The following is a 115343-nucleotide window of genomic DNA, read 5'->3' as shown; positions in this document are numbered from 1 at the left end:
GCCGTAAAAGAAAAGCTGTAGGTATTCTTACTACTTACCATAGGTCTGCTCCAGTTGAGCCAGCGGTACTTCGAGGAGCGCACTGAGTTTTTCAAGATGTTCGGTTTTAGGAGCGGTTTTTTCCTGTATCCAGTTGGAGACCGTCACTTCACTGACGCCTACCTTCGTGGCCAGCCATTTTTGTTTAATACCCTTGGTTCTTAGTATTTGTTTCAGCACTACTTTAATTTTTCTTAAAGAGGATCTGCAATATAAGCAGAGGAAATAGAAATTGGTATTTCCTGGACCTTCCTTTTTAGCCAGCAAACAACTTAAAAGCCTCTGCCCCAAAAGCGACAAGGGTTAACAAGGCCAACACCCCAATAATAAGATAAAAATTTCTCCGCGTTTGCCCTTCTAAATGAGTGATTTGTTGGCGAAGTTGCTTATTGTCTATCTGGATCCGTTGGAGGTCTTGTTCTTGTTTTACTTTGAGTTGAATAAGCTGCTGCCGGTTTTCAAAGGGGATCCCTTCGGTGATGAACTTGTACTCGATGCCTTTGATAATGGCGTTCAAGCGAGCTTCCAGCTTTTCCATCCAGTGGACACGTTCTTCCATGATATCTTCTTTAGCTTTGACCAGCTCTTGGAGAAAAAATTGTTCCAGCTTCTCGTTCAGTGCCTCCGTATCGATCAGCTGTTCCTGCGATGAGGAAGACTTTAGATAAGCTTCTTCCGCTGTTTTAAGCCGGCTTTCAAGACCTTTAAAATATTCTTGCGAAGACAGAGCCTTTTGGTAAGCTTCCTCCGCTGTTTTAAAGCGGCTGGCGAGGCCTTTCAATTGTTCCAGTTCGGTAAGTATGTTGTCTTCGATGGTTTTGTTTGACATTAGTTTAGGGATTTAGGATAGCGTTGATCTCTTGCAGGGATTTTAAAATTTGTTCGCGTTGATATTGCCGGTTGGAATGAACAGAAGGCTTCTTGGCACTTTCCTTCAATTCGTTCATCAAAACGTCTCTGGTTTCCAGATCTTCTTCTTCGATTTTTTTAGATTGCCGCCTTATTCGAACCGAAGGGGCCAAAGACCAATTTTCCAGGCTATCCAATTCTTCCTGTTCAGGCAGGCTGGGCGTTGGTACATAAAAATACGCTTCAAGTTTTTCTCGCCATTTGTCAAAGGCTTCATGATTGCCACGGGCTTTCAATATTTTGCCGACAAAGCCAAGATGGTGTCTTAAAATTTGCACGTGCCCGTCGTCTTTTCTACTCACTATGGCGGACCTTAAATGGGCTTGTGTCGTTATGTATTCCACCAGTTTATCCATTTGATCCAGATAATTTTCTGGTGTAGTTTTAAAAAGAAAAGTTGCTCTATCTTCAGAAAGATCCGTATTCTCCCAAACGATAAGATAGTCCTCTCCGGCATCCAGGGTGAATAGTTGGGTCGTTTCTAAAACGATATCTTCAGAAGGCGTATCTTCATTTAATCTTCGGTAAGGAGCTTTCGCCTCTTCCAAAATAATCGGAGATTCTCCTTTCAACTGCTGCGCTTGTAGATAAGCGATGCTTTGCTTTCGTGCGTGCCAGTCTTCGGGATAGGCAACGGCACTGGGAGTAGTTTTTTCTCCCTCCATATTTATGGCTTCATCTTTCAGCGCTTTGGCTATCTCATCACTATGTACTTTTTCAAAAAGCTTATTTAAGGCATCCTCATTGAGTACTTTATCCCCCTCAACTTGGATACGAAACTCCATCTCACCTAACGTACTGTTTACAGGTATACTATTAAAAGTAACGTCCGATTTGTCGTTTTCTACCGACGTAGTATATGTTCCATCCTCTATCCGCAATGCCCACTTATAAGAAGTGAAATGGATATTATTAACACGAACTTGGTAGGTCTTTATGTTCCTTTGCACATCCTTCATAAAATTGGCACAAGGAGTAACCGCCTCTCGTTCCGTCGTAATAACTTCCTCTTTTTTCCATCCTGTTACCCCGCCTTGATAAGACTTTTGCTCTTCTCTAGTGAGATGTTTAAATAGCTGGCGGAATTCTTGGTATTTCAGAAAACCTTTTGGAACATACGCATAGATCCACATCCGCACATGTTCAACCCGGTAGGCGGGTAAATGCTCGAAAAGAAAAACACCAATACTTTCGAGCTTGATATCTTCCCTGGCATTTTGCTGGAGGTATGCTTTAGTTTGTGCTAAAAAAGAGAAATCATCTCCTTTCGCTACAGGTTTAACAATCCTATTCCATTTAAACTTTTTAGCGCTTTCCAGGAGTTGATCTTCGGCAATAAGGTTTTCCATATTTTGCACTAGCTCTGGTGGTATAACGCGCTTTTCCGCTACGGCCACTAATAAATAGTTCATCACCCAGAATGGATCTATTTGCTGCCCATTTTCTGATAGATAGCTTTCAGGAACAAAATTGCTCTCAGGAAAGAAAAGCCAGAGAATTAATTTCTCACCAGCTTGCAGCTGGGTATTCACTGCATGTAACCACTTTTTAAAAAGTGGTTCATCAACACTTTTTAAAAATCTTAACGCGATGACAATTTGATCATACGCTTCCTCAAAATTGAGATGAAAGCGTAAGTTCGCAAAGTAATCTTCTACGATTTTTTGTAGGTGGGAAGTTAGTTTACCGTCCGGATCTTGCCAGCGGTTTAAGTCGTTTATACTCAGATTTTCCTGTAGAAAGGTTAGCGGGGGCGTATTTATGTACCCCTTCAGCCACAACTCAATAATATCAGTAGGAGCTAAATGTTGATACAAGCTTACCTCTGCCCGCTCAAGGAGCGCTAATTGTTCAGTTTCGGGATTCCGACAAATGAGATCAAGAAAGGTCTTCAAGTCATTATTTGTCCTCTCGAAACTACCTTTTCGCATTAGACGATCAAAAAAATATTCCAGAACAGCTTCCTGATCTTCTGTCGTGAATCTGGATATTATGGCGCGTTTTGTTGGTGCAGAAGCGCGATAAAAATAAGACTTGAGCTGCTCAAGGTTGTAAGTATCAATAACTTCGTCTTCCCACAGCTGAATTAAAATTTCTTCGGGTAAGAAAAGCTTTAAGCGTTCATATTCAGGTGTGAAATTTCTTTTGTAAGAGTCGATCAACGCTTTAATAGGTGTATAAGGATAATCTTCTCTAAGGTTTAACAGCAGCTCCAACTCTATCTCAAACCGTTGGGGAAAAGAAAGGAATTCCTCCTGCCTATTCTTGAGTATAATTACCTCTCCAACAGCAGATAAGCTACTATCTTTCCATAACGCTAACAAGAATTGATTGTCTAGTTCTGTATGAAATGGGTAAGCAAAAAAAGCAAATTGATCATCCGGATTCTTAGAAGACTTCACCGGAGAGAAGACCAAATAATCCCCATCATTCAATGCATGATTGCCTCTTGCTAGGCGGGTATGATAAAACAAAGTAGCTTTATCAAGCTGCTCCGAATAGATATACCCGAATCGTCCATTCCATCCTTTTAATTGCCCAACTACCCGGCGGTATTTGGCGTAGTCACCACGCTCAATAAACTTAATACGGTAAGCAACTGGTTCACCAAGGTGTCTGGGGTTCGTTGATTTACCTACTTTAAAAGAAACGTGATCTAGCAGCTGAACATCAGCATACTCGTCATTCACCTGGCTGGCATGAAAAAAGATACTTTTTTCCGTAAAATCGACTTCTATAAATCCATATTCTCCGTTCCAGAAAATTATTTCCCCCTGTTTTCTCGTAGTCATTGGGAGTGTGTAGTTGTTGTGTTTTCTCAATCTCTTATCCTATACGGTAGAAAAGAGAAATAAGTTACCTAAGATTTAAATTTAGTTGTAACTTTAGATAGCTATGGTCGTAGAAATAGGATGACTTCTATTCCATAATTTACAAATGCGCTCATGTCTACAAACCTATTCTCCTTCGCCAGTATCCATTCCCGATACTATAAGACAAAAGACTGAAGCGATAACTGAGTAGTTGAAAATGCTTGAATGTAAATTAAGTGTTTTTAAAGCCTGATTCTAGTGGACGGATGGTATTTTTAATCAAAAAATTATCAAGATGCAGTCGATTATTACTGTTACGCTAAAATAATTTCCTCTTTGAAAAAATAATAAAATAAAAAATGAAAACACCCCTATTCACAGTACTCTTTCTATTTGCTAATTTTTTACTTGGCCAGGCCGATCTAGCACTCTCAGCAGCAGCGTTTCAATCAGATCAAGTAGATCGAGGTGAGCTATTCTTGGTTCAGGCACAGGTAACCAATTTTGGCAATCAGACGGCACCCGCAAATTATCTATTCATTTATTTTAGTCAGGATTTAACAGTAACAGATGAAGAGATCATCGGCAGAGTTTCTATAAGAGAGTTAGCTCCGGGGGAGAGTCAGGATATTGACTTTCTGTGTCCCATTCCGAGTACTTTAGTTCCCGGTGATTATTATATCGCATATGAGATAGATCCTTTTGATGATGTAGTTGAATCTGATGAAAATAACCTCTTTTGTGCTTCGGATGACACAAGCTGTTTGACCTTCAATATTGGCAGCACTATTATCAGCACACAAAAAACCACCTATCCTATCATTTTTGTGCATGGATTGACTGGTCAAAGTACAACCTGGTTTGATTTTACGACCGAGGCAAAACAGTATTACGGATGGAGTTACGGTGGTAGACTGGATTATTGCCTGAACCCAGATGATAACCAGTTTACCTCTGATGGTTTTATCACCTCTTTTGTCAACGTTTCCAACCTGGGGGTAGGCGATTACTACTATGTCAATTTTGATGTCTCTACCGAGGGAGATCTGTACGTTGGTAATGATGGCATCCCATTCAATGATGACTATAGTAACCAATCAGCCATCGTAAAACAAGGCTGGGCGATTAGCGATGCGGTCGAAAAGGTCCTTGACGCGACAGGTGCGGAAAAGGTTATTCTAGTGGGCCATAGTATGGGAGGTCTGGCATCTAGAGAGTATCTGCAAAACCCGAATAATTGGCAGCCAGATGGAGATCATCACGTAGCCAAAGTGCTGACCATAGGAACACCCAATGGAGGGAGTAACGTCACCGGAGCATCTCTAGGGCTGTTTTTTGGTATTGATGAGTCTTCCGAGGCAGTGAGAGATTTGCGGTATCCTTCTTTTCCTTTTGTGGGACAATACCTTGAGGGAGGTTTTGAAAGTGCCTTTTCGGTCTATTACAACGATGACATCAACTGCAATGGGGCTATTGGTGATAACATTAACGGGTTGAATCAGAAGATAGCACCGGCTGATGTGAACTATGCTTGCATTGTCGGCGTAGGAAATCCTTTGGGAGGAGATGGTGTCGTGGCTGAAGTTAGGGCGGATTTAAACAATTACCTGCTGGCTCAGCCACCATTGGCCAATTTAAACGCAGATCGGTTTGACGTAACAACGGGCCACCTAAGTATCCATACGGAGAATCATTCGGTGCTCATCCAGGGTTTAGACGAACCGAGATTCTACGAACTGGCTTACCCAATTCCTTTAAATTCACTTTACTACGGCCATTCTACGATACAGCCGCTGAATAATCCGATCCCTGCTCCAGATAACGTAATTGACTGGGACAACTATGTATTAGAAATCCCAGAAAGCGGACTCCTGGAAGTGGATGTTTTTAATATACCGGTGCATGGTTTTGCGCTATTTTTACTTGACGACGGTTACAATATACTGGAAGAGGTGCAAGCCTTAGGGGAAAGCAATATTAGTTTTAACCGGCAGGTCGGCCCTGGTACCTTTTACCTGGAGTGTGGAAGTATACCTACTGATAATAGTTGGCGGTTTCCCTATGGTTATTCTGTTGTGTTCAATGCGGCCTTAGCAGCAAATTTCAGTTCAGATGTCCAAGGGGGATGCGGGCCACTAACGGTGAGCTTTGCTGATCAGTCCGCAGGTAGTCCAACATCGTACGCTTGGAACTTCCCTGGAGGCTCTCCGGGAATGTCTAGCGCAGCGAATCCGACCATCACCTATGAGGAGGCCGGTGTTTATCCAGTGTCACTTACTGTAAGTAATACAGCGGGGACTAATTCCATTACACAAGAGGGGTACATTACGGTACAATCTGCCCCTATGGCTGATTTTTCTTCAGTACTGCAAGGCGACATGGTAGCATTCACCAATCAGACGCAATATGAAACTGAAGAGCCTGAATACATGTGGACTTTTGGAGACGGACAGACCAGTACAGAAATTTCACCCACACACATCTATCAAACGAGTGGAACTTACACGGTAGAATTGACGGCAACAAGTACTTGTGGCACTACCAGCATTACTAAGTTAATTGAAGTGGTAATTGTTTCCACTAATGACATTGTTAAGGAATCCGTGATCTCTGTTTTTCCAAATCCGGCGACTAACCTTGTCCAATTAAGAATTGAGGGGGAGCATACGGGTGAGTATGAGTTGACCTTAACCAATAGCTTGGGACAATTAGTTAGATCAGCTAAAGGAACTAAGCTTNGGAACGTTGCTGAGTTCACTTTTGATGTATCCAATCTAGTGTCAGGTAATTACCTCCTGCAAGTTGCTTCGCAAGAAGAGAGTCAAATGGTCCAGGTATTGATTGAGTAAAGCCTTTGGGCAATTGATGAGAAGTCGTAGCGTCCTGCATATTCCGATCTATCTGACCGCCACTGTATGGAATGAGGTGGATAAGATCCTCCCCAACTACGACAAGCAGATGACGTGGTTGAAGTTGAATAGGATGGGGATGGATTTGTAGGGGGTAAGGCTCTTTCTCTTATAAAAGATAGTGGTTACCGCTCAATTTTATCCCAATTGTTTTTCTTTGGCCCTCCATCAATATAAATTTTAAACCACGCAATGATCTCCATTAGCTGAAAAAGTGTGCTTTGGAACAAATAAGGCGTTTTAACTTCATCAAAATGTTGATCAACTGGAGAACGGTGTGAGCCAGCTTGGGTGATGTCAAGTACACTCCATAAGCAGCGTGTAATTATTTGAGGTAGACGGGTGCTTTCATGGTGATTAAACCTGTACTTTCTACCACTATGTGGCAACGTATAACCTTTATCTGTTAAAAACTTCCCACTCGGATTTATTGTTATTTTAGGAATGACAAATTCGTCTGGGAGCAAACCGTGTCGATTAAACGCTCGGAATAAATCCTCTATGATTTTGCGAATAGCAGTAACATAATGTTTTGTGTCAGACGCATCTGCAGCTTTGATCAAAGCTAATAAGTCGCTAGCTGATTGTTGGCCAATATACTGCTCAGTACATACTTCAAATACTCTGTGATGAAGTTGTCTGAGCTGTGTGTCTGTGCTTTCTGCTGCTGCTTTTGTTATGTCCTGTATGAGCTCTTCTATATCATTGTCCTTTCCTTTTTCATAAACTTTCGGAAAGCTTTTATGAAAAGTATCATCCGCATAGGCTTCTGCTTGGCCAGTAAGTACGAATATTTCAAACTTCTTTGGTAGCTGAAGAAGTCGTTCTTTGGCACGAAAAACAACATCAGTGTCTTCAGTGCCCGGGGTATCATCGTCATATCTGAAGAACTTAGCATCAAGCAATACTCCGTCATAGTCGGAGTAATTTCGCTCCAATTCACTCATGCCGCTATTCAGTGACTTATAAGGGACAAGTTGAATGTTGTTACGCTTGAAACGGCCAATTGTGCCGCCAAGTTTCTCGTGTTCATCATCAATCCAAAGGATTTTAAAAAAAGTAGCTGCCATATTATTTTATTGGTTTAATAGGGAATTGAAAAATAAATTGAACGGGAAAAATAGGGTCTTCTAAGATAAGTTTCCAATCGGGGTTTTGAAAATAGACTGCAATTCGGTGAATATCATAACCGCCAAGCCCACTACCTATGGTGCTGTGTACCGTTGAGTACTTTTGGATGAAATTTTCTCTATTAAAATTAGAAGGAAATGGTTGTCCATTGTTTTTAATTTCTAAAGTGAGAACTTCATCCAATTCAGTCAATTCAATTAGAACTTCGTTTGAATCACTTTTTTCTTTGAATCCATGCTTGTTGGCATTAGTTAGGATATTATCTATGAGTGCTCTGAATAGTACCTCATTCATTTCGATACCACGTTCTTTAAGCTTTTCGCCTTCTATCAGACTCTTAAATATTTTGAACTTCCAGCCACTGGTGGATTGAGCCCTTACAATTGTGTTTAATTCATTAAGAGATACAAGGCCTAATGGATGTTCGTTCAAAACGAGGCCGTTCTCTCCTTTCTCGAGTACCTCACTGATGAAGTTTATGTCGCTTTTGATTTCTTTTAATGCTGCTGTGATACTGGTCTGATAGAAGTCTAGAAACGCTTGATTAAGTTCTTCTGTTTTTTGACCATTTTCTGTAAAAAAATGTATTAGGTTATCAGACCAGTCTAGTATATTCTGCCGTGGTCGACCAAGTGTATGTTTAAGAGAGGCAAATTCATTAAACTGACTAATTGCTTTACCATGGGCGAGTGCGTTTCGTTCCGCTTGTAGCGTCTTGATGCGATCCGATAATTCTCTGAGACCTTGAACTTTTGCAAGCTGCTCTCCAAATGAAGGGAGCTTGACCTTAATCCGAAAGAGGTCCCTTCTGTTTAGTCTTACAACAGCTGAGGTGCCACTTTGATATGCTGCTACTTGTTCTAGTACCTCGTCAGTGTGTAGTTCATTAACAAGGAAGGCCGGATTAACCGCAGATTCGTTAATTTTAAAAACTTCAATATCATTGGAGAAATAGATTGGAGTGCCATTAAAGCGAAAATAAGTGGGTTTGAGTTTATTCCAACGCATGGCGAGTAGTAAACACGACTCTGTGATTGCTGCTGTATGTGGTTTTAGCTCACTGACCTCAATATTATCAACATTAAGCTGAAAAGATAATGGATCATCACTCAAGTCTCGGATGCGAACATACTTTCCTTTTTTCGGGAGGTTCTTGCGCTCTCCTTTGATTGAAGTAAGGATTTTTTCGAGTTCTACACCAGAATGTTCTTTAACAAAATACCTCGAAACATTCAGGTTATAGTCCTGATCTTGAATTTCGCCCTTCGATATTATCCGGATATTATCAGATTCTCGATCATTTTCGATAATAGTAAGGAGTGCTATATTATCAAGAACTTTGTCTTGAGGACCTGTTGAAACAACGTATTCATCTGCCTGCACAAAGCGAAATAAACCAGGAGCCTTCTTTGCTTTGTTTAATACCAGCACTGCTGTGCGAATCCCCGTATTATGTAATAGCCCTGCGGGTAACGAAATAATCATTTCAAGAAGGTCATCGTCTATGAGTTGGGCACGCAAATTTTTCCCGCGAGATCCTCCGGAATACAGAAACCCTTGTGGTAGTAATGCCAGTAGCTTCCCATGGCTATTTAAGGACGGCAGCGTTTTAGCGATTAAGAATTCTTCAATACGACGTATGTCACCAATTTGTTCTCCGTATTGATGCTTTAGCCTTACTCTAAATGGAGGGGCACTAAAAACGAAATCATATTTTTCTTGCGAGTCAGGCCATTCAAGTATGGAGTCTTCGCATTTGTATGAAGTCTTTTCAATTCGATTGTGCGCCATTAATCTCAATAGCCCCAATGCCCAAGTTTCGATATTTTTTTCTTGACCAAAATATTCCTGTTCCGCCTCCAAATAGACAGCGTAGGAGGCCTGACCGGCAAAGGGGTTGTATATTTTGGCTTTTTTTACCGGCTTAGCTAAAGCAACTAGCAAACGACTTAACTCCGAAGGATATAGCGACTCACCACCTATTCTACCTTGTGCTTTACTATACTGATGAAGGAGTTCTTCAAAGATGTATGGGAAGTGCTGACGGAGGCTCTCCTGATCAATAGATTTTACGGTAGCAAGTGCAGTTGATAGTTCCCCGTTACTCTTCTGTTTTACTTTTGCTACGAGGACCTCATAAATTTGCTGATAGTGTTGGGCATCAACGCTTGGTATACGCTCAATACAGTAACTTAGATATTCTCCCAAAGACATATTGGATAAAGAAGGAGAATAAGATAGGTGATCATCCTTGTGGAGCGAAACTAAAAGTAACACAAGCGGAAAACTATTCCGTGAGTATCCTCCATTTTCTAGGGATGCTAGGAGAGACCATACTTTGCTCAGGGTCTCGTCTGCAATTTCAGAACCTTCCAACTTGCTATTGTTCATAAATCCGTAATGATCTTGTTATGGGTACAAAGATAAATTTGTACTACGCAGCAGAATTGCGTACTTAAAAAATATCGAGTATGATTCCGCTGAAAGTTAATAAATGTCAGCTAATAATAGGTTCTAAATATCTAGGTACTAAATAAAACAATCATAATTACGAGGGAAAAGATGACTTGCCTCTTTTACTGAAGTAGATGAACTCGCTAAAGCTGAATGCGTTGGGGGTGGATTTGTAAGGGCTGCTGGATCTATTCGAAAGTGGTTTGTTCCGACTTCCCGGGCCTTGCCACTTTAAAAGCCAATTGTTTTCTCTTGATAAGACTAATATTGTCCTCTATACTCAAGAATTCCTTGATCATTTTCTCTATGAGAGTCCGATTGTTTTCAATAATTTCCTCCTTGGAGTAGAAAAGTAAGATTGGGAGTATGCTGTTCGGGAAAACGGTCGTTTTTGTGGACAATATTATCAAGGGAAATTATCTTTAGTTACATTTATCTAAATTGATTTTCAAATACCAGAACAATGGCGAGCAATACAAAGAATACAAAGAATACAAATGGTAGAATTACTATTCTAGTCGCTATTATTGGATTAATTGGTACTTGGGGAAGTATTGTTCTCAATCATTATCTGAATAGCTCTATTTCCAATGATGCAGCTGATTCTTCTCGATTTTCTGAATATGTGCAGGGGGAAGAATATAAAATAAGTACTAAGATTGAAGCACTAGCTCTCAGGAAAAGAATTTTGACAGATGCAGAAGTTTTCGAGAGAAACAAATGCGGTCGAACTAATCAATTGAGCAGCGAATGCCAACGAATTGATAATGAGACATTTGTTCTCACACTTCGTCCAAGTCGTAGAGTAGTCTTCTTGGAAAAAGAAGGTGATAAATGGGTAAGGATAAGAGATGTGGAAACAGGACAAACAGGCTTTATATCTCGGAATTATGGTGACATTGAAATACTGAATTAGTTTTTCTATTTTCTAAATTATCTATATAATGAATCCCCCCTATACAGGACGGAAGACATACCCACTTTCGATAAGGTAACCCTCAGCGTCAAGGTCGCGGGCAAATGCAGCGTAGTCAATATAAATGCGTAAGCTTTCCGGAATCAAGTGTGCGTAAATTTCATCAAATGTTTGGGTAGCATAATCTAGGAAAGAATCATACTCGCCTTGGCAGGCATCTTCAAAGTTAGTTTTAGCATATTCTAAATCATCAACAAGTTAAATGTTGCTCAATATTATTACTCAAAAGGCGTTTGCTCTGTTTTTCCAGGTCTAGCCACTTTAAAAGCTAATTGCTTCCTCTTGATAAGACTAATATTATCCTCTATACTCAAGAATTCCTTGATCCTTTCCTCGATGAGCATCCGATTTTTTTCAATGATTTCCTCCTTGGAGTACACAGAAGTGAGATGCTTTAATTCTTGTGAATACAGGCCGTCTAAGCCTAAATCCTTCAAGCTAATCCTGACAATCCAATAATTTTCAGGTTGTTCATTCTTCATATGATTCAATTGGGAGCGCTTGATATAGAAGGCTGCTGATTCATTGAGGTCTTGAATCGGCTTTATCGTGGTTTTGACATCAACTTGGAAGAGTTTCCCGTTAAAATCCAGCGTAATATCGTAGTAAGGAGTAGGATCTTGCCCAATGGCCGTCCATTGAATATTACGACCTCGCTGGATTTTATGTAGGTAATGGTAGATCAAGCATTCTCCAATATACCCGATGATTTGATTGGGAGTAGCCTGGTCATTTTCTTGATCAGCAATATCCTTCAACAAACTAGGATCTTTAGCCAAAGCCTCCAAGTCTTCTTTGGTGAGCTGGCTAAGGATTTTATTGACAGAGGTAAGGTTGTCTTGTATTTTTTCTACTTCCTGATCAGTTGCACCAGAAATGGTTGGGCCAGTTAGGGCCTCTCCCGTAGGGCCTTCAGGTAAAGCGTTGGAACTACCACCTGCTGGCAGCTGTGCCTGCCGGAGCGCAAACGCCTGTAATTGGGTTAAGTAATCTGCCTCTCCTGGTTGAAAAAGCTCTTCCCTGTTTTCGAATAAACGCTCCAGTACACTTTCCTCCCCATCTATGTGTACGTAAAGCTGAACGCTTGTTTCACTATCATTCGTTATTTCTCTGCGATAGCATTGTCTTTGATCAGAAGTTCCAATTGATTGCCAGACTCCATTGCCGACCTGATAACTATAAGCGAGCGATATTTTTTGTTCACTGGTGAAGATTTGAAAGTTTGTATCTACTTTTTCTTTCCAATTTTGGTAAAACAGAGCGATCCATTCTTCAGGATCATAGTCACTAGTTTCGTCATATTCACTGTTCAGTTTTATGATGGGGATATTATCCTTTCCAGAAATAGCTTGACGCTCCCACAGTAACTTTCTGGCAAGTAGTGTTCCAACTTCCATCCACACCAATTGCTCATCCAAACGAATACGACCTTCGTAAGCAGCAAAGACCTCCTCCGTGTTCAATCTTATCAGCTTCAATTTACTGAAATCAGATTGGTAAACCAGACAATAAGCGGCTTTAGAAATTCCTCCCAATGTTTCAATGATATACCTCAGCGTTCTTGCACGATCCGAATCAGGCGCTAGCAATACTTCTTTTTGAGCATACCATTGTAGAGTATTTCGTAAGAGTTCAGGAAAATAATGGTTTGCCTCTTCAATAGTATCTTTCGTGCAATACTCTTGTTTTTCCAGGCGCCATCTAGTTTCAGCGATGGCACTGTTTCTCCCAGGTAAGCCATTGCTTTCTAAAAATGCAAGACGTTTCTCTTTATCTTCTGGCTTTTCGTTCAAAAAGGCTAATATCCAATCAGGACATACTTCTTTTTCTAGCCTTAGGTATGACGGAAAGCCTATTGGTACAAGGGCTTTCAATACCACCTCTCCCAATACCTTGTACTTATCTAAGTTCTTTAAATCATATTGGTAAAATGCGTTTAGTCGTTCTTGCTCATTTATTGATGCTATAAGTTCAGGAGAAAAATGAGGACCGGATGCCCAATCTTTAGCATAAGCCTGAGCAACTGCGAAAGCAATTTGTTCGGGTGAATCAAGCGCAGTTAAGTATTGAACAAATTGATAAGCCTTTTCAGGTTTATATTGTTCAGTTTGAAATAAATTACCCAATACCCCTCTTAGCTTGGACTTAATTCGGTCCATAGCTTCTGTTTTATCCGCTAGGCTTGGGATGATTTTAGCAAGCGGAAATTCCCTAACAAATTCTCTTTCTTTATCCGAAACTGTGATGGTCGGACTGTAAGTATAATCTTTGATCCTGATTCCGTCCAGTTGGATTTTGCTTAATGCCACATCTCGTACCAGTCCGATGGTTGTCTCCTGAATTGCCCGATTAAGCAATTTTATCAATTCCCCTTCTACTTCTTGACTGAGACTTTCTCGCTCGTCTTTAGAGTTGAGTTCTATAGTAGGAATACCGTGCAGATATTTTTTGATTAACGTTGGATCATTGGACTGAGCTACTAAACGTACAAACTTGTGGTCTTTGCCATGTTTTTCTACCAGCCTATTCGGCAAGCCGTTTGTTTTTAGGACTAAGCTTGTATCTCCAGACAGAATAGGTAACAAGCTTGAAGGTAGTAAAAAGAAGGTATCTGAGTCTTGTAACGCTGTCTGTACCCACTCATCTTCTGTGTAATATTGGTACTCTTTTTTTTCTTTGAGTCTGATATGAATTCCGCGTGAATCTTGACTCAAAATAAAAAAATCAAAAAGTGCATCACTAAGCCCTTTTAATAGCCTAATTTCCTCTTCATTTATTTGATGGTTTTCACCGGACCAACTCTCACGAAGTAGAGGCCAGTTACCTATAGTCAAGGAAGAAAAAGGAGTATCATGTAATGCTGAGAGAATACTGTAGCCAGGTAACTGAAGATCACTAACTCGCTCAATTATATCGACTAAAGAAGAGTATTGTTCAGCGGAGAATCCCTTAGGCAAAGCAGGGAGGAAGCACTCCGCTGTGTTTATTAATTCCCCATGGCTGTTGACGATCCAATTAACGTCATCTTCCAGTTGTACCTTTTCTTTACTGTTGTTATAACAACTCCTGAGATCCCCTATAAATTGAGCGTAAGTATTAGGAGCAGCACTTATGGTCTGCTCTATTGCTGGCCAAGAATCAAGAACTAGCTGCCAATGTTCCTCCTTTTGATTTAGAAAAGGTTTTAACGACGCTTGATATTCCTGAGGAGAAAGTTTTCTGTGTTTAAGTAAGCCACTAGGGAAAGTATCTTCTGGTTCCTTGACAAGTTCCGCTAGTGCCCTTTGGGTTCCACCCTGATCAGAGAATAGTAGTAGTTGATTTCTTAAAAACTCATTGGATAAGCTTAGTTGATCCTTTAGAATACTCCAGATTGACCACTTGTCATAGCGAGAAAGGTCTTTACTGCCAAGAACAGGTTCAATCCGATCGTATAAAAATGCTGGTGTATTCCACTCCTTGAATTCACCGAGCATTCCTGGTGGAAAACACCTGTGCTCAGAACTGTAGGAGATAGTTTTATAGTGGTCCAGAACATTTGATAATTCAGTAACCCTATCGTCTAACCAGATTAAGTTAGGAGATGCTTCGATTTCTGACCAACTGTATACTTTATTGTTCGGGAAACGAAATAGGGGCATCTCTTTTAGCATTGCTTCTTCTAATGCCAATCCATCAACTTCCTTTAGAAATAGCGAGTAGCTTTTTGAGGTAAGATTTGATACCCACTGGTTTGTTTTTTCTCGATCTGCTGCCTTTAGTAAATCGTTAATTTTCCAGGTTTCGATTTCTAAGAAGGCCGTAATTAGTTCTCTGTAGTCAGAAAGTTCTTGATCCAGCCAGTGAATTCCATCTATCCCTAAGTCTTTGGGGCGCACCTCTAACTCCGAGTGTAGAAATTTCACCTTCTCTCGTGAGGCAAACATCCCGTTAGCAGTAGGAATTCGCTGCTGAAGCGCAATTCTAAAATGCTCGTAGTAATGCTCTTTGTAGAACGATTGTCGGTGTACTTCCCCATCCTTATTTGTGTGAATCAGAGCAACAAGGAAGTTCCTGAGTTCGGTAAGTTCAGCCTCCCTAATCCACTGGCAAATAACCTCACTAATAGTTTCTAACGTGCCTTTGTTTTTGGCAACATCAATATCCAACCGCTGCCGTCCACCATCAACTTCAAACTCCCGGCTATTGATTAGAAATTTAAGACCCAAGTTAGTCTGTGAGATAGGAAAGTTAATGTAGAAGTTAACGTAATTACTTGTCTTTTTATGAGGGAGAAGGAGTCTGAAATTTGCATATATGAAAAGAATAGAATGAACCTCCTTGTATTCCTTTCTAGTGCTTCTATTGTAAATATTTCCATTTATTTGTACTTGTTGTAAGGACTTAAGGAAGGGAAATGAATTTGGTATTTCTTTACCTACTGATTCCTCGACCTTAGAAGCCAATATATTTTCCTTTCCCTTACCAAGTGGCAGAAAAAGTAAGGCTCCTCTTTGAAAAGTCAGTAGTGATGTATCCGTAGGAAAGGCTTGCTTTAGAAATGCCCTTAGTCGATCTAGTTCTTCATCAGAAAATAGACATCTATTTTCACCAGCAACTGTATATTTCTCCTCATTTAAAAAAGCCGGATAGTAACTAAATAGAATTTTGGTTAATAAAGGAATAGAAGTATCCTGAAAGTTACCTGTAAATTCAGGGGGGGAAGTACCAGTCCTTAGTTTTTCTAATTGTGATAAATCGGACCAGCTGAATAGAAAAAGGCCTTCTTGCTTTTCAATCAGCTTTTCGTAAATACGTTCCTTGGTAGACCTATTGTCTTTAAATTCGCTATTGTACTCATCTAAGAACAGGTCGTATAAAAGCTTAGACCCTCTACTTTTCTCTCCTGTTTTACTGCTATCATCCGATTTACCACCCTGTCCTTTTGTAAGAAAAGAGCGTAGTTGCCGGTCTTTACCAAAGTTGGTTTCAAATGGGGCTCCATTATTGATAACAAGAAACCCTTGATTAGTGAAATAAATGTAGACATGAGTGGCATCTTCATCATCAGCATTTTGCAGCATTTCAAAAAATACCTGATACGTTGGTATGGTTGCAAAATCATACAAGTCTCTTAGATAATCCGAAAAAGTGCTCTTCGTAAAATCAGTTAGTAAAGGATCGCCTGCTTTATCTCCGAGGCAAGTAATTTCTTTCCCAGGGATTAGTGCGTCCCGATATTCCTTAATATTTCGTACTATCATTTTTCTAGATAATCTATGAGAACCCTGAATTCTACCCTACGAGATTTCTCAGGCGAATACCCCTCCTTTTGCATGTTGGTAATTGTTTCACCCTGCAAATTCAGTGGCCGGGTGTAGGCATAGCCAACTGGGATTGAATTTCTTAATGCAAACGCTTTAAAGTTGCTGTCTAACGAATCCTTAAAGAACGGATGACGAACAATGTATTTCTGGATTTCAAGTGCACGGGCACTAGAAATCACTAAGTTGTTAATGTATTCACCAACACTGTCAGTATGTCCCTCTATTCGAATTTCCTGAATAACAAATGAATCCCTCCCGTTTTCGTAGATGTCTTGAAGCTGTCGATAATAAGCCGGAATAAACTTGTCCAAAACTTCTCTAAAAGCCTCTGTAGGCTTGTGTTCGTTCTCATCAAAGGCTTTATCACCTATTGTAAATCTGATGCTGGCACTATCCGCAATGCTAATGGTGGGGTTATCTTCAAAGAGCACACTGAAGTCATCAACTAACTCCTCGTATTTACTGGCAATAACATCCTCGTCGGTTTTTAGCAAAGAAAGTGAGAGTGCCGTAATGATGAAGATAATAAGCAGGCCAGTCATCAAATCGGTATAGCTCATCCAGCTACTATCTTGTCCGTTGTCTTCCCATCCTCCAAACATGTTATAAGCCGTTTTGATTTACCTTCCTTAACTCTTGCTTCAGTCGATCCAATTGATCCACAACATTGCCAATATCGGTCAGCTGTTGTTGCATAGCTATAATTCCTTCCGACCGCTTGTTGATGGTTTCCAGTAGGCTTTCTACATTATTCACAAGCTCATCAAATCGCTGCTTTTTTTGATCTACTTCTCCAATTACCGATGTAGCTGTTTCTTGCAACGCTTGGTACTGCTCTACAGCGCCCCGAAAGCTTGATGATGATTCTTCTAACATTGTAGCAGCTCTCCCCTGCATCGACTCTAAGCTGGCGAAACTTTGCTCTAGTAACTTAGTCTTATTTTGGAGGTGAATTATTAACTCTTTGGAAGTGTCGTCTACCTTTTGACTGTAGCCAGCTAGCATTTCTTGGGTAGTGTTTTTCATTTCCTCAGAATACATGTCTTTCGCCTGATTGTTGAGTGCAATTAGCGTTTGTCCAATGTTTTTTTCTACCTTTTCGAATACCGTAGCGAGATCGCTTACTAAGTTACTGGTTAAGCTGTCTACTGATTTAGCAAGTGTAAGAATATGCTCTTGATTGCTAGATGTTTTCTCTATAAGATCTTTTAATAAAGCAGCAGGATGCTGGTCCCAGTTGTTCTGTTTTTCCAGCCAGTCTAGTTTTCCTTTTACCAAAAATGAGAATATAACACTACCAATAATTCCAATAATAGAAGTAGAGAATGCCGCAGCCAGATTCTGTACTAGAGCATTTACATCCTTTATCTTTTCTAGGTTTAAGTCTTCTGATGATAAATAGAAATACAAGACTAAGAAAGTGCCTAGTACCCCGATACTTGTACTAAACCCCGGTAAAGAATTGAGGATACGTCGGCTTTTACTGAATATCAAAACTAATATGCCTACCAAGAGAATTACCCCTAAGCATATTGGGTTGATATTAGCTAAAAAGAAGTTTTCTTGATCAGCCATTTGGGTCTTTCTAAGAAGTGTTTTTGAGAGATACTGTATATGACTAACAGAAACGAAAAAATGCGTACAGCATTGAATGCTTTCTGTTAGATGAAAAGCTGCTTTGCAAAATAAAGCTACTATATCATTATACGAGAGAAATACAAAAATGTTTGAGATGTGTTTTTTACACTCCTCAAAATGAAATCAACCCACATAAAATTTAATTGCTGACCAGTAGGTATAGTCACTAGCCTGCAATTTGATAAGCTTACTCTAGTATTGATTCTAAACCATCCCCTCCCCAACCGTCCACATCTCCTCGTCTGCGATAATCAGGAAGCCGATAGCTTCGTTCTTCACCTATTATATGGCGCAATTCAAGCCCTCTCTAAATATTTTGCAGCCCCCCCATCACCCACAGAAAAGTCCTTGTCTTTTGAGCCATTGGCTACCAATTCAACAGTAGTCAAGTCACTTCCTAAGCCTGCTAAAGCAATAAATTAAACTTTTTTGTGTTAAAAAATCAAAAATTCATCATATTAAAAAACTTATTGTTTTATATTGTCCTCCCGAATTTTATACTAAGAGAAAACCAGTTGTCCCTCATGAAGAACCTCTCCGACGCACAGGTGCGTAGGCTGCGTCAGCGTGCGTCTGATCAAAGTGAAAAGAATACATCCCGGTTGGTGGTGTTGCTACGTCTATTCAATAAGTACAAAAAGACGAGCGAAGGCAAAAAACAACGGAATGTTGGAGAGGAAGAGGAATAATTTTTTAAAACTTCTAAAATCCCCCTAAAGAAAAAATTAAAATCCTTATAATCGACTGATTATCAATACTATTAAAAACACAATTCACATCCTGCTGGGATCACTATCAAAGAAACGTTGACCTTGAAAATCAACAACTTACGCCCAATTATTTTGGAGAGTTGTCGTTTGCGTTGACGTTTTAAGCTTGGTAAAGTTAGGAAAATAGGTCAGACTCGGCAATGAGTCTGGCCTTTTTCTGTTATTGGAAGCCTAATATCTCTTCAAGAAAAATTTACTTAGACATCATATTTCTCTTCTAGTAAGGTTCTTAACTCTTTAGATTCTTGAGGCGAAAGCTCCGAGAGTGTTTTTGCAAGTGTTTGAAGTTTTTCCTTCTGAGTATTTATTTGCTTTCTAATATCTGCTACAAGGGCTAGGTTATTCTTTATTATCACATCCTCCCAGACTGAAGGAGGAATTATTTGTATGTTCTGCTCACCGGGCGATATATTGAACAATATCTGTCTATCAGCAGGTATTTGAGCTAGGTCATCATAAATAACAAAAGCAAACTTATCAGCAACAAATGAATACATAGGTGATGTACCAATGGCAATGATTAGATTCTTAGTATCATCTGAAAACTGATTCGTCGTGAACACCCCATACGGAAAAAAACTGGTGAGAAAATTATCTTGCAATTTTTCATTAAGCTCTTGCCTACTAGTTGCTCTAAATTTTTCTAACTCCACACGAAGTGCTTCTTCCAACTCTCCTGAAAAATTATAATTTTGAAAAACCGGCAGTCCTGAGATAGAGGCTCTCCAAAAAATTGAGTAGAAGAAAAGATGAGTTAAAACTGGAGGAATATTAATCAATGTTACTGCACCAACTTCGGGGACAGGAGCATTCTGATCATTAGGATGAATACTTTTAATAGAATCTGCTACTAATCCTTCTAATACACTGAAGTATTCTTCACACTCTGGACATAGAATATAATCTTCTTTAGGTGAATCCTGTATTGTTATCTTACCTTCTTTTGTAGAACTTATTATGAACCCCTTTTTGTTAGATTTACCTCCAAGAAAACTTGAAGACATAAACTTAGGGATGATATGAGAATTTGTCTTAGTAGCCTTGTTAGCTTTGCAGAGTAAGCATAAATCTTCTTGATTGCGAGACATAACTGTATTTTCAATAACATACATCTTGATCGAAGAAATAGTTCCTATGTATTATCTTTGGAATCATAACTCAGAATGTGCCAGAATTAAGTAACAACATCAACATCATCTGCCTAGAATCCGAGGCCCTCAAGTCGCTAGTCAAGCAATTGGCCATAGAGCTTAAGGACGATCCTGCCGATGACTGGATCAACGAAAAGGAAGCGATGGGTATTCTGGATATTGCGTCAAAGACCACTTTTCAGAAATACCGCGATACGGGTGAGATAATATTCAGTGTGGTAACTGGTAAGAAGTACTTGTACAAAAAATCCTCCATCGTTGCTTTTATTGAAAAGCGTTCAAATCAGTAAACATGGCTAATACTGACCCAATAGCAGAAGGCTTCAATGCCGGATACATTATCGAGAAACACCAACCCGAGTTGGCGCAGCAGTTGAATACCGCCGTGGAGAGTATCGAGGATGAATTCTTTCAAGGCTTTGTAGCGGGTAGTCAGCAATATGCTAAAGAGCGCACGCAAAGTAAGACGATCTCTAAACTGAGGGATGCTTCTCGCTCTATCCCCCGCCCTACTCGTGATCGAAGTAAGGATGATAAGGATAAAGGGTTTGAGATTGACCGCTAGTTATTGCGGTGAGTGAGCGACCTTCTTCTTCACAAAAGAAATAAAAGCCCCATTCACATTATTGGGCTTAAAGCCATCCAGGAGAGCTTTTGAGAATTGCGAGTGTAGATCATTAAAGTCCCAGCCCGTACTCGCCTGTTGGGTGATACTACGCGCTTTTCCGATGGTTTCAGGGCTGATCGTCGGTAGATCAAAAATATCAACTGTTTCTTTTCTGGCCTTGAAGTGCACCATATCATTCTCTATCAGGCGAATGAAGTAATCGGGTAAGTGGTTGTTTTTCTCTATCTGCCGGATGAAGAAACGGAATTTCTTGAGCGTTGAGGTTGATCCCGTTTTCTCTTTGAGTTTTTCCAAACTGATTTTCCAATCACTACTTCTGCCACAATGTTTACGGGCTATTTCGTAGAGCCTGCGTTCCAAGGCTTTGCCCAGCCGAAAATAGTCTCGATTGATGGTGAGCACTTCTTTACCCAAAATGGAATTATAGAACCAATCCGACAGCGTGACCTCCAATCTTACCATACGGTTTTTGACCTTACTGCTTTCTATAATCTCGTAGCTATCGATCAGTCCAAAGGCTTTGGTAATCTCTCGCTTATTGGTCTTGATGTTGGTTTTGATGCTAACGCCTTTCAAGCGATCTAAGGCATTCTTTAGTAGTTCGTAACCATTCCCGTTGGTTGGTCGATTAGTGGCTACCAGTAAATCGTGGCTGGAAATACGCAAGGTTTTAGGTGGTAGAACCCCTTTATTAATTTGCTCCATCAGTAAAGAGCCACAATACAGCAGAACGTCTTTATCAAATATCGTTGGCAGACCATCGGTATTGGGTTTGATGATTACACTGGCTGTGCCATTTTCGTACACCAGATTACGTAAGTCCTTCTTCTTTGAAAGACTAAAGATCGGATGACTCATAGAAGCCATATCGTCTTTGAAAGGCAGATTATCGAAGATGTCAGCGATGAAGAAATCCTTGGTCGGATGTCGATCCGGTAATAAGGGTAAGTTTTCTTTTGGGTCAAATAATACGCTTTGCATTCCCTCCTCTTCGCAATTTCAGGAACCAGAATAGCAGCATTTTCAGTGCTGACAAGCCTTTTTTTCGCAGTTTCAGGAACCGCTAAGCAAGAAGTGTTTTTCAGCCCTCCCCTTCCCTTTAGAATTCCACCAAAGACGTTCGCAGTTTCAGGAACTTTCGTACGCAATTTCAGGAACCTTCGTTCGGAACTTTAGGAACTTTCGTACGCAGTTTTAGGAACCGCTACTTTCGTCAAAGCTAAGGTTTACTAGGCTTGCAGCCCGTTTCTAAGCCCCGTAACACTACACTAACACTATTATAACGAAGTGATTAACACTAGAGGGCTTGGTGATTTTTTGTATTTCAAATAACCTATAAGTAATTCGCTAACGCGAATCGGTTTTTATGTTTGAGCTATTGAAAGATAAAAAAGAAAAAATTCCAGGGTCAGCTCATCGTTAACAGAACATTCCTAATTGTAGAACCTGGTTCCTTATAGCAAGAAAGCGTGCTTATTGGTTTTCTTGCTTTCTCTATTTCGTGCTAGAAATATTTACGTCTAGTTGATAAGCCAGAAACCTTCCTAGCCAGAAAGCACGAAAATATCCTATCGTGATTTTATTGCATCGTGCTAACACAAAAGCTTCTTTTTCACCCATCTTTCTATCGTTTTTTCTTTCCTCTTACTAGGGAGCCATGTAAGCTAATTGTACTTGAACCAATAGAAGGAGTGAGATGAAAATAGGCGTTTTATCGCAGAAGGGAGGAGTCGGAAAATCTACCCTCACCAGAGCATTAGCCGTTGAATATTCCCGTAATGATTGGGAAGTTAAAATTGCGGATATGGATTTGAAACAATCTACCTCAACGATTTGGAACCGTAAACGAATGGATAATGGTTTTACTCCCAAAATTGCCGTAGAACCATTTTCATCGGTAAAAGATGCTTTGAAAAATGACAGTCAGTATGACCTGATCATTTTTGATGGTGCAGGGCAGGCGGATGTACAAACCTTGGAAATCGCAAAGGTGTGCGACTTCATCATCTTACCTACTGGTGTCACCGCTGATGATTTGGAACCTCAGGTTAAATTGGCACATGAACTCAAGAAAAAAGGAATAGCCAGACAGAGAATAGGCATGTGCTTAAGTCGGGTAGGTGGTAGTAAAAATGAACTGGAAGCCGCAGAGGAATATATCAAAGCAACGGGTTATACCTTTTTGGGCTTGATTGCAGAAAAGACCTCCATTGGGCAATGTTCCGACAGTGGTTTGGCAGCAAATGAAACCAAATATGATTCGATCAATCGCATTGCTGATCAACTTATTCAAAATATTTACAATCACATTGAGCAACTAGCAAAAGAGGAGGTTCGTTATGGCTAATCTTAAAAAACCTAATAAGTCACTTGCCCGTAAGGGAACACCACCAGCGGAAGAAGAAGCCAGTAACAACCTCACTATTGTAGAGAAAAGCGAGGAAAACTCAAATATCCAAGCTCCTAAAGCACCCAAGGAAGAAATCAGACCGCTTAATTTTAAGGTACCGAATTCTTTCCGAAAACGGTTTAAAAATTATGCCGTGAATAACGACGTAACCATGTCAGAATTACTGGTTAACTGCTTTGAAGCGTATCTAGTAAAACAAGAAAACAAGTAATCTTCCTAACACGATAGCACGAAATCGTGCTATCTATTTAAGAGGTCTTCATGTCTCCAATTATCAGCTACAATGCCCAATGGGCGAAGGAAAATATTTCTTTACCCGATCTTTTAAGTGCCTTTGGTCACGATCCGGTAAGTGTCACAAAACATGGTTATGAATATTGGTATAATTCCCCTTTTCGCTACGAAAAAGAGCCAAGCTTTCATACGTCCTATTTAGGAGGAAAGTGGATATGGAATGACTTTGGTCGTGGAGACGTACAGGGTAACGGTAATGTCATTGGCTTTTTACAACTCCACGAGAATGTAACCGTCAGTGAAGCATTACAGATTCTACGCAATCTCTTTCCCCATAAAGGGCAGGGGGTGCTTTGGAGTAAAGTAAACAAGCTTCCATTATTCCAGGACATTTCCTTATCCCAAAAAGAATTAGGGGCAGCACCCGCAGAGAATAATCTTGAAGTCACTAAGGTGAGGGAGCAAGTTTGGGATAAATCCTTGATTGGTTATTTAGCAGGGGAGCGGAGTATTGATTATCAGTTGGCCCTAAAATACCTCAAGCATATTTCTTACACCAATAAGAAAACGGGTAAGACTTATCAAACGCTTGGTTTTGAGAATGAATCTGGAGATTACGAGTGTAGAGATAAATTTTTCAAAGGCATTCTTAAATCGCCTAATGCCGAGGACAGGAATACTGCAAAAGACATTTCCTACATTCCGGGATCAGAGAAGAATAGCGTTGCTGTATTTGAAGGCTTTATGGATTTCCTGACTGTGCTAACACTTAAAAAAGTGCCCGTACTTCCCGTGGATGTGATTGTTCTTAATATGGTGAATATGAGACGGAGAGCCATTGATTTTATCAAGCAATCTAATTACGAGCATATTTATACCTTCTTTGACAATGACCAGTCTGGTGAGAAAACGACCACGTTCTTCAAAGAGGAATTAGGGCAGGGGGTGAAACCACAAAATCACCTTTATCAAGAATTCAAAGACTATAATCAGTATCTACAAGCTAGAAAGGGCTAATTTTTTCTTTTCAATAGCATATCTAAATTGGGGCTTCCGCCGCTTAGAATAGCGTCGGGCAGGCTATCCACGACGGTGATCCGAGGGATGCCGTTTTCAACGGCTCGTTCCTATCCCTAAGCCGGAGTATCTTCCGTTTTATACCAGTTCTCTTCTGCGAAAATGGCCTCTACGTCAGCTTTGAAGGCTTTGTAGTCGAAGGGTGCTACAAATTTGCGCTCGTGCGCAGCAATCGTATCAATTCCTTCCAGGAGGGCTTTTTCCATTAGCCTGATAACCGTTGCTTCATCAGCAGCTACGATCTCCTCATAAGGCACTCGTATTCCAATGTCTACACTGGCTCTTTTGGGAAAATAGTCACTTCCTACCCAGCCGGAAAAATTACGGGTTAGTTTTTCTATAACTACGAAAGTGAAGTAGAATTTGACGATGCCATCACCGTATTTTTTCAGGTCAATTTTTTGTCCTAATACTTTCAAAAAAAGACCGGGATCTACTTTGGGGTATAGCTCATGCCAAATGCGGCCAGAGATAAATATCTGCTGGTCTTTAGCTTGTGCTTCCAATGTTAGTAAATGTTCTTCTTTAGCTATCATATTTATTCCCTGGTGGTCGTAATATTATTATGTCCCGCTCCTTTGCTTCTGGCAAAAACGGATAATTATAAATCATTATTTTCTCCTGCTTGAGGCATTCTCCGTACGTTCCCCAGAACAGTGGTAAGAATAACAAGTTCTCTGCTCCATAGTTTCCATTGGGATAACGCTCAGATTCTTCTTTTCTGGTAACACCATACTTCCAAACGTTTCCTTTGTATAAAAATATGACTTTCTGGGCAGAAGGACAAGCGTAGCAGGGGTAAACACCATCCTTTGTAGCTACTAGCGCATATTGGACAGCATTATCGATTTCTTCTAACTCTTTAGCAAGCTTTGCTTCTCGCTTAGAGGATAAAGCCATATCTCCTTCTGGATTCACCACTAATCCCGGGGGAAGGTCTTTTTGTGACATATAATACTTTCGCCCCACATGCAGGCTTCCCAAAGCTATAAGAATCAATAACAGGATCGGCAACCAGCCTGAAGGACGTGGTGAATTATCTTCAGAAATAATTCTCAAAGTAGAAGAGGAAGAATGATTGGAAGGCTCTAATTTCCTAGCAGAGCTTTTAAGGCTAAACATGAGCTATTTGGCTGGTAAACAGCATCCAAAGCTACGACAAAGTCTAGATAATCAGCAGTATAAGTAGTTAAAAATTAAGATTTCTTACTAAGGGTTTCACCCTCGCGCCTAGCAATAAAAATAGGCTACGACCGTGTGGTGAGCCGATGGCTCTCTGCCCGCACCACTCTCACCGATTTTTCTTTGCTGTTGCTACCCTACTGTTCGGCCACGAGGCAGAAGGGTATAGCGCAAATGCTATAACCCTTTAACAACAAGTAGGAGAAGTCCAAATGAGTAAAATATATACAAACGAATTGAAAGCAGCATTGGAGCAGTTTTCAGGAACAGAGAAATATTATTTCAACCCATTATTTCCCGAACATCGATATACGGATGGTATCAAATATCTGGCAACGGAGGCGGGAGCATATTGGTTAATAGATTTCATCTTTTCTTACTGTGAAGTTCCTGCGCTGGATGGAGAGGAATTTCAAGTCTGGAAACTTTTGGTCAATGCTGATGAGTCTGCATCAATCAAAGTCGAAGATGGAAATAGTAATCAGCTCAAGGAGTTCAGAATTCCATTCACGGATTTTCCACTGCCACAAATAGAACTTTGGCTAGTTGACCAAGTACTGATTTTACCAAGTGAATATTAATGGAGGAGAGAACATGGAACGAATCACCCTAATAGATACAATACAAAGGCAAATGGAAAACGATGATGAGAACCGTCACAGACAGGAGAAATACCTATTCCAAGCCTATAAGGATGGTAAAATTGATGACTTCTTAATCGCATTGTGCGGATGGAGTTTTAAAACAATAATAGAATTGAACGAGGAAGAAAATGCAGATTAAGGAATTTGAAAAATATCTAAAAAAGGAAGGTGGCTATTACTACCGCCCCAACATCACCGTACATTATTACGAAGATGAGGAAACAGGCAAGTGCGGTTTCTGGGGTAATTACAAAGGCGATGAGACAGAAGATTTCGACAGTCTGCAAGCGCTCATGGATGCTCACAGCTGGGTAGAGCTACCCGTTTAAAGTTTTTCTTGCTTGATGCCAAAAGCAAGATATTTTATCAATCCTAAACAAAGGAGAATAATCATGGCAAATAACAATACAGTAAAACTAATCGGCTTCTTAGGAGCGGAAACAAAAGTGATCGAGAGTGAAAGCAAAACCTTCGCAATTTTGCGTTTGGCAACAGCTGATTCCTACAAAGACAAGGAGACCGAAGAATGGAAAGACAAAGCTACGATCTGGCACGATGTCATCCTATTCAGTCCTGCGCTGATCGAAGAAGCTAAAGCGTATGAGAAGGGAGCTAGACTGGAAATAAACGGTTCCTTGAATTATCGGGACTTCAAAGTACTTGAGGATGGGAAAGAGTTTACCAAGAGAGAAGCTTCTATCATTGCTTATAAAGTAAAACAGGCACCGCCGAAAAAAGAACAGGCGAATGCTTAGTGCGCTTTTAAAGGGCGATTTTTCGCCCTTTTTACTGCATCATCTCAAAGTCAATGGAACTGACATAAACATCCTTTCCTTCGGAAGTACTAAATGAACTTTGGGGTTCTTTGATCCATAGCACTTGATGCTGAATAATGTGGTCAAAGAGTTTTTCCAGATGACCTCCTCGGATCGTTACCACCATGCGGGTGGTCATCAAAGTAATGGAATTCGTACCATTAAAATCCATCGGGGAAATAATGTCATGGTAATGAATCGCTTTTTGTTCCCCAATAGAAGTCACGAATTTCAGCGCGATGGCATTGCCTTCTCTAGCATCGGCAATACCATAGAATTCATTATTTCCCCGATATTTTAGGGCAGCACTGCTCTCTCGTTTAATCAGAGAGGGGATACTATTACTTTGCTCTGATCGGTGCATTCTTTACGGGTTTTATCGGTTTTGAAACAACGCTAATAATGGCAGCTTTTTTATCCTGCCACTTTTCGTTGATGTTTGCAACTTTTGATTTACCAGCTTGGTAAATTGAGCCGATAACTTTGAGCTTATCTTTCATTGATTTCTCTGTCTTAACCAGCTCCTGCCCTACTTCCGAGGCGGTCATCCGCTGTGCAGATCGTTGAATTGAGCTGAGTAAACCCTGCTTATCATCGGTATGGATGGATATGGCAAATTTGCCACGGGAGGCAGATACATAAAATTGCTCTTTGCTCGCCGCTTTCCCTGTCATGGAAGATTGCATGATAATAACCCGATTAACGGATTTTCCCTGTGAGGCGGGGGAAGTCGTATAATAGCCATGGGTCAGGTTACCAAAATTTCGTGCTAGCACGATTTCGTTCTTTCCCGTTGATGCTCGAATATTGCCCTGTTTATCAAATCCCGTCACCGTGAGGATGTTGCCATTATTGAGTCGGGTCCGCTCATTGGAAAATCCGTTCTGGGTAATCCTGATTTTATCCCCTTGTGATAAAGCTATTGTTTCGGAACGATACACTGAAAACTTAGACGCTTCAGCCATGGGTAAAACTACCCCTTTCTCTTTTTTCTTTTCACCAGCATCCTGGTTTCCTATTCTCACTAAACCGTTTTCATCTTTTCCCAAAACCTGGTACTTAGTGCCACGTTTTATGCCTCCCTTGATATTCTGGTGAAACTGGATGATTTGCCCTGCTTCATATTGGGTATGATCCTGCTTCTGAGCATCGGTCAGTGACAGGTTTTTCTGAACCTGAAAAACCTTCTCCTTACCGCTTAAAACGCCTTCCGTTTTAAGCTTGTCACGGATCGTTTCCGTAACCCCTTGTCCCTGAGCATGGGTAGTGGCTACGATGAGCACATTCTCCTTGTTCTTCAAGGAAGTAGCGTATTCATTAGCGATATTCTCCTTGGCTTCCTCAAAACTATCAGCCTCTTTGATCGCTCCCATCTGCTCAAGGGTTTCGTAGCCTTTTTCCAGATTTCCATTCGAGATGGATTTTACGGCACTGCGATAATCCGCATTTTTTTGCCGTTGTATTTTGGTGATGGTAGCGGGTTTTATACCACCAAACTGCTCGATAATGCGTAGCGCATCACCTCGCTCAACCGATCCGTGTTGTTTAATATCACCCGTTAAGAGGATGCGAGCATTTTGCTGTTGTGCCACTTCTATCACTCGGTTCATGGTTTTGTTGCCTACCATGCCTGCTTCATCGACCCAGATAAAACCATCTTTTACCGACTCCTGAAGCTTCTCGCTTTTGAGTAATTCGGCAATGGTCGTAGCATTTTCAAAACCATCTGCTCTTTGCACTTCACGGGAGGCCGCAGAGGAGGGTGCAAAGGCTCCAAAATTCACGCCTTTTTCTCTCATTCCTTCGGCGACTTCTTTGATCGACCAGGTTTTTCCCGTTCCTGCATCACCCGTAACAACGGTGATAAAATCTTTAGAGGTGAGGACGTGCTGAACGGCTCCGACTTGCTCCTCGGTCAATAACTTATTCTTGACTTGATAGTCATTATGTACTGGTTCGAAAATGGCTCTGCCCTGTTGTGATACTTGCTTGAGTTGTTGTTCTTCAGCGATCGCTTCTTTGGTGGTATAGATGGTTTCATTTCGTTGCTCGTCTCTCCTACTGAGTATATCTTCTCTACCATTCAATTCCTTACGCAAGGATTCGGGAGAAACTGTCCCTATGCCACGTTTTAAAGCAATGGTGAGTAGTTCTTTTTCGCTGGCTACGGATTTCCGCTCAAGCGTATGATCAAGGGCATAATTGATCGCCTCTTTAGCACTAAATCCGCCATTTTTATTTTCAATAGCATAACCCAAGCCAACGACTCGCTCCGTAATCTTAGACAGGGAAGCCATGCCGCCGCCACTCGGTGGCGGCTCACTTTTTGCGCTTCGGATCAATTCCCGCTCACTTTCTGAAAGACGTGACCTCCATTGCATCCGAATATCTTCCTTGTCATACCCAGTGCGTTTGCTCGCACGGGTTTTCGCGCCCAGCTCCGCTTTGTCTTCCGCATAGGACAGACCAAGGGCTTCCGATTTTTCATTAATCTGGCGAGTGCGATTAGAGAATTTCTCAATGGTGCTACGCCCAAAACCTTTGATCTCAAAATCGCGCTCATTGCGTTCAATTTGATAGCCGACTTGTTGCAGCTTATCGGCTAATCGGGCGTTAAAAGCCGCTTCAAAATAAGGGGCATTGGCTTTTATCTCGCCAAATTGTGCAGCTTTGAAACGCTTTTCTTTTTTATCATAAGTAGCATTGAAGACAAAAACATGCTGGTGTAAATGTGGATCTGGTATACCGCCAACTGGTCTGGCATCTTCGTGCGTAAATGCTCCCCAAACAAGATTTTCAGTAATGCGATTTTCATTTCTTCCTCTGCCTCTTACTCTGGTTGCTGCTTCTTTTTCGATCTCTAACATGGTTTCTTTAACCGCATCATCGAAGGTTGAAATAATCTCTTTATCTTGAGTTTGAGAATAGATAATGGAGACGGATTTTGGGACTGAAAAAGTAAAGTCATATCCTACCCGTCTTGCGTTAGAATTGCGGGCCGTAAGTTGGTCGCCGGTGAGCGGATTTTGGTTTTTTGCCAGCATGGCAAAATCGTCTTTTTTGATCTCACCCGTCAGTCCAATTTGCTCCGCAGTACGTCCTTGCCACCGTCCGACGACCTCTCCTTTTTCGGCGTAATAATCGGACTTCGACAAACCTTCGTCAAAGTATTTGGTGGCACCTTCAGCGGACTTACTTACCGTAATTCGAAGCATATTTGACGTGTATTTTAGTATTAAAAGTTAGTTACAGGCGTCTCCCCTTAGCACAGCTAGAGGTCTTGGAAGCAAGTTACCATGAGTTGTAAATCAGTGCAATAGGGAGGTTTGGGAAAAGACGGGAAAACTGAAAATATGAATGTTTTATAGTACTCTACTTAACTTTTTCAGAGGTAATTTTGCCAAATAACAGAGTGGAATCATAGATTTATTCATCACTCAAATTATATGTAAAATGCAAGAAGGTATAAATAACAGGATGAGTAACCAAGCAGCCTTAAGAAGCTTCTTGGGAATGAGCCCAAAGCACAATATGNTTATCAACGCGATGTTTCATGTGTACTTCTTCGCAGTATCATCATGCAGCATACCTGTTCGATTGCTCTTAAGAAAAAATATGGGGGAGAGAGCCTTTAGTTTATTCAGCTTTCTAACATGTATATTCTTCTTCTTGTTAAGTAATGTATTAATTCTTTCGATGAGATTCAATGATGGAGGTTACTTAGATAGTAGCTACTCTCTACTCTTGAAACTACCGACAGATGGAAGTTTTTTTCAAGGGCAAATTCAAAGTTTCACCTTAATTATCTTTCTTCTTCTCATTAACCCTACGTTTATTCTCACCGTAATCATTATAAAGTTCGGGGTCAGTCATTTCAGGGATTGCATAAAAGGCATTGAGGACAATCGGCTACACTACTCTCAATATCGAGGCGATAGTATTTACTATGACAAAAACAAGGGAGATACTTTTCTAGGATATCCAATTACCCCTTTACTTACAAGAATGGTTGTGGAACCACTTTCAGTAATTAAATTAATTGCACCTACTCTCTTCATATTTCTTATGCTCCTATTGACTGTCAATTATGAGACCCCATCTATTCCGGGCTTCTTTACAAAATATGCTCTAGAAGGGATGCTCTTGGCGTTGTTTATGATACTGTTTAGTAGCCTTTGTCTGTTTCTAGATGAGCTTGGAATTTGGATGAAGGTAAGGAGTTCTGTTTTAGACCTTATTGATGGTGAAGTAGACATGGAGACGATGATGAGACTTAAAACAGAGATTGTACAGAACAAAGAAGTCGGTAAACTGAGAAATAATAATCAGTTCGATGTCTCAGAAAGAAATAACATAAGACATGAAGTTCAATCCAAAAATATTGCCATAATCGAGTAACAAAAATAATTCAATGAAACTCATAAAAATATACGTTGTACTAACAGTACTTAGTGGAATTGCCTATTTAGTCTTTAGTGACTACTTTTTCTCTTTTTCAAAGAATGAGGAAGTACTTAATCAGTTAGAAGCTGCTCCTAAGGAAGAGAACAGTGTGATAAATGCAGACCTTTGGGAGCAGGCTTTAATTGGAAAATGGCATTTTAAACAAAATGATTTAGCAGAGAACATTGTAGGGGTTCTGGAAGGAGAAGTAGAATATTTCCCTACTGGTGAATTTATCAGAAAGTTTACCTATTCAAGATTTGAATGTTTTGATGTTCTGGGTCGTGTAAATCATAGCTCACTAATAAAAGATACTTTGAATATATCACCACAACCTGAATGCTTGCAGTATATAATTGGTATTGGCTATCAAGGTACCTACAAAATTATAAATGATGAAGGTTGGATTGAACAAGCTAATCAATGTGAAGAAGCAACTGCCTATTCTCAAAAAGGAATATCTCCTCCAATCCTTTGTAAACACATGACAGCAGGGGAGCAACACTATGGAAATAAAAACAATATGCTCTCTACTGGAAATATTATTCATTTCGATCAGAACAAAATAATAATAGAGACTTTCAACTATTCAAGTGGGGCAAAAGTCATTTATAAAGCTTATAAGGAAGGATAACTCCTAAATTCTCAACAAACTAATGTTATCATGGTAAACTTAGATAAAATCTTAGTTCGTTTTTCATCAAAACCCGAAGATGGATGGACAATTAGAGATGCTGTTCGGGGAATTCAGATATTTGGAGGAATTGGTTCTGGGAAATCCTCAGGCTCTGGTCAGACGTTGGCTAAAGCATTCCTAAAAAATGGGTTTGGGGGTTTGGTGCTTTGTGCCAAACCTGATGAGCGAACTAATTGGCAAGAGTATGCTCGTAAGGCAGGAAGGGAAAATGATCTAATCATTTTCAGCGAAGAAAGTGAGTACGAATTCAATCCTTTGGAATATGAAATGACAAGATCAGGTAAAGGTGCTGGAGAGGTTTTTAATTTGGCGAATCTCTTCATGGAAATCTATAAGATGGGTAATCGTTTTGGAGGTGGAGGTAATGCTGGAGAGAGCGAACGTTATTGGGATAATGCGTTAAGGAGGTGTATTAATAGAATGATTCAACTCCTTGGCCTCGCCGGAGAAGAAATAAGTATCCGAAATATGAGAAGACTTCTTTCTGCGGCTCCTTTGGAGCATGAGGTTGAGGGAATTTCGGAGATGAGTGATGAGGATATTTCAAAATGGGGAGAGAGTAATTATTGTATGGGGTGTATTATCAACGCGGGAAATTCAGTAAAAACAGAGGAACAAGAAGAAGAATATACCTTAATCAGTGATTATTTTTTGAGAGAGTTTGCAACCCTTCCAGAAAAGACTAGACCAACAATTGTAGAATCATTCTTAGGGCTTGCAGAGCCTTTTACTTCGGGGATACTGAAGAAGCATTTTGCACAAAAAACCAATCTTTATCCAGAGGTAACCCACGAAGGAAAAATCATCATTTTAGACTTCCCCGTGAAGGAATATCTTGCCGCAGGTGTGTACGCCCAGGGCATATTCAAACTACTATGGCAGCAGGCTACAGAAAGGCGAAATACTAAGGAAGATACCCTTCCCGTATTCTTATGGGTTGATGAAAGTCAACTGTTTTTGTCAGACTATGACCAAATATTTCAAACTACCGCAAGAAGCTCCAAAGCATGTACGGTATTTTTGAGTCAGAATATATCAAATTATTATGCGGCTATCGGAGGTCGTAACCCTCAGTCAAGAGTTGACAGTCTATTGGCTAACCTTTCGACTAAAATATTCCATGCAAATAATGATGCTGTTACTAATGAGTGGGCCGCTAAGACTATTGGAAAAGCTTTCCTCAATATCAGTAGTATAAACGTTGGCAAAGGGCAAACTTCGGGTGTAAGCCAACAGTTACACTATCAAGTAGAACCCCGAGAATTCACAACTCTCCTTTCGGGGGGTAAGGCTAATGAATTTGAAGTTCACGGAGTTCTAACCATTGCTGGTAGAAAATGGAGTAATGGCAGGAATTACTTAGAGGTAGTATTTTCACAGGAATAATTACGTATATGGAAAAAAAATATAATTCTAGTTTGCGCCGTGAATTTTATTCTATCGTTGTCGAGGGGAGTCTGCTGAGGCTCTATCGAATCTATTCTATTCCCCGTAGAATGTACCAAATCCATGTAAGCTAGTATGTTGGTATTGAATGTAGACTGAGCTCCTTCTAAGGTTCGCGTACCTGATTTAACGTCACCATCTATCCAGCCTTCTCCTTCTGGATAGGTGCCATCACTTTGAAGATACCTCTGTAATTGCTTTATCTTTTCTGGCTCAAGATCACCTAATTTGTCAGAATTGAAAACATACCTACTAGTTCCCAATTGATTATTCTCTTCTAATTCTATCAGCTCATTTTCGAACATAAAATCTATTGCTTGTATTTCTGTTTGATCTACGAAAGATCGATCAAAGAGTAGTGCATCACCAAGCATAGTTAATTCCTTACGACGTTTTGAAGACTCCCCCGATTTCAGGTTATAGGTACTTACTTGAAATACGCTCTGTAGTCTATTTTTCTTCCATTTTGTAAAATTCATTTTTAACTCCTATTAATTGGTTTTCCAAAATCATATCATAAAAAGGTTAATAAAACATTAACATTAAGATGATTGAGTTTTTTGGGCACTACCTCCCTTTTACAGGAGCTTTCTTGACTGGAGCCTTCTTAGGAGTTACGGCTTTCTTTGGAGTCGCCACCTTAAGCTTAGATATACCTTTAACCTGACTGACCTGTCCTTTCTGGGGTTGAACCTTTGGTTGTGGGGCAGTATTAGCTTTTGTTTTTAACCGACTTATGCCTTGGCTTTTTTGAGGTGGAGGAGATGGCGTATTTTTTTTGACTGGTGGTAAAACCTGCTTAGGAGTAGTACGATTTTTTACAACCTTTTTGTCTACCCATTTTTTCTTTTGTTCCTGTGCACCTTGCTTAACAATTTTCTTAGTATCAATGGCACCGCTTTCTTTTTTTGGAAGTGTGTTTTCTCCACCGCGTAGCTCATTGTTTTTCGATTGACCACCGCTGCCTTTCTTTTTAGCCATCATCATTAATTTTGTATGTAATAATGATGGAAAATTAAGGACTGTTGTGCTATAATTTATCTGTCTTCGCGAAGGGTTTTGAGGTTTTCCCGTATTTTCCAAATCGCTGCTACATAATCATAACAGACGAGGTTTTAAATGAGACTTAATGATCAGAATTATATTTTAGATGCAGAATTACTTCCCATGATTGCTAAGGCAGAAAATGGAGATTTGGAGGCACAGCTCATTCTTGCCGAAGCATTTGGTGAAGGAAAAAACGCATCAGAATCACCAAATATGGCTGCTTACTTCGAGCAAATGATATTTAACTCAACAGAAGATACTTTAGTGAAATTCAGTATACTTTGGAATCTTGCCATAAGAGCAAAACAACAACAAGACTATTCTTTGATGAAACTGCGTTTCCATGACGCTATTGACTTCATGCAGGAAAACATTCCTATGGAAGAATGGGACTTCTCCTTATTCGGGCTAATGGAAGATTTTCTACTACAGGAGTAATTTTATGGTAAGTAAGTCGTCTCTATCTAGGGAACTTTAGTTGCTATTGGCAAACAGATAGACCACCCCCAGCCCCCTCAAAATTCTCAATATTCCTCATAGCGATACAAGCTCTACAAACCAGAGCAATTCCGGCGATTTGACCATCTCGGATATCTCTATTTTCACCGTTCCGCTTCTGCTTGGCGTTTATCTCGTGGCAATACCCAATAATAGTAATCGGTAATAATTTTATTCCCCGCCGCTATGGTTCCCTTATTTGGACATTGGATCAACCTTCCCCTTTTCAGCTGCACTAAGCTACAGCTCGTCTCACCCTCTGCAAGTCACACTTCGTATTAGTTCAACAATTTTTTGGGTCAAGCCGCAATAAATGGTCGCTCTAGACTTGCATAGTGCTCACCTTCACTGAATCCAGGTTCCGCAAAAAGGGCAGATGCCCAATTAACCACTTAAAGGAAAGGAACCATGACTCATCAGGAAAATACATCAACAGACAATTACCAAATTTATGTAGCCTCTTTATTAGACTATAATGCAAGCATTCTTCACGGCAAATGGATCGACCTCGACGGCTTAAGCAAAGACGATNTTCTGGAAGAGATCAATCAAATCCTCCAAACCAGTCCCTATACCAAGCAATACGGCGAAGTATCTGAAGAATGGGCTATCCATGACTTTGAGCTTGGCGGCATCCGAATTTCGGAATATGAAAGTCTCGATACTATCGTCAGCATAATGGAAGCATTATCCGAACATGGTGAAGCCTTCGCGATCTATTACAACAACGTTGATGATCTAGCATCTGCAAAAGCAAACTTTGAAGATGCATACGCAGGCGAGTATGACTCTTTCCTGGATTATGCCACACAAACTTTTGATGAACTCTACGCTCACTCCATTCCAGAAAGTCTTCGTATTTATATTGATTATGCAGCCTTTGCCCGTGACCTGGATGCTGATGGGTACTTCATTGAAGATGGGCATGTATTTCGGCCTGTTTAGGGCGGTTCATCTTGCTCAATAGGAATTCTTTATCGAAAATCGTTCGCATTGTTATGACCAGAAAGCAAAAGGGCGGCCAATTGGCCACCCCTTAATTGTATTCTATGAGAAAATTGGCACGAGTCAGCCTCCTCATTTTTCTTCGGTAAAAGCTAAGAAAGCGGCTACTACATTGGCGTGGCTGAAGCCTAAAAAACTACTCGCATACGACCTCATCAACCTTAATCAGGTCAGCAAGTCTCACAGCTACTCGTTCCATTGAGTCTTCAGATGTGTCCAAACCATTGCGGGAGCCAAGTAGCGGACTTACATCCCGAAGAGCATCATAGGTCGTATCATGTACAATCGGAATGAGAAGGTTTCGGGCAAGTAATGCAGAGAGTTCTTTATCTGCAATGCCCGCATTTTGAACACGCTTGAGAAACGACGGAGTAACCAGAACGATCCCAACTCTTGATTTGGCCAAGCCTTTATCAATCTCACGAAGGAAGGGTGCGCCTAAGAGGATGTCCTTCTCACTGAACCAGACGGATACGCCGTTAGACTGTAAATGTTCGCACAAATCTTTGGCTGCACCTTTTCGGTCGTCCCACGCATGGCACAAGAAAACGTCTCTTACGTCAGGAATAGAAGACCGCTCAACAATATTTTCACGAATAGGCGTGAGCGTTTGTATTTCATTTGGTGTGTAGTAAACCGAAGAACCCGCAGGAGACCAACGTGCTCTCATCGTTCGCCCTGATCGTCCGTGACCTGAACTGCCGCTACTTCCTCCGCTGCTACGTGACGGAGAAGAGTAGGAGTATGATGAATACCCGTAGGAGCTATAACCTCTAGAGCTGCCACCACAAGCAGGACAGTTTGCTGTTCCGCTTGCTGTCCGATGGCCATTTACCGGTGCTGTACATCGTGCCATAATCTTATCCTTTACTGGTTTTAGTGATGTGATATTTCTTTAAGCTCATGTTGAAAATAGTTTTGGTATTAGATTTATTTCAAACAAAACAATGTTAAACTTTATAAGGTTGCCGTTATCAGACAAAATGATACCACTTTCTAGTGAACAGGCAAGAAATTTTCAATGAGTAGACTAATTGACTTCTCGTTCGCTTTCCAGTACCCAAAGTCCGAATCTAGAGCAAATAGATCGTCTTAGTTTCGTAAAGTATCGAAACAATTATCATCAAAATTAGAACAGTTTTTTCGACAGTGGTGCAGACCTCTGCTGTCCACAAAAACGACCGTTTTCCCGAACACCAATCAATCAACCTCCATTTTCCATTTTTTCTTTCACCAGCAGTACAAAAAACTGGTCTACTAAATCAAAGTACGATAAAGCTAGGTTAGCATCCTTTTGCGGTACAATATTACCTTGACTTATAGCATCTGATGCTATATCATCAGATGTGGTAATTAAGAGAGGTTTACTAAAAAATGAGAACTACCCTAAACATAGATGATGAAGTATACATCATAGCAAAGCATCTGGCGCAAACGAATAATAATTCGATAGGTGATACCATTTCAGAATTGGTAAGAAAAGGATTAGATAGAGAGCTGCCAAAGTTTGAGGCCGAAGATTTTCCAATAATACCCACAAGAAATACGGGCAAGAAGATCACCAATGAGCTTATTAATAAGATCAGGGAAGAAGAAGGCTTCTAATGAGTTGGTTACTTGATGTTAATGTATTGATTTCTATCCTTGATGAAGATCATATTCATCATTCTATTGCCAGTGATTGGTTAAGTAAGAATTGTGAAAATGGATGGTCGACTTGCCCAATAACGGAGAATGGCATAGTAAGGATTTTATCAAATCCTGCATATGGATTAGAAGGCTCAACTCCGAAGATAGTTAATGGGTATTTTGGCAGACTTAAAAAAATATACCCTCATCATAAATTTATCGCTGATAGTTACCCTTTAGATGATGGCACTATAAATTTTGATTATGTGTTAAACTCCAAGCAGCTAACTGATGCATATTTAACAGGTTTAGCTTATCGTGAGAGCTTAAAGTTTGTGACTTTTGATAAAGGTGTAAAATCATTATACCTTATGGAAAAGCCAGAAGATATAATAGTCTTGCTCTAGGAGGTTTTATTTTGAAAATCGGATATGCCAGAGTAAGTACCAAAGACCAAAACCTCGCTTTACAGAATGATGCTTTAGCCAAAGAAGGCTGCGAACTCTTCTTTGAAGAGAAAGCGAGTGGTGCTAAAACTGACCGACCAGAACTTCGCCGAATGATAGATCAGCTACGTAAAGGTGATATTGTCATTATCTGGAAATTGGATAGGCTAGGGCGGTCACTGCGCGACTTGGTAAATCTTGTCACCGAGATACAGGACAAGGGTGCGGGTCTGAAATCGCTCAATGATGCTATTGACACCACTACTCCACAAGGGAAACTAACTTTCCATCTGTTTGCCGCACTAGCAGAATTTGAGCGCGACATCATCAGTGAGCGCACCAAAGCGGGACTAGATTCTGCCCGCGCGCGTGGTCGAAAAGGTGGGCGACCCAAAGGTTTATCTCAACAAGCTAAGGACAAGGCCATCATCTCAGAGACTTTATACCGAGAGGGTAATCTATCAGTAAGCCAAATCTGCCAACATTTAGGTGTGGCTAGAAGTACATTCTACAAATTACTCAAGCATAGAGGCATCCAACTTGGACAAAAAGAGGAGCGGACTAACCCGCGTTGATAGTAGCTCCTCTTTAATGCATAGTTTCAAAATAATTGTATTTGCTACTTCGCTTCTGCTCTAAAACCAGCCTCTGCTACGGCAGCCTGTACTTCTTCTTCCGTTAAGTCACTTGTTTTTACCGTTAGGGTACGGTCATCATCCTGCAAATCAACCTGCCAGACAGCGATGCCTTCTTTGGCTTCCAGTATGGGAGTCACTTTGGATAAACAACCTGAACAATTAATATTGGTTTTGAATTTTAGCTCTTTCATGATTCGATCAAATTTTTATTTGTTTTAAACGTAAGCTGTTAGTGACTACTGACACGGAACTAAGTGCCATCGCTGCACCGGCAATCATGGGGTCAAGCTCAAACCCATTGATTGGATACAGTAGACCCGCCGCAATCGGAATTCCGATTAAATTATAAATGAAGGCCCAGAATAGATTTTGCCGTATCCCAATTACCGTTTTCTTGGATAGTTTCAGTGCTTGAGGAATAGCCATTAAGTCAGACGTAATTAGGGTCATCTTTGCCACATCAATAGCAATGTCCGATCCTTTGCCCATTGCGATGCTAACATCTGCCTGTGCCAAAGCTTGCGAGTCATTGATGCCATCACCGACCATGGCTACTGTATAGCCTTCCTGTTGAAGTTGCTTTACATAATTTGCTTTATCACTAGGCATTACTTCGGCCTGGAATTTCGTAATACCTACTAGCTTAGATACAGCTGCGGCTGTTCTAGCATTGTCCCCGGTTAGCATATGCACAGCTATGCCTCGCTTTTGTAGTAGGGCAATGGCCTTAGCAGAAGTAGGCTTTATCTTATCAGTTATACCCAGTATTCCGAGCACTGTCTTTTGGTTTGCAAAGAAAATGACGGTCATACCTTCTTCACTCCACTCTTGGTAAGTTTGCGTTACTTCGGCAGTGATCTCTAAATTGTGCTCTGCTATCAATTTGAAATTACCTACGAAGTAGGTTACTCCCTTCACTCCTGTCCCGCGTACACCTTTACCGGTAATACTATTGAAATTGGTCACTTCTTCCGTTGGGGTTCCTTCTTGCTCCAGATACTTGATTACCGCTTCGGCTAATGGGTGCTCAGACTGTTCTTCTATGCGGCGTAAGACTCCTTTGTCGTATGAAGTAGCGGTCTCAGTCCAGTGTGTACGCTGTACCTCTGGATGCCCTTCCGTAATAGTTCCAGTTTTGTCTAGGATGACGGCATTAACCTTGTATCCTAACTCCAGACTTTCTGCATCTTTAATGAGAATATTATGTTCTGCACCTTTCCCAATCCCTACCATAATAGCCGTAGGGGTAGCAAGACCAAGCGCGCACGGACAGGCGATAACCAACACCGCTATAGCATTTAGTAATGCATGAAAAAAGGCATCCTGCCCACCCAATATCATCCATGCCGTGAAGGTAATGATTGCAATCACAATTACTGTGGGGACAAAGACTCCAGCGATCTTATCGACCAACCCCTGAACGGGAGCTTTACTTCCTTGTGCTTCTTGCACCATTTGGATGATCTGAGCAAGTAATGTCTCTTGCCCTACCTTCTCCGCTTCAAATCGAAAGCTTCCTTTCTGGTTAATCGTACCTGCAAATAGCGTGTCACCAACGGTTTTGTGCACTGCTATCGGCTCACCAGTGATCATGCTTTCATCAACGAAACTGTCCCCTGTGATAATACTACCGTCAACCGGTATTTTTTCACCTGGCTTAATAACTATATGCTGTCCTCGCTTGACTTGTTCAATTGGAATAGTGATTTCCATACCGTCCTCTACAATTCGTACGGTCTTTGGTTGTAATCCAATTAATTTTTTGATGGCAGAAGAAGTATTCGATTTAGCTCGTTCTTCCAGTAATTTGCCCAGCGAAATGAAAGTGATTATAACGGTCGCCGCTTCGTAGTATACGTGGCTCTCAAAGCCTCGGGAAATAAAAAAGTCAGGAAAGAGGGTATTGAACAAGCTAAAGAAGAAAGCTATCCCTGTGCTCAAGGCTACCAGTGTGTCCATGTTAGCCTTACCGAATTTAGCTTGCCGATACGCACCAATAAAGAAATCACGCCCAAACCAGAATAGCACTATCGCACTGAGAGGCAGTGAAATCCATCTACCTGGAACCCAGTGCATATAAAACATACCAAGGATAAAAACCGGAAGTGTTAGTACAGCGGCCCAGATCGTTTTACGCAACGCTTTCTGATAGGATTGTGTAGCCCGATCCTCCTGCTCTTCTAATGCGTTGGAATCATTATCACCTAAGATCAGGTCATAACCTACCGCTTGTAGTGCCGCCTGTAGCTCTTGTTCACTGATAAGAGAATTGTCAAATTCTACTGTTGCTGTAGTATTGGCGAAATTGACCGAGGCTTCATGTACTCCCGGTAGTTGATTCAGGATAGACTCCACACTGGCTGAGCAAGATGCACAACTCATCCCCGTGACGGGAAAACGGTCTTTAGTAGACTGCTTTCTATCATTTTTATTTTCCATGATAACCTCTGCACTCATATTTCTATCTTTTATAGTGCAAAGATCAGGGTAATGGAAGATGAAGCTGTTATACTTTTTTGAGAGAAATTTGCAGCTTTTTGTTTAGGTACAGTAATTCCAAAAATAAAGCGCGGACCACTCAATAGTGATCCACGCTGCTAGCTAAAAGATACTGTAATGCCCTTCAAATATTACTTTGATGTGGATTAAAACAGGATTAATGGTTGGAGCACTCACCAAGTATCCTATTCACTTTATAAGTATTATGAAATTCGTCAAAGGAAAATATTGCTTGCCCGCCGCTAAAGTTTGCGTCTAGTAAATCATGAAATTGGTGGTTCTCCGGGTAGGCCTGTTTAAGATTATCCAGATTAAGAGGTAGTATTGGGCCACTTAGGTTAAGGCTGAAGTGAAATGTTGCAAAACTATTGAGTTCTTCTCCTAAGCTTGTATCGGAGTCTCCTAATTGATAAACAATAAGGTGGCCAACTTCACTAATCTGATATAGCTGGTTTTCGAAGAAACGGAATTGTTGGCCATTACAATCGAGATATCCATAGGTTTCTGACTTTTTATATCGGAATTTACCTTTGGGGGATTTTACCTTGATCCAATCCCTTTTTAGATTGCCAAGAGAGATTCTACTCCCTTTTTCATTACAAGAGAACTCATGAGAGATGAATTCATTGCTGAAATCTTCAAAAGTCAGATATATTCCTGTTGTTTGAGAAAATCCGGATAGAGATGAGATAACTAAAACAAAAACAGGAACTAAGAAATGAAGTAGTCTTTTCATTTTATCGAATTCAGAATAAACAATAGATAAGCAAGGGTAATTATGAGCGTACCACGCGAAAACGGGGCCCTGGATATTCAATAACACTGCTAGTATATTCTATCCCTTAGGCCCCCTGACAACTTCTACTAATTTGCTGTCTTGAGAAAGTCAGCGATTTTCGTTGCTTCCGTAGTTGTTAAATTTGCTCGTACTTGCATATGCATTACGGCAACATCCCATTCTGCGTCGCTGAATGTTTCGGGAGACGGGCTATTATGGCATCGCAGACAGTTTTCACCCCAAAGTTGCGCTCCTGACTTGGTATCAGCTAAGCTATTTGTGGTAGTACAGGCATTCGTTGCAATGGCGACTAATGCTAATAAGAAGAGTCCGGTTATCATTAATGATCTTTTCATGGTAGTACTTCTGTTGATGGAGTTATTAAAAACCTATTGCCCAGTGAATAAAAAATGAATCCTCGCTACCACCTTCCTCATTTTCACTATGTCCGCCTGCCTCGCCGCTAACCGTTCTATAGGAAACCTTTACTAGCGTTCTCCAGTCAAACCAATAGTTTAAGCCAACTTCCCATTGTTGTTGATTGGCTTCCCAAGGGGCTCCTTCCGGGGTTTCGATTGAAGAGTATCGTGTTGCCAGCTCTAAGTTTTGTACAAGCTTACTACTGACAAAGGCGGGCCGGATGGATAACTGGGCAAACCATGTAGAACTTGAGTTGTCAAATGAATGTAACTCGCTTGGATCGTCCTCTTCTGGAAATGCTGCCTCGTCCACGTTTGCGGCTGCATATTGAGCCTTGATGTCTACTACACTTCGCAGTGACGAAAGTCTTTGGACATAAGACATGTCAAATGCGTAGAGGAAGGCAGCAATATCTTCGTAATCACCTTCTTTGTTTCCAACTTTGCCATATAGGCCGGAAATCCCCACTTCTAAGGCAGAATTATTCATTGGGAAAAAACCTATTCGCCCTCCAAAAGACTTACCTTTATTATTGTCAGGTGCAATATCGTAATGGAGTACGCCACCTTCTTCGGCTTCTACGCTTCCATCATTGAGTTGTGGTCCATTAACAGCATAGATCGAATAGTTAGTTTTGATATTTCCTAAATAAGAAGCTCCACGAAGTTCAATTCCAATGTCAGCGGAAGGAAGTATTCCGTCATGACCTGCACCAAGGGGATTAGTAGGGAATTTGTTAATCCATGCCGGGTGAAGATTCGGCACATAGGTGCCAAATGGAAGTAAAAACTTTCCTGCTCTTACTGTGACGGCATCAGATAACAGATAGGACATGTTTGCGTACTCTAGGCCCAAATGAGTCTCGCCACCTTCTAATTCGATCTCCAATTCACCTTCAAAAAGCAATCGATCCGACTGCCTAAAAACAAAAAGAGGATTAAAGGCACCCCCTACGAAAGAGGTCTCCTCGCTGGTCATTTCTAGCCCTGAATGAGCATAACCCCTCAGTAAGAATCGACTTTTTCCTGGTTTAAGATAATCAATAGCTGCACTTTGCTGATCTGTAAGGCTATATCCTTGCTGCGTATTTTGATCGTCTTGGGCAAGGGCTACATTGCAAATGAATAAGGCGAGTGCCAACGTGAATATGTTTAATTGATATTTCATATATAAAGTGGTTGAACTTGAACAATTAGAGTTGTCGTATATAATTCACCAACTGCCAGCGTTGCCTTTCTGTAAGCGTTTCCTGGTATGCTGCCATTGGAGCCCTGCCCTTTGTAATTTTCCAATAAATTGCGCCATCACTTTGTTCTTGTACCGCAGTACTTTGCAGGTTTGATGGCCTTGGATTTAGATTCATTCCGGCCAGACCATCTCCTTTACCTCTATCTCCATGACAAATAGCACACATCTGTTTGAAAAGGCTTCGTCCTAAATTTGCAGCATTGGCATCTCCTGCTACAGGATTCTGAAAATTATCTGCTAAAGAAGGTGCTGTCCATTCTTCCTGCCCGTATACATTGGATGTAGTTAAACTCATACAAAGCAACAGAAAGGGGAAAAAGAGAAATTGCATTAAAAATTTCTTGTCGTTTTTCATAATTCAGCGATGGTTAGTTGATGGTTAATTTGCTGTTATGAAGTTAGACATCTTTTGACAGGAGTACTTGCGGTTTTTTGGGCAATGTTTATTAAATCTTGCTAAGCTATAAGTGGAGTTATATATATATATTTCCGGGTTGAATCAGACCGTTGCTTACTGAGAGCTTGTTTGGTAGGTAGAGTTGCTCTTGTCTACAATTAATTTTTTCCTCACCGAGCATTTATGTATTTCACTGCTTCCTGAATTGTTAAGGGCTTAGTGGAATTACCGGCTCGAATGTAAAAAGATGTTTTGTTTTTACCATGTACATAAGCTGGTGATGTTGCCACCTCTATTCGTAACACGCAAACATCTTTTTCATCTAAATCATAAAAATCAATTTCAATAAGGGAACAAAATTCAATGCCGATATCATTAGTGATCAGCTGATAGATTTGTAGTTCGAAACCATCCCGGTCTTTCTTTTTTAGTGATTGGTAATCCTGTTTAAGGCCAAGAATATTCCCGGAATCATCAAGTCCTATAAGTAGTGTCCCTCCGCTAGTATTCATAAATCCTGCAATAGTTTTTACAATCACCTCTTCCAGTGATTTGTTAATAGTGTTTTGATGATAATCAAATCTCAAAGAAGATTTAAACTCTATCCGGTCACTCTCCCCTTCTTCAATAATAGATAAAACACTTTCCTTTAGTTGCTTATCCTGTCTTCTCAACTTCGCTGATTGTCGCAATAAATTTCGATAATACAACCCTGACCCTAAGCCAACTAATGCACCAATCAGCACAAATGCGATAGCCATACCCGTCATCCGAAAAGAAAAAGAGTCCAATACCCTGTGAGGAGCGATTTCTAAAAAATTAGTTATGCTAAACGGAGTGTCGTTCATTTCAAACCAGTAAATCACCATAGTTACAGGGTGCAAAAAAAAATAAAATATGGTAATACCAAACAGTAAATGAACCAGAATAGTATATTTTCCTCCTAGGCTTTTCCTTGAATTAATCACTTCCATATACAGTCATGAACTTTTTGCTGATGAGAAGGTATCCGGCAACTAAGAGCACCATTATCCCTGTTAGTAAATAAGGTAAGAATGTATTCAAAGTCAGTAGCCAACTACCGATAATTGGGCCTATTACCTGACCAAGGCTATCTGTAGATTTTTGGATACCGAGTGCTTCGCCAGCCACCTTTTCCCCTTTCAGTGAAATCAACGATGTGACGTTCGGTGTAATAAAGGCTCCCCCGGCAGCCAATAGCCCGATGAAGAGAAAAACATATAACAGTTGGTCAGTTAGGAGTAATAATAAAACACCAACTCCAAATATTCCAAACCCAAGAGTGATCTGTTTCCTACCCGAGATTATTTTTTTGATCCTTGTGGAAACTACTAACGGTTGTAACAAGGCCATGACCAAGGCACAGACCATAAATCCATATCCAATGGTGACGGCATTGTATTGCAACTCATTTTTGGAAAAGATGGAAAATACCGCTTCAAATAAGGTGAGGGCTATCTGATAGATAAAGGATAAAAATAATAAAGGAAACAAATCCCTTACGATCTGATACCATGTTGCCCCTCTAGAACGCTTTGGCTTTTCAGCAAGGAGGAACACTCCATTCTGTAGTCCTTTATTTATCAAAGGGAATAGCAAAAGGCCGATTATAGCCAGAAAGAAAAAAGGAATAGAATAGCCATTAATCAAAAAATGGCCCCATTCCAGATTCCAGTGCCAGTCCCTTTGGCTGAGCAATCCACCGATGAATGGCCCTACTACTACTCCCAAGCTGTAGGAAGTGCCGCCTAATGCAATACCAAGACTACGCTTATCGGCAGAAGTGAGGTCGCTAATCAATGCATATCCTACAGGAATAATTGCTGAAGTAAAAATTCCACCGATAATGCGAGCAAGATAGAGCAGCCAAATTGAAGTAGCCACACCAATTAATAGTTGCATCGCTACGAAACCAGCAATTCCCATGAGCATAAGTGACTTTCGACCAACACGATCTGACCAACGCCCCCAAAGGGGAGCAAAAAGCATTTGAAAAAAGGGATAAACACTCGTTAAAAACCCAATATGAAAAGTAATTTGGTCAGAAGACACACCTTCTCCCAAAGCTAATCGCTCTGTGAAAAATGGTAGAACCGGTAAAATCACACCGAAGCCTAGAGCGACCACAAAAAGCGTGATAAAAACAGTTGCCAGGCTTTTATCAATAAAACTGAATTCATTCATAGGTATGGACTACTGTCCTATCTTTTTCTTCAACAATTGTGCATTAATGGCTACTATAATCGTGCTTAAACTCATAAAAACCGCTCCTATCGCAGGACTCAACACAAAGCCCCAAGGATACAATATACCTACGGCCAAGGGTATAGCAATGGCATTATAACCAGTAGCCCAGGCCAGATTCTGGATCATCTTGCTATACGTGGCTTTTCCAAACAGGATGAGATTGGCAATATCCTTGGGGTTACTATTGACGAGAATGATATCAGCGGTTTCCGCAGCTACATCGGTACCTGATCCTACGGCAATGCCCACATCGGCTTGGGCCAACGCAGGTGCATCATTGACACCGTCACCAGTCATGGCTACAAATTCCCCTTTAGCTTGCAATTCCTTGACAATTTCTACTTTTTGATGAGGCAATACCTCTGCATAGTAACCGTCTAATCCAAGTTCTTCACTCACGGCTTTACCGACTACATCATTATCACCAGTGGCCATAAAAACTTTGATGTTGTTAGCTTTAAAAGTCTTGATAGCTGCCGCTGATTCTGGTCGGATTTCATCAGCAAGAGCAATGTACCCTGCTAAGGCTCCATCTATGATCACAAAAACTACCGTTTCGGCAGCACTGCTATAGGCTCCTTCAGGAATCTCTATTTTTTCATCCCGTAAGTACCCGGGGCTAACCACCTTTACGGCTTTCCCTTCTACGCTTGCTTGTACACCTTTTCCGGTAATGGCTTCAAAGTTATCGGGAGCAGGAATAGTAATTTGCAATTCCTTTATCTTTTGAACAATCCCCACCGCAATTGGATGCTCTGAACTTCGCTCTAAAGCTCCAGCTAAACGAAGCATTTCATCTTGATCAAGATCATTTTGTAAGCTTTCGTAACGAGTTACTCCAAAATCACCTTTGGTGAGTGTACCAGTTTTATCAAAAACCAGAACTGATATCTTTCTGGCTTCTTCAAATGCGGTCCGATTGCGAATCAGTAAACCGTTTTGAGCCGAAATCGCCGTGGAAATCGCAACCACCAATGGAACGGCCAAACCTAAGGCATGCGGACAGGAGATAACCATAACCGTGACCATGCGCTCCAACGCAAAAACAAAGTCTTTCCCGAGGGCCAGCCATAAGACCAAGGTACCGAAACCTACTGCTAGGGCAATATAAGTCAACCACTTGGCCGCCCGATCCGAAAGATTCTGCATTTTAGATTTGGTCTTCTGGGCCTCCTGAACCATCGTAATCACTTTGTTCAGATAACTATCCTTACCCGTATGCTCTACCTTTACCTTTAGTGAACCATTGCCGTTGATAGAGCCACCGATCACCGAGTCGTGCAATCCTTTTTGTACCGGCTTGGATTCACCAGTCAACATAGACTCATTGAGGTAACTTTCGCCTTCTAGCACCGTCCCATCAGCGGGAACTTTTTCACCAGGCTTTACCAAAATAACATCTCCACTTAGCAGATCTTCCAGGCTGATATCAACGACCTGATCTCCTTCTATTTTATGGGCCTCCGAGGGCATCATGCTTACCAACAGTTCTAGAGCTTTAGAAGCCCCAAGTACCGACTTCATCTCAATCCAATGTCCGAGGAGCATAATGACAATTAGCGTAGCGAGCTCCCAGTAAAAACTCTCGCCCGGCAAACCGAAGGTGGTGGCTACAGAATAGAAATAGGCTACAGAAATGGCCATAGCAATTAGGGTCATCATACCGAGAGATTTATCCCGAACTTCTTTCAAAAACCCCTTCAGGAAAGGTAAGCCACCATAGAAATAAACAATACTCGATAAGGCAAAAAGCAAATATCTACTACCGATAAATTGCCAATCCAGTCCCAACCAGCGTTGGATCATAGGAGAAAGCAGCAGAATAGGAACAGTCAGTATCAAAGAAGCCCAAAATCTTTTTCTGAAATCGGCGATCATCATGCGGTGATGATCGTGCCCCATTTCCCCGTGGCCCGGATTGTGATCACCATGTTCGCCCTCCATTTGGTGTTGACCATGGCCGTCTTGCATTTTGGCGGACTGTTGAGCGCTTCCAGTTTGGTTCATTTGATGATGATGTTCAGAGTGTTCTTCCCCATTAGACAACTTTATGCGATAATCACCTGCTTTAGCCAAAGCCTCATTCATTAGCTTTTCAGCAACATGATGATGCATGGTAATCGTTGCATGCGGTGGTTCGAGGATTACTTCGGCCGACGCTATCCCGTCAATCTGTTCTAATGCTTTTTTTACCGCTCGTACGCAGTGCGCACTGGTCATCCCGGTGATTGAATAAGTATGTTTCATAATTGTTTATGATTAATATTCGTGTTCAATATTCATTAAAGCTTGTCACCTTGAAGCGAGGTCGAGTAATTCACCCATCTTTTTTAGCAGACTTGGAAGTACGAGTCGACAGGCTATTTAGTTCAATAATTATTCACTCTTTAATGTGAATTTTTTTAATATTAGCTAAGGCAAAGACTACTAGAAAAAAGCTCAAAAATATTTCGAGCATCACCACTAGCCGGGCTATCTCAGAAACGGGTACAATATCTCCATAACCTACAGTAGCAAATGTGATCACACTGAAATACACGAAGTGATATAAATGGTATATGTAAGTCTCAGATTGTGCCTGTACACTGTCAAAGGTGGTATGATCAAATTGATAAAGGCAAGTATAATCCGTTGCAAAAGAGAAAATACTGATAGCTATCAGCAGCCCAAAGACCCAAAGCAGACGCTCAGCGGAATGACAGATCCTGATTAATTTCGCTAGTTGCTTTAAGGTGGTAAAGGCAATAATACCTGTTTTCGCTAAAGCAAGTACCAATATCAAATAATCAAAAGGGAATGCCTGATGATCAATGAAAGACATCATCAGAATATAAAGTAGACCTACACCCAAAACACTTGCTATCGCAAATATTGTTTTTTGGTATAACTGCTTATAAAAAAAGGCACCGCGAAGGGTATTATTAACTGACATAGCAGTGGTTTTCTTAAAACTAATTACAACCTTATACTCAGCACTGGCAGCATCGAATGGTTGGCTATTTTCTCGGCTATACTCGGTGAAAACAACTGTTGTAAGCCACTCTTCCCATGTGTACAAATGGCAATTAAATCCATCGATCTTTCCTGATTAAAATCTCGTACTCCATCCTCCACAGTAGCAGCATTGATGATATTCCTGGTACAGCTGTCTTCCCGATTACAATGGGTCATAAGTCTATCCATGTTTTTGTTGGTCTCCGCAGATTCTGTAAACTGATTGGGGGTATTGACAAACAGCAGGTCAATATGAGCCTCGATTAGGTCGGCAAAATGGATCAATGTATGGAAGGAAGCGCTGGAAACATCCGTGAAATCAGAAACAAAAAGGATGTTTTTGATCGGCCTAGAAACAGGTTTTTTGATTACCAAAACGGGAACAGACGCCTTCCTAAGTATCTGTTGAGCATTGCTACCGATCAGGCTCTCCTCTAGACCTTGGACTCCATGTGAACCCATGACCAGAAAATCATGTTGATGGGCTTCCAAGTGGCGTCGTATTTCTTCTTCGCCCGAGTCAAATACCAGGAAACGCTCCGCTTGCAAGCCTGCTTCTTTCGTCTTTCGTACCCATCCAGACAATTCACTTTTAGCATGCCCAATAGCCCGAAGGGTTTCCGGGTAACGTTTTTCTTTTTCTTTTGACAGCTTCACCCAATTTACTGGTGTATGCTGTAAATGTAAAAAATGTACTCCTGCTCCAGCCTTTTGTGCTAAATGAATAGCGAAGGCTGATGCGGCATTGGCACAATCAGAAAAATCGGTAGGAACCAAGATGTTTTTTATTCGTGCATCTTGAATTGCTGCGGTACTTTTCATTTGATTATCTTATTATTTTAATGGTGAAATAATTTCCATTTTTTTCAGTAAATTTTTGATAGATAATACCTGCCTCCTGGTCAATATCTTCAAAATAACGGTACTCTATAGTTGAAATTCTTACCCCTATTATATAGGCTACCAGAGTCATGTTACCTGATATCCGGTAAGTATTTTCACTAGATTTCTTTACACTTCTTTCCGTAAAAGAGACCTTGCTACTAGTACCAAAAAAACCAGCTGCACCACCTTTGAAATCGAGATTGAAGACGAAGTCTCTTAGCGTATTTTGCTCCCTCCAACCTTCGGGATATATTTGGCTATTATCTTCTGGCTCAATTTTCAATGATTTATTGGTGGCACCTCCGGCAAATGGAAAAATCCCCATCATGACCTCGCTCGTCGCCGGATCGCAAGTGATGACCGTTTGGGAAGCGTCTTTCATATTATCATTGGCATCGTAAGTAACCACGGTCAGTTTCGCTTCAACTTTTTCTGCACTGGCTTTAAGACTGCCAACCTCGATGGCCTGATAGCTTGTTAGCTTATTGTTCCCGTCGTAATTTTTTCGATAATAACGGTTGCCGTCAATTTGGAAAATCAACATACCTTCTTCGTTCTGGGCAAACCCATTGAGCGGAAGAAGAAATAGGAAACAACCCAATATGAATAAATAATTTTTTATATCTTTTGCAATAGTTGGTTTTTCGAAATTTTGAATAAAATCCACATACAACTCACTCAAATCAATGCTATTGCTTTTGTGTGGAATGGTGTTGCAGGTCACGACTTTAGCAGTTCCTGCGTCCAACAAATCCTGATAAGCATTATCAGCAAAAATAGCATGTATGCCAATACAAACAGGAGGCTTCATGCCCGCTTTTTTCAAATGCCCAACTGTTTCAATCATCGTCCTTGCCGTGGAGATAATATCATCCACCAATACAGGTGTGTGATTGCGGTAAGCTTCTAACTCCGGAACCGAGACTTCCACGTTTCGGTCTCCATGCCTTATTTTTTTCAAGACCATAAATGGTGCACCAGCATTTTTTGCCACCTCTGAGACCCACTGCTCACTTTCGCTGTCAGGGCCAACCAACACTGGGTTTTCGATGTGCTTTTTTATCCAATCAGAAATAGCGTCTGCCGCATGGAGTACCTCTGTGGGTATGTCGTAAATATCGCCCAGCCTGCTGATGCGGTGCAGGTGTGGATCAACAGTAATCAGGCTATCAGCAAAGCCAGTAACTAGCTGGGAAAAGTATTTTGAAGTTACTCCTTCACCAGGATGGAAAATTTTATCCTGTCTCATGTAAGCCAAATAGGGAGCTACCAAGCAGGTGCATCTTGCCCCCAACTCTTTTGCCACTTTAGACAAAAAATAGAGCGGCAACAGTTTCTCATCTGGCTGATGAAGTGAACAGAGAAGAACCACCTTTTTCTCTGCGATATTAGAGTGGATTCGGACATATGACTCGCCGTCGGGGAAGCGGCGGATGGTAACCTCACCCATTTCGGCATTTAGTTTAACTGCTAAGGTCTTCGCCAATTTTTCATTTCCCGGTAAAGCGAAAAGAATAGTTTCCATTCAGGATAATTTTATGATTTCATTAAATTCTTTTTCCAAATAATCTTTCGCGTAGTTCAATTCTCCGGAAGTCTCAGCGTAAAGGGTGAACATAGGTTCACCTGCTATCATGCGTTGTCCAATTTTACAGTGCATTAGAACCCCCGCTCCGGGGCGGGAGGGAGCTCCCGATAGCTTAGCCACCTTAGCCAAGCGTCGGTTGTCAATTTCGAATACTTGACCGCTGTTCCTAGCCAGTACTTCGTGCTGCAGGTTTCCCAGAACAGGTTCACGAAAACCACCTTGTGCTTCACAAATTGCTTGAAATTTCTTCCAAGCAATACCACTCTGCAACAGCCTCTTTGCCATTGCATGACCATTACCTGAAGTGACTTCATCTGCCATTTCCAGTAGTTCACCTGCTATCAAAATGGCTCTTTCTTCCAGGTCCAGAGGACGGTTATTGATTTGTCGGAAAACAGCCAGTACATCTAAGGCTTCAAGGGACGGCCCAATACCCCTTCCTACAGGTTGAGAGCCATCAGTAATCAGTACTTTGATGTTCAATCCAATTTCTTGAGCTACCCTATGAAAATAAAATTCTAAATGCTTTGCATCTGACTCAGAACGGACTTTAGCTGTCTTGCCCACAGGAATATCAATTATCACATGAGACGAACCTGCTGCTACTTTTTTAGATAGGACGGAAGCTATCATTTGACCTTCACTGTCTATATTAAGCGCCTTTTCTATTTTAATAAGTACGTCATCGGCAGGGCTAAGCTCTACGGCACCACCCCATACAATACAACCTCCTTCCTGTTTGACCACTTTCTTTATTTCCGCTAAAGAGAGATTGACAGGTGTCATAGTTTCCATCGTATCAGCGGTTCCCGCAGGTGAAGTAATAGCACGGGAAGAGGTCTTGGGAATAGTCAACCCAGCAGCAGCTATGATAGATACCACAATAGGCGTAGTCCTATTACCAGGCAAGCCACCGACGCAATGTTTGTCGACTACTATATCCTTACCCCAATCCATTTTTTTTCCTACTGCTACCATTGCCTTAGTTAAACCAGCAATCTCGATAGCGTCGAGGTTTTTGCCTGCACAGGCTGTAACAAATGCTGCAAGTTCAATATTGGAATATTTGCCTTCTGCAATATCTGAAATGATGGATTGGCAAGATTCGTCGTTTAACTTATTGCCATACATTTTTGACCGTACATAACTCATCGAATGAACTGGCTGTAAGTGAGCAAAGGCAATCGTATCTCCTTCTTTGGCTCCTGAGGCTCTCCACGCACTTTCCGACAAACTGGCTTCGCCGTGTTGGAGCAGCTCACTATGCAGTACATTCAAGGTCGCGATAATGGTTTTCCCTTTTACCGTCACTTCAACCCTCGTCAGTGCCTCGAATCCTTCAGAAATGCAGATATGGCAATCCGAACGCATGTATACGAAATACTCTCTTTGGGTATCAATACCGAGGCGTTTGAGTTTCAATATGTTTGAATCGTAGTTCATTTCTTTTTTTTGTAATCAGGCAATGGTAATTTCCTTTTCCAGATACACTTGTTGGACATGCTGGATGATTTCAACGCCTTCCTTCATCGGTCGCTGAAATGCTTTTCTACCAAGGATGAGGCCCATACCCCCTGCCCGTTTGTTAATAACGGCAGTCTTTACTGCTTCTGCTAAATCAGAACCGCCCTCTGAACCACCTCCGGAATTTATCAGCCCAATCTGCCCCATGTAGCAGTTGGCGACCTGAAGACGGCAGAGGTCAATCGGATGGTCAGTGGTAAGGGCTTCGTACATTTCCTTGCTATATTTTCCGAATTGAATATCTCGGAAACCGTAATTAGTAGAAGGCAATTTCTGCTTGATGATATCGGCTTGGATGGTGACGCCAAGATGATTGGCCTGACCAGTCAAATCAGCGGCGGAGTGATAATCCTGCTCCTCCGTTTTGAAAGCATCATTACGGGTATAACACCACAGAATAGTCGCCATACCCAATTCATGGGCTTGAGCAAATGCTTCTGCAATCTCCTGTAATTGACGGTTGCTTTCCTTTGAGCCAAAATAAATAGTTGCCCCTACAGCTATCGCACCTAGATTCCACGCTTCTCGCACCTTACCGAAGATTACTTGATCATGTTTATTAGGATAGGTGAGCAATTCGTTATGATTAATTTTAACAATGAAGGGTATTTTGTGGGCATATTTCCTAGCATTTAAAGCGAGCACACCAAAAGTAGAAGCCACGCCGTTGCAGCCCGCTTCGATGGCCAGACGAACAATATTTCCTGGCTTGAAGTATTCAGGGTTTTTATAAAAAGAAAAAGCGGCGCTGTGTTCAATCCCCTGGTCAACGGGCAGTATACTCAAATAGCCGGAGTCACCCAGATTTCCATGCCCAAAAAGTTGCGCCAAACTGCGCAGTACTTGAGGATTACGGTTACTGTTGATAAATACTTTTTCCAAATAATCAGGGGCAGGAAGCTCCAGTGATTCTTTTGAAATTAGGGTGCATTGATGCTCAAGCAGCCATAAGGCCTCAGAGCCAAGCAGGTCGGTTATTTTTCGAATGGTTGTCATATTTTAATGTACTTTTTCAAAATCATTAATCAAAGCCCAGACCTTCGCTGGGGACGCCAAATAAACATGGTGGTCAGCATTTGTTAGCCTTTCAAATTTTGAGTTGGTGAAAATAGGAAGCAATACCTCCACGTTTTCAATCGGTGCGGCAGCGTCGTTTTCACCATGTATGAGCAGGATTTTCTTGTCCTTGATTCGGGAAGCCAATTCCCGCAAATCAGTATCTATAATGACATTATCCAGTGTGCGGTAATAACTTACCCAAGTGTGTTTGCCGGCGTCTCTAAAAATATCCTTCGGGATATTATTTGGCCGAAACCACTCCGTCATGTACAGTGGATGGAAAAAGCAAACGAATTTATACCTGGAATCCACACTCACGCCATCGAAGAGGGAAGCCTTGCCCAATTTGGTTTTTATAGCTTCTTTTCCGCTATAACTAGGAAGCCCAATGATGGCCAGATGTTGAAACCAATCAGGGTGTTCCCCAACAAGTCCGATGGCCAAAATTGAGCCGAGTGAATGTCCTACGACCATGACATCGCCATCATCAAAGCCCTCTTGTTTTATCACTTTTTCTATAGCCCCCAAATGCTCTTTAAGGTCATATTTGCTATTAGGTTTTGGGGAATCCCCAAAACCTAATAAGTCAACAAGCAATAATGAATAAGAACTATAATCAGGTAATTCACCCAATCCAGCTTTCCAATATTTCAATGAACCTGTCAAACCATGCAGAAGAATCATCTTTTTCGGGCCATTGCCAATGCGCTCATAGTTCAGCATCATTTTTTCTGAGTCATAAGGTTGTGCCATGACTCCTTTGAGGTAGCCGTGTACTCCGACCCCTGCAAAGGCAATTATGATGGTTAAAAACATTAATAAAATCATCTTTTTCAATTCAGCTCATTTTGATTGGAAGAGCGCTTGTTGATTTTGTCAGAAAACCTGACCGCTTTCATCGGTTCGCTGACTCCATTTTAACTCTTCTCGTTTGTTTCCCATTGTAAAAACCACCTTTCTCCAACAAAAACTAAAACCATAAGTACTGTGGAAACTACTATTACCAAAGGATCACTGGAGGCTTTTATCCAAACAAATGCACCCAATACCACTAAGTCGAGTAAAATAGCAGTGGTAACAATTAAGATATTGGCTTTAACTTTTTTTCTAAGATTTTTTAATACCCCCCATTGGAGTATTACGTCCATCGTTAGGTAAAAAATAGCTCCAAGCGAAGCAATCCGGCTTAGATCGAAAAATGCGGTGAGTATAATAGCTATAACCACGGTATAAACGAGCATGTGCTTTTGTAATCGACCAGGCATTCCAAAATGTTTATGTGGGATAAGGTTTATTTCCGTAAGCATAGCTGTCATTCTGGAAACGGCAAACAGGCTAGCAATAACCCCCGAAATAGTGGCTACTATGGCAATACCCACCGTAAACCACAATCCATATTTACTAAATGCTGGTTTGGAAGCTTCTGCGAGCGAAAAATCTTTGGCTGCTATAATCTCGGGGATTGATAAATTGACTGAAACCGCCAAAGCCACCAATACATACACAAGTGTGCACAGAAGTAGCGAAATCATTATTGCTCGTCCCACATTTTTATTAGGATTCACAATCTCCCCCCACTGTTTGTGATGGTTGTAAAACCTTTATAAGCCAGGATGGTAAAAGCCAAGGCCCCTATATAACTGGATACCGTATGTTCACTGGAGATGGAAGAAGGCAAGGCTTCACCAAATGAAAAACCTGCTGCCCATAAACCACCAAGGGCGAAGATGGCAAGTCCCCCAATTTTGATAACTGCCAACACTTGAGAAGAGCGGCCAATCACCTTATTACCGGAAATATTGATTAAAAAGGCAACCACCAATAATAAAACACCCAAAACAGGTACCCAAATACTATTTTCTCCTACATCGAAAAGCTGTAGGGTATATGATCCAAATGTGCGGGCCACCAAGCTTTCACCAATAATCATTGAAAAAGCCATTAAAAGAGCTCCCGCTGCAGTAATCGTACCTTTTCCATAGGCCTCTTTGAGGTACATGGCAATGCCACCCGCTGATGGGTAAGTATTGGATAACTTTATATAGGAATAGGCACTAAAACCGGAGATGACTGCCCCGACTAAAAAGGCCAAAGGAAACAAAGTTCCTGCAAGCTCCGCCACCTGCCCCAACAACGCAAAGATGCCGGCCCCTATCATGACCCCGGTGCCAAGTGCCACTGCTCCAGTTAAACTTAAACTATTTTTTTTGTATTTATCCATTTTGTCCACTTAGCTACGATGCTTATATTTTCACCTTGGGGTTACTACCTTCTTTTCCCACTTTTTTTGAGATGGTCAGCCTTTGAAACCAATCTGGTTGTTTTTCAACGATTCCGATGGTCAAAAACCTCCAATACGCTCTATGTTTTGTTTTCTCTTTCATCTTCATCCACCTTCCATCTGAAATCGCAAACCTCGGCCCCACCTGCAATCGTATTGGTCAGCCTTAGGTTGCCGCCCCACAGTTCTGCAAGTTTGTAATCCAACTGGCACCAAGTGTTAAACCCCAGTGCAGCATTTTCCTTACTTTTGAAATAATTAGCTACTGGGCAGCGCTCACAATCAAAAGCAACCACACCTGGCTCTGCGGGTAAATCTTTCCACTGATATGACGGGCTGGAAAAAGGAAATGTCCGGAACAGTCGGGTGGCTTTTAGCAGGTGGTCGTACTTGTTTTTGGAAGTCAGCCCGGTGAGCCGATAGGTAGTTTTTTCCATTTTCGAGTAGATGTCCCAGGCTATTTCGTTGAAAATCCGGTAGGCTTCCTGTTCACTCATTTTTCCAGCAAGCTGCCGGAAAAACGTTTCCGAAATCACGGCCAATTCCACCATGATTCTCGCTCCGAAGTTTGGCTCAGGATGTACTTCTTTTTTTAAGATGCCATATTCCTCCCAAGCATTTTTGAGCAAAGTTTGAACTGTGCTTTTATCAAGAAGCCGCCCCAAAACCTTTCGCGCTGATGAATTGATGAAAGGCTTCACCAGTTTAATTATTAGATTGTGTATGAGCATGGTTTATTTTGATTGATTACTCGCTAAGCTTTTTTACTCTTGTAGTTCAATTGTTTCAATCGAATATAACTCCGGCACAATGCAATCCCAACCAAATTCATCTTTGATTTTCACTCGCAATACATCCGCAGCATGTGCTTCGCCATGTACGATGAAAACCTTTTCGGGTGTATTCTTTATTCCGCCCATCCAGTTCAATAACTCCCGCTGATCGGCATGTGCCGACAGCCCATTTATCCTCACAATTTTGGCACTGACAGAATAGTATTTTCCGTAAATCTTCACTTCGTGGGCCCCTTCCTGCAATTGTCTGCCACGGGTGCCTTCCGCCTGATAGCCTACCAGTAACAACCGGGTTTCCGGTCTCTCTAAATATTTGGTCAAGTAGGTGAGTACCCGACCTCCTGTTACCATGCCGCTGCCCGCGATCACGATTTTTGGAGATTTGTCATCAATGATTGCCCATGTTTCCCGAAAACTGGAGACCGTTTGGATATAATCGCACATTTTGTTACAATCTTCTTCCGGCAATTTGTGCCAAGCAGCGGAGCGGTGAAACACATCCAGTACTTTAGCCCCCATAGGGCTGTCCATGTACACGGGGATGTTAGGCATTAGCCCTTTTTCACGTAGTTTCCAAAGCAAATACATCAGCGTTTGGGTGCGTTCCACAGCGAAACTGGGGATGATGAGTGTCCCACCGTCCTGATAAGTTTCTTCGATGTGTTGGAGCAGTTCCTGTTCAATATCCCCCTCTGAGTGTAGGCGGTCGCCATAGGTGCTTTCGATAAACAGGAAGTCAGCCCGCTCGGGCCTTTTCGGCGAAAAAAGCAAATAGTCCTCTTCCCGTCCGATATCACCTGAAAAGACCAACCGCTTTCCAGCAGCATCCATTTCGATGAAAGTAGCACCGAGAATGTGGCCGTTGTATTGATACCTGACCTTGATGCCTTCAAAAAACGGTAACCATTGGTCGAGTTGCACTTCCTCAAACCGCGAGAGCGTCCTGTCCACATCTTTTAGGTTGTACAATGGCTTGGCTGGCTTATGTTTTGAGTATTCATACTTATTAGCGTGGGCCGCTTCTTCCTCTTGAATTTTAGCGCTGTCCCGCAGGATGATTTCTGCGATGTCGAGCGTAGGGGCTGTGCCGTATATTTTGCCTTTAAACCCTGATTTGACCAATCGTGGCAGGTAGCCCGTATGGTCGAGATGGGCGTGAGTAAGCAAAACAGCATCTATCTCCGACACGTTTACCGGGAAGGTATCCCAGTTCAAATTCCGTAGTTTTTTTAGCCCCTGGAAAAGGCCACAATCCACCATGATTTTTTTGCCCAAAACCTCAATTAGGTATTTGGAGCCAGTTACGGTCCCTGCAGCACCGAGAAAATGGATCTGAATATTATCATTCATTTTGAGTGGATTTTTGTTTCACAAATAAGCGCTGCTTCCTCCATTACTTTTTTTTGCCGTGCAGGCTGTATATCAATTTCTTTTAACAACTGCTCATTTTGGCAAAGCTCTCTACAGAGTACGATGCCTTTATCTAACAGCATCTGTTTTTCCTTTTTAGTTAAGGTAGTGAGACAAGTGATAGGATGTAGCCCTGAACCATCAATCCGCTCCCTCAAGCTGCCTTTTTTTGGAAAATCCCAAGAGACGAGGTTCAGCCCGACGCAAGTCCCGTATTGAATCGCATCCGTTGTAAAGCGGGTATTGGTCACCACCCATCCCTGGTGGAATCTATGGCCATGTCCAGGGCGTTGCTCCCATGCTTTTTCTACATCCAGAAACCGGGAGTGAATGTAAAGGGGGATTTTGACATCGCACTTCCGTACTTGGTCACTGTGGAATTTACATTCAACCATAACATGTTGATCCTCCTTGGTCGCGATGACATCCACCTCGTGCTGTACGCAATGCCCCTGCACAATTTGCCCAACTTTTGTTTTGTAACCATCATATTTTAAAATTTCGCTAACATATTTTTCAAAAGGAAAACCTGTAGGCCCCAACTCTTGAAGAGCTTTTTTCAACTTATATTTGGCAGCTAAGTGGGTAGAGGCCTTCCTGAGCGAGGAAAATGCCTGTCGGTAAATTTCCTTAGTCCTTATCCCTGGATAGAGCTTTAGTTCTATTTCTTTTTGAATGCGATCTATCACCTTCTTCTCTGCCCCTGCACGACGCAGCGATTGGCGGAGTTTTTCTGCCGAAAACGGCACCGTATCACCAGAGGCTTTGGTAATGAAAAGGTTATTACTCATGTGGATTCATTATTTGAGGAACTCGTGTTTAGGGCTTAAAATAGAGTTCCGGTCGCCTAATTGGCTATTGACTTTCTCTAGACTACATCACTGACGCACGTTAATTCCGTGTGGGGTAGAGCATGACAGCGTCCGCTACCCATTCACCAATGAGGTCGTATCCGTTTACTGCTACTTTTATCATTTCCATAATCTGATTTCATTAGTTTTCAAGTAATATCACTGCAACAGCTCATTGATTTATCGTTGCTGTTTTCCCTGGCTATTTTTTTCATAATAGCCAGGTATATGTTCCTAAAATCGGATTCAATCAGGTCGGCCACATCGACGGTCAGCTTCGGGTCAGAAACGACCAGTGTCAGCATCACTTCGAGGGCCTCTTTGAATAGTTGTTCGTCGTCCTCCAGCGCCTGGAAGAGTCTTTCCTTATCTTCTTTTGCCTGAAAGGGCCTGTTCTTTATTTCTGATGTTTCCATGACCAATTGTTTTTTGCTCTAACAAAACCTTTCTCTGCCTTTCCTACTCCGCGCCAGGGATAAGGATGATTAGTACATTAGTGAAAGTCATCAAACGGGCTACAGCGCACCATCTCTTTCCAAAATAGCCTTCCGCTCTTCATATTCTTCCTTAGAGATGGATCCACCAGCGTATCTTTTTTGTAAAATTTCAAAAGGTCCATCTTTCTGCTTTCGCTGCCCAGGTATGTCCCAAGGCGTAGCAAAAATCCAGACAAGGACTATGATCCAAATAAGCCACCAGACGAGGTGCATACCTCCCAAATGATATCCTTCGTAAAAATGCATAATGATTGATTTTGAATAAACAAATAATTATTTGTGCTTTGTCACTTTAATTTTTAATGATTATGATCATTCGTTTTTGTTAGCATAGTTCTGATAGTTGGTTTCATTTTTGAAATAACCAACAGAACCATCTTGATTGAGCACAGCAATGATTGCTTCCGCCTTGTCCACCTCCTCTCCAGTCAACGGATCTGAAGCCTGGCGGGAACTTTCCTGTTCATTAAGGGTAGTAACACACATCTGACAACAGCCATAGTAAGTTTTTCCATTCACAGGGACAGCGATCTGGTCTTTACCCATATAAGTATCATTGACCATACATACTTGCTGCGCTATCACTTGGCGACCTGCTAAATTGTCGTTAGTACTTCCTCCAACATCCATCGAATGTGGGGGAAGCATAGTTGTAGTTTTATGTTCACTTTCATTAGTGTCCATTTCATTATGCTGTTCGCTATCAGAACGGCCCTGATTGTCGTTATTACATGCACTCATTATCATTAAAACGGCAATTGCTGGGATAATTAGAATAGATTTCATTTTGCGATTTTCTTGTTTTGTTAAAAAAGAGAATGACCTATACCGAATTCGAAAAAGTATGGTATATGTCAGATTCCCAAACTTTGATTGGTTTTTAGAATAGAGTTCTGAGCGTTTGTTTCGATGCCAGTCAGTGCACGGATTGCATCAATAGTTTCCGGAATTACGATAGCCTGATTGTCGACGACATAGGCGTAAAACAATTCATCATTCACAACTTTAAGCATATCCTGCCATAAAGCCACTTCATACATATCTCCATAAGGTCTACCTTTGGCAAGCATCCATTCTTTGATGGCATTATTAGCCGAGAGGCCGTCATCGTAATTAATGAAGAGAGTTCTTGTCGACGACTTCATAGCAGTCAACACTTCCTCTTTGCTAGCATTTCTGGTCATTTGTACATTCCAATAGTGTAAATGACTTAGGGTTTGCGGTACTTTTACTGCTGCCGTGATGACATCTAGTTCTGGGTCTACTGTTTGCGCATCTGGTCCCTGGTGACTTGGAATTTCTTGCTCTGGAACCAGGGTATTCATAATTCCACCTAAATGACTTTCCCAGGGATCAGTAGCCCTACGTAACAAAGTACCTCTTGCTTTTTTGAGTAGGCCAGCTCTTTTCAAAGCAGTGAGCGTTCGTAGTATTGAGGTAGTATTACAGGACACTACGCGGGTGGAATCTCGGCCAATTGCGGTCTCATAGTTATTTTCGGCACTGAAAGAATGACCAGTGACTTCGTGTTTTTCCCCTCCGTGAACTATGAATTTAAGGTTAGCAGCTTTATACTTTTCGATGTTACCAGCCGCAACTTTCTTTGGCGTACAATCGACAATTATATCAGAGGCCTCAATCAATTCAGCTAAGGTTCCTGCCACTGGAATGCCTGCATCCTTCATTTGATTTTTATGCAAATCATCAAAAGCAAAAACAGGGTATTCTTTTTCTACTGCCATCTTTATTCGCCAGTCTGAAACCACATCACAAACACCAACTAGTTCCATGTCGTCTTGAGCAAGAACAGCATCTGCTACTCGCTTACCAATGACACCATACCCATTTACCGCCACTTTAATTTTGTTCATATTCCTGAACTTTTTGTTTTATATATTTTCGAATGATTAATAGGTGAAATAACTCCATGCCCAATTAAGCGCTATTATCAATCTGTCTATTTCTGAATCCACATACCTCATCGCCTATTCTACATGCTTTCATGAGTAAACTATTGACCATATGAACCAAGCGTATTGCATTAATCGACCTTTGTTACTGCATTATAGAATCCAGCTATGCAGGCTCCTATCAGCCAGCCGACCAAAAAGGTTTGTCCTATCCCTATTAATGCTTCTGATACAGGTATATTCATTCTGATGATAGAACTCGTATCCAAACCATGCAGCAGGTTATTGAAAAACTGTGCAGTGCCTTCTCTGCCCACAGTCCACATCACAAGAATGCAGCCTAGGTACAAAAGGACTCCAGTGGAGCCAACGGCGAAGCCAAATTTTCTAATGTTGATGTGATTCATGTCTATTTTTGTCTTGAGGTAAGTTATTGTCATGATTTTCACTATGACCATGTGGCATGAGCAAATGGCAGCCAAACATGATAATGATGAAGATGAACAGAGATGTATTTCCGCTCAACCCGAGTGCAGGAGCAATAAATATTAGCAAGAGTGGAAGCCCGCATCCAATGACCATCCAAATTATATGTCTATTCATAGTTTGTTGATTAATAATTTCGTTATCTACATACCTACACCTTTAATTTCTTGTATCACATCCATCATGTAGGAATTATTCATATTCGTTTTTAAGCACCGTTTGCACGATTTCCACATGAATTTCGTTTGACAACCCGGCGAGGCCAATATCGATCATCGTTTCCCTAAGATCAATATCAAAACTCATATTGAGAATGCAGGAATACACACCATCGAAAATATGTTCCAAATGCCCCCGCCCAACAATATAGTCGTAATGTGGAGCACATGTCAAATAACCTGCTACCTCAAAATCTTGTGGTGGGTGGCTTTGAGTCTGAACAAATTCGACCCCTAGCTTTCCTTGAAAAATCAGTAACTCGCCCCGAAGATCTTTCAGTTTCTCATCAAGTGAATCCACACCAGTTCGAAGGGTGGATTTGTCCAAGCGAATTTCAAAATGAGCCGATTCGTAGTTGATTGCTACAACCAAGAAGTTACTTTTAGCGATAAGTGATTCACCATTAAGTAGAGTAGCAATCTGGATAGTACCATTAGTGGTACTAAATGTCCCCTGAGCATTGACGTTAACTAGCAATGCTGATGATGCGAAAAGGGTAAAGAAAAAAAATAATTTTATTGTCATTTCACTTCTTGTTGTCACTAATGTTTTAGTGTTCTAAAGTTTGATAGAGGAGGAGAACATCAGGCTTGGGCCTTAGTAAAGAAATAGTACCCTTTCCTTAACACCCCACCCTCTTCTATAAAGTTATGCATATTAAAAGCACTGGGCTTATGCCTTTTGGGGTAATGTTTATAAAATTTTGTCTAACGGGAGTCTGCGTTTAAACTCCACCTTTTTATAATCACTCATGCTCATATTTGTAAGCTTTTTAAATTGATTAGACAAATGATTGAGGTTGGCATAACCTAATCCGAATGCGATTTCAGAAAAATTCATTTCTCCATATCCAATCAACTCTTTTGCTTTCTCAATCTTCAACATGATAAAGTACTTTTCAATCGTAGTTCCCTCGAACTTAGAGAATGTTTTACTCAGTGTCCAATAATCTTTATTAAGGGTCTTTCCAAGGAAATCCGATAGGTTCTTGTCGATAGTAAAAGGCACTGAATTCACTGTTTTGATTAATATTCGCTTGATGCTTTCTACAAGAATTTCTTCTTTGTTCTTCGCTAATTCAAAACCGTCTTTTTCTAGAATGTTTCGAATTTTATCAAAAGAAACCTTTTGACTTGCATATCGTATTCTCAACTTACCTAGTTGTAAATACAGCACCTCAACACCTAATTGTTCAAGCTCTTGTCGAATGACCTTTATGCATCTCGTACAGATCATGTTTTTTAGTACTAGCTCCCGAGTACTCAATGAATTGGTATTCATAATAGTGTTGTTTGAAATTTCTACAATGATAGCCTATGAAGTTGAAGCTTTATCCCGTTATACGTGGAGATGATTACTCCACAGTAGCTTTAGTTACTGCAATAAAGAAAGAAGGTATCGTGCGTGAAATTCACCTACAGCACGACACACCTCGCCCCAGATACAGGTAGCAACATGGATAAACCCTTCAACTGATCGAAGAAAAGGGAGGCTAACAAATAAAGACTTGAAACTGAGCTTGGTAATCCGTCAAGATAGGAGGAGGGACGTATATCCTTAGTGGAAGATCGTGTCCTCTAGGAATAGTAGAATTAACTATAGGCAGACAACTCGGAGGGACTGCAAATAATTCGTAAGAGGTGCTTAAATTCTGGCTTAAAACACTTGGTTTGAGGTCAGATTTATGAAAGCTAAAAGAGAGTTTACAACAATCTCCATGTTCACTATGGTCTGCTTCTTTTTGGGAATCGTGAGAACAGGATGATTGATCTTCATCATCACAACAACTACTGAAGAATGAAAACAGGCTTATCTTCTCATTTTGCTCTTGGCAATAATGCCCTTCTATCCAAAAGCCCGTCGAGCTTATGAAGATTAAAAACGCAAGAGTAATATTTGAGAAGGCCTTTAACAAGTGTGATGATTTATGATTAAGACTACATTAATTGTAAGATAGCTTAATTAACTCGATTTTTCGGTGATTTTTGTCATTCTTTTGGGGAGCTAACCTCAATATTATTTGAACAAACTTTATCTAATGACCTACGTCCTTCAACACCAAGTTTTCTAAATGAGGAGGGAGTTAGCCCTGTTACACTCTTGAATTGTCTGGATAGGTGAGATACACTACTATATTCCAGCTCAAAGGCGATTTCACTTAGGCTCTTTTGATTGTACACTAATAGTTCTTTCACCCGTTCGATTTTTTGCAGGATCAAGAATTTTTCAATCGTTAGGCCTTCAGTTGATGAGAACAACTTTGATATGGCGAAATAATTCATGCCTATTTCTTTTGCCAAGTAGTCCGAGAAGTTCATGCTACTTGGTTTTTGTTCTCGCCAGTGCAGGTGATCCAGAATCAGCTTCTTTACTTTTTCAACTGCGGCGGCATCCCTACCTTTGAGTAGTTCAAATCCATGATCTATCAAAGCAGTTTCAATCTCTGCGAGTTTGTAGGCTCCTACAGGTTTTACAAACTCAACTTCTCCCAATTTAATTCGAGCAATAGGATGTCCTAACGCTTCAACTTGTTGTCTAACCACTGTAATACAGCGGTCACAAACCATATTCTTAATCAATATTTTTTTCATCAAACCACCTTATTTTGTACTGTTTCATATTCTGTTTTTTTCGTAGTTACTAATTCAATTTATTGTAAATGAACGCAACTACATAACCAATAACAGCCCAGAAAACAAATGAGGCCGCAGTTCCTATCAAGGTTTCAAGGAATGAAATATCCGTCCGGATAATAGTTGAAAAGTCCATTCCGTGAAACAAGAGGTTCGAAAGTTTAACGAGGCTCTCTGTTCCCAATAATTGCATAACCAAAAAACAGCCTAGGTAAACAACTACGGAGGCTCCCCCTGATGCAATGGCGAATTTATTTTGCTGTAAATTTTTCATAGTTAAATTTTAAATAGTTTTGCTGTAATTGTAAAAACTCAGTTCTTCTTTTTTACAGAAGTTAGTATTTCAAAGCTTGATCTTTGGTAGCGAAGAAATCCTTCTTTTTGCAGATAAGCTAATGACGTTGACACACTTTGGCGGGATATCCCAATCACTTCAGCCAATTCCTGATGTGTATACCCTTGTACTTCTACTCCGTCCTCTGTCCTCTCTCCATAGGAAGAAGCAAGGTTTTTTAGTGTAACAGTGACCTTTTTGATGGTACGATTGAGGAGTAAATTTTGGTAGGTAAACCATAACTTATTACTCATTTGCAGAAACTCCTGGCATAGCCTCATTTGTAACTGTGGATCGTTGTCTAACACCACCTTGAAGTCAGAAAATAAAGTGAGGCTTAATATTACCTCATCGTCCATGCTCACTGCGTCGTACCGGCGAACATGTGAAGCATCAAAAAAATCAAGTATTCCAAATCTCTCATTAGGTTGAACAACTCTTAAAATGACATTACGAGTACTGCCTCTCTTCCCTCTCTTTAGTAGTTTTACTCTTCCTTTGAGTACCGTAAACAAGTACTTTGCCGGATCACCTTCACTGTAGATAAAAGCTCCTTTGGTCAATACCTGAGGCTTCAAAGAAGACTTCCGTGGAAGGTTGGTCATTTATAGAGAATCTTGTTCTTTGATAAACATCAACAATTGGTTCTAAAACTAGGGGAGGAATTATTTTATAAGACCTCCCTCTAAGTACCTTAATGGTCATGTCCTTCATGACCAGCAGCACCCTCAGAATTGTGAGATTCATTTTCCACATACTCCATCCCACAAACGGGGCATTTACCGGGTTCTTCGCTTCCACTTCCTTCGCAGTGCATTGGACATACATAAGCAGAGGTGTATTCTTTAGTTTGTTGTTTCATTTCATCGGCATGACTACTACCACCACAGGCACTAAAGGCAACACCTATTCCCAGCAGTGATAGTGTCAAAAACATAATTTTTAAAGTCTTCATCTTAATATTTTTAGATTAACAATTGATGTAAGAGACAATGATTGCAAGCAACAAAAGGACAAGAATCAGCTTTATAAGCTTGTTATATAGCACTCTAACCTTCGAAGGCTTATCATTGGTTTGACAACACTGTTTCATATTGTCCGTTTTTTAAAATCTTAAACTTAATCCACCACCAGCTCCAAATCGATTGTCATAACTGGCCAGTAGTGAAATATTTTTTCCCAATAAGTACTCTAGTCCTGCACTCCATACCGTTTCAGATTCATAATTGACCTGGTTCTCAAAATCGGTAATCACTCCAAAATCAGCCTGGTATTCATAATAGCCAAAAACAGAAAGGCGGGGAAAAATCATAACACTCCTTCCTATTCCTATTCGAGGACGTAATCGATCGTCTATTCTAACATCCAGATTAAAGAGATAGGGCGTTAAAAATCTTAGCCCGGCTACGGCAGTAATACTAAGCGAGTCCAAATTATCAGGAATTGTGTTTTCCACATTGACTCCCCCAAAAACTCGAACATAATCATAGAGGTACCGCTCGTAGGAGACCTCTGCCTCCATATTGTTATTATACCCAAATTCCGCACTTAGATTGAACTGATTACGAATATTGGCCGAGGTTACATTCAGAGCTGTCATCTGTGAAGCAAGGTCAACCATTCCCCAGGTATAGAACAAGTCGGTTTCCTTAGTGATTTCTTCCGTGGGAAACGGTTCCATGCGTTCATCACGAGGCGTATCATAGCTAAAAACCCTCGCCATCCCGCCCATCATATGGTACAAAATATGGCAATGAAAGAACCAATCGCCGTATTCATTCCCATAAAATTCAATTGTCACCTCTTGCATCGGAGGTACATTTACCGTATGCTTAAGTGGGGAATGACTACCATTTTTATTTATAACTCGGAAGAAATGACCGTGTAAATGCATAGGATGGTGCATCATCGTCAGATTATTGAGCCGGATTCTCGTTACCTCACCCTGGGCTATTTTTATTTCATCCGTTTCCGATATTGGCACACCGTTCATACTCCATACGTAGCGATTCATATTGCCCGTCAGATTAAGTAAGACCTCCTTTACTGGTAAATCTTCTGGAAATACTGTTTCAGCAGTGGATCGTAAATAATCGTAGTTGAACTCACTATACATGCTCATTCCTGTCATCGGCACCTCCCCTGCTTCCATCTCTCTCATGGGTGCGTCTCCCTTGGGCATATCCATCTGTCCCATCTGCATAGAATCCTTCTGTGGAGCTTCGGCAGCCTTTTTGTTGTCGTGATGTTTCATACCAGCCATGCCTTTCATTCCCTTCTCTGCATTCATCTGCATACCGTATGTCTCTTTCATTTCGAAACGTTCATCCATGCCAGGACGATATTTAAGAGCGGGAGCACCCATTTTCATATCCATTTGGGCCATCATTTTCATCATTCCAATTTTGTCTGGCCGTGGTACTACAGGGGCTGGAATTACCTCTCCTTTCCCCAAAAAGCTATTGGTGAATCCTGAGCCGTCTTGAGCCATCGCTCTGACTTCCAACTTTCCATTCTCTGGAATAGTGATGATAAAGTCATAGGTTTCCGCAATGGCAATCAACGTTTTATTCCTATTTACAGGAACTACATTTAAGCCGTCAGCTGCCACCAATAAGGGGTCCTCCCCCCCAAAGGTCAGCCAGAAATACGTAGAAGCAGCAGCATTGATAAATCGCAAACGAATTCTTTCTCCTGCTTCAAAATCCGGGTAATCTTGACTAGGCTGGCCATTGGTTAGAAAAGCAGGATAGTACACATCGGCAATGTCGGCACCCTCCATACGCTGTTTCCAGAAATTGAACTGAGCGCCCAGCGCACCTCTAGCAATGACCTGATTGAGTGGTGTAGCTGTACCTTTTTTGATGCCAAACCATTCATTCCTTCTTTTCAGGTTGCGTAATACTTGCATGGGCTTATCATTGGTCCAGTCCGAGAGTACAATTACCAAATCAGTATCGTATTCCAGTTTTTTTTCCTTAGGTTCGATGACGATAGAGCCGTAAACACCAGCTTGTTCCTGAAGCATCGTATGAGAATGATACCAATAAGTACCAGACTGTTTAATTGTATATTCGTAAGTAAAGGATTCTCCGGGCTTAATAGGAGGAGTATTCAGATAAGGGACGCCATCATAGAAATTGGGTAACAATAATCCGTGCCAGTGTACAGAGGTTTCAACCTCCATCAAATTGGTTACTTTTATCACGGCATATTCACCTTCTGTAAATCGTAATGTCGGCCCCGGAATAGAACCATTGACGGTCATCCCCATGACTTCCTTTCCAGTAATATTGACTCCCTTTTGCTCAATGGTGAGCTCGTATTGTCGAACAGGCAAATTGTCAATATTGCCCTCCTCCGAAGCTTTTGTTTGAGCAAGCAGGCCAGTTAAATGAAGAAGTATAATTAAAAAACTTATGACGTATTTCATGCTATTGGTTTAGTTCACTAACTGCAAAGGGCAGTTCTACCCGAATCTTCTCCCAGGCTAAACTTAAGAGCCCCGAATCTTCACTAACTTGAACAAGCTCATATATTAGATGTTCTTTCACCTCAGTCAGTAAAACAGGCTTTACATCTACCCTCAGTACATCCTCATTTTCCTGGTATTTATTGGCCCCGTGCTGGTCCCAGCGCTTGTTAATGACAATGGTCCACTTATCCGTATTGGGTACAACAAAAAAACCGTACTTCCCTGCTGGTAAAACTTGATTGTTGATTAATAAATCTCGGTTTGTTTCTATCCAAGTAGCGTCATTTGCACCTGCTCTCCACAATTCGCCATAAGGGATCAGCTCGCCAAAAATGGTTCGCCCCCGAACGCCAGGTGAAGAATAATCCAGATGGATATGAGCATCGCCAATCATAATCATGGCGGTTTCGTGCGGACTCAACGGCTTTTCAGCGGGAGCAGTATCAGTTGTATTGACTGCGCTGTTTTGGCAACTGAAAGAGGTCAATAGTAATAAGGAAGAAATAATAAGTAATCGCATAATTGGTCTTTAAATTAAGGAAGTAATTCAGCCACAAGTCTTAATGCTCATGGCTGTGTTGAGCATCATTTGATTCAATAAATTTGCCCTGTACACCCACTCCATGTATATGAGCAAGCGTAGCTCCATAATGCCCCGCTTTGGATACACTAAACGCAGCACCGGCAAGTAATAAAACAATTGTCAGTTCCAACCAAAGTTTGTCCTTCAGTAAGAAAAGACTAATCACTTTCAATAAGAGTCCTATGCCACTAAACCAAAGCGTGTAGTAAGCAAATTGGTCGTGTTTTTCGAGTACCATTGATGCTGCCTCAGAAAGTCCTGTGGTATGAGGGTGCACAAAAACCGAAGCTAAGTAAGCACTCAAAAGACCGCCGAACAAAAGCAATAAGGTAGCCCAGTCCAACTGCTTTTTCCAGATAAATAAACTAGCTATTTGGGTTAGTACAGCCAAGAGAAGTAAAACAATCGGAAAATGCACAACCAAAGGATGCAGATTAGAAAAATCACTCATCGATGCATCTACGATTTCACTTTCTGTAACCATCAGATGGTTATCTGTATGCGGATGAGCTACTACTGCAGTCGTAGTTTCTATCAGTGTATCTGTTGTAACAGAGTCCTGTTTTGCTTTGTGCCCTTCATCGCCGTGCGCAAAAGGTGAACCTGCTATTAATAATAGCAAGCCCACTAAAATGATGCGTAATTTTTTATGCGTTATTAGTTTTTTTGTAAATTTCATTTGGTACCGATTATATATTTTAATGTTCCAATATTGGTATTGATTACATCAACATGTTTAGTGTTAGAAAAACCGGACTCCTTCATTAAATCTATTAGTATTCCTTTTCTACTATCAGATGTGGTTGCAAAACCATCAAGTACTTGTACAGCATAAAACCCTAAGCTTGTAAGAAAGCCAGATGGCTTATCCCAATCACAAATGAGTACCATTCCATCTTTTTTAAGTACTCGAAAGATTTCTTTTAGCGCTTTAACTTTCTCTTCTCGTTGTAATTGATGAAATACTAAACAACTAAATACTTTATCAAAAAAATTATCTTCATACGGAAATGCACCGCCTTCGTAAAGTGAAAGCTCTGCCTTCACTAAAAACTTTAACCTACTAAGCTTTTCTTTAGCTAAAACCTTTACGTTTGGATCAATATCTAATCCCGAATAATTCACATTAGGTTCTGCTCTAATGATATAGATAAGGTTCTCTATAGTTCCAAAACCAAATTCTAAAATACGTTCAGAAGGATTTGGTGATAGTTGTTGAATTAATTTTGTTCTAAACTCTTCTTCTGGCATTGTCCATGCAATCACCTGATCATACCAATTGGTAAATTGATCATGACCTAATGCTGGAGTATATTTTTTCTTTTTCTTCATCAGACTAGTTGTTATTGTTTGATAATTTGACGGACTAGATTAAATGAAGCTGTTCTGATTCGGAATGAATAAGTCCCTTTCGGATAAGCTGAGATATCTATTTCGGTTTGATCACCTCTAATCGTCTGATTATCGATTAACTGTCCGGAGATATTGAATATTTCAAGTTCTCCACCACTGAGCCCACTTAGGATAACTGAATTTGTTGTTGGATTCGGGTAAAGTTTTACCCGTGAAGTACTTGAAGATGTAGTTATCCCTGTAATTACTTGCTCAGAGTTGATCTTGATAATTCTTGCTATAGAAGGAATATCATCAACCATAGCAAAAAGCATATAGTATCCTGATAGTGCTGCCATGCTATCCAATGGAACTTGGGCCGTTACCATATTCTCTACTTGAGAAAAATCGAGTTCTAAAAAACGGTTATTCCCCGTATTCATAAAATGGGTAACTGATTGCAGAGACACGAGGATTACAGAGGTAGGAAAGTTCGTTTTTTCAATATTGAAAACAATGTTTTCGCCGCGTAAAAAATCATCTTTATTCAGGTTGTGAATTTCAGGTCGAACGCCTTTAAATAGATAGGGAGGTTCAAAAGCCTCAATCGTACTCGTCGCGGGTTCGTTGCCCGGAGACCCTTCTCCACCTACTGCAATGATTCTTCCATCTGGCACCAGAATTGTAGTACAATGATACTCCCGAGGTATATTCAAGTCCTCCAATCTCCTCCAAGAATCCGCATAGGGATTGTAGAGGTCCGTTATTCCCATATAATTCCACTGGTTCGTATGGGTAGGATCAGTAGGGTCTTCCTTTTCACCACCTATAACCAATACTTTTTTATTGGGTAGCAAAACGGTCTTAGCTCTACTCCTAATCGGCAGGAAATTCTGGCCTAATGACCATTGATTTAATTCAGGGTCGTATACTTCAACAATACTTCCATAATTTGGAGGATTGAATGATTTGTAACCAATAGCTACGACTTTTCCTTCGGGAAGCAGTATTAATTCGTGATCGGAATGATCTCCGTTTGGCATGCGATTGTTTTGCACAAAATCGGCGGCCAAATCCCATTCTTCCGTTGGTGGTGAAAACAATTGAGGAGGCCGGTGTGTCATTAATGCTTCACCGTTATATAATAGTACTATTGGTGAAACCTCGTTACCTATTGCTATTTCACCTACTGGCGTTGAGGTGAAATCTACGGGATCATAAATCTCCGAAGTCGTTACTCTTATTGGATTATCGAGGCCCCCTCCTCCCGTGAGGAGCAACTTTCCATCTACTAATTGGACTAAAGTGGGATACCAACGAAAATCTGATAAATCTGGCCGGTTTTCCCATGTTTCACTTTCAGCATCGAAGGTCTTTACGATTTTGGTTCCTGGTCCGTAAATTTCCTGATCGGTTCCTCCTAGAAAAATTAAATCTCCGTTTGGAAGTAAGGCAGGAGCAACACATCCCAATACCTCATCATCACCGAAAATGAATGCGGTATCGTTTGTGACTGGATCGAATAAAAAGGGATCCTTTGAGTTATGGCAATAAAAAACCTTCCCATTAGGCAGTAAAATTCCAAGATCGGTGCCTCCCAAAGGTTCTGGGCTTTCCATGACAACCTCCCAACGACCAACGTGAGTTTCTGGTCCCAGCGAAAAGTTTATCGCTGCCTGGTTACTATCGATACTCAGCAAGGTCGTTTGATAATCCCTTTCTAAGGCCGTTACTCCTATTGTATAATTACCCTCAGGTATTTCATTGAACTCGTAGTTTCCTGTTTCATCAGTTCGTGTTTCAAAAAAGATCGATAAATCCTCATTAAATAGGGTCACCCGGGCATTTGATACAACCGTTGAACCTTCACTAACAACCCCTTCTACCCGAAACTGAGCTAAAACAGTGGTGAAGCAGAACAAGAGAATAACAAAAGGAATTATGCTTTTCATCTTTATTTTTTCTTTCATGGTTGTAGGAATGGTTCGTGGAATCGTACACTTCGAAAACTTGATTAGAGATGAAGAAGCGAAACAGAATTTCGCTCCCTCATCGATCACACTACTAAATTATCATAGCTTTACTCGTTCATACTGGCAGCAACCGTGTAAGTTGTTGTAAGCTTCGTCTGTGGCCCGAACTGTGCCAGCATCATAACCCACACTCGCAATCTTTTCTTGAATCGTTTGTACCGTGAGTGCCTTGGGGTTATAGCTTACAGTTAGCATTTTACTTTCTACATCCCAGTTCACGGCTTGGATACCCGTAAGACTGTTTACGGCGCCTTCAATAGTGCGTTTACACATGCCACATTCGCCACCTACGATAAATTGCCCTGCTTCAAAGTCAGTAGGCACATTTTCAAGGATACTGGCACTACTGGCCGCTTCCGTCTCACCTGCTTTAGCGTTGTTGCTATGGCAGCTTTGACTAAAGGCTGGTGTAGCAAAAAGTGCTACTACTAAAACAGCCAAAGAAATTTTCAAATACTTCATTTTGGTAATATTGATGGATTAAAAAATAGTTGACGGTCTATCCCGTCAAGAGATAATTAATGATTATGGCCTGTCATTCGAGGTGTTGAAGTTGCCTCGATAGCTGGGTTTTTAAAATTCTTGGTAATAGTTTCCTGCACCGTTCCACAAGTAAGCATTTTGTCCCCGAAGTAAGGATTCTGCACTTGCTCTTCCCTACTCAACCAATCAGCTCCCTCATTGTCATTGGCCATGGGGCAGTGTTGTACGTAATAAGTCGATGCTGGTACCCCAAACACTTTAAGGCTTTTAATCAGGGCTTGAGACAGAAAAGAAAATTGTGTCCGTTGTTGTTCTATCTCATTTGATGACTGAATCTGGGCAGTATGAGCTTCCATTGCAGAAAGCTGCTCCATCCAATAAAGGTGAGCATCACCATCAAGCAATGACATATCTACTTTTCCCAACAAAGCGACCAATTTAGCTGCTTGCTCGCCAGCTAACGCTACATTAGTTGCTACGAACGCATCTTTCAATAAAAGATAGCTACCTGCTACTTCGGCTAACTGTTGCTTAAAGGCTACAGGGCTTACACTTGTGTAATCTGGTAAATGCTCGGAATGATCAGCTCCCTTAAGCATTACATCTTTGTTCATCATACTTGCCTGATTATTGAGTTGAGCTGCGGCATCAATTGCGAAATTGCCGTAGGTGACTATTTCTTCTCCTGCTTCTACCCCAGAGATCAATTGATAATTCTCTCCGAGTGCATCTCCTATTTCGACTTCGCGAAACTGAAAGGACGGAACGCTTCTATCGGGCACTTTTACATATACGACAGAGCGTGGTCCTGTCCATAGTACAGCAGACTTGGGAATAGTCAAATTAGTAGTCGCAAGAGTCTTGTTTTCCAGTGTTCCGTATACTAGCATTTCTGGTTTCAGCACACCCTTTGTATTTTGTACTTCTACCCGTACGGAAGCCACCCTGGTTTGAGGATTAATTACCGGATCAATAAAAGTGACGCGGGCTTGGAAGGTTCTGTTTGGAATCGCCGGAGTGCTGAATGAAACATTATTCCCTATTGAAATATGAGAAATGTCTTCTTCATAAGCATCAAATAACACCCATACACTACGCAGGTTCATCAGGCTAAACAATGGTTCCCCTTGCTTTAGATAATCGCCTACTGCCACTCTGCGATTCATCACAATTCCCGATTCGTCAGCGTAAACTGGAAAGATTTCTTGTATTTGCGCTTCCCTTTCAATCTTATCTATAGTTTCTTTGGAAATCTTCCAAAACCTAAGTTTATTACGAGCAGCTTCAATTAATCCCGGGTTTACTGCTTGGAGCTTTAATGCTTCTAATAACTCTCTTTGTGCCGTAATTAATTCAGGAGAGTAAAGATCGGCCAGCTTTTGTCCTTTTCTTATTTCTTCTCCGGTAAAGGACACATAAAGTTTCTCTATTCGACCAGGAACATGAGCTACCTGACTGGAAGCTAAGCGTTCATCTGCCTGTATTTTGCCAGACAACCGCAGTGTTTTAGCTGTCGAGCCTGTACTTTGTCCAACAACTGTTGTTTGAATACTGGCTAATTTGACAGCCTCGTTTGTCATTTCTAGTACTAACGGATCATTAGAAGAGTTTGCCGCTAAAGGAATCAAGTCCATACCACAAATGGGGCATTCTCCTGGTTCATTTTGACGAATTTGCGGATGCATAGAACAAGTCCAAATTTCTTCAGCTCCGGCAGCTTCCATTGCAGTATCGCTATGGAGTTGTTCATCAATCATCTTCGTGGAAGTATTATTGCCAAACAATAAATACCCCATCAACAAGCCGATACTTAAGGCTCCTGAAATTATTAAAATCGTTTTGATATATTTATTCATGGCTGTTAATTATTGGGTGATAAATCGGTTGATGTTACTCTTCGCCAAATGGCTTTGAACAATAGCTTTTAGCATTTTCATATCATAGCCGACGAGGTCGTTTTCCAAGCGTAAAAGCTCGTCGAAATTACTGCCTTGCGTACTGTAACTATCTTCGAGTATCCGGATAGCCGCATCGGTAATTTCAATTTGTCGCTGATAAAGCTCAACCTGCAAGCGGGCAGTTTCGTGACGGACGTACGCCTGCTCAATCATTGTCAGAAATTTACTAAGCACATCTTCCTGTTGGTATGCCAGTCCCTCAATACGAATATTTTCTTCCCTTTCCTTGGCGGCGTACTGTTCTCTAAAGAGAGGAATTTTGACACTCGCTCGAAGCTGAAGAATATCTCTACCATTATTTGCAGGAAAAGCATCCGTACGTTCGTCAACTAAGATGTAGTCAAATCCCACACCAAAAGAAGGCTTACTATTGAACTCGTTTAATGTGATGGCTTCTCTGGCTACTTCTTGTTGCTGTTTAAGCATTCTTATCAAAGGATGATTCCTTTGTATGTTAGCCATCAGACTGTCTTTGTTGTAAGGGAGATCAGTAAATGCAAGATTTTCAACAATGACAATCGCTCTGTTTAAAGGCTGGTTCCTTAATTGGTTGATCTTAGCAGTGGGGTCTAATTCAGAGGTTTCCAGGATGGCTAATTCCTGCTTTAATTCCTCAATTTTCAACTGTACTCTGAGTACATCGGCTGCCGAAGCTTTTCCACTTTCTACCTTGGTCAATGCCAGCCTTTCCAATGCTTCAAAAAGGACAATGTTTTCCTGAATAATAGCTCTGCTTCTTTGAATGCTATATACCTGAAAATAGCTTTGTTCCAACTGATACCTTAGATCGAGCAGCTTTGCTCCGACACGCTCGTAAACAGCTTTAGCTTTGGCTACTTCCAAATCTTCTTTTTGAGATAAAGTACCAAACCACGGAAACATCTGAGTTGCTCCTAGTCTCAATTGCTGACCTCCCAGTCTGGTTTCTACAGGAAGCGGAAAAGCACCTATGCCTATTTCAGGGTCAGGCAATTGACTTACCTGTGGTGCCCGTTCCAGTGCAGCGCGATACTCACTATTCAACATTTTCAACTCAGGGTTTTGCGTTTCTACCTCTTGAGTCAGTTGTGCCAAAGTCTGAGCAGATGCCGAGCTTACAGAAAAAGACAGGAGAATAACCAGTGATGCAATCCCTGCCTTCTTTCCACCAAACCAGTTTGTTGTATTATCATTAATTCTAAGGCTCCACTCTTGCCAAAGTGCATACAACACAGGAACCGTAAACATGGTAATCATCTGTAATGTCATTCCCCCAAAGGAAGGAATCGCCATCGGTAACATAATATCAGCACCTCTACCCGTTGAGGTCAATACGGGGAGTAATGCTAAAATAGTAGTAGCTGTAGTCATCATCGCCGGGCGCACCCGCCGTAATCCTCCTTCAACTACCGCATCTCTGACTTCTGCTATGGTATTGGGTTTGTTTCTCTTAAAGCTATCCTGAAGAAAAGTAGCAACCAATACACCGTCATCGGTGGCAATACCAAATAATGCCAAAAAGCCAACCCAAACCGCCACGCTTAAGTTGATCGTTCTAATCTGGAAGAGGTCTCGCATATTGGTTCCAAACAGGCTAAAATCAAGGAACCAACTGGTATCATACAAACCAATCATGATAAATCCCCCAGCAAAAGCAATAAAGACTCCGGTGAAAACCATGAGGGATATTGTTACAGAGGAAAATTGAAAATAAAGGATAAGAAAGATAATAGCCAAGGCAATGGGAACTACTATACTTAGTCGCTTACTTGCCCTGACTTGTTGTTCATAATTACCTGCAAAACGATAGCTAATTCCCGCAGGTACTTCTAAAGCACCGTTTGATATAAGGGTCGAAAAATGATTTTGTGCGTTTTCAACAACTTCTACTTCAGAAAATTCCTTTTCGCGGTCGAATAATACGTAGCCAATTAAAAAACCATCTTCACTTTTAATGGCTTGTGCCCCAGCTTCGTATCTAATGGTTACTAGCTCTCCAAGCGGAATTTGTTGTTTATTCGGTGTCGCTACATAGATACGTTCTAAAGCCTCCGGGTCATCACGTAATTCACGCGGATAACGAATCCGTATCGAATAGCGTTCGCGTCCTTCGACAGTAGTAGTCATATTCATACCCCCAACCGCCGCTTGGATATACTGTTGTACTTTTTCAATAGTTAATCCATAGCGACTAATTGCCTCCCGGTTGATATCCAGTAATAAGTAGGGCTTACCCACGATTCGATCGGCAAACACCGCAGCATCCTTAACTCCTTCTACATCTTTCAGGTGCTTTTCAAGCTGTAACCCGAAAGCTTCAATTGTTGCCAAATCAGCACCTTGAACCTTGATTCCCATTGGTGCCCGCATACCTGTTTGCAACATAACCAAACGGGTTTCAATAGGCTGTAGGCGTGGGGCCGAAGTAACACCAGGTATTCTCGTAGCTTTAACAATCTCATTCCAAATATCATCGGGGCTATTTATTTCGTCTCGCCATTGACGAAAGTACTGACCATCCTCATCAGGAATTAATTCACCATCTTTATCCTTTATGTAGTCCCCGTCCGTAAAACGAAAGCGAATACGATGACCGTTTTCATCCGTTTTGTATTCAGATTTATAGAGTATTACGTTCTCGTACATCGACATTGGAGCGGGGTCTAATGCACTATTCACTCTACCGGCCTTTCCAACCACTGATTCTACTTCTGGAATGGCCGTAACGGCCATGTCCAAAAGTCGGAGGTTCTTTATATTCTCCTGCATCCCTGAGTGAGGCATGGAAGTTGGCATCAAAAGAAAAGACCCTTCATCAAGCGAAGGCATGAACTCTTCGCCAGTCTGTTGAAAGACAACAAATCCTTGATAAACAATGAAGCTTACTAATAGCAAAAACAGTATTTTGAAACGCAATAAAAAGCGGAGGATAGATTCATAGAAATAGATAATTACGTAGAAAAAGCTTATTAATCCACCAGCAAAAAGTGTGACAAAAAGGAAATTGAGAAGGCTACTCTTTGTAACTCCCAGTGGCATCCAGATCGTAGCGAGTAACCAGGAGACAATTAGCGCATAAATTACATTTGTTAACCACGAGAGTACGGTTACATTTCGTGGCGTACTATTGGCCTGTACCCACGTACTCAGCAAACCACTGATACCGACAATTGCTAATATGGCTCCCAGAAAAGGCTGATAAAAGATAGCAATACCTAAACCCGTTAGTAATGCCAAGGCATTACCGATGTTGGCCACTAATTTACTCCGAGATTTTATTGAAAAAATACTGTGAGCAAGAGGTGGAATAATCGTTATAGCGACAATGATGGAGGCTACTAAAGCAAAGGTTTTGGTATAAGCCAAAGGCTTAAATAATTTCCCCTCTGAAGCTTCCATTGTAAAAACTGGTATAAAACTAATTACTGTAGTAGCAACCGCTGTGATAACAGCAGAAGCCACCTCCACCGTTGCATCGTAAATAGTAGTCAGTAAATCCTCATCAGGAGGAGCTTCCTCCATTCTCTTTACCATACTTTCAATTAGGACGATGCCCATATCTACCATCGTACCTATAGCGATGGCGATACCTGATAGGGCTACAATATTAGCATCAACACCAAAGTAACGCATAGCAATAAAGCACATGAGTACAGCTACGGGTAGGGTGCTTGATATGAGTAGAGACGATTTGAGGTTCAGGAGCATCAGTATCACCACCATGATGGTGATCAAAATTTCTAACGATAATGCTTCCTGAAGGGTTCCAATTGTCTCATTAATCAATTGGGTGCGATCATAAAACGGTACTATATTCACCTGAGAAACCGTACCATCAGCCAGCGTTTTGGTAGGTAAACCCGGCTCCAATTCCGCAATTTTTTTCTTCACATTTTGGATAACCTCTAATGGATTTGCGCCATAGCGAGCAACAACAACCCCACCTACTGCTTCTGCCCCTGATTTATCCAAAATCCCCCTACGAGTAGCAGGCCCGATACTAACTTTGGCTACATCACCAATTCGTAACGGAATATTATTATTTACCTTGACTACACCTTGTTCTATATCTGATATTTTCTTTACGTAGCCGAGTCCTCTAACAAAATACTCGGCAAGGTTTATCTCAATAGTTTGAGCACCTATATCAATATTACTGCCTTTTATGGCCTTCATTACTTCTTCTAAGGTAATGCCATTGGCCTTCATCGCTTCGGGGTCTACATCAACTTGGTACTCTTTTACAAAACCACCAATTGAGGCCACTTCTGACACTCCTTCTGCTGCTGATAAACCATATCGGATATAGAAGTCTTGGATGGTTCGTAGCTCATGTAAATCCCAACCTCCCGTTGGGTTTCCTTCTTTATCTTGCCCTTCCAGTGTATACCAATAAATCTGTCCCAAGGCCGTAGCATCAGGCCCTAAAGTGGGTTGAACACCTTCGGGTAAAGTATTGGCGGATAAGGAGTTTAGTTTTTCGAGGATTCGACTTCGGCTCCAATAAAATTCTATATCATCATTAAAAATTACGTAGATACTTGAGAAACCGAACATAGAGTTACTACGAATGCTCTTTACCCCAGGAATGCCAAGGAGTGCAGTAGTAAGCGGGTAGGAGATTTGGTCTTCAACATCTTGTGGGGAACGCCCCATCCATTGGGTAAAGACAATCTGCTGATTTTCACCAATATCTGGTATAGCATCAACTGCTACCGGATCACGAGGCAAGTCATTAATCCCGAAATCAAAAGGAGCAGTCACTAGTCCCCAACCGACAAATAGAAGCAATAAAAGATAAGCAACCAGCTTATTCTCTAAAAAAAACCGAATATATTTAGCTAACATAATTTCACCTTCAGTAATCATTATATTTAGCACTAGCAACAAAGCAAGTGCCTAAACAGGGATAGCCTCTGCATACCAAATACAGGTAACAGTGGCAAAACTGAAGAATAAAATCAAATGAGGAATGTCTGCAAGCTCACAGGGAGGTTGTAGACTAGGAGGGGCGGTTTGTAAGTGAGATAGTTAGTAGTCTTGATATCATTCTCTACAGGTACAAGACCAATAATAATAACAAGCGTAGCAAATAATGCTGGATAATCTTTAACATCTAATTCTAAAAAAACTTCTAACTGCTCATTCTCTACTTTGACAAAAGTAGTTTCTGTATCGCAACAATTCTTCCCAGACATGGAATCTTCCTCAGAAGCTGGTATAGCCTCATGCAGGGAACAATCCTTCATTACATTACTTTGACTACAAGGCACAGCCTCTGCAAAAAGAGCTGTACTTATAAGCTTTCCACCACAGAAATGCTTACTCATTACTAGCCCAGAAGTGCTAATAAGTATAAGTAGAGCTAAAGTAATATGCAGAGTTCGTATAATCAATTAGAGTGAAATATTTCCACAAATATACAGGAAATAGATTACAGTTGTATTGTATTATTTTGGCTATTACTTGCATTATTTTGATAAAACTTAAAGAGAAAGTAACATTTTGATTCTCTAATGTTTCTTCTAACTCAACCTATTTAACTTATAGGTAGCCCCTATAACCTCCCTCTTTCTAAGTCGCTATGCTAGACTGTTTCACCCCACCTCACACTCCCCCTAAACCGTCACGCTTTTTATCCAAAAACCGCCGCCAATTCAGGAACCAAGGGAGCGATCCGCGGACTGATGGTTTCGCTATGGGTTAATCCACTTGGTCTAGCCATTTTTCTCCCTTACCGATAATTGATGTCCCTTCCCTTTGTTTTGCTACAGCAAGATACTGGTCTGCTCCGATCCGTATCAAGGGACGGTCGTGCCCTTCCTTTCCAGACTGATTTTTTCTTTTCACCAGCTCAATAAATAATAAGTCCTCCACCCTTGCTTCGGTCTCCGCATCCTGCGTGAACTGGCTTTCGCAAAAGGGAAGCAACCTCAATTACGATATCCGGCAGTAAGAAAAACTGCCCCAGCGGAATACCCTCCGCTTACAGTAGAAGGGAAATTTCCTAATTATGAATCCAGTAAATCAGTTTAAAATGAGCTTACAAACGCCACTAAAGATCGCAGAAGTAAAAGTTACTTACAAAGCCAAAGTTTACGCCGAAGATCGGCCACAAATCAGAAGTTCTGAAAATGCCCATCGAATTTTTCGCCAACTCTGGGACGAAGAGACTATTGAATTTTTTGAAGAAGCCTATTTGCTAATCCTTGATCGTACAAATCGTGTAATGGGCTGGTACAAGGTTTCCCAAGGTGGCATGGCTGGAACGGTGGTAGATGCAAAAGTCATTTTTGTCACTGCCTTAAAAGCACGGGCTAATTCCATCATTATTGCCCACAATCACCCCAGCGGTCAATTACGCCCTAGTCAGGCAGATAAAGACCTCACCAACAAATTATTTGCAGCAGGAAAAGCACTCGACCTTCCTTTACTGGATCATTTGATTCTCGCCCCAGAAGGTGGCTGTTTTTCTTTTGCTGATGAAGGGCTAATTAATCATTAGTCCTATCAGCTAGGGGACACACTCCCCAGCAGGCCGCAAGGGCATCCCCATTTTCCGCATTCTCAAAAGTTCATTTGTGCAAACGGTGTCCGTCTCCGACGGGCTGCCCCTACCCGTTGCGCCTGCTCCCCCTTTTTTCTCGCCGAACGGCAGAACGGTTAAGCACCATTCATAAACAATTAATAAAAAGGATTTAAGATGACAAAGCAAAGCACTAAAAAAGACGTTTATCAGGAACTCACCGACCGCATTATTGCCAAATTAGAAGCAGGTGTAAAACCTTGGCAACCTACCTGGAGCCGTTACGGTTTAGCTCGTAATGCCAGCACAGGACATATTTATACAGGTATCAACGCCTTTATTCTCAATCTCTTTAGTGAGCATCCTATCCCCTACTATATGAGCTTTAAGCAAGCCAAAGCAATGGGCGGAAAGATCAGGAAAGGAGCCAAAGCCGAGCGGGTTTATTTTTATACTTCTTACCATAAAGACGCAGACGGCAAGCGCATCAACGAGCAACAAGCCGAAGCCCTACACGGTACGGGAGAAGAAACGCAGAAAATCCAGTTTCTCAAATTCTACTATGTTTTCAATATCGCAGATGTGGAAGAAGTGGAAATTGATTTACCACAAATCACCCTCACCCAGCACGAGCAAATAGAAGTTTGTGAGCAAATTATCGGCAATTACCCCAATGCCCCCGAATACATTTTTGAGGATGCCGATAGAGCCTTTTACGCCCCCGATATTGACAAACTCAATATGCCGAAGCTAGAGCAGTTCAAAACGCCCGAAGCGTATTATCTGACCTACTTTCACGAACTCACCCACAGCACGGGTCACGCCTCCCGCCTCAACCGTGAAGGCATCGTAAAACCTGCCAAATTCAAGAGCGAAAGATACAGCCGTGAAGAGCTAGTAGCCGAAATAGGAGCCGCTTTTTTAGCGGGTCACGCTGGAATATGCGGGGAAACTGAACTAGAAAATAGTGCTGCCTATTTACAGGGCTGGTTAAAGCTTTTACAGGATGATAAAAAGCTCATCTTTAAAGCCGCCGCCGATGCACAGAAAGCGGTGAACTACATTTTAGGTCAATAAAACAAACCTAGCAGGGAGCCTAAAACCTCCCTGCCCTATCTAATCTTTGATAAACTAAGTGTTATGAACTCAGAAAACAGTCAAGCAGATAATTTCTATTCGGTAGAAATGGATAAAGCAGGGGAAGAATTATTAATCTGCTATTGGTGCTTTGATACGCTGGAAGAAGCGCAGGATTTTTTAAACAAGCTTAAAAATGGATGTACAGTCCACAATGTTACGATTGCCATCTTCGACCAAAAACACACGTTTCTAAAGGGCTGGAAACTCGGCGACGAATACATCACCCCTGTTGAATTATTAAACAAAGCGCAGGTGTACGCAGATGAATGTAACTGATTTGCGAAATTTCGCGCGACCGCCTTGTGGGCGGCGAAGATCGCATATTCTTTGTGCTATAGCTTTTAATGCTTGCCGCAAAGGATAGCTTTAGCACAAAGAACAGACCATTAGCATTATAAATTCGTTACCTTTACACTGTGCAACTAAGAAAAAAAATACTAAGCTATTTTCTGTTAGCAATCTATCTCCTGGTAGTATTGCACCTCAGCGTCATGCATTCTCACGATGCAGCACTTGGCAAGACGCTAAATCCAGTTTCTCACCAGCACGAAGACTTCAAAGAAGTCCACCATGAGCATGGTTTTCATGTAGGAATATTTCATCTTTTGGGGCATTTGTTTGAAGGTGTAAATCATTCAAATGACCACGCAGATGAGCATTTAGTCATTGTACAAAAGGCCTCAAGCAAAAAAAATATTGACCTTAATAAAACGGTCAGCTTTTTAAATAGTGGGAAAAACAAGGTGGTTTTTAGCGTAGATGCTGAATCCTTACCAGACCCACCACCTTTTAACCTATTTCTATCGCATAGGTTAAAACAACCTAATACTCCTCTAAGAGCACCTCCTGCTCTCGTCTAATTCTACCTACAGAGGACAATCTCTTGTCCTTTAATCCATCCGTTTTAATTTTTTAGACGAAAGAATTTAACATAATGAAATATATATTTGTGTCTGCCATTGCGATGGCAGGGCTACTCCTATTTATGGTAGGTTGTGGTCACGAACATGGTGAGGGTACACATACCCACGGCGATGAAACGCACGCTGCTCACGAACCAGAACTAGCGCCTTTGTCCTTTACCATTTGGACCAAAAAATCTGAACTTTTTGTAGAATTCCCACCATTGGTTGTTGGGAGTACAAGTCGCTTTGCAGCTCACTTTTCAGAAATGAATAGCTTTAAAGCTACCGAAAAAGGGGAAGTGACTGTTCAGCTAAAAAAGGGTGAACAAGTTGTCGAAGAGAATACGGTAGCAGCACCAAGTTCTCCGGGTATTTTCCGTCCGGCATTAAGCCCTTCACAAGCTGGGAATTACCAATTGGTATTCATTCTGGCTACATCTTCATTTTTGGATACCATTACTATATCTGACATTATGGTATATCCAGATGCAGTAACTGCCATTGCTGCGAATACACCCGAACCAGCAGGAGATGAAATTTCCTTTTTAAAAGAACAGGCTTGGAGAATCGACTTCGCCATTGAGCAAGTCAAACGGCAGCCTATCCATGAAGTTATCCATACTTCGGGAGAGATTCAACCCGTGAAAGGAGAGGAAAGAACAGTTGCTGCTAAAAGTAGTGGAATAGTTTTCTTCAGGAGCAACAAGCTGCAAGCAGGCAGAGAGATTAGCGCAGGAGAAATGTTGTTTAGCATCAGTAGCAAAGGCTTGTTACAATCGAATTTAGACGAAAAGTATCAGGTTGCTAAAGCCCGTGTTGAAAGAACCAAAGCAGATTTTGAACGAGCAGAGGAGTTGATTGGGGAGCAAATCATCGGGCAAAAAGAATACGAGCGTCGGAAGATGGAGTATTCCATTGCGCAAGCGGAGTTTCAAACACTGGCCAATGGTTATCATACAGGTGGGATATCGGCAACGGCCTCCATGTCTGGTATAATAAAAAATGTGCTGGTGAATGATGGGCAATTCGTGGAAGAAGGTACCCCTTTGGTCGAGATCACCAGTAATCGCAGATTGCTTTTACAAGCCGAAGTATCACAAAGCTATTTGCCAAAATTACGTTTTGTCAAGTCGGCGAATTTTAAGACCCCTTATCAAGAAGAAGTACAATCTCTTGATGATTACAATGGAAGATTGGTTTCCTACGGCAAAGTAATGGATCAGGGAAGTAGTTTTATTCCAGTTTTATTCGAACTGGATAATTTGCACGAATTGATTCCCGGTTCTTTTGTAGAATTATTTTTATTGACCAATCCCATCGAAAATGCTCTGGTTGTTCCCCGGTCTGCGCTGATGCAAGATTATAGTTTGAATTACGTGTATGTCCAAACGAGTGGTGAAAGTTTTGAAAAACGAGAAGTAAAGTTAGGGGTGGATGATGGCGTTAATGTCCAGATTCTTTCGGGTATTTCCGAGGGAGAGTGGGTCGTAACCAAAGGTGCTTACCAAATAAAGATGGCATCTATGTCTTCCACTATTCCTGCTCACGGGCACGAACATTAATCACAAACTTAAATCTTTGAAAGATGATAAAACGACAGTTTAAAATAAAAACCTTGTTGTTACTAGGATTGGTTTGTGCAGTAACAAGCTCAAGCATTGGGCAAAGTAAATCTATTAATTTAGAAGGAGCACTAATCATTGCTCGTGAAAATTATGCAGGGCTGGAACGGGACAGATTATTTGTTGACCAGCAGAATAGATTGGCGGCAACCCGTCTTCCTTTTCAACCCACCCAACTGTATTTCTCAGGAGAGGAGTTTGGTGCTAACAACCAATCAGGTATCCATTCTTTTAACGTTCAGCAGAATTTCTACTTACCCAAGGCCTCCAGAGTGCAACAAGCATTTTATCAGCAAGGTGCTGTATTAGCAGAAAAGCAATTGGCTTTAACTGATCACGAGCTAAAACGGCAAGTAGAACTGGTTTACTATCAACTCCTCTACGCGAAACAAGAACAGGAATTGGTGGCTGAAAACGTAGCATTATACCGTGACTTTTTAGCGGTCACTACTAAGCAATTAGAAAGTGGGGAAACGGGAAGGATTCCCCTATTGTCTGCTCGCTCCCATTTAGGACAAGCACAGTTGGAACAAGAACACGCTTCTGAAAAGTATCAAATTGCGTTAACCATGTTTAACCAGTGGTTACAGTCGGATACGTTATATGAAGCTCAGGGAAAACTTCTGCCTCCTGCCTCCTCTAGTCTAACTGATACTTCCTTGCAAAACAATCCCCACCTGCAAATTATTCAGGCACAACGGGAATTGGCAAGTGCCGAAGTAGAAACAGTGAGTGCGCAACTGTTACCCCAAATCAATTCGGGTTTCAAACTACAAACTCAATCGGGTAATTTCCCTTTGTTTGGCTATCAAATCGGTGTAAATGTCCCACTTTTTCAAAAGGCATATCAAGGGCGAATTGAAGCCGCAGAAGTGGGTGTAAAAGTACAGGAGGCTGCTTTAAAGACGAAAGAACAGGAGTTAGTAAAAATGATTACCGAACTCAGATNTCGCCTGAAACACCAGCAACATATCCTGGAATACCTCACCGAGAATTTGACCCCGATAGTCAATGAACAGCGTGAGGTCAATTTGAGAGCTTACCAAGAAGGGGAAATCAGTTACCTGGAATACCTGGACGGTTTGGAACAGGTAGTCAAAGTGAAGCAACAATATTTGACAGCCTTGTATCAATTCTATGCTTTGCAGGTAGAATTAGATTATTTGTTAGGACAATAACTATTCAAAATTGTCTTCAAAATAAAAAGTAATGCTTAATAAAATCATACAGGTTTCTTTACGAAACCGACTCTTAGTCTTGGCATTATTCGCCTTGATTATGGTAACGGGTGGATATATCGCTTCTGAAATGGATGTGGATGTTTTCCCCGACCTGACTGCTCCAACAGTCACCGTTCTGACCGAAGCTCACGGCATGGCCACGGAAGAAGTGGAACGACTCGTTAGCTTTCCTATTGAATCCGCACTGAATGGAGCACCAAATATTCGCCGTATTCGTTCGTCTTCCGCAATGGGTATTTCCATTGTCTGGGCAGAGTTTGAATGGGGAACAGATATTTATAAAGCTCGACAAATTGTAGCTGAAAAGTTAGCGACAGTGGAGAGTAAGTTGCCAGAAGGCGTAGAAAACCCTACCCTTGCCCCTATTTCCTCCATCATGGGAGAGATTATGTTATTGAGTTTGAGTGCTGACAGTTTAGCTCCAATGGAATTGAGAACCATTGCCGATTGGAATATTCGACCTCAATTATTAGCAATCAATGGTGTAGCACAAGTCATCGTAATTGGTGGCGGATACAAACAATATGAAGTTGCCGCATCTCCCGAAAAGATGAAGTATTTCAATGTTTCATTGACAGAATTAGAGTACGCAGCGGCAGCATCTACCCGGAATGCTTCGGGTGGCTTTATCAATGAATATGGCAACCAATACATTATACAAGGGGAAGGCCGAACTAATTCAGTAGAAAAAATTGGGCAAGCCTTAATCAAAATGGAAGGTTCAACGCCCGTGAGAATTGAAGATGTAGCGGAAGTCCGCATTACTGCCGCACCGAAAATCGGGGATGCTGCGGTGGCGGGAAAGTCGTCGGTTATTATGACCTTAATGAAACAACCGAACGCAAACACTTTGAAGCTGACGGAACGCATTGACGAAACAATGGCAGGGGTACAAAAACAACTACCCAGCGGCGTAGAAATGAATACCCATATTTTCAGACAGTCTGATTTCATTCAAGCTTCTATTGATAATTTGCAAAAAACGCTACTCGAAGGCGCACTGTTTGTCAGTATTATCCTATTCCTTTTCTTGCTCAATTGGCGAACAACAGTAATTTCTCTGATCGCCATTCCCGTCTCCCTTTTGGTAACAATTATTGTCTTAAAACTCTTTGGGTACACCATTAATACCATGAGTTTAGGAGGGATGGCTATAGCGATTGGTGCATTAGTGGATGATGCAATTATTGATGTAGAAAATATTTTTAAACGGCTCCGAGAAAACATCAGTAAACCAATAAGTGAACGACAAGCTGCTTTGAAAATCATTTACGATGCATCGAGCGAAATCAGAAATTCAATTCTGATTGCAACACTCATTATTATCACAGCTTTTATTCCGCTCTTTTTCCTAAGCGGAATGGAAGGACGGCTACTACAGCCTTTAGGCGTTTCCTTTATTGTGGCCATTTTCACCTCTCTTTTTGTGGCGGTTACTTTGACGCCTGTTTTAAGTAGTTACTTATTAACGGATGAAAAACGCCTGCAACACCAAGCAAAAGGCAGTTGGGTCGAAAGAAAAGTAGCAACTGCTTATCGAAGTGTACTTCAATCGGTTTTAAAAGCTCCGCGTTTAGTCATTTTGTCGGCGGTCATGTTGTTTGCTATCTCTATTTTATTAATGACCGGTCTAGGGCGTAGTTTCTTACCAGAGTTTAATGAAGGATCATTAGTAATCAGCGTCGTGACACCCCCTGGAACATCATTGGAAGAATCCAATAAAACGGGAGCTTTGGTAGAAGAATTCATGCTAGAAATGCCCGAAGTCGCTATCACTTCCCGACGGACAGGTCGTGCGGAAATGGATGAACACGCACAGGGCGTAAACGCTTCTGAGATAGATGTGCCTTTTACTTTAGATGACCGAGACGAAGAAGCTTTTTTAGAAGAAGTCCGAACCAAATTGTCGGTTGTGCCGGGTGCAAATATTACGATTGGGCAGCCCATTGCCCACCGTATTGATCACATGCTATCGGGAACGCGTGCAAACATTGCCATCAAAATTTTTGGAACAGACTTAAATAAGTTGTTCTCTACAGGCAATCAAATAAAACGACAAATCGAAAGCATTCCTGGCTTGGTAGATTTGAATGTGGAACAACAAATTGAAGTTCCGCAAATTCGCATCCTCCCAAATCGGATTATGTTGGCTAAATATGGTATTCGCCTGGGCGATTTTATGGATCATATAGATGTGGCTTTTGCCGGAGAACGCGTAGGGCAAGTCTTTGAAGGCCAACGTAGTTTTGATCTGGTAGTGCGTTACAATGAACAAAACAGAAATACCGCTGAAGCCATTAAAAACAGTTTGATCGACGTCCATAATGGGGAGAAAATTCCGCTACACTATGTTGCCACGGTTGATGTAACCGGAAATCCAAATTCGGTCAATCGAGAAAATGTTCAACGTAAAATTGTTGTTTCGGCTAACGTTGCTGGGCGAGATTTACGGAGTGTCGTCAATGATATTCGAGCTAGCGTTGATGAAAACATTACGCTGCCAGAAGGCTACCGCGTAGAATATGGTGGTCAATTTGAAAGCGAAGAACGAGCCACCCGAATGTTACTCATCACCTCTATTGGTGCAATATTATTGATCTTCTTGCTACTTTATCTGGAATTTAATGACCTCAAACTGGCAGGAATTGTGCTAATGAATTTGCCATTAGCGTTGATTGGTGGGGTATTCATCGTTTACTTTACAACGGGAATTATCTCCATCGCTTCCACCATAGGGTTTATCAGCTTGTTTGGCATTGCTGCTCGTAATGGTATTTTGTTGGTTAGTCGCTATCAGGTACTTCAGGAGGAAGGGCTGAATCTTCGGGATACAATCATAGAAGGTTCGCTGGACCGCTTGAATCCAATTTTGATGACTGCTTTGACCACAGGCTTGGCACTTATTCCTCTGGCATTAGCCGGAGGACAGGCAGGGAATGAAATTCAAAGTCCGATGGCAATCGTCATTTTGGGGGGCTTGATAAGCTCTACCTTTCTGAATTTGGCGGTCATTCCTGCTATCTATACATGGAAAAGCTAAATTTCATTTTTTGTAAAACAAAAGTAATCAGACGTTGGGGAGTGAAAAATATCCTCAGCGTCTGTTCTAATAAATAGAACTATCATGGACAGTCTAACGCAAGCTGCCTTAGGGGCAGCAATTGGCGAAGCTTTTTTAGGTAAAAAAATCGGTAATAAGGGTGCGGTTATTGGAGCTGTAGTTGCGACAATTCCAGACCTTGATGTTGCCTTGTATCTATTTTACGATAAGTTCCAAATGCTCAGTATTCACCGAGGATACAGCCATTCTATTTTATTTAGTCTTTTAGGCGCATCCTTGATTGCTTACACACTACAACGTATAAAATGGACAAAACAAGTAAGCTACAATAGGCTTTGGATATTTAGTTGGTTAGCTCTATTTACCCACATGCTGTTGGATACTTTTACGGCTTATGGTACACAATTATTCTTACCCTTTTCTAATATCAGAGTAGGCTTTGATAGCATCAATATTGTTGATCCAGTCTATACCGTACCGCTGTTAGTTGGTCTGCTATGCAGCTTAATGGTTTTTAAAAACAAACCTTCCAGAGCTATTTATAATTATTTAGGAATTGCCATTAGCACCCTCTATTTGCTCGGTACGCTGGGGGTTAAGGAACACGTCAAAAATAATTTCCGAAGAGCATCAGCAGAGCAAGGTGTTATTTACAGCTCTTTACTCACCGTACCAGTGGGGGTGGCGAGTATCTCTTGGTATGGAGTAATGAAAACAGAGGAGGGTATATATCTAGGCAAATATTCATTACTGGAAGACAACAACTTCATTTTTGAATATTTTCCAATCAATGAGCATCTTCTGAACGAAATCCCATCAGCAGCTGCGGAAACTATGCGTTGGTTTGCCAAAGGTAATTATACGGTTACGAGAGATCAGGAAAAAATAAGAATTTACAACCTACAAGTTGATATGAGGGGTGTGGTAAAAGCAGAGGATGTAAAAGCACCAACTGTAGGATATTTTGAGATTACCCCACAAGCCGATGGTGGCTTCCTTTTTTCATCAGGAGCGCACCAGCAGTAAAAATGATAATGCATTCTCAACGCAAATTATAATTTCGGCAATCATAGACCCAAAACTTGCGCCGTATTTCGGCTTTGTTAGAAAAACAATTTGCTCTTTATAAAAGAAGCAAATGAACAAAGCGATTTAGAAGAAAATTGGAAGTATTATTAACCGATGGGACTACACTCGGAGATAACTTCTAAATGCCATTGTGTTGCATTAGAATTATACCTACATTTGCGGTTCAAATGAAAATAGCACTTCACATATTTACTTTCTATATTTTTGCCTTATCACTGTTTCCTTGCGGTGATGAGGGAGGTGGTATTGTAGAAATAACTTATCAATTTCTTGAAGTCGAGCACATCGACAGTTCTGATCACCAAGAACATTCTAAAGATTGTGGTGATGACACTTGTTCTCCTTTTTGTATTTGCAGTTGTTGTGCTTCTGCCTTAGATGCTCCCGCAAAGCTTCCATGTCTAACAAATAGCATTCCTCTTCTTGCTAAAACGATCCCTTCTTTCCTACGAAATGAAGTCTCGTTTGCTTTTATCCATTCTATCTGGCAACCGCCAACCTTTAGCTAAACCATTTTCGTGGGATTCCTATACCCACATCCTTTGCATTTATTGGTTTAACTAAATCTTAATTTCAACATGTTTGATAAAATTATCGCTTATTCTATCGAGAATAAGTTTGTGATAGGGCTATTGGTAGCAGCCCTAATTGTCTGGGGCTTGTTCTCCTTGCGACAGCTACCCATTGATGCTGTGCCGGACATTACCAACAATCAAGTTCAGGTGATTACCATTTCGCCAACCTTGGCTACTCAGGAAGTAGAACAATTCATTACTACCCCTATTGAATTAGCGTTACAGAATATTCAGCAATTAGTTGAAGTTCGCTCCATCTCCCGCTTTGGCTTATCAGTAATAACCGTCGTTTTTGAAGAGGATATGGATGTCTATTTATCCCGCCAACTCGTTAGCGAATATCTTAAAGAAGCAGAAAGTAATATTCCTGAAGGCTTAGGTACGCCAGTAATGGCTCCTATTTCGACGGGCTTGGGGGAAATATATCAGTATGTCGTTCGCCCTGCGGAAGGCTATGAAGATCAATATTCTCTGACGGAATTAAGGAGTATTCAAGACTGGATTGTCAGTCGCCAATTATCTGGAATTGAAGGTGTAGTAGAAGTGAATACGATGGGTGGTTTTTTAAAGCAGTATGAAGTAGCCGTCAGTCCCAATCTGCTAAAATCAATCGGGATCAGTATTACCGATGTCTTTACAGCACTTGAAAATAGCAACGAAAACACGGGAGGAGCTTACATTGAAAAAAATCCCAGCACCTATTATATTCGGACGAAAGGAGTTGCCCAATCGCTGGAAGACATAGGTAACATCGTAGTAGATGTACGCAATGGTAGACCCATTTTAATAAAAGATGTAGCAACCGTACAGTTTGGCAAAGCCCCCCGTTACGGAGCATTAGTCCGTGATGGAGAAGAAGCCGTTGGCGGGCGGGTAATGATGCTCAAAGGGGCAAATTCTGCTGCTGTCACCGAGCGGGTCAAAGAACGAGTAAAACAAATCGAAAAATCTTTGCCAGAAGGAGTCGTCATCGAAGCTTATTTGGACAGAGATAAATTAGTATCCACCGCTATAGGAACAGTTAAAACGAACCTATTGGAAGGAGGGCTAATTGTCATATTTATCCTTGTGTTGATGTTGGGGAATTGGCGAGCAGGATTGATAGTGGCATCAGTCATTCCTTTGGCAATGTTGTTTGCGGTTTCCATGATGAATTGGTTGGGTATCTCTGCCAATTTAATGAGCCTTGGAGCAATTGATTTCGGATTGATTGTAGATGGAGCAGTGATTATTGTTGAAGCAATTGTTCATCGTTTGCAAGTCGGTTTCGCTGGGCAAAAACTTACCCAAGTCCAGATGGATAAAGAGGTACAAACGGCATCTGTGAAAATCAGAAGCTCTGCCGCTTTCGGAGAAATCATCATTCTGATGGTTTATATCCCGATTCTAGCTTTAGTTGGTATTGAAGGAAAAATGTTCAAACCAATGGCAGAAACAGTTATGCTAGCCATTGGTGGAGCCTTGATACTTTCTCTAACTTATGTTCCTATGATGTCGGCTTTGTTTTTGAGTAGAAATATCTCTGATAAAAAACAATCGCCGACCGGATTATTGCCTTTTCCCAAAGTTTATATACACCGGTTCTAAACCTGGCATTACGATTTAAAGCCATTTTTGTGCTGGCTACCGCCGCGCTTTTCGCCATCAGCTTACTCGTTTTCAGTAGAATGGGTGGAGAGTTTATTCCCACCTTAGATGAAGGTGATTTAGCCATGCAGCAAATACTTCCTCCTGGTACTTCACTTTCGCAGAGCATCGAAATGTCTAAGTTGATTCAGAAAAAGTTACTTACTGATTTTCCCGAAATTGAAGATGTAATCGTTAATATCGGTGCCGCAGAAATACCTACTGATCCGATGCCTGTAGAGATTGGCGATTACACCCTGGTAATGAAACCAAAAGGGGAATGGACCAGCGCGAGTAATCGGCAGGATATGTTTGAAAAAATCGAAGCATCATTAAGTGTTTTCCCTGGGGTAGGTTATGAATTTTCGCAACCGATTCAGCTCCGATTCAATGAATTAATGACGGGTTCTAAAGCGGATATAGCCATAAAACTGTACGGAGAAGACCTGACCTTACTGTATAGTAAAGCCAAAGAGGCTGAAAGTTTGATTACTAAGTTGGATGGAGTGGGTACCGTAAATGTGGAGCAAACTATTGGTATGCCGCAGATTGTCATAAACTTCAAATATGATAAGATGGCACAATATGGATTGCAGGTCAAAGAAGTCAATCAAGTAGTCCGCTCTGCCTTTGCCGGTGAAAGTGCCGGTACGATTTACGAAGGAGAAAAACGCTTTGATTTGGTGGTAAGATTAGCCGAAGATTACCGGGAAAGCATCGAGGATGTCCAAGAATTATACATCACTTTAGACAATGGTACACAAGTACCGCTTACCTCGGTGGCCGATGTGGAGCTTATTGATGCCCCTATGCAGATTTCCCGTGAAAATACCAATCGTCGGATTGTTATTGGCGTAAATGTGGGGGATACGGACGTAGAAACCCTGGTGGGGAATATTCAGGAGGAGCTTGATGACAAAGTCGAATTACCCGCAGGTTACTATTTCACTTACGGTGGGCAGTTTGAAAACCTTAAAGCGGCCAACGCCCGTCTAGCCATTGCTGTTCCATTAGCTCTTGCCCTGATCTTTATTCTCTTGTTTTTCACGTTCGGTTCCGTCTCGCAAGCAGCCTTGATCTTTACGGCTATCCCTCTTTCTGCCATTGGTGGTATTTGGGCATTGACCTTGCGTGGTATGCCATTCAGTATTTCGGCCGGGATTGGTTTTATCGCCTTGTTCGGTGTCGCGGTACTAAACGGAATTGTCTTGATTGGCTATTTCAACGAGTTAAAGAAGGAAGGTATGGTTAATATCAGGGAACGCATTCTCAAAGGCACCAGTGTCCGTTTACGGCCTGTATTGATGACTGCTTCGGTGGCTTCTTTAGGGTTTTTACCAATGGCATTATCCAACTCAGGAGGAGCGGAAGTACAACGCCCGTTAGCGACCGTCGTTATCGGAGGGCTGATTACGGCTACCTTTTTGACATTGGTCGTTTTACCGATTCTGTACAGTTGGTTAGCACAATGGCAAGAAAATAGAAACAAACCTTCCTTACCAAAGGGTGGAATGTTGACCATTGTTCCTTTGCTGTTCGTCGCCTTGTCGGCTCAAGCTCAAACGCAGCCATTGACGATGAATGAAGCCGTTGAAATCGCTCTTGCCAACAATCCTTCGGTACGGGCCGCTGAGATGCAATCCCAACAGGCGCAAAGTTTACAGAACCTGCCGTATAGCCTGGGTGCCACTGAAATAAGCTATCAGGGCGACGGCTTGTTTCGAGAAAACGGTCAACAGGTGAATCAAATTGGCATAGTGCAAAACATTCCTCATCCAGCTAAAACGAAAGCTCAAAATCGCTTGCAAGATCAACGCTTTGCTCAAAGCAGCCTACGCAGGCAGTTTACGCAAAAGGAGTTGGAATTTGAAGTTCGACAGACTTACCTTGAACTGCAACAGCGCAAGGAGTTGGGGCAGCTTTACGAACAAATGGTACAGACTTACCAGCGGTATCTCGAAATGGCGCTGGTGAGGGTAGAGGTAGGAGCATCAAATCGAATTGAAAGTTTAACCCTACAATCCACCCTGGATGAGTATAACCTATTGCTGAATCAAACCCGATTACATATCAGCAATCTGGAAAAGCAATTGGCGACCTTACTAAACACCACCGATAGTATCACATCAACCGATAGTTTATCGCTGATAACGATCAATGTATCAGACAGCCCTATGACATTGCAGGTGCAACTGGCACAGCAAAACATTCAGGCTGAACAAGCAAATGTTGATGTACTCAAAGCGCAAATAAAACCTGATTTCAATATTGGGTACGCTACTCAGAATTACTTTGAGGATGGCTGGCTGCATGGCTTACAGGCTGGCGTACAAATCCCGCTTTTCAATCGACAAACCAGACAAAAAATATCCGCCCAGGAATTGCAGGTACGGGTAGCGGAAACTCAATTGGAAGCTGAACGCTTGCGCAGTGAACAGCAATTGCTGGCCGCTAAAAACACTATTCTATTTTACGCGGCGGGAGTAACTTATTACGAAGCGCAATTGAGCACCTTGAATCCTGAATTGGAGCGTATTTCCCAGCTCAACTATGAGGCTGGAGATATCTCCTACCTCGAATTGCTGAATACCCTGAAACTACTGGCAAACAATAACGAAAAGTATTGGGAGCAAGTATTGGCTCACAACCAAGCCGTAGTATTGTATCAGTTTTTGTCTAATCAATAAAATAATAACATCATGAAATATATAAATCAGTCTTTCTTATACGTATGCTCAGTACTAATGATACTGCTGCTTGTCGCTTGCAGTCATGACCACACCGAAGAAGATGGTCACAATCACGATTCCGAAACAGTAGCTCACTCCGAAGAGGACGGACATGGTCACGAAGGGGAAGGGGAAGAAGAACACGAAGAAGGGGAAATTCATCTCAGCAAAGAACAAGTGGAAACGATGAATATTCAGTTTGGAGATTTTTCCAAAATAAAAATCAATGATTACATAAAAGCGACGGGGACTTTAGGGCTTCCGCCAAATGCATTAACATCTGTAAGTGCTAAAGCCAATGGGTTTATTCAGAACAGCAAAAAATACGTAGAAGGAAGTTATGTAAAAAAGGGAGCATTGATGGCGTATCTGGAAAATCCTGATTTCATTCAGCAACAACAAGCCTATCTCGAAGTAGCCGCAGAATTAGTATATGATCGTCAGGAGTTATCTCGCCAACAAACCTTACTGGCAGCTGAGGCTGGTGTTGAAAGGAATGTGCAAAAACTAGCGGCGGAAGTAGCCATGAAGACGGCTACCTCCAAAGGGATTGCCAAGCAACTATCTTATTTGGGTATCAATGTGAACGACCTGACAACAGAAAATATAATACAACGTATTCCGATCTACGCTCCGATGTCTGGCTATATCACTTCCATCAAAATGCACAATGGGATGTACGTTACACCTGACTTGGAATTAATGGAAATCGTTGACGAAAACCATCTGCATTTAGAGCTGGATATATTCGAAAAAGATATTGCAAATATCAAGGAAGAACAACGGATCAGTTATACCGTCCCTGCGTTGGGCAATACGGTTTACGAAGGTGAAGTACATATTATTGGTAAAGAATTTAATACCGAAAACAAGACCGTCCGTATTCATGGGCATTTAGAAAAAGAACGTCCCAAATTTATCAAGGACTTGTTCCTGGAAGCAAAAATTTGGCTGACTGACCAAACCGTAAATGCGTTACCGGAAGGTGCCATCATTAAGGATGGAGCATCCTCCTATATCTACATAACCAACTCTCAGTCAACTGAAGAGGAACTTAAATTTGAGGCAGTCAGGGTAATTGTAGGAACAACCGATAATGGTTTTACCTCTGTGAAATTAATTGATGCTATCCCGGAGGGAATGAATATAGTAACGGAAGGTGCATACTATGTATATGCACAATCGAAGGCAGGAGAGTTGGAGTATGAGCACTAATTATTGTAGGGAGCGGAATGGCATTATTTCGCTCCCAATAAATAAAAAGGATGGAAAAATCTACTTTTAATATACCCAAAATGGATTGTGCTGCCGAAGAAAACCTCATTCGCCTCCAACTCGAAGAGGTGCCCGCAGTTGTCCAATTACAATTCGATTTGAATCAGCGGGAACTCGTTGTTTTGCACGAGGGAAGTATTAGTGTGATCGAACAATTACTTGATGAACTCCGATTAGGAAGTAAACGATTAAAGACCGAAGATGCTGGTGATGTCATTATCGAAGATACACGCCAACAACGATCAGTACTCTGGATTGTCCTGCTGATTAATGCGGCCTTTTTCTTTGTCGAAATGATCTTCGGACTACTCGCCAACTCTATGGGCTTAGTTGCTGATAGCCTGGATATGCTAGCAGATGCGCTTGTGTACGGCATTAGTTTACTGGCCGTAGGCGCAGCCGTTGCTAAGAAAAAGCAAATAGCAAGATTAGCCGGTTATTTTCAGATGACGCTAGCCATTGTGGGGTTCATTGAAGTACTACGCCGATTTTTTTGGTTTTACGGAGGTGCCAGTATTTCAGACGATGATTGTGGTTTCACTATTTGCGCTCCTGGCCAATGGTATCTGCTTGTATTTACTACAAAAATCTAAAAGCCAAGAGGCACATATGCAGGCCAGTATGATCTTTACCTCTAACGATATTATTATCAATACAGGTGTTATTGTTGCAGGCCTATTGGTACACTGGACTCATTCTAACTTGCCAGACTTGCTAATCGGCCTGATCGTATTCTTACTGGTCATGCGTGGTGCCCGTAGTATTCTACAACTTGGAAAATCTTAAGCCAATGAGTGAGTCTGAAAGAATACTAGATCAAAAAGGATTACGCATTACCCCCATGCGGCTTTTGGTTTTGGAGCAGTTATTGGTGCAGGAAACCCCCAGTGGACTAAATGCATTACAGACGGCTTTACCCCGTGCAGATCGTACTACCATTTACCGTACTTTAAAAACCTTCAGCGAAAATGGAATCGTGCATCCCATAGAAAATGGAAATACGGAGGTCAAATATGCTTTATGTAGAGCATTTTGTACAGCAAGTGAGCATTTAGATAAACACCCCCATTTTCATTGTCAAACATGCCAGCGGATTATTTGCTTGGAAGCGCTGGACGTACCAGCGTTGGACTATCCCAACGGTTATCTTGTCCAAGAAGTGAGCATGACGGTGAAAGGTATCTGTGCCCAATGCCAACCCTAACTTTGCAATGGCATTGCACTGGAAAGACTGGTATGTTTGTAGTGTAAAAAACAATAGACATGACTAGTCGCATCTACTTATTCGCATTTCTAGTGCTATACTTCCTGATCGTATTCGTACTGCGATCCTGGCTATTATGGAAAAGGACGGGTATTAACCCCTTCACTTTTGATGACACGGATGATGCGCATGGATATAACGGTCGACTATTCAAATTTATCGTTGCGCTAGAAGTTCTCGTTGTTGCCATTTATGCATTTGGGGGAGAGATGTACGAATATCTGCTACCCTTTTGGTACTTAGAATATTGGCAATTACAGATAGCTGGCTGGATACTACTTGTGATCTCTTTAATCTGGACATTTACCGCACAGTTGCAAATGGCTGATGCTTGGCGTATTGGTATTGATACTAAAAATGATACGGAGCTGGTTGCAACCGGCCTGTTTTCCAAGTCAAGAAATCCATTTTTTTCAGGGATCATCTTGGCTGATATAGGCTTGTTTTTGGTAGCACCCAATGCTTTTACGTTACTGATAAGTGTATTGTCCATTGTCGTCATTCAAACGCAGGTTCGACTCGAAGAAGCGTATTTGACGACCGCACACGGAGACTCCTACCTGAGTTACAAACAAAAGGTGGCCCGTTGGTTATAATTAACTAAAGCTTTTATGGATATTGAATATTACGATAGGTTTTCCAAGGTTTACGACATTTTATCACCTAAGTGCTACTACCACTCAGCGAGAGCATTTGCGGTAAAACAGCTCAGCCTTCAGGACGGACAAACCATCCTAAATTTACCTTGTGGAACGGGACAGAATTTTGAATACTTCCAAGAGTACTTGCACGGCTCCGGCCAGATTATCGGTATTGATCTTTCAACTGGAATGCTGCAAAAAGCTAAAAAGAAGGTGGCTAAAAACGGTTGGGAGAACATAAGCCTTTATCAAGCGGATGCAAGAAAGATTGACCAAAGTTGGTTAATGGCCTCCAACCACGGGCAAACTGATCTGAATGCTATATTATGTGACCTGGGCCTATCTGGGTTTCCGCAATGGCGTCAGATAATTGATAATATGTTGGAGCTGCTAAAACCAGGCGGAACTTTTGTAATAATGGACTGGTATATACCCCAGCCGACACTAAGGGCTAGTGTAGTCAAATGGATTGGAAAGGGGGAAGTAGACCGGCCACTTTACCAATATTTAGCAACTAGCGTTGCTGATTTTGAGGTAAACACTTCATTTAACCGAGGTGGTGTTTTTGTAGCTACTGGAATTAAGTAATTATAAATTTTCTCAATAATGATTAAAATACAACAGAACCCGAACTCTAACATTCTCTATACTATCGCTATTAAGAAATTGAACCAAGCGGACTATGAGAGGCTTCTGCCCAAAGTTGAAAATCTTATCCAACAATACGGCAAAGTTCGCTGGTACTTTGAAATGGAAGATTTTGATGGATGGACTTTGGAAGCGCTCTGGTCTGATATAAAATTCGATTTCAAACACCGTAATGATTTTGAGAAAATTGTGACGGTAGGCCGTAAAGATTGGATGGATTGGATGACCCAATTGATGAAACCGTTTACAAATGCTGAAATTCGATTCTTTGAACTGGAAGAACAAGCAGCAGCAAGGGAATGGATAAAAGAATAATTAACATGGGACACTCTCACAATGCAGGAAATACAAAAAACGTAGCCACTGCATTTTTCCTCAATCTTGGTTTCACCATCATTGAACTTATCGGAGGCATTCTAACTAATAGTATAGCAATACAATCGGATGCATTGCACGATGCTGGCGATACCATTTCGCTAGGATTTGCTTGGTATTTTCAACGTCTTTCCGATAAAGGCAGAGATAAGAAATTTACTTATGGCTATAAACGCTTCAATACCCTTGGTGCAATCATAACAGGTGTAGTATTGGCCGCAGGTTCGGTATATATTCTAACCGAAGCCGTACCTCGTTTATTTAATCCTGAAGAAACTAACGTTCAGGGCATGATTTGGTTAGCGGTACTCGGTGTACTAGTCAACGGATTCGCTGCTTTTCGTTTGAAAAAAGGCGGTGATAGTCTGAATGAACAAGTAATGACTTGGCACTTGCTAGAAGATGTTTTGGGTTGGGTAGCGGTGTTGGTTGGCAGTGTTGTCATGTACTTTTACGATGCACCTTGGATAGATCCTGCTTTGTCAATTGGAATTACCCTCTACGTTTTGATAAACGTGGTCAAAAAATTATGGATGGCAGGTAAAATTATTCTACAAGCTACCCCTGATGGTATAGACCCTCTTGCCATTAAAAACAAATTGGAAAGCATAGAGGAAGTCCAAAAAGCCCATCATATTCATCTATGGACGCTGGATGGGGAATATAACTTACTCTCCGCTCACATTCAAACTGATAAAAACCGGACTATATCAGAGTTAGAACCGATAAAAGAAATTATATACTCCGCGCTGCAAGAACAGTTCCATGTAGATCATATCACTTTGGAATTTGAACCGTTGGATAAAATTCAACTAAATGACAAAATTTAAAAAATGAACAAGCACATAACTCACCCCCATCCACCAGTATACGACGAAAGCGGCAATCTGATCTGTTGCACACAAGAGGAAAAAATAGATGCCCACACCCCGCCACAGATCGCACCTCGCGAGGAGACGCACCAGGAAGGAGATGGTCACGATCATTCTCATGGTCACAGTCACGAAGGCGGCTTAGGGTGGAAAGCGTATGCCCCGGCTTTGATCAGCTTAGTTTTACTGCTTTCGGGGCTGGCAATGGAACACTTATTATCCCTCGAATTTTTCACGGGATGGATAAAGATTGTTTGGTATACTTTTGCTTATATCCCAGTTGGTTTTCCCGTTATTAAAGAAGCCTGGGAAGCACTGCGGAAAGGCGAAGTATTTACCGAATTTTTCCTGATGTCTATTGCTACTATCGGAGCATTTGCGATTGGCGAATATCCGGAGGGTGTAGCGGTGATGCTATTCTATGCCGTCGGAGAATTATTTCAAACCGCTGCGGTCAAAAGAGCCAAAAATAATATCAAAGCTCTACTGGATGTGCGGCCCAACATCGCTAGCGTTCTTCGTAACGGAAATTACGAAACAGTTGATCCAGAAACCGTTCAAATTGGCGAGACAATACAAGTAAAAGTAGGTGAAAAAATCCCTTTAGATGGCGTATTGCTTTCTGAAAAAGCGGTCTTAAACACTGCTGCGCTAACCGGAGAAAGTAAACCGCAGAATGTATTGCGAAGCGAAAAACTAATGGCGGGTTCGATTAATTTGGATGGAGTGGTAGAATTGAAGGTGGAGAAACTCTTCAATGACAGTTCCATTGCTCGTATTCTCGATTTGGTACAGAACGCAACCGCGCGCAAGTCTAAAACGGAATTGCTGATCAGGCGTTTGGCAAAAATTTATACTCCAATCGTGGTTTATTTGGCAATTGCTATCTGTTTTCTGCCCTATTTCTTTGTTGCTGACTACGTGTTTACGGATTGGTTATACCGAGCCTTGATTTTCTTGGTGATCTCTTGCCCGTGCGCTTTGGTGATCTCTATACCGTTGGGTTATTTCGGTGGATTAGGAGCAGCCTCTAGAAACGGGTTGCTTTTCAAAGGTGCTACCTATCTAGACCAGTTGACTAAAGTCAACACGCTGGTGATGGACAAAACCGGAACGGTCACCAAGGGAGTTTTCAAAATCAAAGATATTGTGGTCGATGGTCAGTTTGATGAAGGCCAATTTATGAACCTTCTCATGGCGATAGAAGCCAAATCCACCCACCCTATTGCCAAGGCCATCATGGAATATAGCAGTGATAACTCTCTTGCGGAGGCTACTAACATTAGGGAGATTGCTGGGAAAGGTTTAACGGGAGAAGTAGCTGGGAAAGCCATGGCCGTGGGTAACAAAAAGCTGATGGAGCAATTTGATATTGCCATACCTGCTAAGGCCGACAATATTGTAGAAAGCATTGTGCTGGTCGGTATTGACGGATCGTTTGCGGGTTATGTAACCATTGCAGATGAGCTTAAAGAAGATGCCAAAACTACCATCCAAGAGCTACGCAAGACAGGTATTCAACACCTGATTATGCTCTCAGGCGATAAAGATTCTATCACCCAAAAAGTAGCTACAGAATTAGGCATTAAAAGTGCGAAAGGCGGTTTACTCCCCGAAGACAAACTGAATGAGGTCGAAAATATAAAACAAGACCCTAGTAGGGTCGTGGCTTTTGTCGGCGATGGAATCAACGATGCTCCAGTATTAGCGGCAAGCGATGTCGGCATTGCGATGGGTGGTTTGGGAAGCGATGTTGCCATTGAAACTGCCGATGTGATTATTCAAACGGATCAACCCTCAAAAATAGTTACTGGTATTAAAATCGGGAAGTCTACCCAGCGTATCATCTGGCAAAATATTATATTAGCTTTCGGAGTCAAAATTATCGTGCTTATTCTCGGAGCTGGTGGTTTGGCTACTATGTGGGAAGCAGTGTTTGCGGATGTAGGAGTAGCTTTACTAGCTATATTGAATGCAGTAAGATTGCAGCGGATGAAATGGAACCATTAATCTCATTTTACCTCATTATTATTTTCTAAAAGTTACTGAAATGAAATTCTACTGGAAAATGCCTGACGGGCTTCGGCCGCATTACGAAAAAGAACTCGTCAGTTATGGTAACGCTTTTGAGCAAAGCGATTTACAACTAGCATGGCGACACCTAGAAAGGGCACACATACTAGGACAGCCTTGGGCAGTGGAGCACTCAGAAGTACACTGGAAGATGCTAAGGTTTGGCTTTGCTATTAAAAGTTGGAAGGAGATTAGAGGACAGATACTTCGATTAGTATTCGGCGGGGTTAAATCTTTTGTAGGCAAAATTCCTACGGGTAATACCGGAGGAGCTGATGTACCGCCGTTGCAAGTGATGGAAATACCGCCCGATTTGCGCGAGATGTTAGTGCCTTTTTCACCGAACCTATAGCAATAAAAGTAAGACGATTATCTTCGGGATCGTTTGCTAATCCGCTGTTGATTGCGGAAAGCAAGTAACTCGGCTCTTATGTAGCGTTTTTCCTTCATGTGATGAAATACGGTGAAGTGTCCTTCACGTACTAAGTGAAGTAGTACTTTTGAGCAAACACCAAGAAGCCTACATGCAGTGCCAGTGCTTACTAAGTCATCTTCCCCGATGACGCGCTGAACCTCTTCGTTCATAGTATCAAATTCTTCCTTAATCATACCACGAAGAAGCTCTTTAAGCTCATGAGGTGTTACCGAGTGCAGGATAATATTATTGTTTTCCATCGCTATTTGTTTTAGTAAATCAAGTAATTGATCGCAATCTAATAGACTCAAACCACAATCACAAATCACTCAAAAACAGCGAATTAAACCTTGCTTGACACCAAATGACACCATCTGAAATCATTTAAATAAAAGCAGAAAACCAAGTGAAATCAAATGGAATAATCTGGGAAAATCCGTTGACTATCATTTTTCAGAAACTTTAACACTTTTTAACATTTTAGAAGCTCAACCTTCTGGAAATCTGCGATAAAATGCGAAAGCCCCTCCAAAACGGAGAGGCTTCCAATTACATATCCAAGTTCAATTCTTCTCCTAGTAAAAGATGTCTCAGTAGCCGCACCATCATAAATCGCTTATGATTCTCAGCTACTGATTTGAGGACAGTCTGATGAGGTTGTTTCCCGTCTGCTTCTCGTTTTCGATTCTTCTCAACGGAGGCATCATACCGTTCCCGAAACCGTTTCTCTAAACGGTCAAGATTATGACCGAGAAACGGGTCTTCACTATCTAATAAAACACCGTAAAAGGTGGCACTTTTCCGCCCTTCCCCATCTATGGAAAAGGGCGGTTCTCCTTTCCCCGCAAGTGCTCGTTTAATTCTTTGAGTAAATCTATAGCGGGATTATCATTAGGCTCAGGGTCCAGGTCAATCACTTCCTTTGGCTTTTCTTCAGCTGGTGGTAATGCTTGAGGCAATGTCCCTCCTTCTAACTCAGCGATGAAATGCTTTAGTTCTGCTTTGGCAACGTAGAAATCTTTAACCTCCTGCCATCGCTCTTTATTAGAGAATAACTCCATTTGAGTCGCCAGAATAGTTTCTCGTAAGATCATAATTTCAATCACCCAGCCGATAAGCATCAGCGTAGAAACCGAGACTATCCAGCTATAACCATAAGGAAGCAGTACCAGCACCGCTTCAATTAGGGAAAGCACCAGCAAAGCAGATGCCGCAATTATCCCAAAAGAGAGCTTGTTTTGTATCTGTGCCGGATTAAGCTGAAAGAAGAACACCAACGTTCCCCTACCCGCTTGTATCGCCAATGGCACCAAAAATGCCGCTATCATAAACCCAATATTGGGCGCATTCTGCGCGTGGAAGATGCCCATGATGATGGCCGAGATTAAGTAAGTGGCGATCAACAGACTGAAACTAAGCTTGGGAAGGATAGCGCGTAATCGCTTTATCGACTTCCCGAAATCGTTATTTATAAGTGTGTTTTGCATGATTTTTTCTTTTCAAGAGCAATGAATAATTAAGCACCTACTACCTTCAGCACAGAAGCCGATCCAGGATGCTTTCCCCGCTGTTCCATGATGTTTAATGCTATTTCTTCCGCATTCATCTCCGCATCAATACCGATGTATTCCCTGAGTTGAGTCTCCGTACTGTGACCAGTCATTGGCATGATCTGAGATAATCGGTAGCCTTCTCTATAAAGGTTGGTAGCGAAGCTTCTCCGACAGCAATGAGAAGATACCAGGAGGTACTTCTTTACATAAGATTTCTCCACTCGTGCTTTGCGTCCCATATACTGTTCCACTTTCAGTATCTCAGCATCAAAGCCAGCCCGTCGGCATAGCTCTTTCATACCTTCATTAAACTTCTGCATCGACATTTCGGGTGTGGTATATTCATTCCGCTCCAATACCGGGATTAACCACGGGAAGATATTCAGTGGAACCTTGGTAGGCGTATTGGTCTTATTAGAGATCAAGGAAAGAAGCGGAATACCCGATAACGTCCGATAGAAGTTATTGGGCGTAAAGCGCGAAAAATCACCAAACCGCTGACCAGTCCCCGCACCTATCAGGCACATATCACGAATCTTGGCTAAATGCCCCGTCAATTCCATATCCGCCAAAGTCTGTAGTTCCGTCGTGGTTAGGATAACCATTTCGCCTTTGGCTCTTTTGGGAGTAACCGTCCACCCTACCCCCTGGTAATTGATATTGGTATGGAGTCGCTTCCTTCGAGCACGTTCCATGAACTGCCGGAAGGTTTTCAGGGTCTTATTACCATAAGCCAACTGGACGCCTTTTTCCGTCAACCAGTCAATCATCTCTATTCGGAGGTTCCAGTCTACATCTTCATAAGAGAAGCCCTTTCCGCCATTATACTGCGCCGCAAAAGCTTTGATGTTATTGATGTTCTGGCGAAACATCTTGAGCGTGTTCTTTTTCATTCCGCCAGCCTTCATATCTTCTAGCTCCTCGTCGAGGAAGTCGATAAAAGAAGAGCTGGCATCACGCTCGGTCGGGTCGACCTTTCTAGTCTTGATGTCTAGCTGCTTTTTAAAATCAGCAACGGAGATAGCACCGTAATCATGTTCAATGAAAATGCTGGTGCAGTAACGAGCCAGATCATCAAGGAAACGTTGAATAGCAAACAAGTCCTTGCGTCGTTCCCGGTTAATCGGTCGCTGCGTTTTAGCGTCCCAATCTTTGGGGTGAACAGAAAAGCCCGTTGAGTACACCATGCGTTTCCCCCGATAGCGGTAAACCAGCGAAATAAGTGTCTCAGCATCTCCTTTTGGCAAGCGGAGATTAAACTTTGGAATAGGTAACTTTGCCATAGTTCTTAGTTGTGGTTACGAAAATAGTTTCCGCTTTCCACGTCTACAGCGTTGTCGGAATAGTTGTCGGGAGTGTTCCCGCATCTTCCGATTCAAGACAAAATTTCTTTTCGATAATATTTAAAAACCCTTGTTCTTACTGGGTTTTACCCGAATACGCAGGAAAACTGATACGTTTGGAGTTTCCTGCTGGGATCACTACAAAAGCCACAATCCACTATTAACCCGTGGCTTGTGGCTTTTTCGCTTAGCTAGTTAACGGTGGGGTTGAGGTATTTAGTTTCCCTCTTGCCTCTGATCTGTATGCTAATTTTCGTCTTCCTGGCCCCTTCAAGTATAAAACCAATAACCCACTATTCCTTATCTTCCCGCCTGAACCTACACTCCTACACCATGCATCCCTACAAATCTCTTTGCCAACAGCGGGCTATTCGCTTCAGGTGCTGCCATTCATTGCTGCTGTTAGGCCTCTTTGCCGTTCTGTACTTTCCTCTTCAGGCACAACAGGCAGACTACTTTGATGGGCCCTATATTTTTCAGCAAACAGATAGTTTACAGTTAAAATGGATTGAGCGTGGAGTCCCTTACGATACGACTATCGCGCACGCCGACGCTACCGTTTTCCAGCGAGACAGTCTTCCTCTCGTGAATTTGCAGCGGCTTTCCTTTCCTACGGCAAAGGCGAGTACTTATACGGGAATCGACCGTATTATTGCGATCAGTGATGTACATGGCCAGTACCAGCTAATGCGAGAACTACTACTGAGTAGCGGAGTTATCGACACGACCAATAATTGGGCCTTGGGTGATGGGCACCTTGTCGTCATTGGAGACAATTTTGACCGGGGCGACGAAGTATTACCCATTCTATGGTTACTTTTCGAGTTGGAGCAGCAGGCCCTCGCCAATGGTGGACATTTGCACCTCCTGCTAGGTAACCATGAGCTGATGGTTTTACACGGCGATATTCGTTATTTACACAAAAAATATAACTATACGGCCGGAGCGCTACAAACACCTTATCCCGAACTCTTTGCCCGTGGGAGTATTCTTGGCGACTGGATAGCACAACACCAGGTAGCCGTCTCCATCAATGAGCACCTCTTCGTGCACGCTGGTATTTCGCCTGAAGTATTGAAATTAGACCTATCCCTCGAAGCTCTCAACACCACTTTTCGCGAACGTATCCTGCGCCAGCCTTATGACGCTATCGCTGCCGACCCTACGTTGGATTTACTCTACGGAGGGGAAGGACCACTTTGGTACCGGGGCTATTTTGGTAATGAGGCCATCTCAAAAGGTAAATTTAAGAAGCAACTCAAAGCCTACGACCAAGAAAAAATAATCGTAGGGCATACCAGTCAGGAAGACATCCACCCTTTATACGGCGGCAAACTCATCGTTATAGACTGTAGTATAAAACTGGGCGTGCGAGGCCAAGTACTATTAATCGAAAATGATGCAGTTTACATCATTGATCAAGATGGTGAGCAACTACCTATTGTAATGAAAAAACATGCGCCTACGACCAGTATTCAGGAAGTACTAATGGCGAGTAGCTCACGGCCCCAACTCACTATTGAAACTGACTTCCAGCAACTGCTTAAAGGTAAGATGGAAGAAGAATACCAGCCTGCCGAAATTTCTCTTCGTACCGCCGACTTTGCCCATACACTCCACGGGCGCATACGTACGCGTGGGAATATGCGCAAACAAGCTTGCGAGCTCCCTCCTCTCCTGATTGATTTGCGTAAATCTGATCTTGATTCACTCGAATATATTCGCCACGACAAACTTAAGCTCGTCATTCCGTGCCAGGAAAACAGCTCCTATCAAACCAATCTGTACAAGGAATTTTTGATCTACGACCTTTATCAATTGATCAATGATCATGGGATACAAACGCAGTTGGTAGATATCGAAATTATCGACGCTAAGGGTCAACGCCAATTAACAGGCTTTCTTATTGAAACCGAACGCGACTATGAACACCGAACAGGCGCACAAGTTCTCCAGACGGGCCGGGTTACCTCCTCCGTACTCGATCGCGAATATTTTGTACGGATGCAGTTTTTCCAGTACATGATTGCCAATTGCGACTGGGCCCTTACGGGCAAACACAACCTTGAACTTGTCAAGTTTCCAGACAAGGAACGAGCGGAAGTCATTGCTTATGACTTCGACTATTCTGGCTTCGTGGGTAACGGTTATGCCGTTCCGGCCCCTTCACTGCCCATAAAAAGTGTACATGAACGCTATTTCTTCTCCTACCCCACTACCGATGAAGAAATAGATCAAACTATTTCCTATTTTCTGAAACAGGAAACCGAAATTTACGCCACCTGTGCTGCCGCCGATTACCTCAGCGTTAAGGACCGAGAGAAGTGTCAGGACTACCTGCGTTCTTTCTTTGATCTGCTCCGTAATCCTAAGAAGTTTAAACGGAGGATTGGGAGGTAAGGGGGTTAGACTAAATCTACTCAACATGAAAAAGACAATCATTGCTACCCTCTTGTCTTGCTTCACTGTATTAGGCATCACCCAGCAGGCTATCGAAATAACGGATCAGACCCTGAAAATCAATGGTGAAGAGTACCTCTACTTTGGGTTTACTGCCGGAGATGAGGTTATTTTTTCTATGGAGGAAGTCAATGGCAAGGAGCTGAAAGAGGTAGAAGTTCTTCGCTATCCCGACCAGGTAGTTTATGCCAATCTTCAGGTGGGTTCGCTGGAAAAGCGACTTCGCATTACGGAAGAAGGCGTCTACCAATTCCGGCTAAAACACAGCGGCTTAGGGAGCCGTATTTGTCGTGTTTCGATAGGTAGAATCCCAGCAGCGGGCAAGGCCAGTTTCAACACCGCTGTAGCGTGGGTCGAACAATCAGCTACCGAAGCGGCCATCATTGGCTACGAGACCAAACAGGTCGCATGTAGTCGCCGAGTTGTAGCTGCCATCGACACCACCATTGAGACCATCCTCAACAGAACGGAGCGGGTACATTCCTCTACCAACCTGAATGGCAATACAACCAGCATTGGCTTTTCGATTCCAGAAATGGTCTACGAGCCCAATATCCATGTACCCGACAAGATCACCGAAACCGTCTCCTGGGCCTACGCCATCTCTACGGGAACTTCTGGTGACGCCTGGTACAAAAGCGCCAACACCAAGGCTGCTGCCACTAATGTGACCAAAACCATGATTTCCACAGGGCTCCTATCCACGGGTTATGGTGCGCTTGCCATTTTGGCCATCGAGGGGGTCAGCATGTTTTCGTCTCCGCCAGCGGCGGGCGACAATGTACTCTTTGGGATCACCCATGCCGCCGACGGCAATGCGCCCACTATCGCCGAGGGGAATAGCGTAGCTGCCTTTGGCAAGGTGACTCAACACCGAGGTGGCAACTACACCTTACAACTCACCAACGACAATATCATCGAAGCCATCAACGTGGATGTGAAGGTCATCGCCGTTATCGTCACCACCACCTATCAGGATGAGGAATACGAGGAGACACAGTTTATTCCTATCAAGGAACAGCCGGCGGTGAAACCGGAGAAGGTTTTGGTGCCGGTGATTGGGGGGTGAGAAGGATCAGTAACCCACAATTATATCATTCATTTCTACTAGAAAATCGCCAACACCATCAGCAGTTATTGCTAACTGAAACTTATTAATAACATCGATTTGTTCGTTAGGCTGGAAAGTCACCACAACTTCAATAGGCGTATCAGGTTGTAGCTCCTTGGTAGCCCAATTTCCATTACTAATAATATCACCAAGATGAACAGTACTTGATGCGAATTCTGATCCACCATCCTGACTAACAATTTTACCGTAATTATACAAAGTCGTCACTTTAGTAACCTTACCATCACTATAAAGTCGCAGATGAATCTCCAGGTAACTACCACTCTTAACACATTTCATTAGCTCAAAATTGAGATGAAGGCGCTTGAAGACGTGTGTTGCATTTCCGCTCCCTCCCTGATTACCGGAGGAAAGCCCACCATTACCGCCAAGAGCTTTCGTCTGTGGGTTGGGCAGTACACTACCATCTAATGCCGCCAGCCCCGATGTATTCGTGACTCTACCATCTACCGCTGCTAATGAACGCTGTTTCTTCTTGCTGATAACGGTAATAGTTAATGTGTATCGATCTTGAAAAGCAACAATTTTTCCCTGCACGATAGCATCTACTCCTTTGTAACGCGGGTTGCGACTACGATTGAGAAAGCCTTCTAGCAAGTCTACCCCTACATCTACGCCTACATCTACTGCGTTGTCTTTAATGGTGGTATTATCGTCGTAGCTATTCGTGCGCGGAATTTGATCTGCGGCATCACCTAAATCTATATTTCGTCGACGAGGAGCCTCTAGTGACGTAGGTCTTTGGATCACCTCAAACACCGCTGGTGCATTGATCAATTCTGTCCTAACTTTATTGGATAGGTAAACGCCTAATTCAGTTGTAGTTCCATCATTATTGACAAAATTGTCCACAATTAGGGTGCCTTTAAACTGTTTACCATTAAGAATAGTTACAAGCCGATCTGTAAGAACTCTCACTTCGTCTTTAGTAATATCTAAAGACTGTGCTTGCAGTTGGCCCAGCATCAACAAAGTGAATAGAAAGGTTAAAGGGGTTTTCATACGTAAAATGTTTATTATTGAATGGATAATTGGTGTAATTCGATATTAAAAATACCTCGGTCTTGGGCGTGACAGTTAATCAACATCCTTGCTATTTGTGTATGTTTCACCGAAGTGCTAATTGCTAAAACCATCGAAACAGTTTCACCACTCCTAATAATAGCTGACACGCGCTGTCGACCGTTATTTTCATCTAAATCGATATTCTGAGGACCCTGTGCAGCTCCCATGCCCTGGAAAAAAACTTCAGTACGCTGACCGTAAATAGAAAGGCTGGTGGTTGCTCCCTCATTAGTTATCTCAAAATCACATAACACTTGATTTGTATTTGCATCAAAACGACAACCGTTACTTAGGATCTTAAACTGCTGGATATTTAAAGCTGATGGTCTTCCCTGTGGCGTTTTTACCGCTGAGTCAGCGCTGGCATCCCCGCTCGGCACTATGCCTTCTGCCCCATCTACCAAGTCCCTTAGTGAAGGAATAAAGGTCACACTTTGTCGGCCAGCTACAAGAGCATTAGTGGTTGCGACCTCTATGCCTTGCACCGTTACGGAAAGGTAATCGGTTGCTGTACGTACGAGCGCACCAATCACCATTTCTGTTCCATTCAATCGGCCTAAGCGTGGCAAGTTGGTGGGGTCCATCAGACCGTCTGCATCCAGTTTGGCTTCGGCTAGAAGGACGTCAAGTCTACTGCGATTAATGACAATAAATTTACGGTTGGGGTTCATGACCAAGGCGGTAGCAAGCTCATCACTTAGGTAACGATGCAGGCTGTTGCTTTTGTACTGATGGTCAGTAAACGCCGCAACAGCCACTGTATTCACTTCCGGGTGCCTGTTAATTTGCTCTACCAAACTAGCTGCTAAGGCATCTATCTGCATTTGTACCTGTTCCTGAGCAGCCAGGCTCCCTCCGGAAATCCACAATAAAAAAACTATTATCCTTATCGACATGAACTGAAGTTTAATTCCAAATTAGGGTATTCGTCTCGAACCTTGCGGTCTAAATCTTCCATTACCCGGCTAATCGTCAGCCCTGCTCCTCGCTTTTCAAAAGCCGCCTGACCTACCTCACCAGTTTTAAGATTGAAAAGCCACACTTTAATATCTCCGATAACAGTAATAGTCTTTTCTCCAGCCAAACTTCCTTCTCGTACCCTTACTGCCTGGTCGAGTATACATACACAATTGGTATATTTGGCAGCAGCCACTTCCTGAAACAATTCCGTATCCAAAGCGCGGATTCTGTTCTTAAACTGACTCCAAAAGGTGGGTTTTAGCATTCCATTACTTGCACCAATACCTTGTTCTGTACTGTACCGCTTTAAGCCTTGCGACAAATCCAGGTAGCTTTTATCACCAACCGAGAGTACTGCCAAAGGAACAAAGGAACTGCTTGTGAAGTAAACGGGCTGAGCTGTAGCAGGTTGAGCAGGCACACTAGTATTTCTCTGCCTGGTCTTTTGAGGCGCAGTAATAGGAGAAGAGGTAGGCTTCACCACTGCTTCACCTATCGATAACAACTGATCGACTTTCGCTCGAAACTCCGTGATAAGAGTACGTTTTTCCTGGCTTTTCTCCCGCTCCGTTATCGTCGGGTCTTCGCAAACAATTTGCAAGAGCGCACAAGTAATGTTACGATAAAGATTCGTATTCTGAACGATTTCGGGATTACTATTAATGAGTTTCCAATAAACATTTTCTGAACTGATTTGGCCTTGTTTATAGCCACCATCAAGGTTGATTTCACCGGCTACTAGTTTCTTTATTATACTAGCATCAATCGTAATACCTCCGTTGACCTGCCCTTCCGATGACAAGGTCGTCGAACTATTAGAGCCTTGCTCAGAAGCACTCAAGGGCAAAGGACAAGCAGCGCATGGATTACTAGTGGTATCCGCTTGTGTATTATCACCTTGGCAGGTCGTAAACAACATTAATACAGCAAATAGCCAGCTGAGTACAAAGGAAGAGAGACGGATAGACATTCAGGGTGTTTTTTTGAAGTTGAAATGAGATGGAACGAAACAAGCCCTAAATCTAAATCATGATTTTCCAGCTTGCTTACATTTTAATTTCGCATTTAACTAAAGATACAAACAAGATTGTAATTATAGGTATTCCACTTAACAGAAATACTCCCACAACCTCACATCCGCCGGCGACAACTTCCATTCCAGCAACTCCCCCAGTGGCACCCACTCGTAAGCATCATGATCCGTGAGGGTAAAGTTGCTGCTTTTCAGCGTACAGACATAGGCGATCAATTCAATAGAAAAGTCAGGGTAATCATAGCGCGAGGTGCCAAAGTAACGATCTATCTGCACCTCCATCGCTAATTCTTCGTAGAGCTCTCGCTGCAGCGCAGCTTCCGGATGCTCATCAACCTCCACTTTGCCGCCAGGGAATTCCCAGTAACCACCCAGCGATTTTTCCGGCTTTCTCCGACAAAGGAAAATCTTGTCATCTTTGTATATAATTCCGCAAACTACTTTGATCATCGTCTTGATAATTGATCCGCTAACATTATTTTGCCCTATACTCAGCAATAAGTGATATATCACTTGCCTCTAAAGCCCTTGACCATGCCTAAGTTAATAATGCTTCCCCTTATTTTCACCCTTTCTTCGGTGTTCCTCTCTGCCCAGCTTCCTATTCCGCCTGATACGCTCGTTTCCGTTTTCCATCACAACTACCTCGTTGAGCGACACGCAGAATTACAGCAATTCGCCGATGAACTCATGCTTTATTCACTTAAAGAAGGTATTTCCGAGGAAACCCGCAGAGCGGTAGCCATGTATCGAACCGACGTATACGCATTAGAGGTGTGGAAATCAGAAGATGTGGTAAGCACAAAAAACACCCTGGATTACCTTTTAAACCAAGGTACGCTGCTACGAAATAAGCTCGTGAAAAACAAAATATCCAACCTAGACTGGCCCTTAATAACAGGAGCCGTTGTACTACTTATGATCGGATTCTTATTGGGAAGATACAGCAGATAGGTCAAAGCAAAAAGTTCAACATCCTTGTCTAGCGAGGAACAAACAGAGGTAGGCCCAAGGCTCAACTACCCTTCCAATTTCTCCAACCCAATCTCCGCTATCCTTAAATTCACATAAGTAGTAATGTCCTCGGTTTCCTCTTTTAGCTTTCGCTTAATCTTGAGCGAGATCAATCCGTCTTGAGCAGCAGGAAACCTCGACAACACCCGTAGGCTCTTGACCTTGATCTCTAGTCGAGATTTAAAAAGCGTACGTACATAGGTCAGCTTAGATAAGTCGGAGTAGGCAATTTCCAGTTGTTTAGGCCCCGATTTCAGCGCGCCAAATAAACTATCCTTGATCTCAAACTCCAATTCCAGATGGTCACGCTCAATGTGTAGCATACCGCTCACTTCGGCGAAACCATGGTAGGCGCCATCTGTTTTGAAAGGTAATGTCTTCTCGAAAGGTTGCATCATAATTGGATCGGCTCTGTATTCATCCCTGGAACGTATCCCAAAGATAGGAAAACTCCAACAGCTATTGCCGCCTGCCGTGAAACGTTTTGTCAGGTCAGCGCGCAGGCCAACAGGCCGAAGCTCGGGGCGCGGAGCGACCAAGGACGAAGGTGCTATGTTAAAAACCAAGCTCGAAGCGAAGTTTTTCGTAAGTTTATGTGTAAGAAAGCCGTTTAGCTTGCTAAACGAGCTACTGTAGGCGAGCCATTGTGTTCGCCTACCTCATTTTGGGTACTTTGATGATGCACATTGACATCATACATCTGCCCCGATTGATGAATAGCGAAAACTACCAAGAGTAGTTTGCGCTGTACAGCCATTAGGGCTTTATTTGCATTCTTATGCTTAGCGAAATGACGTTGATAAGCTTCACGGAAAACACCTGCCTGTCTAATCGCACCTAGTGCAGGCATGTA

106 protein-coding genes and 5 pseudogenes (1 of these 111 running past the window's edge) are annotated in these 115343 nt (G+C 41.8%); 43 read left to right on the top strand and 68 right to left on the bottom strand.

Annotated elements, in window-relative coordinates; genetic code table 11:
- The 4 genes from A3EU_RS0104355 to A3EU_RS0104340 all read right to left on the bottom strand — a co-directional run.
- Positions 1-41 carry the 5' portion of a DUF1819 family protein gene (locus A3EU_RS0104355; protein ID WP_020534905.1) on the bottom strand. 574 nt of this gene lie to the left of the window's left edge, so only the first 41 of its 615 coding nucleotides appear in the window; it begins with the start codon at positions 39-41; its stop codon lies off the left edge, out of view.
- Entirely contained in the window at positions 31-219 is a 189-nt protein-coding gene (locus A3EU_RS34505) for a helix-turn-helix domain-containing protein (protein WP_020534904.1), read from the bottom strand. The genes A3EU_RS0104355 and A3EU_RS34505 overlap by 11 nt, the downstream gene beginning before the upstream one ends.
- Before the next feature lie 76 nt (positions 220-295).
- Entirely contained in the window at positions 296-868 is a 573-nt protein-coding gene (locus A3EU_RS0104345) for a hypothetical protein (protein ID WP_020534903.1), read from the bottom strand.
- A gap of 4 nt (positions 869-872) precedes the next feature.
- Positions 873-3740 (bottom strand): S1 domain-containing protein, encoded by a 2868-nt coding sequence (locus A3EU_RS0104340; protein WP_020534902.1) that lies wholly within the window; start codon positions 3738-3740, stop codon positions 873-875.
- A gap of 380 nt (positions 3741-4120) precedes the next feature.
- On the opposite strand from A3EU_RS0104340, the gene A3EU_RS32480 reads away from it, so the two are divergent.
- Entirely contained in the window at positions 4121-6610 is a 2490-nt protein-coding gene (locus A3EU_RS32480) for an alpha/beta fold hydrolase (RefSeq protein ID WP_020534901.1), read from the top strand.
- A 16-nt stretch (positions 6611-6626) separates the two neighbouring features.
- Positions 6627-6761 carry a hypothetical protein gene (locus tag A3EU_RS35225; RefSeq protein WP_281169139.1) on the top strand — a complete coding sequence of 45 codons (135 nt, stop codon included), beginning with the start codon at positions 6627-6629 and terminating at the stop codon, positions 6759-6761.
- Between the two features lie 34 nt (positions 6762-6795).
- Here A3EU_RS35225 and A3EU_RS0104325 read toward each other — a convergent pair whose 3' ends face one another.
- On the bottom strand, positions 6796-7740 hold the full coding sequence (locus tag A3EU_RS0104325; RefSeq protein WP_020534899.1) for a DNA-binding transcriptional response regulator: 945 nt from the start codon (positions 7738-7740) through the stop codon (positions 6796-6798).
- Position 7741: 1 nt separating this feature from the next.
- Positions 7742-10192, bottom strand: coding sequence for an N-6 DNA methylase (locus tag A3EU_RS0104320; RefSeq protein ID WP_020534898.1), 2451 nt, complete (start codon positions 10190-10192; stop codon positions 7742-7744).
- A 526-nt stretch (positions 10193-10718) separates the two neighbouring features.
- Here A3EU_RS0104320 and A3EU_RS0104310 point away from each other — a divergent pair.
- Entirely contained in the window at positions 10719-11171 is a 453-nt protein-coding gene (locus A3EU_RS0104310) for an SH3 domain-containing protein (protein ID WP_020534896.1), read from the top strand.
- Positions 11172-11210: 39 nt separating this feature from the next.
- Here the strand turns inward: A3EU_RS0104310 and A3EU_RS35450 are convergent.
- The 4 genes and pseudogenes from A3EU_RS35450 to A3EU_RS0104295 form a co-directional block, all read right to left on the bottom strand.
- Positions 11211-11408 (bottom strand): annotated as a pseudogene (locus A3EU_RS35450) (antirestriction protein ArdA); the annotation flags it as partial.
- 41 nt (positions 11409-11449) lie between these two features.
- A complete protein-coding gene (locus A3EU_RS0104305; RefSeq protein WP_020534895.1) occupies positions 11450-16474 on the bottom strand; it encodes a protein NO VEIN domain-containing protein in 5025 nt (1674 codons plus the stop codon).
- Positions 16471-17139 carry an OmpA/MotB family protein gene (locus tag A3EU_RS0104300; protein WP_020534894.1) on the bottom strand — a complete coding sequence of 223 codons (669 nt, stop codon included), beginning with the start codon at positions 17137-17139 and terminating at the stop codon, positions 16471-16473. Before A3EU_RS0104300 ends, A3EU_RS0104305 begins: the two co-directional genes overlap by 4 nt.
- 1 nt (position 17140) lies before the next feature.
- A complete protein-coding gene (locus A3EU_RS0104295) occupies positions 17141-18112 on the bottom strand; it encodes a hypothetical protein (RefSeq protein ID WP_020534893.1) in 972 nt (323 codons plus the stop codon).
- Positions 18113-18699: 587 nt separating this feature from the next.
- Here A3EU_RS0104295 and A3EU_RS34135 point away from each other — a divergent pair.
- A complete protein-coding gene (locus A3EU_RS34135; RefSeq protein ID WP_156825650.1) occupies positions 18700-18864 on the top strand; it encodes a hypothetical protein in 165 nt (54 codons plus the stop codon).
- A gap of 278 nt (positions 18865-19142) precedes the next feature.
- Here A3EU_RS34135 and A3EU_RS0104285 read toward each other — a convergent pair whose 3' ends face one another.
- On the bottom strand, positions 19143-20033 hold the full coding sequence (locus A3EU_RS0104285; RefSeq protein WP_156825649.1) for a hypothetical protein: 891 nt from the start codon (positions 20031-20033) through the stop codon (positions 19143-19145).
- Between the two features lie 77 nt (positions 20034-20110).
- Between A3EU_RS0104285 and A3EU_RS0104280 the strand changes: the two genes are divergently transcribed.
- A complete protein-coding gene (locus A3EU_RS0104280) occupies positions 20111-20386 on the top strand; it encodes a helix-turn-helix domain-containing protein (protein ID WP_020534890.1) in 276 nt (91 codons plus the stop codon).
- Between the two features lie 2 nt (positions 20387-20388).
- The gene (locus A3EU_RS0104275; protein ID WP_020534889.1) at positions 20389-20661 is read left to right on the top strand and encodes a hypothetical protein; all 273 of its coding nucleotides are present in this window, start codon (positions 20389-20391) and stop codon (positions 20659-20661) included.
- Here the strand turns inward: A3EU_RS0104275 and A3EU_RS0104270 are convergent, their stop codons facing one another.
- On the bottom strand, positions 20662-21705 hold the full coding sequence (locus A3EU_RS0104270) for a replication initiator protein A (protein WP_020534888.1): 1044 nt from the start codon (positions 21703-21705) through the stop codon (positions 20662-20664).
- Positions 21706-22420: 715 nt separating this feature from the next.
- Here A3EU_RS0104270 and A3EU_RS0104260 point away from each other — a divergent pair.
- The 3 genes from A3EU_RS0104260 to A3EU_RS0104250 are packed head-to-tail and all read left to right on the top strand — an operon-like array spanning position 22421 to position 24385.
- Positions 22421-23071: a ParA family protein gene (locus tag A3EU_RS0104260; protein ID WP_020534886.1), complete on the top strand. Its 651-nt coding sequence runs from the start codon at positions 22421-22423 to the stop codon at positions 23069-23071.
- A complete protein-coding gene (locus A3EU_RS29365; RefSeq protein ID WP_020534885.1) occupies positions 23064-23345 on the top strand; it encodes a hypothetical protein in 282 nt (93 codons plus the stop codon). Before A3EU_RS0104260 ends, A3EU_RS29365 begins: the two co-directional genes overlap by 8 nt.
- Before the next feature lie 50 nt (positions 23346-23395).
- Positions 23396-24385, top strand: a complete 990-nt coding sequence (locus tag A3EU_RS0104250; RefSeq protein WP_020534884.1) for a toprim domain-containing protein — start codon at positions 23396-23398, stop codon at positions 24383-24385.
- 116 nt (positions 24386-24501) lie between these two features.
- Here the strand turns inward: A3EU_RS0104250 and A3EU_RS0104245 are convergent, their stop codons facing one another.
- Together A3EU_RS0104245 and A3EU_RS0104240 are read right to left on the bottom strand one after the other, a co-directional pair.
- Positions 24502-24981, bottom strand: coding sequence for a hypothetical protein (locus A3EU_RS0104245; protein ID WP_020534883.1), 480 nt, complete (start codon positions 24979-24981; stop codon positions 24502-24504).
- Positions 24971-25567: a hypothetical protein gene (locus A3EU_RS0104240; protein ID WP_020534882.1), complete on the bottom strand. Its 597-nt coding sequence runs from the start codon at positions 25565-25567 to the stop codon at positions 24971-24973. The genes A3EU_RS0104245 and A3EU_RS0104240 overlap by 11 nt, the downstream gene beginning before the upstream one ends.
- A 272-nt stretch (positions 25568-25839) precedes the next feature.
- Here A3EU_RS0104240 and A3EU_RS0104235 point away from each other — a divergent pair, with 272 nt between their 5' ends.
- From A3EU_RS0104235 to A3EU_RS29360, 4 genes are all read left to right on the top strand, one after another.
- Positions 25840-26208 carry a DUF6876 family protein gene (locus A3EU_RS0104235; RefSeq protein WP_020534881.1) on the top strand — a complete coding sequence of 123 codons (369 nt, stop codon included), beginning with the start codon at positions 25840-25842 and terminating at the stop codon, positions 26206-26208.
- 52 nt (positions 26209-26260) lie between these two features.
- The gene (locus A3EU_RS0104230; protein ID WP_020534880.1) at positions 26261-26410 is read left to right on the top strand and encodes a hypothetical protein; all 150 of its coding nucleotides are present in this window, start codon (positions 26261-26263) and stop codon (positions 26408-26410) included.
- The gene (locus tag A3EU_RS0104225) at positions 26400-26600 is read left to right on the top strand and encodes a hypothetical protein (RefSeq protein WP_020534879.1); all 201 of its coding nucleotides are present in this window, start codon (positions 26400-26402) and stop codon (positions 26598-26600) included. The genes A3EU_RS0104230 and A3EU_RS0104225 overlap by 11 nt, the downstream gene beginning before the upstream one ends.
- Positions 26601-26663: 63 nt before the next feature.
- Positions 26664-27026 carry a single-stranded DNA-binding protein gene (locus A3EU_RS29360; protein ID WP_020534878.1) on the top strand — a complete coding sequence of 121 codons (363 nt, stop codon included), beginning with the start codon at positions 26664-26666 and terminating at the stop codon, positions 27024-27026.
- Positions 27027-27057: 31 nt separating this feature from the next.
- On the opposite strand, the gene A3EU_RS0104215 is transcribed toward A3EU_RS29360, so the two are convergent.
- A complete protein-coding gene (locus tag A3EU_RS0104215; protein ID WP_020534877.1) occupies positions 27058-27450 on the bottom strand; it encodes a hypothetical protein in 393 nt (130 codons plus the stop codon).
- Complete coding sequence (gene mobF, locus A3EU_RS0104210) at positions 27428-30301, bottom strand: MobF family relaxase (protein WP_020534876.1); 2874 nt, start codon at positions 30299-30301, stop codon at positions 27428-27430. The genes A3EU_RS0104215 and mobF overlap by 23 nt, the downstream gene beginning before the upstream one ends.
- A 1196-nt stretch (positions 30302-31497) precedes the next feature.
- On the opposite strand from mobF, the gene A3EU_RS0104200 reads away from it, so the two are divergent.
- Together A3EU_RS0104200 and A3EU_RS0104195 are read left to right on the top strand one after the other, a co-directional pair.
- Entirely contained in the window at positions 31498-32163 is a 666-nt protein-coding gene (locus A3EU_RS0104200) for a hypothetical protein (protein WP_020534874.1), read from the top strand.
- Positions 32164-32193: 30 nt separating this feature from the next.
- Positions 32194-33612 (top strand): type IV secretory system conjugative DNA transfer family protein, encoded by a 1419-nt coding sequence (locus tag A3EU_RS0104195; protein WP_020534873.1) that lies wholly within the window; start codon positions 32194-32196, stop codon positions 33610-33612.
- On the opposite strand, the gene A3EU_RS0104190 is transcribed toward A3EU_RS0104195, so the two are convergent.
- Together A3EU_RS0104190 and A3EU_RS0104185 are read right to left on the bottom strand one after the other, a co-directional pair.
- A complete protein-coding gene (locus A3EU_RS0104190) occupies positions 33582-34151 on the bottom strand; it encodes a hypothetical protein (RefSeq protein ID WP_020534872.1) in 570 nt (189 codons plus the stop codon). The two genes, A3EU_RS0104195 and A3EU_RS0104190, sit on opposite strands and share 31 nt — an antisense overlap.
- Positions 34152-34239: 88 nt before the next feature.
- A complete protein-coding gene (locus tag A3EU_RS0104185; RefSeq protein WP_044085447.1) occupies positions 34240-34659 on the bottom strand; it encodes a hypothetical protein in 420 nt (139 codons plus the stop codon).
- 132 nt (positions 34660-34791) lie between these two features.
- On the opposite strand from A3EU_RS0104185, the gene A3EU_RS0104180 reads away from it, so the two are divergent.
- The gene (locus tag A3EU_RS0104180) at positions 34792-35157 is read left to right on the top strand and encodes a hypothetical protein (RefSeq protein ID WP_020534870.1); all 366 of its coding nucleotides are present in this window, start codon (positions 34792-34794) and stop codon (positions 35155-35157) included.
- 468 nt (positions 35158-35625) lie between these two features.
- Positions 35626-36162: an antirestriction protein ArdA gene (locus tag A3EU_RS0104175; protein ID WP_020534869.1), complete on the top strand. Its 537-nt coding sequence runs from the start codon at positions 35626-35628 to the stop codon at positions 36160-36162.
- A 196-nt stretch (positions 36163-36358) separates the two neighbouring features.
- Here the strand turns inward: A3EU_RS0104175 and A3EU_RS0104170 are convergent, their stop codons facing one another.
- A complete protein-coding gene (locus tag A3EU_RS0104170) occupies positions 36359-37078 on the bottom strand; it encodes a toll/interleukin-1 receptor domain-containing protein (RefSeq protein WP_026211215.1) in 720 nt (239 codons plus the stop codon).
- Between the two features lie 518 nt (positions 37079-37596).
- On the opposite strand from A3EU_RS0104170, the gene A3EU_RS0104165 reads away from it, so the two are divergent.
- Genes A3EU_RS0104165 through A3EU_RS29355 form a run of 3 tightly spaced genes read left to right on the top strand, consistent with a single transcriptional unit; the run spans position 37597 to position 38872 of the window.
- The gene (locus A3EU_RS0104165) at positions 37597-37827 is read left to right on the top strand and encodes a hypothetical protein (RefSeq protein WP_020534866.1); all 231 of its coding nucleotides are present in this window, start codon (positions 37597-37599) and stop codon (positions 37825-37827) included.
- Positions 37827-38258, top strand: a complete 432-nt coding sequence (locus A3EU_RS0104160; protein WP_020534865.1) for a PIN domain-containing protein — start codon at positions 37827-37829, stop codon at positions 38256-38258. Before A3EU_RS0104165 ends, A3EU_RS0104160 begins: the two co-directional genes overlap by 1 nt.
- Before the next feature lie 11 nt (positions 38259-38269).
- Positions 38270-38872: a recombinase family protein gene (locus A3EU_RS29355; RefSeq protein WP_020534864.1), complete on the top strand. Its 603-nt coding sequence runs from the start codon at positions 38270-38272 to the stop codon at positions 38870-38872.
- Between the two features lie 44 nt (positions 38873-38916).
- Here the strand turns inward: A3EU_RS29355 and A3EU_RS0104150 are convergent, their stop codons facing one another.
- From A3EU_RS0104150 to A3EU_RS0103960, 40 genes and pseudogenes are all read right to left on the bottom strand, one after another.
- Positions 38917-39126: a heavy-metal-associated domain-containing protein gene (locus A3EU_RS0104150; RefSeq protein ID WP_020534863.1), complete on the bottom strand. Its 210-nt coding sequence runs from the start codon at positions 39124-39126 to the stop codon at positions 38917-38919.
- 7 nt (positions 39127-39133) lie between these two features.
- Positions 39134-41392 (bottom strand): heavy metal translocating P-type ATPase, encoded by a 2259-nt coding sequence (locus A3EU_RS0104145; protein WP_020534862.1) that lies wholly within the window; start codon positions 41390-41392, stop codon positions 39134-39136.
- Between the two features lie 199 nt (positions 41393-41591).
- Positions 41592-42170 (bottom strand): hypothetical protein, encoded by a 579-nt coding sequence (locus A3EU_RS0104140; RefSeq protein ID WP_020534861.1) that lies wholly within the window; start codon positions 42168-42170, stop codon positions 41592-41594.
- Between the two features lie 128 nt (positions 42171-42298).
- Positions 42299-42568, bottom strand: a complete 270-nt coding sequence (locus A3EU_RS0104135) for a c-type cytochrome (RefSeq protein WP_156825647.1) — start codon at positions 42566-42568, stop codon at positions 42299-42301.
- Positions 42569-42593: 25 nt separating this feature from the next.
- Positions 42594-43799 carry a hypothetical protein gene (locus tag A3EU_RS0104130; RefSeq protein WP_020534859.1) on the bottom strand — a complete coding sequence of 402 codons (1206 nt, stop codon included), beginning with the start codon at positions 43797-43799 and terminating at the stop codon, positions 42594-42596.
- A 25-nt stretch (positions 43800-43824) separates the two neighbouring features.
- Positions 43825-44235, bottom strand: coding sequence for a c-type cytochrome (locus tag A3EU_RS0104125; protein WP_156825646.1), 411 nt, complete (start codon positions 44233-44235; stop codon positions 43825-43827).
- Positions 44236-44447: 212 nt separating this feature from the next.
- Positions 44448-45251, bottom strand: coding sequence for an AlbA family DNA-binding domain-containing protein (locus A3EU_RS29350; protein ID WP_044085463.1), 804 nt, complete (start codon positions 45249-45251; stop codon positions 44448-44450).
- Entirely contained in the window at positions 45238-46482 is a 1245-nt protein-coding gene (locus tag A3EU_RS0104115) for an MFS transporter (RefSeq protein WP_020534856.1), read from the bottom strand. Before A3EU_RS0104115 ends, A3EU_RS29350 begins: the two co-directional genes overlap by 14 nt.
- Before the next feature lie 9 nt (positions 46483-46491).
- Positions 46492-48792, bottom strand: a complete 2301-nt coding sequence (locus tag A3EU_RS0104110; protein ID WP_071596848.1) for a heavy metal translocating P-type ATPase — start codon at positions 48790-48792, stop codon at positions 46492-46494.
- A gap of 133 nt (positions 48793-48925) precedes the next feature.
- Entirely contained in the window at positions 48926-49477 is a 552-nt protein-coding gene (locus tag A3EU_RS0104105) for an ion channel (RefSeq protein WP_020534854.1), read from the bottom strand.
- A gap of 23 nt (positions 49478-49500) precedes the next feature.
- A complete protein-coding gene (locus A3EU_RS0104100) occupies positions 49501-50361 on the bottom strand; it encodes a universal stress protein (protein ID WP_020534853.1) in 861 nt (286 codons plus the stop codon).
- A gap of 718 nt (positions 50362-51079) precedes the next feature.
- Positions 51080-51949 (bottom strand): annotated as a pseudogene (locus A3EU_RS35445) (ribose-phosphate pyrophosphokinase); the annotation flags it as partial.
- Positions 51950-53455 (bottom strand): thymidine phosphorylase family protein, encoded by a 1506-nt coding sequence (locus A3EU_RS0104090; RefSeq protein ID WP_020534851.1) that lies wholly within the window; start codon positions 53453-53455, stop codon positions 51950-51952. It abuts the pseudogene before it with no gap.
- A 15-nt stretch (positions 53456-53470) separates the two neighbouring features.
- The gene (locus tag A3EU_RS0104085; RefSeq protein WP_020534850.1) at positions 53471-54532 is read right to left on the bottom strand and encodes a class I fructose-bisphosphate aldolase; all 1062 of its coding nucleotides are present in this window, start codon (positions 54530-54532) and stop codon (positions 53471-53473) included.
- A 3-nt stretch (positions 54533-54535) separates the two neighbouring features.
- On the bottom strand, positions 54536-55423 hold the full coding sequence (locus A3EU_RS29340) for an alpha/beta fold hydrolase (RefSeq protein ID WP_083937248.1): 888 nt from the start codon (positions 55421-55423) through the stop codon (positions 54536-54538).
- 89 nt (positions 55424-55512) lie between these two features.
- Positions 55513-56816, bottom strand: a pseudogene (locus tag A3EU_RS35345) (APC family permease).
- Positions 56817-56956: 140 nt separating this feature from the next.
- Complete coding sequence (locus A3EU_RS32475) at positions 56957-57505, bottom strand: L-2-amino-thiazoline-4-carboxylic acid hydrolase (RefSeq protein ID WP_169433318.1); 549 nt, start codon at positions 57503-57505, stop codon at positions 56957-56959.
- Between the two features lie 135 nt (positions 57506-57640).
- Complete coding sequence (locus A3EU_RS0104065) at positions 57641-59020, bottom strand: MBL fold metallo-hydrolase RNA specificity domain-containing protein (protein WP_020534847.1); 1380 nt, start codon at positions 59018-59020, stop codon at positions 57641-57643.
- Positions 59017-59871, bottom strand: coding sequence for a restriction endonuclease (locus A3EU_RS0104060; protein WP_020534846.1), 855 nt, complete (start codon positions 59869-59871; stop codon positions 59017-59019). The genes A3EU_RS0104065 and A3EU_RS0104060 overlap by 4 nt, the downstream gene beginning before the upstream one ends.
- Before the next feature lie 209 nt (positions 59872-60080).
- Entirely contained in the window at positions 60081-60347 is a 267-nt protein-coding gene (locus A3EU_RS29325; protein ID WP_020534845.1) for a hypothetical protein, read from the bottom strand.
- Between the two features lie 99 nt (positions 60348-60446).
- Positions 60447-60674: an SHOCT domain-containing protein gene (locus tag A3EU_RS0104050; protein WP_020534844.1), complete on the bottom strand. Its 228-nt coding sequence runs from the start codon at positions 60672-60674 to the stop codon at positions 60447-60449.
- A 66-nt stretch (positions 60675-60740) separates the two neighbouring features.
- Complete coding sequence (locus tag A3EU_RS29320; RefSeq protein WP_020534843.1) at positions 60741-61214, bottom strand: hypothetical protein; 474 nt, start codon at positions 61212-61214, stop codon at positions 60741-60743.
- 68 nt (positions 61215-61282) lie between these two features.
- A complete protein-coding gene (locus A3EU_RS0104040) occupies positions 61283-62299 on the bottom strand; it encodes a type II glyceraldehyde-3-phosphate dehydrogenase (RefSeq protein ID WP_020534842.1) in 1017 nt (338 codons plus the stop codon).
- A gap of 170 nt (positions 62300-62469) precedes the next feature.
- A complete protein-coding gene (locus tag A3EU_RS0104035) occupies positions 62470-62745 on the bottom strand; it encodes a DUF5676 family membrane protein (protein ID WP_026211212.1) in 276 nt (91 codons plus the stop codon).
- A 271-nt stretch (positions 62746-63016) separates the two neighbouring features.
- A complete protein-coding gene (locus A3EU_RS0104030) occupies positions 63017-63568 on the bottom strand; it encodes a hypothetical protein (protein ID WP_020534840.1) in 552 nt (183 codons plus the stop codon).
- 168 nt (positions 63569-63736) lie between these two features.
- Positions 63737-64324, bottom strand: coding sequence for an AraC family transcriptional regulator (locus tag A3EU_RS0104025; RefSeq protein ID WP_020534839.1), 588 nt, complete (start codon positions 64322-64324; stop codon positions 63737-63739).
- Positions 64325-64535: 211 nt separating this feature from the next.
- A complete protein-coding gene (locus A3EU_RS35440) occupies positions 64536-64958 on the bottom strand; it encodes an HYC_CC_PP family protein (RefSeq protein WP_425412646.1) in 423 nt (140 codons plus the stop codon).
- A 73-nt stretch (positions 64959-65031) separates the two neighbouring features.
- Positions 65032-65634, bottom strand: a complete 603-nt coding sequence (locus tag A3EU_RS29315) for a helix-turn-helix domain-containing protein (protein ID WP_020534838.1) — start codon at positions 65632-65634, stop codon at positions 65032-65034.
- 49 nt (positions 65635-65683) lie between these two features.
- On the bottom strand, positions 65684-65950 hold the full coding sequence (locus A3EU_RS0104015; protein ID WP_020534837.1) for a DUF5676 family membrane protein: 267 nt from the start codon (positions 65948-65950) through the stop codon (positions 65684-65686).
- Between the two features lie 38 nt (positions 65951-65988).
- Positions 65989-66615, bottom strand: a complete 627-nt coding sequence (locus A3EU_RS0104010; protein ID WP_020534836.1) for a Crp/Fnr family transcriptional regulator — start codon at positions 66613-66615, stop codon at positions 65989-65991.
- Positions 66616-66704: 89 nt separating this feature from the next.
- The gene (locus A3EU_RS0104005; RefSeq protein ID WP_020534835.1) at positions 66705-66965 is read right to left on the bottom strand and encodes a heavy metal-binding domain-containing protein; all 261 of its coding nucleotides are present in this window, start codon (positions 66963-66965) and stop codon (positions 66705-66707) included.
- A 150-nt stretch (positions 66966-67115) separates the two neighbouring features.
- The gene (locus A3EU_RS0104000; protein WP_020534834.1) at positions 67116-69443 is read right to left on the bottom strand and encodes a multicopper oxidase domain-containing protein; all 2328 of its coding nucleotides are present in this window, start codon (positions 69441-69443) and stop codon (positions 67116-67118) included.
- Position 69444: 1 nt separating this feature from the next.
- On the bottom strand, positions 69445-70005 hold the full coding sequence (locus A3EU_RS0103995; protein ID WP_020534833.1) for a DUF2911 domain-containing protein: 561 nt from the start codon (positions 70003-70005) through the stop codon (positions 69445-69447).
- Between the two features lie 40 nt (positions 70006-70045).
- Positions 70046-70747: a DUF2231 domain-containing protein gene (locus A3EU_RS0103990; protein WP_020534832.1), complete on the bottom strand. Its 702-nt coding sequence runs from the start codon at positions 70745-70747 to the stop codon at positions 70046-70048.
- Positions 70744-71400: a class I SAM-dependent methyltransferase gene (locus tag A3EU_RS0103985; protein WP_020534831.1), complete on the bottom strand. Its 657-nt coding sequence runs from the start codon at positions 71398-71400 to the stop codon at positions 70744-70746. The genes A3EU_RS0103990 and A3EU_RS0103985 overlap by 4 nt, the downstream gene beginning before the upstream one ends.
- 11 nt (positions 71401-71411) lie before the next feature.
- The gene (locus A3EU_RS0103980; protein ID WP_020534830.1) at positions 71412-73352 is read right to left on the bottom strand and encodes a galactose oxidase-like domain-containing protein; all 1941 of its coding nucleotides are present in this window, start codon (positions 73350-73352) and stop codon (positions 71412-71414) included.
- Between the two features lie 120 nt (positions 73353-73472).
- Positions 73473-73895, bottom strand: a complete 423-nt coding sequence (locus A3EU_RS0103975; protein WP_020534829.1) for a heavy-metal-associated domain-containing protein — start codon at positions 73893-73895, stop codon at positions 73473-73475.
- A 56-nt stretch (positions 73896-73951) separates the two neighbouring features.
- Entirely contained in the window at positions 73952-75772 is a 1821-nt protein-coding gene (locus A3EU_RS0103970; RefSeq protein WP_020534828.1) for an efflux RND transporter periplasmic adaptor subunit, read from the bottom strand.
- A gap of 9 nt (positions 75773-75781) precedes the next feature.
- Positions 75782-80701, bottom strand: a complete 4920-nt coding sequence (locus A3EU_RS0103965) for a CusA/CzcA family heavy metal efflux RND transporter (RefSeq protein WP_044085454.1) — start codon at positions 80699-80701, stop codon at positions 75782-75784.
- Between the two features lie 113 nt (positions 80702-80814).
- On the bottom strand, positions 80815-81249 hold the full coding sequence (locus A3EU_RS0103960; RefSeq protein ID WP_425412645.1) for an HYC_CC_PP family protein: 435 nt from the start codon (positions 81247-81249) through the stop codon (positions 80815-80817).
- Positions 81250-81866: 617 nt separating this feature from the next.
- On the opposite strand from A3EU_RS0103960, the gene A3EU_RS0103950 reads away from it, so the two are divergent.
- From A3EU_RS0103950 to A3EU_RS0103865, 20 genes and pseudogenes are all read left to right on the top strand, one after another.
- Positions 81867-82358: a JAB domain-containing protein gene (locus tag A3EU_RS0103950; protein ID WP_020534824.1), complete on the top strand. Its 492-nt coding sequence runs from the start codon at positions 81867-81869 to the stop codon at positions 82356-82358.
- A gap of 198 nt (positions 82359-82556) precedes the next feature.
- Positions 82557-83456 carry an ArdC family protein gene (locus A3EU_RS0103945; protein ID WP_020534823.1) on the top strand — a complete coding sequence of 300 codons (900 nt, stop codon included), beginning with the start codon at positions 82557-82559 and terminating at the stop codon, positions 83454-83456.
- Positions 83457-83519: 63 nt separating this feature from the next.
- Positions 83520-83795 (top strand): hypothetical protein, encoded by a 276-nt coding sequence (locus tag A3EU_RS0103940; protein WP_020534822.1) that lies wholly within the window; start codon positions 83520-83522, stop codon positions 83793-83795.
- A 140-nt stretch (positions 83796-83935) separates the two neighbouring features.
- Entirely contained in the window at positions 83936-84379 is a 444-nt protein-coding gene (locus A3EU_RS0103935; protein ID WP_156825642.1) for a hypothetical protein, read from the top strand.
- A gap of 74 nt (positions 84380-84453) precedes the next feature.
- Entirely contained in the window at positions 84454-85986 is a 1533-nt protein-coding gene (locus A3EU_RS0103930; protein WP_020534820.1) for an efflux RND transporter periplasmic adaptor subunit, read from the top strand.
- A 23-nt stretch (positions 85987-86009) separates the two neighbouring features.
- Positions 86010-87224, top strand: coding sequence for a TolC family protein (locus tag A3EU_RS0103925; RefSeq protein WP_020534819.1), 1215 nt, complete (start codon positions 86010-86012; stop codon positions 87222-87224).
- A 31-nt stretch (positions 87225-87255) separates the two neighbouring features.
- Positions 87256-90327 carry an efflux RND transporter permease subunit gene (locus tag A3EU_RS0103920; RefSeq protein ID WP_020534818.1) on the top strand — a complete coding sequence of 1024 codons (3072 nt, stop codon included), beginning with the start codon at positions 87256-87258 and terminating at the stop codon, positions 90325-90327.
- A gap of 84 nt (positions 90328-90411) precedes the next feature.
- Positions 90412-91374: a metal-dependent hydrolase gene (locus A3EU_RS29310; protein ID WP_020534817.1), complete on the top strand. Its 963-nt coding sequence runs from the start codon at positions 90412-90414 to the stop codon at positions 91372-91374.
- A 230-nt stretch (positions 91375-91604) separates the two neighbouring features.
- Positions 91605-91946: a DUF6660 family protein gene (locus A3EU_RS29305; protein WP_044085446.1), complete on the top strand. Its 342-nt coding sequence runs from the start codon at positions 91605-91607 to the stop codon at positions 91944-91946.
- Between the two features lie 69 nt (positions 91947-92015).
- A complete protein-coding gene (locus A3EU_RS35210; RefSeq protein WP_211213895.1) occupies positions 92016-93599 on the top strand; it encodes an efflux RND transporter permease subunit in 1584 nt (527 codons plus the stop codon).
- Positions 93548-96325 (top strand): CusA/CzcA family heavy metal efflux RND transporter, encoded by a 2778-nt coding sequence (locus A3EU_RS35205; protein WP_342670963.1) that lies wholly within the window; start codon positions 93548-93550, stop codon positions 96323-96325. Before A3EU_RS35210 ends, A3EU_RS35205 begins: the two co-directional genes overlap by 52 nt.
- A 12-nt stretch (positions 96326-96337) precedes the next feature.
- Positions 96338-97582: an efflux RND transporter periplasmic adaptor subunit gene (locus A3EU_RS0103905; protein ID WP_156825641.1), complete on the top strand. Its 1245-nt coding sequence runs from the start codon at positions 96338-96340 to the stop codon at positions 97580-97582.
- A 50-nt stretch (positions 97583-97632) separates the two neighbouring features.
- Positions 97633-98428: pseudogene (locus A3EU_RS35200) on the top strand (cation efflux transmembrane domain-containing protein).
- A gap of 4 nt (positions 98429-98432) precedes the next feature.
- Positions 98433-98846, top strand: coding sequence for a Fur family transcriptional regulator (locus tag A3EU_RS0103895; protein ID WP_020534814.1), 414 nt, complete (start codon positions 98433-98435; stop codon positions 98844-98846).
- A 59-nt stretch (positions 98847-98905) separates the two neighbouring features.
- Positions 98906-99502, top strand: coding sequence for a methyltransferase family protein (locus A3EU_RS0103890; RefSeq protein ID WP_020534813.1), 597 nt, complete (start codon positions 98906-98908; stop codon positions 99500-99502).
- A gap of 15 nt (positions 99503-99517) precedes the next feature.
- Positions 99518-100135 (top strand): class I SAM-dependent methyltransferase, encoded by a 618-nt coding sequence (locus tag A3EU_RS0103885; RefSeq protein WP_020534812.1) that lies wholly within the window; start codon positions 99518-99520, stop codon positions 100133-100135.
- A gap of 18 nt (positions 100136-100153) precedes the next feature.
- Positions 100154-100510 (top strand): SpoIIAA family protein, encoded by a 357-nt coding sequence (locus A3EU_RS0103880; protein WP_020534811.1) that lies wholly within the window; start codon positions 100154-100156, stop codon positions 100508-100510.
- Complete coding sequence (locus A3EU_RS0103875) at positions 100495-101400, top strand: cation diffusion facilitator family transporter (RefSeq protein ID WP_211213893.1); 906 nt, start codon at positions 100495-100497, stop codon at positions 101398-101400. Before A3EU_RS0103880 ends, A3EU_RS0103875 begins: the two co-directional genes overlap by 16 nt.
- A 3-nt stretch (positions 101401-101403) precedes the next feature.
- Complete coding sequence (locus tag A3EU_RS0103870) at positions 101404-103452, top strand: heavy metal translocating P-type ATPase (RefSeq protein ID WP_020534809.1); 2049 nt, start codon at positions 101404-101406, stop codon at positions 103450-103452.
- A 40-nt stretch (positions 103453-103492) separates the two neighbouring features.
- Positions 103493-103867, top strand: coding sequence for a DUF3703 domain-containing protein (locus A3EU_RS0103865; protein WP_020534808.1), 375 nt, complete (start codon positions 103493-103495; stop codon positions 103865-103867).
- A 17-nt stretch (positions 103868-103884) separates the two neighbouring features.
- Here A3EU_RS0103865 and A3EU_RS0103860 read toward each other — a convergent pair whose 3' ends face one another.
- The 3 genes from A3EU_RS0103860 to A3EU_RS0103850 form a co-directional block, all read right to left on the bottom strand.
- A complete protein-coding gene (locus tag A3EU_RS0103860) occupies positions 103885-104190 on the bottom strand; it encodes a MerR family transcriptional regulator (RefSeq protein WP_020534807.1) in 306 nt (101 codons plus the stop codon).
- A 555-nt stretch (positions 104191-104745) separates the two neighbouring features.
- Positions 104746-105417, bottom strand: a complete 672-nt coding sequence (locus tag A3EU_RS0103855) for a hypothetical protein (protein ID WP_020534806.1) — start codon at positions 105415-105417, stop codon at positions 104746-104748.
- 29 nt (positions 105418-105446) lie between these two features.
- Positions 105447-106766, bottom strand: coding sequence for a tyrosine-type recombinase/integrase (locus A3EU_RS0103850; RefSeq protein WP_020534805.1), 1320 nt, complete (start codon positions 106764-106766; stop codon positions 105447-105449).
- Between the two features lie 393 nt (positions 106767-107159).
- Here A3EU_RS0103850 and A3EU_RS32470 point away from each other — a divergent pair, with 393 nt between their 5' ends.
- Entirely contained in the window at positions 107160-109226 is a 2067-nt protein-coding gene (locus tag A3EU_RS32470) for a metallophosphoesterase (protein ID WP_169433317.1), read from the top strand.
- 25 nt (positions 109227-109251) lie between these two features.
- Positions 109252-110355, top strand: coding sequence for a hypothetical protein (locus tag A3EU_RS0103840; protein WP_020534803.1), 1104 nt, complete (start codon positions 109252-109254; stop codon positions 110353-110355).
- A 6-nt stretch (positions 110356-110361) separates the two neighbouring features.
- Here A3EU_RS0103840 and A3EU_RS0103835 read toward each other — a convergent pair whose 3' ends face one another.
- From A3EU_RS0103835 to A3EU_RS0103820, 4 genes are all read right to left on the bottom strand, one after another.
- The gene (locus A3EU_RS0103835) at positions 110362-111420 is read right to left on the bottom strand and encodes a hypothetical protein (protein WP_020534802.1); all 1059 of its coding nucleotides are present in this window, start codon (positions 111418-111420) and stop codon (positions 110362-110364) included.
- 14 nt (positions 111421-111434) lie between these two features.
- The gene (locus A3EU_RS0103830; protein WP_020534801.1) at positions 111435-112379 is read right to left on the bottom strand and encodes a CsgG/HfaB family protein; all 945 of its coding nucleotides are present in this window, start codon (positions 112377-112379) and stop codon (positions 111435-111437) included.
- Complete coding sequence (locus tag A3EU_RS0103825) at positions 112370-113413, bottom strand: hypothetical protein (RefSeq protein ID WP_020534800.1); 1044 nt, start codon at positions 113411-113413, stop codon at positions 112370-112372. Before A3EU_RS0103825 ends, A3EU_RS0103830 begins: the two co-directional genes overlap by 10 nt.
- Before the next feature lie 138 nt (positions 113414-113551).
- Positions 113552-113926, bottom strand: a complete 375-nt coding sequence (locus tag A3EU_RS0103820; protein WP_020534799.1) for a (deoxy)nucleoside triphosphate pyrophosphohydrolase — start codon at positions 113924-113926, stop codon at positions 113552-113554.
- Positions 113927-114010: 84 nt separating this feature from the next.
- On the opposite strand from A3EU_RS0103820, the gene A3EU_RS0103815 reads away from it, so the two are divergent.
- Positions 114011-114430 carry a hypothetical protein gene (locus tag A3EU_RS0103815; protein ID WP_020534798.1) on the top strand — a complete coding sequence of 140 codons (420 nt, stop codon included), beginning with the start codon at positions 114011-114013 and terminating at the stop codon, positions 114428-114430.
- A 65-nt stretch (positions 114431-114495) separates the two neighbouring features.
- On the opposite strand, the gene A3EU_RS0103810 is transcribed toward A3EU_RS0103815, so the two are convergent.
- Positions 114496-115056 carry a hypothetical protein gene (locus tag A3EU_RS0103810; protein WP_020534797.1) on the bottom strand — a complete coding sequence of 187 codons (561 nt, stop codon included), beginning with the start codon at positions 115054-115056 and terminating at the stop codon, positions 114496-114498.
- 44 nt (positions 115057-115100) lie between these two features.
- Positions 115101-115343: pseudogene (locus A3EU_RS34500) on the bottom strand (hypothetical protein); the annotation flags it as partial.

Origin of the sequence: Lewinella cohaerens DSM 23179, from assembly GCF_000379805.1 — a bacterium.
Classification (GTDB): Bacteria; Bacteroidota; Bacteroidia; order Chitinophagales; family Saprospiraceae; genus Lewinella; species Lewinella cohaerens.
The sequence above is the reverse complement of the archived record's forward strand: the minus strand, read 5'-3'. Positions and strand labels throughout refer to the sequence as shown.

Bases quoted from the DNA above. Each gene is read 5' to 3' on its own strand.
- A3EU_RS0104345 (WP_020534903.1), bottom strand. From the start codon at position 868: ATGTCAAACAAAACCATCGAAGACAACATACTTACCGAACTGGAACAA.
- A3EU_RS0104340 (WP_020534902.1), bottom strand. From the start codon at position 3,740: ATGACTACGAGAAAACAGGGGGAAATAATTTTCTGGAACGGAGAATAT.
- A3EU_RS35225 (WP_281169139.1), top strand. From the start codon at position 6,627: ATGAGAAGTCGTAGCGTCCTGCATATTCCGATCTATCTGACCGCCACT.
- A3EU_RS0104325 (WP_020534899.1), bottom strand. From the start codon at position 7,740: ATGGCAGCTACTTTTTTTAAAATCCTTTGGATTGATGATGAACACGAG.
- A3EU_RS0104320 (WP_020534898.1), bottom strand. From the start codon at position 10,192: ATGAACAATAGCAAGTTGGAAGGTTCTGAAATTGCAGACGAGACCCTG.
- A3EU_RS0104310 (WP_020534896.1), top strand. From the start codon at position 10,719: ATGGCGAGCAATACAAAGAATACAAAGAATACAAATGGTAGAATTACT.
- A3EU_RS0104305 (WP_020534895.1), bottom strand. From the start codon at position 16,474: ATGATAGTACGAAATATTAAGGAATATCGGGACGCACTAATCCCTGGG.
- A3EU_RS0104300 (WP_020534894.1), bottom strand. From the start codon at position 17,139: ATGTTTGGAGGATGGGAAGACAACGGACAAGATAGTAGCTGGATGAGC.
- A3EU_RS0104295 (WP_020534893.1), bottom strand. From the start codon at position 18,112: ATGGCTGATCAAGAAAACTTCTTTTTAGCTAATATCAACCCAATATGC.
- A3EU_RS34135 (WP_156825650.1), top strand. From the start codon at position 18,700: ATGAAGAACCTCTCCGACGCACAGGTGCGTAGGCTGCGTCAGCGTGCG.
- A3EU_RS0104285 (WP_156825649.1), bottom strand. From the start codon at position 20,033: ATGTCTCGCAATCAAGAAGATTTATGCTTACTCTGCAAAGCTAACAAG.
- A3EU_RS0104275 (WP_020534889.1), top strand. From the start codon at position 20,389: ATGGCTAATACTGACCCAATAGCAGAAGGCTTCAATGCCGGATACATT.
- A3EU_RS0104270 (WP_020534888.1), bottom strand. From the start codon at position 21,705: ATGCAAAGCGTATTATTTGACCCAAAAGAAAACTTACCCTTATTACCG.
- A3EU_RS0104260 (WP_020534886.1), top strand. From the start codon at position 22,421: ATGAAAATAGGCGTTTTATCGCAGAAGGGAGGAGTCGGAAAATCTACC.
- A3EU_RS29365 (WP_020534885.1), top strand. From the start codon at position 23,064: ATGGCTAATCTTAAAAAACCTAATAAGTCACTTGCCCGTAAGGGAACA.
- A3EU_RS0104250 (WP_020534884.1), top strand. From the start codon at position 23,396: ATGTCTCCAATTATCAGCTACAATGCCCAATGGGCGAAGGAAAATATT.
- A3EU_RS0104245 (WP_020534883.1), bottom strand. From the start codon at position 24,981: ATGATAGCTAAAGAAGAACATTTACTAACATTGGAAGCACAAGCTAAA.
- A3EU_RS0104240 (WP_020534882.1), bottom strand. From the start codon at position 25,567: ATGTTTAGCCTTAAAAGCTCTGCTAGGAAATTAGAGCCTTCCAATCAT.
- A3EU_RS0104235 (WP_020534881.1), top strand. From the start codon at position 25,840: ATGAGTAAAATATATACAAACGAATTGAAAGCAGCATTGGAGCAGTTT.
- A3EU_RS0104230 (WP_020534880.1), top strand. From the start codon at position 26,261: ATGGAAAACGATGATGAGAACCGTCACAGACAGGAGAAATACCTATTC.
- A3EU_RS0104225 (WP_020534879.1), top strand. From the start codon at position 26,400: ATGCAGATTAAGGAATTTGAAAAATATCTAAAAAAGGAAGGTGGCTAT.
- A3EU_RS29360 (WP_020534878.1), top strand. From the start codon at position 26,664: ATGGCAAATAACAATACAGTAAAACTAATCGGCTTCTTAGGAGCGGAA.
- A3EU_RS0104215 (WP_020534877.1), bottom strand. From the start codon at position 27,450: ATGCACCGATCAGAGCAAAGTAATAGTATCCCCTCTCTGATTAAACGA.
- mobF (WP_020534876.1), bottom strand. From the start codon at position 30,301: ATGCTTCGAATTACGGTAAGTAAGTCCGCTGAAGGTGCCACCAAATAC.
- A3EU_RS0104200 (WP_020534874.1), top strand. From the start codon at position 31,498: ATGAAACTCATAAAAATATACGTTGTACTAACAGTACTTAGTGGAATT.
- A3EU_RS0104195 (WP_020534873.1), top strand. From the start codon at position 32,194: ATGGTAAACTTAGATAAAATCTTAGTTCGTTTTTCATCAAAACCCGAA.
- A3EU_RS0104190 (WP_020534872.1), bottom strand. From the start codon at position 34,151: ATGAATTTTACAAAATGGAAGAAAAATAGACTACAGAGCGTATTTCAA.
- A3EU_RS0104185 (WP_044085447.1), bottom strand. From the start codon at position 34,659: ATGATGATGGCTAAAAAGAAAGGCAGCGGTGGTCAATCGAAAAACAAT.
- A3EU_RS0104180 (WP_020534870.1), top strand. From the start codon at position 34,792: ATGAGACTTAATGATCAGAATTATATTTTAGATGCAGAATTACTTCCC.
- A3EU_RS0104170 (WP_026211215.1), bottom strand. From the start codon at position 37,078: ATGGCACGATGTACAGCACCGGTAAATGGCCATCGGACAGCAAGCGGA.
- A3EU_RS0104165 (WP_020534866.1), top strand. From the start codon at position 37,597: ATGAGAACTACCCTAAACATAGATGATGAAGTATACATCATAGCAAAG.
- A3EU_RS0104160 (WP_020534865.1), top strand. From the start codon at position 37,827: ATGAGTTGGTTACTTGATGTTAATGTATTGATTTCTATCCTTGATGAA.
- A3EU_RS0104150 (WP_020534863.1), bottom strand. From the start codon at position 39,126: ATGAAAGAGCTAAAATTCAAAACCAATATTAATTGTTCAGGTTGTTTA.
- A3EU_RS0104145 (WP_020534862.1), bottom strand. From the start codon at position 41,392: ATGAGTGCAGAGGTTATCATGGAAAATAAAAATGATAGAAAGCAGTCT.
- A3EU_RS0104140 (WP_020534861.1), bottom strand. From the start codon at position 42,170: ATGAAAAGACTACTTCATTTCTTAGTTCCTGTTTTTGTTTTAGTTATC.
- A3EU_RS0104135 (WP_156825647.1), bottom strand. From the start codon at position 42,568: ATGAAAAGATCATTAATGATAACCGGACTCTTCTTATTAGCATTAGTC.
- A3EU_RS0104130 (WP_020534859.1), bottom strand. From the start codon at position 43,799: ATGAAATATCAATTAAACATATTCACGTTGGCACTCGCCTTATTCATT.
- A3EU_RS0104125 (WP_156825646.1), bottom strand. From the start codon at position 44,235: ATGAAAAACGACAAGAAATTTTTAATGCAATTTCTCTTTTTCCCCTTT.
- A3EU_RS29350 (WP_044085463.1), bottom strand. From the start codon at position 45,251: ATGGAAGTGATTAATTCAAGGAAAAGCCTAGGAGGAAAATATACTATT.
- A3EU_RS0104115 (WP_020534856.1), bottom strand. From the start codon at position 46,482: ATGAATGAATTCAGTTTTATTGATAAAAGCCTGGCAACTGTTTTTATC.
- A3EU_RS0104110 (WP_071596848.1), bottom strand. From the start codon at position 48,792: ATGAAACATACTTATTCAATCACCGGGATGACCAGTGCGCACTGCGTA.
- A3EU_RS0104105 (WP_020534854.1), bottom strand. From the start codon at position 49,477: ATGTCAGTTAATAATACCCTTCGCGGTGCCTTTTTTTATAAGCAGTTA.
- A3EU_RS0104100 (WP_020534853.1), bottom strand. From the start codon at position 50,361: ATGAAAAGTACCGCAGCAATTCAAGATGCACGAATAAAAAACATCTTG.
- A3EU_RS0104090 (WP_020534851.1), bottom strand. From the start codon at position 53,455: ATGAACTACGATTCAAACATATTGAAACTCAAACGCCTCGGTATTGAT.
- A3EU_RS0104085 (WP_020534850.1), bottom strand. From the start codon at position 54,532: ATGACAACCATTCGAAAAATAACCGACCTGCTTGGCTCTGAGGCCTTA.
- A3EU_RS29340 (WP_083937248.1), bottom strand. From the start codon at position 55,423: ATGATTTTATTAATGTTTTTAACCATCATAATTGCCTTTGCAGGGGTC.
- A3EU_RS0104065 (WP_020534847.1), bottom strand. From the start codon at position 59,020: ATGAATGATAATATTCAGATCCATTTTCTCGGTGCTGCAGGGACCGTA.
- A3EU_RS0104060 (WP_020534846.1), bottom strand. From the start codon at position 59,871: ATGAGTAATAACCTTTTCATTACCAAAGCCTCTGGTGATACGGTGCCG.
- A3EU_RS29325 (WP_020534845.1), bottom strand. From the start codon at position 60,347: ATGGAAACATCAGAAATAAAGAACAGGCCCTTTCAGGCAAAAGAAGAT.
- A3EU_RS0104050 (WP_020534844.1), bottom strand. From the start codon at position 60,674: ATGCATTTTTACGAAGGATATCATTTGGGAGGTATGCACCTCGTCTGG.
- A3EU_RS29320 (WP_020534843.1), bottom strand. From the start codon at position 61,214: ATGAAATCTATTCTAATTATCCCAGCAATTGCCGTTTTAATGATAATG.
- A3EU_RS0104040 (WP_020534842.1), bottom strand. From the start codon at position 62,299: ATGAACAAAATTAAAGTGGCGGTAAATGGGTATGGTGTCATTGGTAAG.
- A3EU_RS0104035 (WP_026211212.1), bottom strand. From the start codon at position 62,745: ATGAATCACATCAACATTAGAAAATTTGGCTTCGCCGTTGGCTCCACT.
- A3EU_RS0104030 (WP_020534840.1), bottom strand. From the start codon at position 63,568: ATGACAATAAAATTATTTTTTTTCTTTACCCTTTTCGCATCATCAGCA.
- A3EU_RS0104025 (WP_020534839.1), bottom strand. From the start codon at position 64,324: ATGAATACCAATTCATTGAGTACTCGGGAGCTAGTACTAAAAAACATG.
- A3EU_RS29315 (WP_020534838.1), bottom strand. From the start codon at position 65,634: ATGAAAAAAATATTGATTAAGAATATGGTTTGTGACCGCTGTATTACA.
- A3EU_RS0104015 (WP_020534837.1), bottom strand. From the start codon at position 65,950: ATGAAAAATTTACAGCAAAATAAATTCGCCATTGCATCAGGGGGAGCC.
- A3EU_RS0104010 (WP_020534836.1), bottom strand. From the start codon at position 66,615: ATGACCAACCTTCCACGGAAGTCTTCTTTGAAGCCTCAGGTATTGACC.
- A3EU_RS0104005 (WP_020534835.1), bottom strand. From the start codon at position 66,965: ATGAAGACTTTAAAAATTATGTTTTTGACACTATCACTGCTGGGAATA.
- A3EU_RS0104000 (WP_020534834.1), bottom strand. From the start codon at position 69,443: ATGAAATACGTCATAAGTTTTTTAATTATACTTCTTCATTTAACTGGC.
- A3EU_RS0103995 (WP_020534833.1), bottom strand. From the start codon at position 70,005: ATGCGATTACTTATTATTTCTTCCTTATTACTATTGACCTCTTTCAGT.
- A3EU_RS0103990 (WP_020534832.1), bottom strand. From the start codon at position 70,747: ATGAAATTTACAAAAAAACTAATAACGCATAAAAAATTACGCATCATT.
- A3EU_RS0103985 (WP_020534831.1), bottom strand. From the start codon at position 71,400: ATGAAGAAAAAGAAAAAATATACTCCAGCATTAGGTCATGATCAATTT.
- A3EU_RS0103980 (WP_020534830.1), bottom strand. From the start codon at position 73,352: ATGAAAAGCATAATTCCTTTTGTTATTCTCTTGTTCTGCTTCACCACT.
- A3EU_RS0103975 (WP_020534829.1), bottom strand. From the start codon at position 73,895: ATGAAGTATTTGAAAATTTCTTTGGCTGTTTTAGTAGTAGCACTTTTT.
- A3EU_RS0103970 (WP_020534828.1), bottom strand. From the start codon at position 75,772: ATGAATAAATATATCAAAACGATTTTAATAATTTCAGGAGCCTTAAGT.
- A3EU_RS0103965 (WP_044085454.1), bottom strand. From the start codon at position 80,701: ATGTTAGCTAAATATATTCGGTTTTTTTTAGAGAATAAGCTGGTTGCT.
- A3EU_RS0103950 (WP_020534824.1), top strand. From the start codon at position 81,867: ATGAATCCAGTAAATCAGTTTAAAATGAGCTTACAAACGCCACTAAAG.
- A3EU_RS0103945 (WP_020534823.1), top strand. From the start codon at position 82,557: ATGACAAAGCAAAGCACTAAAAAAGACGTTTATCAGGAACTCACCGAC.
- A3EU_RS0103940 (WP_020534822.1), top strand. From the start codon at position 83,520: ATGAACTCAGAAAACAGTCAAGCAGATAATTTCTATTCGGTAGAAATG.
- A3EU_RS0103930 (WP_020534820.1), top strand. From the start codon at position 84,454: ATGAAATATATATTTGTGTCTGCCATTGCGATGGCAGGGCTACTCCTA.
- A3EU_RS0103920 (WP_020534818.1), top strand. From the start codon at position 87,256: ATGCTTAATAAAATCATACAGGTTTCTTTACGAAACCGACTCTTAGTC.
- A3EU_RS29310 (WP_020534817.1), top strand. From the start codon at position 90,412: ATGGACAGTCTAACGCAAGCTGCCTTAGGGGCAGCAATTGGCGAAGCT.
- A3EU_RS29305 (WP_044085446.1), top strand. From the start codon at position 91,605: ATGAAAATAGCACTTCACATATTTACTTTCTATATTTTTGCCTTATCA.
- A3EU_RS35210 (WP_211213895.1), top strand. From the start codon at position 92,016: ATGTTTGATAAAATTATCGCTTATTCTATCGAGAATAAGTTTGTGATA.
- A3EU_RS0103905 (WP_156825641.1), top strand. From the start codon at position 96,338: ATGAAATATATAAATCAGTCTTTCTTATACGTATGCTCAGTACTAATG.
- A3EU_RS0103895 (WP_020534814.1), top strand. From the start codon at position 98,433: ATGAGTGAGTCTGAAAGAATACTAGATCAAAAAGGATTACGCATTACC.
- A3EU_RS0103890 (WP_020534813.1), top strand. From the start codon at position 98,906: ATGACTAGTCGCATCTACTTATTCGCATTTCTAGTGCTATACTTCCTG.
- A3EU_RS0103885 (WP_020534812.1), top strand. From the start codon at position 99,518: ATGGATATTGAATATTACGATAGGTTTTCCAAGGTTTACGACATTTTA.
- A3EU_RS0103880 (WP_020534811.1), top strand. From the start codon at position 100,154: ATGATTAAAATACAACAGAACCCGAACTCTAACATTCTCTATACTATC.
- A3EU_RS0103875 (WP_211213893.1), top strand. From the start codon at position 100,495: ATGGATAAAAGAATAATTAACATGGGACACTCTCACAATGCAGGAAAT.
- A3EU_RS0103870 (WP_020534809.1), top strand. From the start codon at position 101,404: ATGAACAAGCACATAACTCACCCCCATCCACCAGTATACGACGAAAGC.
- A3EU_RS0103865 (WP_020534808.1), top strand. From the start codon at position 103,493: ATGAAATTCTACTGGAAAATGCCTGACGGGCTTCGGCCGCATTACGAA.
- A3EU_RS0103860 (WP_020534807.1), bottom strand. From the start codon at position 104,190: ATGGAAAACAATAATATTATCCTGCACTCGGTAACACCTCATGAGCTT.
- A3EU_RS0103855 (WP_020534806.1), bottom strand. From the start codon at position 105,417: ATGCAAAACACACTTATAAATAACGATTTCGGGAAGTCGATAAAGCGA.
- A3EU_RS0103850 (WP_020534805.1), bottom strand. From the start codon at position 106,766: ATGGCAAAGTTACCTATTCCAAAGTTTAATCTCCGCTTGCCAAAAGGA.
- A3EU_RS32470 (WP_169433317.1), top strand. From the start codon at position 107,160: ATGCATCCCTACAAATCTCTTTGCCAACAGCGGGCTATTCGCTTCAGG.
- A3EU_RS0103840 (WP_020534803.1), top strand. From the start codon at position 109,252: ATGAAAAAGACAATCATTGCTACCCTCTTGTCTTGCTTCACTGTATTA.
- A3EU_RS0103835 (WP_020534802.1), bottom strand. From the start codon at position 111,420: ATGAAAACCCCTTTAACCTTTCTATTCACTTTGTTGATGCTGGGCCAA.
- A3EU_RS0103830 (WP_020534801.1), bottom strand. From the start codon at position 112,379: ATGTCGATAAGGATAATAGTTTTTTTATTGTGGATTTCCGGAGGGAGC.
- A3EU_RS0103825 (WP_020534800.1), bottom strand. From the start codon at position 113,413: ATGTCTATCCGTCTCTCTTCCTTTGTACTCAGCTGGCTATTTGCTGTA.
- A3EU_RS0103820 (WP_020534799.1), bottom strand. From the start codon at position 113,926: ATGATCAAAGTAGTTTGCGGAATTATATACAAAGATGACAAGATTTTC.
- A3EU_RS0103815 (WP_020534798.1), top strand. From the start codon at position 114,011: ATGCCTAAGTTAATAATGCTTCCCCTTATTTTCACCCTTTCTTCGGTG.